General features: G+C 51.2%; 105 protein-coding genes, 2 tRNA genes and 1 pseudogene (1 of these 108 running past the window's edge). 74 read left to right on the forward strand and 34 right to left on the reverse strand.

The window, feature by feature from the left end; genetic code table 11:
• Nucleotides 1–193 (forward strand): hypothetical protein (locus ABKW30_RS11205; RefSeq protein ID WP_348599020.1); only part of this gene is annotated, 193 nt, incomplete at its 5' end.
• A gap of 135 nt (nt 194–328) precedes the next feature.
• Here ABKW30_RS11205 and ABKW30_RS11210 read toward each other — a convergent pair.
• Entirely contained in the window at nt 329–673 is a 345-nt protein-coding gene (locus ABKW30_RS11210; RefSeq protein WP_348599021.1) for a hypothetical protein, read from the reverse strand.
• A 273-nt stretch (nt 674–946) separates the two neighbouring features.
• Here ABKW30_RS11210 and ABKW30_RS11215 point away from each other — a divergent pair, with 273 nt between their 5' ends.
• The 7 genes and pseudogenes from ABKW30_RS11215 to ABKW30_RS11245 all read left to right on the forward strand — a co-directional run bounded on the left by ABKW30_RS11215 (nt 947) and on the right by ABKW30_RS11245 (nt 9,345).
• Complete coding sequence (locus ABKW30_RS11215; protein WP_348599022.1) at nt 947–1,549, forward strand: hypothetical protein; 603 nt, start codon at nt 947–949, stop codon at nt 1,547–1,549.
• A 193-nt stretch (nt 1,550–1,742) separates the two neighbouring features.
• The gene (locus tag ABKW30_RS11220; protein ID WP_348599023.1) at nt 1,743–2,678 is read left to right on the forward strand and encodes an AraC family transcriptional regulator; all 936 of its coding nucleotides are present in this window, start codon (nt 1,743–1,745) and stop codon (nt 2,676–2,678) included.
• Nucleotides 2,679–2,800: 122 nt separating this feature from the next.
• Complete coding sequence (locus ABKW30_RS11225; protein ID WP_348599024.1) at nt 2,801–4,969, forward strand: TonB-dependent receptor; 2,169 nt, start codon at nt 2,801–2,803, stop codon at nt 4,967–4,969.
• 99 nt (nt 4,970–5,068) lie between these two features.
• Nucleotides 5,069–6,760 (forward strand): ABC transporter ATP-binding protein, encoded by a 1,692-nt coding sequence (locus ABKW30_RS11230; RefSeq protein WP_348599771.1) that lies wholly within the window; start codon nt 5,069–5,071, stop codon nt 6,758–6,760.
• The gene (locus ABKW30_RS11235; RefSeq protein ID WP_348599025.1) at nt 6,757–8,499 is read left to right on the forward strand and encodes an ABC transporter ATP-binding protein; all 1,743 of its coding nucleotides are present in this window, start codon (nt 6,757–6,759) and stop codon (nt 8,497–8,499) included. Before ABKW30_RS11230 ends, ABKW30_RS11235 begins: the two co-directional genes overlap by 4 nt.
• Before the next feature lie 312 nt (nt 8,500–8,811).
• Nucleotides 8,812–9,058 (forward strand): annotated as a pseudogene (locus ABKW30_RS11240) (CopG family ribbon-helix-helix protein).
• The gene (locus ABKW30_RS11245; protein ID WP_348599026.1) at nt 9,055–9,345 is read left to right on the forward strand and encodes a type II toxin-antitoxin system RelE/ParE family toxin; all 291 of its coding nucleotides are present in this window, start codon (nt 9,055–9,057) and stop codon (nt 9,343–9,345) included. Before ABKW30_RS11240 ends, ABKW30_RS11245 begins: the two are co-directional and overlap by 4 nt.
• Before the next feature lie 264 nt (nt 9,346–9,609).
• Here the strand turns inward: ABKW30_RS11245 and ABKW30_RS11250 are convergent, their stop codons facing one another.
• From ABKW30_RS11250 to ABKW30_RS11260, 3 genes are all read right to left on the reverse strand, one after another.
• Nucleotides 9,610–10,584, reverse strand: a complete 975-nt coding sequence (locus ABKW30_RS11250; protein ID WP_348599027.1) for a WD40 repeat domain-containing protein — start codon at nt 10,582–10,584, stop codon at nt 9,610–9,612.
• Nucleotides 10,584–11,690, reverse strand: a complete 1,107-nt coding sequence (locus ABKW30_RS11255) for a GTP-binding protein (RefSeq protein WP_348599028.1) — start codon at nt 11,688–11,690, stop codon at nt 10,584–10,586. Before ABKW30_RS11255 ends, ABKW30_RS11250 begins: the two co-directional genes overlap by 1 nt.
• 91 nt (nt 11,691–11,781) lie before the next feature.
• A complete protein-coding gene (locus ABKW30_RS11260) occupies nt 11,782–12,555 on the reverse strand; it encodes a creatininase family protein (RefSeq protein WP_348599029.1) in 774 nt (257 codons plus the stop codon).
• A gap of 316 nt (nt 12,556–12,871) precedes the next feature.
• Between ABKW30_RS11260 and ABKW30_RS11265 the strand changes: the two genes are divergently transcribed.
• Complete coding sequence (locus tag ABKW30_RS11265) at nt 12,872–13,360, forward strand: MarR family transcriptional regulator (RefSeq protein ID WP_348599030.1); 489 nt, start codon at nt 12,872–12,874, stop codon at nt 13,358–13,360.
• Nucleotides 13,361–13,520: 160 nt separating this feature from the next.
• Nucleotides 13,521–14,540 carry a LacI family DNA-binding transcriptional regulator gene (locus ABKW30_RS11270; protein WP_348599031.1) on the forward strand — a complete coding sequence of 340 codons (1,020 nt, stop codon included), beginning with the start codon at nt 13,521–13,523 and terminating at the stop codon, nt 14,538–14,540.
• 18 nt (nt 14,541–14,558) lie between these two features.
• Here the strand turns inward: ABKW30_RS11270 and ABKW30_RS11275 are convergent, their stop codons facing one another.
• Nucleotides 14,559–15,329: a gamma-glutamyl-gamma-aminobutyrate hydrolase family protein gene (locus tag ABKW30_RS11275; protein ID WP_348599032.1), complete on the reverse strand. Its 771-nt coding sequence runs from the start codon at nt 15,327–15,329 to the stop codon at nt 14,559–14,561.
• Between the two features lie 255 nt (nt 15,330–15,584).
• Here ABKW30_RS11275 and ABKW30_RS11280 point away from each other — a divergent pair, with 255 nt between their 5' ends.
• Together ABKW30_RS11280 and ABKW30_RS11285 are read left to right on the forward strand one after the other, a co-directional pair.
• The gene (locus ABKW30_RS11280) at nt 15,585–16,694 is read left to right on the forward strand and encodes a TRAP transporter substrate-binding protein (RefSeq protein WP_348599033.1); all 1,110 of its coding nucleotides are present in this window, start codon (nt 15,585–15,587) and stop codon (nt 16,692–16,694) included.
• A 133-nt stretch (nt 16,695–16,827) separates the two neighbouring features.
• Nucleotides 16,828–17,577 carry an SDR family oxidoreductase gene (locus ABKW30_RS11285; protein WP_348599034.1) on the forward strand — a complete coding sequence of 250 codons (750 nt, stop codon included), beginning with the start codon at nt 16,828–16,830 and terminating at the stop codon, nt 17,575–17,577.
• On the opposite strand, the gene ABKW30_RS11290 is transcribed toward ABKW30_RS11285, so the two are convergent.
• Nucleotides 17,574–18,473 carry a branched-chain amino acid ABC transporter permease gene (locus ABKW30_RS11290; protein WP_348599035.1) on the reverse strand — a complete coding sequence of 300 codons (900 nt, stop codon included), beginning with the start codon at nt 18,471–18,473 and terminating at the stop codon, nt 17,574–17,576. The two genes, ABKW30_RS11285 and ABKW30_RS11290, sit on opposite strands and share 4 nt — an antisense overlap.
• A gap of 65 nt (nt 18,474–18,538) precedes the next feature.
• Between ABKW30_RS11290 and ABKW30_RS11295 the strand changes: the two genes are divergently transcribed.
• From ABKW30_RS11295 to ABKW30_RS11325, 7 genes are all read left to right on the forward strand, one after another.
• Nucleotides 18,539–19,135 carry a CGNR zinc finger domain-containing protein gene (locus ABKW30_RS11295; protein WP_348599036.1) on the forward strand — a complete coding sequence of 199 codons (597 nt, stop codon included), beginning with the start codon at nt 18,539–18,541 and terminating at the stop codon, nt 19,133–19,135.
• On the forward strand, nt 19,125–19,622 hold the full coding sequence (locus ABKW30_RS11300) for a hypothetical protein (protein WP_348599037.1): 498 nt from the start codon (nt 19,125–19,127) through the stop codon (nt 19,620–19,622). Before ABKW30_RS11295 ends, ABKW30_RS11300 begins: the two co-directional genes overlap by 11 nt.
• A 114-nt stretch (nt 19,623–19,736) precedes the next feature.
• On the forward strand, nt 19,737–19,883 hold the full coding sequence (locus ABKW30_RS11305) for a DUF3096 domain-containing protein (RefSeq protein ID WP_008124743.1): 147 nt from the start codon (nt 19,737–19,739) through the stop codon (nt 19,881–19,883).
• Between the two features lie 122 nt (nt 19,884–20,005).
• A complete protein-coding gene (locus tag ABKW30_RS11310; protein ID WP_348599038.1) occupies nt 20,006–20,227 on the forward strand; it encodes an aa3-type cytochrome c oxidase subunit IV in 222 nt (73 codons plus the stop codon).
• Nucleotides 20,228–20,384: 157 nt separating this feature from the next.
• Nucleotides 20,385–21,692, forward strand: coding sequence for a Re/Si-specific NAD(P)(+) transhydrogenase subunit alpha (locus tag ABKW30_RS11315; RefSeq protein ID WP_348599039.1), 1,308 nt, complete (start codon nt 20,385–20,387; stop codon nt 21,690–21,692).
• Nucleotides 21,692–22,102, forward strand: a complete 411-nt coding sequence (locus ABKW30_RS11320) for an NAD(P) transhydrogenase subunit alpha (protein ID WP_115052230.1) — start codon at nt 21,692–21,694, stop codon at nt 22,100–22,102. Before ABKW30_RS11315 ends, ABKW30_RS11320 begins: the two co-directional genes overlap by 1 nt.
• Nucleotides 22,103–22,112: 10 nt before the next feature.
• Nucleotides 22,113–23,513, forward strand: a complete 1,401-nt coding sequence (locus ABKW30_RS11325) for an NAD(P)(+) transhydrogenase (Re/Si-specific) subunit beta (RefSeq protein ID WP_348599040.1) — start codon at nt 22,113–22,115, stop codon at nt 23,511–23,513.
• An 82-nt stretch (nt 23,514–23,595) separates the two neighbouring features.
• Here ABKW30_RS11325 and ABKW30_RS11330 read toward each other — a convergent pair whose 3' ends face one another.
• Entirely contained in the window at nt 23,596–24,453 is an 858-nt protein-coding gene (locus ABKW30_RS11330; RefSeq protein ID WP_348599772.1) for a tetratricopeptide repeat protein, read from the reverse strand.
• 139 nt (nt 24,454–24,592) lie between these two features.
• On the reverse strand, nt 24,593–24,844 hold the full coding sequence (rpsU, locus tag ABKW30_RS11335) for a 30S ribosomal protein S21 (RefSeq protein ID WP_008124734.1): 252 nt from the start codon (nt 24,842–24,844) through the stop codon (nt 24,593–24,595).
• Nucleotides 24,845–25,242: 398 nt separating this feature from the next.
• Between rpsU and ABKW30_RS11340 the strand changes: the two genes are divergently transcribed.
• From ABKW30_RS11340 to ABKW30_RS11360, 5 genes are all read left to right on the forward strand, one after another.
• Entirely contained in the window at nt 25,243–26,496 is a 1,254-nt protein-coding gene (locus tag ABKW30_RS11340) for a sarcosine oxidase subunit beta (RefSeq protein WP_348599041.1), read from the forward strand.
• A 20-nt stretch (nt 26,497–26,516) separates the two neighbouring features.
• On the forward strand, nt 26,517–26,876 hold the full coding sequence (locus ABKW30_RS11345) for a sarcosine oxidase subunit delta (RefSeq protein ID WP_348599042.1): 360 nt from the start codon (nt 26,517–26,519) through the stop codon (nt 26,874–26,876).
• Between the two features lie 4 nt (nt 26,877–26,880).
• On the forward strand, nt 26,881–29,859 hold the full coding sequence (locus ABKW30_RS11350) for a sarcosine oxidase subunit alpha (protein WP_348599043.1): 2,979 nt from the start codon (nt 26,881–26,883) through the stop codon (nt 29,857–29,859).
• Entirely contained in the window at nt 29,852–30,406 is a 555-nt protein-coding gene (locus ABKW30_RS11355) for a sarcosine oxidase subunit gamma (RefSeq protein ID WP_348599044.1), read from the forward strand. Before ABKW30_RS11350 ends, ABKW30_RS11355 begins: the two co-directional genes overlap by 8 nt.
• A 350-nt stretch (nt 30,407–30,756) precedes the next feature.
• Nucleotides 30,757–31,932, forward strand: a complete 1,176-nt coding sequence (locus ABKW30_RS11360; RefSeq protein WP_348599045.1) for an alpha/beta hydrolase — start codon at nt 30,757–30,759, stop codon at nt 31,930–31,932.
• A gap of 6 nt (nt 31,933–31,938) precedes the next feature.
• On the opposite strand, the gene ABKW30_RS11365 is transcribed toward ABKW30_RS11360, so the two are convergent.
• From ABKW30_RS11365 to ABKW30_RS11375, 3 genes are all read right to left on the reverse strand, one after another.
• Nucleotides 31,939–32,421 carry a MaoC family dehydratase gene (locus ABKW30_RS11365; RefSeq protein ID WP_008124721.1) on the reverse strand — a complete coding sequence of 161 codons (483 nt, stop codon included), beginning with the start codon at nt 32,419–32,421 and terminating at the stop codon, nt 31,939–31,941.
• 105 nt (nt 32,422–32,526) lie between these two features.
• Complete coding sequence (locus ABKW30_RS11370) at nt 32,527–33,819, reverse strand: Hsp70 family protein (RefSeq protein ID WP_348599046.1); 1,293 nt, start codon at nt 33,817–33,819, stop codon at nt 32,527–32,529.
• Between the two features lie 92 nt (nt 33,820–33,911).
• Nucleotides 33,912–34,820: a LysR family transcriptional regulator gene (locus ABKW30_RS11375; protein ID WP_348599047.1), complete on the reverse strand. Its 909-nt coding sequence runs from the start codon at nt 34,818–34,820 to the stop codon at nt 33,912–33,914.
• Nucleotides 34,821–34,929: 109 nt separating this feature from the next.
• On the opposite strand from ABKW30_RS11375, the gene ABKW30_RS11380 reads away from it, so the two are divergent.
• Complete coding sequence (locus tag ABKW30_RS11380; RefSeq protein WP_348599048.1) at nt 34,930–35,934, forward strand: aldo/keto reductase; 1,005 nt, start codon at nt 34,930–34,932, stop codon at nt 35,932–35,934.
• 46 nt (nt 35,935–35,980) lie between these two features.
• Here the strand turns inward: ABKW30_RS11380 and gnd are convergent, their stop codons facing one another.
• Both gnd and ABKW30_RS11390 read right to left on the reverse strand, forming a co-directional pair.
• Nucleotides 35,981–37,000: a phosphogluconate dehydrogenase (NAD(+)-dependent, decarboxylating) gene (gene gnd / locus ABKW30_RS11385; protein WP_348599049.1), complete on the reverse strand. Its 1,020-nt coding sequence runs from the start codon at nt 36,998–37,000 to the stop codon at nt 35,981–35,983.
• A gap of 116 nt (nt 37,001–37,116) precedes the next feature.
• Entirely contained in the window at nt 37,117–38,340 is a 1,224-nt protein-coding gene (locus ABKW30_RS11390; RefSeq protein WP_348599050.1) for a YeeE/YedE family protein, read from the reverse strand.
• Nucleotides 38,341–38,649: 309 nt separating this feature from the next.
• Here ABKW30_RS11390 and ABKW30_RS11395 point away from each other — a divergent pair, with 309 nt between their 5' ends.
• Nucleotides 38,650–39,294 (forward strand): DUF47 domain-containing protein, encoded by a 645-nt coding sequence (locus ABKW30_RS11395; protein ID WP_348599051.1) that lies wholly within the window; start codon nt 38,650–38,652, stop codon nt 39,292–39,294.
• A 28-nt stretch (nt 39,295–39,322) separates the two neighbouring features.
• A complete protein-coding gene (locus ABKW30_RS11400; protein ID WP_348599052.1) occupies nt 39,323–40,330 on the forward strand; it encodes an inorganic phosphate transporter in 1,008 nt (335 codons plus the stop codon).
• Here ABKW30_RS11400 and ABKW30_RS11405 read toward each other — a convergent pair.
• The gene (locus ABKW30_RS11405) at nt 40,325–40,906 is read right to left on the reverse strand and encodes a DsbA family protein (RefSeq protein ID WP_348599053.1); all 582 of its coding nucleotides are present in this window, start codon (nt 40,904–40,906) and stop codon (nt 40,325–40,327) included. The two genes, ABKW30_RS11400 and ABKW30_RS11405, sit on opposite strands and share 6 nt — an antisense overlap.
• Nucleotides 40,907–41,108: 202 nt before the next feature.
• On the opposite strand from ABKW30_RS11405, the gene ABKW30_RS11410 reads away from it, so the two are divergent.
• Nucleotides 41,109–42,014, forward strand: a complete 906-nt coding sequence (locus ABKW30_RS11410) for an aminoglycoside phosphotransferase family protein (protein ID WP_348599054.1) — start codon at nt 41,109–41,111, stop codon at nt 42,012–42,014.
• Here ABKW30_RS11410 and ABKW30_RS11415 read toward each other — a convergent pair.
• From ABKW30_RS11415 to ABKW30_RS11425, 3 genes are all read right to left on the reverse strand, one after another.
• Nucleotides 42,011–42,757, reverse strand: a complete 747-nt coding sequence (locus tag ABKW30_RS11415; protein WP_348599055.1) for a FadR/GntR family transcriptional regulator — start codon at nt 42,755–42,757, stop codon at nt 42,011–42,013. The two genes, ABKW30_RS11410 and ABKW30_RS11415, sit on opposite strands and share 4 nt — an antisense overlap.
• An 84-nt stretch (nt 42,758–42,841) precedes the next feature.
• Nucleotides 42,842–43,558, reverse strand: coding sequence for a FadR/GntR family transcriptional regulator (locus tag ABKW30_RS11420; protein WP_348599056.1), 717 nt, complete (start codon nt 43,556–43,558; stop codon nt 42,842–42,844).
• Nucleotides 43,555–45,000, reverse strand: coding sequence for an FAD-binding oxidoreductase (locus ABKW30_RS11425; RefSeq protein WP_348599057.1), 1,446 nt, complete (start codon nt 44,998–45,000; stop codon nt 43,555–43,557). Before ABKW30_RS11425 ends, ABKW30_RS11420 begins: the two co-directional genes overlap by 4 nt.
• A 159-nt stretch (nt 45,001–45,159) precedes the next feature.
• On the opposite strand from ABKW30_RS11425, the gene gloA reads away from it, so the two are divergent.
• Entirely contained in the window at nt 45,160–45,573 is a 414-nt protein-coding gene (gloA, locus tag ABKW30_RS11430; RefSeq protein WP_348599058.1) for a lactoylglutathione lyase, read from the forward strand.
• A 77-nt stretch (nt 45,574–45,650) separates the two neighbouring features.
• Here gloA and ABKW30_RS11435 read toward each other — a convergent pair whose 3' ends face one another.
• The 4 genes from ABKW30_RS11435 to ABKW30_RS11450 all read right to left on the reverse strand — a co-directional run bounded on the left by ABKW30_RS11435 (nt 45,651) and on the right by ABKW30_RS11450 (nt 50,331).
• Nucleotides 45,651–46,619, reverse strand: a complete 969-nt coding sequence (locus ABKW30_RS11435; RefSeq protein ID WP_348599059.1) for an ABC transporter permease — start codon at nt 46,617–46,619, stop codon at nt 45,651–45,653.
• 10 nt (nt 46,620–46,629) lie between these two features.
• Nucleotides 46,630–48,135, reverse strand: a complete 1,506-nt coding sequence (locus ABKW30_RS11440) for a sugar ABC transporter ATP-binding protein (RefSeq protein WP_348599060.1) — start codon at nt 48,133–48,135, stop codon at nt 46,630–46,632.
• Between the two features lie 5 nt (nt 48,136–48,140).
• Nucleotides 48,141–49,181, reverse strand: a complete 1,041-nt coding sequence (locus ABKW30_RS11445) for an ABC transporter permease (protein WP_348599061.1) — start codon at nt 49,179–49,181, stop codon at nt 48,141–48,143.
• A gap of 67 nt (nt 49,182–49,248) precedes the next feature.
• On the reverse strand, nt 49,249–50,331 hold the full coding sequence (locus ABKW30_RS11450) for a sugar ABC transporter substrate-binding protein (protein ID WP_348599062.1): 1,083 nt from the start codon (nt 50,329–50,331) through the stop codon (nt 49,249–49,251).
• Nucleotides 50,332–50,560: 229 nt separating this feature from the next.
• Here ABKW30_RS11450 and ABKW30_RS11455 point away from each other — a divergent pair, with 229 nt between their 5' ends.
• The 4 genes from ABKW30_RS11455 (at nt 50,561) to ABKW30_RS11470 (ending at nt 57,159) form a co-directional block, all read left to right on the forward strand.
• Nucleotides 50,561–52,147: a GMC family oxidoreductase N-terminal domain-containing protein gene (locus tag ABKW30_RS11455; RefSeq protein ID WP_348599063.1), complete on the forward strand. Its 1,587-nt coding sequence runs from the start codon at nt 50,561–50,563 to the stop codon at nt 52,145–52,147.
• A gap of 101 nt (nt 52,148–52,248) precedes the next feature.
• Nucleotides 52,249–53,235: an aldo/keto reductase gene (locus ABKW30_RS11460; protein ID WP_348599773.1), complete on the forward strand. Its 987-nt coding sequence runs from the start codon at nt 52,249–52,251 to the stop codon at nt 53,233–53,235.
• Nucleotides 53,236–53,452: 217 nt separating this feature from the next.
• On the forward strand, nt 53,453–53,884 hold the full coding sequence (locus ABKW30_RS11465) for an OsmC family protein (RefSeq protein ID WP_348599064.1): 432 nt from the start codon (nt 53,453–53,455) through the stop codon (nt 53,882–53,884).
• A 314-nt stretch (nt 53,885–54,198) separates the two neighbouring features.
• Entirely contained in the window at nt 54,199–57,159 is a 2,961-nt protein-coding gene (locus ABKW30_RS11470; RefSeq protein WP_348599065.1) for a type III effector HrpK domain-containing protein, read from the forward strand.
• Between the two features lie 32 nt (nt 57,160–57,191).
• Here ABKW30_RS11470 and ABKW30_RS11475 read toward each other — a convergent pair whose 3' ends face one another.
• Complete coding sequence (locus ABKW30_RS11475) at nt 57,192–58,103, reverse strand: DMT family transporter (RefSeq protein ID WP_348599066.1); 912 nt, start codon at nt 58,101–58,103, stop codon at nt 57,192–57,194.
• Nucleotides 58,104–58,219: 116 nt separating this feature from the next.
• On the reverse strand, nt 58,220–59,119 hold the full coding sequence (locus tag ABKW30_RS11480) for a LysR family transcriptional regulator (protein ID WP_348599067.1): 900 nt from the start codon (nt 59,117–59,119) through the stop codon (nt 58,220–58,222).
• Between the two features lie 63 nt (nt 59,120–59,182).
• On the opposite strand from ABKW30_RS11480, the gene ABKW30_RS11485 reads away from it, so the two are divergent.
• The gene (locus ABKW30_RS11485; RefSeq protein ID WP_348599068.1) at nt 59,183–60,073 is read left to right on the forward strand and encodes a DMT family transporter; all 891 of its coding nucleotides are present in this window, start codon (nt 59,183–59,185) and stop codon (nt 60,071–60,073) included.
• A 269-nt stretch (nt 60,074–60,342) separates the two neighbouring features.
• Here ABKW30_RS11485 and ABKW30_RS11490 read toward each other — a convergent pair.
• Nucleotides 60,343–60,417 (reverse strand) — tRNA-Val (locus ABKW30_RS11490).
• Nucleotides 60,418–60,472: 55 nt separating this feature from the next.
• Between ABKW30_RS11490 and ABKW30_RS11495 the strand changes: the two genes are divergently transcribed.
• The 33 genes from ABKW30_RS11495 to ABKW30_RS11655 all read left to right on the forward strand — a co-directional run bounded on the left by ABKW30_RS11495 (nt 60,473) and on the right by ABKW30_RS11655 (nt 93,644).
• A complete protein-coding gene (locus ABKW30_RS11495; protein ID WP_348599069.1) occupies nt 60,473–61,543 on the forward strand; it encodes a site-specific integrase in 1,071 nt (356 codons plus the stop codon).
• A 1,982-nt stretch (nt 61,544–63,525) separates the two neighbouring features.
• Nucleotides 63,526–63,942, forward strand: coding sequence for a hypothetical protein (locus ABKW30_RS11500; protein ID WP_348599070.1), 417 nt, complete (start codon nt 63,526–63,528; stop codon nt 63,940–63,942).
• A gap of 133 nt (nt 63,943–64,075) precedes the next feature.
• Nucleotides 64,076–64,501, forward strand: a complete 426-nt coding sequence (locus tag ABKW30_RS11505; RefSeq protein ID WP_348599071.1) for a hypothetical protein — start codon at nt 64,076–64,078, stop codon at nt 64,499–64,501.
• Between the two features lie 200 nt (nt 64,502–64,701).
• Complete coding sequence (locus ABKW30_RS11510) at nt 64,702–64,872, forward strand: hypothetical protein (RefSeq protein WP_348599072.1); 171 nt, start codon at nt 64,702–64,704, stop codon at nt 64,870–64,872.
• A gap of 189 nt (nt 64,873–65,061) precedes the next feature.
• A complete protein-coding gene (locus ABKW30_RS11515) occupies nt 65,062–65,442 on the forward strand; it encodes a hypothetical protein (protein WP_348599073.1) in 381 nt (126 codons plus the stop codon).
• 117 nt (nt 65,443–65,559) lie between these two features.
• Nucleotides 65,560–66,993, forward strand: coding sequence for a hypothetical protein (locus ABKW30_RS11520; protein WP_348599074.1), 1,434 nt, complete (start codon nt 65,560–65,562; stop codon nt 66,991–66,993).
• Nucleotides 66,994–67,617: 624 nt separating this feature from the next.
• Nucleotides 67,618–68,079 carry a hypothetical protein gene (locus ABKW30_RS11525; protein ID WP_348599075.1) on the forward strand — a complete coding sequence of 154 codons (462 nt, stop codon included), beginning with the start codon at nt 67,618–67,620 and terminating at the stop codon, nt 68,077–68,079.
• A gap of 1,287 nt (nt 68,080–69,366) precedes the next feature.
• Nucleotides 69,367–69,534, forward strand: coding sequence for a hypothetical protein (locus tag ABKW30_RS11530; RefSeq protein WP_348599076.1), 168 nt, complete (start codon nt 69,367–69,369; stop codon nt 69,532–69,534).
• Between the two features lie 18 nt (nt 69,535–69,552).
• On the forward strand, nt 69,553–69,699 hold the full coding sequence (locus tag ABKW30_RS11535) for a hypothetical protein (RefSeq protein WP_348599077.1): 147 nt from the start codon (nt 69,553–69,555) through the stop codon (nt 69,697–69,699).
• 480 nt (nt 69,700–70,179) lie between these two features.
• Nucleotides 70,180–70,419, forward strand: coding sequence for a hypothetical protein (locus tag ABKW30_RS11540; RefSeq protein WP_348599078.1), 240 nt, complete (start codon nt 70,180–70,182; stop codon nt 70,417–70,419).
• A gap of 567 nt (nt 70,420–70,986) precedes the next feature.
• On the forward strand, nt 70,987–71,298 hold the full coding sequence (locus ABKW30_RS11545) for a hypothetical protein (RefSeq protein ID WP_348599079.1): 312 nt from the start codon (nt 70,987–70,989) through the stop codon (nt 71,296–71,298).
• A 106-nt stretch (nt 71,299–71,404) separates the two neighbouring features.
• Nucleotides 71,405–72,742 (forward strand): terminase family protein, encoded by a 1,338-nt coding sequence (locus ABKW30_RS11550; protein WP_348599080.1) that lies wholly within the window; start codon nt 71,405–71,407, stop codon nt 72,740–72,742.
• A gap of 211 nt (nt 72,743–72,953) precedes the next feature.
• Entirely contained in the window at nt 72,954–75,203 is a 2,250-nt protein-coding gene (locus tag ABKW30_RS11555; RefSeq protein WP_348599081.1) for a hypothetical protein, read from the forward strand.
• 34 nt (nt 75,204–75,237) lie between these two features.
• The gene (locus tag ABKW30_RS11560; protein WP_348599082.1) at nt 75,238–75,663 is read left to right on the forward strand and encodes a putative Ig domain-containing protein; all 426 of its coding nucleotides are present in this window, start codon (nt 75,238–75,240) and stop codon (nt 75,661–75,663) included.
• A gap of 195 nt (nt 75,664–75,858) precedes the next feature.
• The gene (locus ABKW30_RS11565; RefSeq protein WP_348599083.1) at nt 75,859–76,104 is read left to right on the forward strand and encodes a hypothetical protein; all 246 of its coding nucleotides are present in this window, start codon (nt 75,859–75,861) and stop codon (nt 76,102–76,104) included.
• A 146-nt stretch (nt 76,105–76,250) separates the two neighbouring features.
• On the forward strand, nt 76,251–77,237 hold the full coding sequence (locus tag ABKW30_RS11570) for a hypothetical protein (RefSeq protein ID WP_348599084.1): 987 nt from the start codon (nt 76,251–76,253) through the stop codon (nt 77,235–77,237).
• A gap of 110 nt (nt 77,238–77,347) precedes the next feature.
• Nucleotides 77,348–78,343 (forward strand): DUF5309 domain-containing protein, encoded by a 996-nt coding sequence (locus ABKW30_RS11575; protein ID WP_348599085.1) that lies wholly within the window; start codon nt 77,348–77,350, stop codon nt 78,341–78,343.
• 132 nt (nt 78,344–78,475) lie between these two features.
• Nucleotides 78,476–78,709: a hypothetical protein gene (locus ABKW30_RS11580; RefSeq protein WP_348599086.1), complete on the forward strand. Its 234-nt coding sequence runs from the start codon at nt 78,476–78,478 to the stop codon at nt 78,707–78,709.
• Nucleotides 78,702–79,091, forward strand: a complete 390-nt coding sequence (locus ABKW30_RS11585; RefSeq protein ID WP_348599087.1) for a hypothetical protein — start codon at nt 78,702–78,704, stop codon at nt 79,089–79,091. The genes ABKW30_RS11580 and ABKW30_RS11585 overlap by 8 nt, the downstream gene beginning before the upstream one ends.
• A gap of 47 nt (nt 79,092–79,138) precedes the next feature.
• Complete coding sequence (locus ABKW30_RS11590) at nt 79,139–79,759, forward strand: hypothetical protein (RefSeq protein WP_348599088.1); 621 nt, start codon at nt 79,139–79,141, stop codon at nt 79,757–79,759.
• 43 nt (nt 79,760–79,802) lie between these two features.
• A complete protein-coding gene (locus ABKW30_RS11595; protein ID WP_348599089.1) occupies nt 79,803–81,641 on the forward strand; it encodes a hypothetical protein in 1,839 nt (612 codons plus the stop codon).
• Between the two features lie 361 nt (nt 81,642–82,002).
• Complete coding sequence (locus ABKW30_RS11600; RefSeq protein ID WP_348599090.1) at nt 82,003–82,485, forward strand: hypothetical protein; 483 nt, start codon at nt 82,003–82,005, stop codon at nt 82,483–82,485.
• Nucleotides 82,486–82,944 carry a hypothetical protein gene (locus ABKW30_RS11605; RefSeq protein WP_348599091.1) on the forward strand — a complete coding sequence of 153 codons (459 nt, stop codon included), beginning with the start codon at nt 82,486–82,488 and terminating at the stop codon, nt 82,942–82,944. It begins immediately after the preceding gene.
• Nucleotides 82,945–83,007: 63 nt separating this feature from the next.
• Complete coding sequence (locus ABKW30_RS11610) at nt 83,008–84,669, forward strand: tail fiber domain-containing protein (protein WP_348599092.1); 1,662 nt, start codon at nt 83,008–83,010, stop codon at nt 84,667–84,669.
• Nucleotides 84,670–84,684: 15 nt separating this feature from the next.
• On the forward strand, nt 84,685–86,901 hold the full coding sequence (locus tag ABKW30_RS11615; protein ID WP_348599093.1) for a hypothetical protein: 2,217 nt from the start codon (nt 84,685–84,687) through the stop codon (nt 86,899–86,901).
• Between the two features lie 18 nt (nt 86,902–86,919).
• On the forward strand, nt 86,920–88,578 hold the full coding sequence (locus tag ABKW30_RS11620; protein WP_348599094.1) for a hypothetical protein: 1,659 nt from the start codon (nt 86,920–86,922) through the stop codon (nt 88,576–88,578).
• Between the two features lie 158 nt (nt 88,579–88,736).
• On the forward strand, nt 88,737–89,486 hold the full coding sequence (locus ABKW30_RS11625; protein WP_348599095.1) for a hypothetical protein: 750 nt from the start codon (nt 88,737–88,739) through the stop codon (nt 89,484–89,486).
• Between the two features lie 19 nt (nt 89,487–89,505).
• Nucleotides 89,506–90,948: a tail fiber protein gene (locus ABKW30_RS11630; protein WP_348599096.1), complete on the forward strand. Its 1,443-nt coding sequence runs from the start codon at nt 89,506–89,508 to the stop codon at nt 90,946–90,948.
• Between the two features lie 15 nt (nt 90,949–90,963).
• Nucleotides 90,964–91,995 carry a hypothetical protein gene (locus ABKW30_RS11635; protein ID WP_348599097.1) on the forward strand — a complete coding sequence of 344 codons (1,032 nt, stop codon included), beginning with the start codon at nt 90,964–90,966 and terminating at the stop codon, nt 91,993–91,995.
• 9 nt (nt 91,996–92,004) lie between these two features.
• Nucleotides 92,005–92,244, forward strand: a complete 240-nt coding sequence (locus ABKW30_RS11640) for a hypothetical protein (RefSeq protein ID WP_348599098.1) — start codon at nt 92,005–92,007, stop codon at nt 92,242–92,244.
• A gap of 212 nt (nt 92,245–92,456) precedes the next feature.
• The gene (locus ABKW30_RS11645) at nt 92,457–93,020 is read left to right on the forward strand and encodes a carboxypeptidase (RefSeq protein ID WP_348599099.1); all 564 of its coding nucleotides are present in this window, start codon (nt 92,457–92,459) and stop codon (nt 93,018–93,020) included.
• A 28-nt stretch (nt 93,021–93,048) separates the two neighbouring features.
• Entirely contained in the window at nt 93,049–93,426 is a 378-nt protein-coding gene (locus ABKW30_RS11650) for a hypothetical protein (protein WP_348599100.1), read from the forward strand.
• Complete coding sequence (locus ABKW30_RS11655; protein WP_348599101.1) at nt 93,423–93,644, forward strand: hypothetical protein; 222 nt, start codon at nt 93,423–93,425, stop codon at nt 93,642–93,644. Before ABKW30_RS11650 ends, ABKW30_RS11655 begins: the two co-directional genes overlap by 4 nt.
• 206 nt (nt 93,645–93,850) lie before the next feature.
• Here ABKW30_RS11655 and ABKW30_RS11660 read toward each other — a convergent pair.
• Nucleotides 93,851–93,925, reverse strand: a tRNA-Val gene (locus ABKW30_RS11660).
• Between the two features lie 99 nt (nt 93,926–94,024).
• A complete protein-coding gene (locus ABKW30_RS11665; RefSeq protein WP_008124673.1) occupies nt 94,025–94,387 on the reverse strand; it encodes a response regulator in 363 nt (120 codons plus the stop codon).
• Nucleotides 94,388–94,653: 266 nt separating this feature from the next.
• On the opposite strand from ABKW30_RS11665, the gene ABKW30_RS11670 reads away from it, so the two are divergent.
• The gene (locus ABKW30_RS11670; RefSeq protein WP_348599774.1) at nt 94,654–95,544 is read left to right on the forward strand and encodes an N-formylglutamate amidohydrolase; all 891 of its coding nucleotides are present in this window, start codon (nt 94,654–94,656) and stop codon (nt 95,542–95,544) included.
• 237 nt (nt 95,545–95,781) lie between these two features.
• Nucleotides 95,782–96,555, forward strand: a complete 774-nt coding sequence (gene hisN, locus ABKW30_RS11675; protein WP_348599102.1) for a histidinol-phosphatase — start codon at nt 95,782–95,784, stop codon at nt 96,553–96,555.
• Here the strand turns inward: hisN and ABKW30_RS11680 are convergent.
• The gene (locus ABKW30_RS11680; RefSeq protein ID WP_348599103.1) at nt 96,545–97,528 is read right to left on the reverse strand and encodes an alpha/beta hydrolase; all 984 of its coding nucleotides are present in this window, start codon (nt 97,526–97,528) and stop codon (nt 96,545–96,547) included. The genes hisN and ABKW30_RS11680 overlap by 11 nt on opposite strands.
• Nucleotides 97,529–97,739: 211 nt before the next feature.
• The gene (locus ABKW30_RS11685) at nt 97,740–98,165 is read right to left on the reverse strand and encodes a hypothetical protein (RefSeq protein ID WP_348599104.1); all 426 of its coding nucleotides are present in this window, start codon (nt 98,163–98,165) and stop codon (nt 97,740–97,742) included.
• A gap of 269 nt (nt 98,166–98,434) precedes the next feature.
• Between ABKW30_RS11685 and ABKW30_RS11690 the strand changes: the two genes are divergently transcribed.
• Nucleotides 98,435–98,902, forward strand: coding sequence for an Hsp20 family protein (locus ABKW30_RS11690; RefSeq protein ID WP_348599105.1), 468 nt, complete (start codon nt 98,435–98,437; stop codon nt 98,900–98,902).
• A 47-nt stretch (nt 98,903–98,949) separates the two neighbouring features.
• Here the strand turns inward: ABKW30_RS11690 and ABKW30_RS11695 are convergent, their stop codons facing one another.
• Complete coding sequence (locus ABKW30_RS11695; RefSeq protein WP_348599106.1) at nt 98,950–99,999, reverse strand: low specificity L-threonine aldolase; 1,050 nt, start codon at nt 99,997–99,999, stop codon at nt 98,950–98,952.
• Nucleotides 100,000–100,429: 430 nt separating this feature from the next.
• Between ABKW30_RS11695 and gltB the strand changes: the two genes are divergently transcribed.
• Nucleotides 100,430–105,148 (forward strand): glutamate synthase large subunit, encoded by a 4,719-nt coding sequence (gene gltB / locus ABKW30_RS11700; RefSeq protein WP_348599108.1) that lies wholly within the window; start codon nt 100,430–100,432, stop codon nt 105,146–105,148.
• A gap of 110 nt (nt 105,149–105,258) precedes the next feature.
• Nucleotides 105,259–106,713 carry a glutamate synthase subunit beta gene (locus ABKW30_RS11705; protein WP_348599109.1) on the forward strand — a complete coding sequence of 485 codons (1,455 nt, stop codon included), beginning with the start codon at nt 105,259–105,261 and terminating at the stop codon, nt 106,711–106,713.
• 520 nt (nt 106,714–107,233) lie between these two features.
• Here ABKW30_RS11705 and ABKW30_RS11710 read toward each other — a convergent pair.
• Nucleotides 107,234–108,454 (reverse strand): DUF459 domain-containing protein, encoded by a 1,221-nt coding sequence (locus ABKW30_RS11710; protein WP_348599110.1) that lies wholly within the window; start codon nt 108,452–108,454, stop codon nt 107,234–107,236.
• Between the two features lie 184 nt (nt 108,455–108,638).
• On the reverse strand, nt 108,639–109,865 hold the full coding sequence (locus ABKW30_RS11715; protein ID WP_348599111.1) for a lytic murein transglycosylase: 1,227 nt from the start codon (nt 109,863–109,865) through the stop codon (nt 108,639–108,641).
• 295 nt (nt 109,866–110,160) lie between these two features.
• Here ABKW30_RS11715 and galU point away from each other — a divergent pair, with 295 nt between their 5' ends.
• Nucleotides 110,161–111,063 (forward strand): UTP--glucose-1-phosphate uridylyltransferase GalU, encoded by a 903-nt coding sequence (gene galU, locus ABKW30_RS11720; RefSeq protein WP_008124652.1) that lies wholly within the window; start codon nt 110,161–110,163, stop codon nt 111,061–111,063.
• 239 nt (nt 111,064–111,302) lie between these two features.
• Here galU and ABKW30_RS11725 read toward each other — a convergent pair whose 3' ends face one another.
• Nucleotides 111,303–113,102, reverse strand: coding sequence for an outer membrane beta-barrel protein (locus ABKW30_RS11725; protein ID WP_348599112.1), 1,800 nt, complete (start codon nt 113,100–113,102; stop codon nt 111,303–111,305).
• A gap of 156 nt (nt 113,103–113,258) precedes the next feature.
• Here ABKW30_RS11725 and ABKW30_RS11730 point away from each other — a divergent pair, with 156 nt between their 5' ends.
• Nucleotides 113,259–114,254, forward strand: coding sequence for a KpsF/GutQ family sugar-phosphate isomerase (locus ABKW30_RS11730; RefSeq protein WP_348599113.1), 996 nt, complete (start codon nt 113,259–113,261; stop codon nt 114,252–114,254).
• 212 nt (nt 114,255–114,466) lie between these two features.
• Here the strand turns inward: ABKW30_RS11730 and ABKW30_RS11735 are convergent, their stop codons facing one another.
• Complete coding sequence (locus ABKW30_RS11735; RefSeq protein WP_348599114.1) at nt 114,467–114,925, reverse strand: NfeD family protein; 459 nt, start codon at nt 114,923–114,925, stop codon at nt 114,467–114,469.
• A 15-nt stretch (nt 114,926–114,940) separates the two neighbouring features.
• Nucleotides 114,941–115,343, reverse strand: partial view of an SPFH domain-containing protein gene (locus tag ABKW30_RS11740; protein WP_348599115.1) — the 3' end only. It continues 590 nt past the right edge of the window; only the last 403 of its 993 coding nucleotides appear in the window; the start codon falls outside the window, past its right edge — the gene reads right to left on this strand; its stop codon occupies nt 114,941–114,943.

Genomic DNA, 115,343 nt, shown 5'->3' on the forward strand with positions numbered 1-115,343 from the left:
AAACCAACCTTTCAAAACGCAAATATCGTCGGCGCAAAGCTTCGCTTTCCTGACGATGGTAGCTCGTCGTTCGCAAGCTCACCATAACCTGAAGGTCACAGGTTCAAATCCTGTCCCCGCAACCAAATTCTTCAAACACTATCAAGACTTTAAACGGCTTCTCTCGGGAGGCCGAAGTCGTTTTTACCCCTAGCACAACGCTAGCACAAAACGCCCTGCCCGATTTGACGGGTGCTTGAAGGCGTGATTCCCTGTCCTTACATGCAAAGGAACAAGGAGCGTAAAACGGTTATGGCGAGCCATGAAATCCTCGGGGGAAGGTCAATGTCTACCGGCGCGGGGGACTAACGTGGCAGTGTTCCACGTCCCTGAAAGGCTGCCAGTATCGTACCAGCACGAAGGAAACGGGGCTTGAGCAAGCCAAGGCTTTCGCTGAGGGCTGGTATCTGGGCTTAGGGGCAAGCTCGCGGCTGGACTGCTCAAAACCGAAAAGACACTTGCTGAGGCCGCCAAGAAGTTCGAGCAGGAGTACGCCGTTATCACGGAAGGCGAGCGTAGCCCCAAATGGGTGGAAGGGCACAGCATCCGCCTGCGGCTTCATTTGGTGCCCTTCTTCGGCAAGATGGGGCTTTCCGAGATCAATGCGAGAACGGTTCAGGATTATCGCGTTCATCGTATCTCCACCTCGACAACTGGAAAAATGCCAGCGCGCAGCACGCTTCACGATGAAGTTGGCACCCTTCGGCAGGCCCTGAAAACCGCCATCATAGATGGCTGGACCATCTGCCGGACCTGTCCCCACCCTACAAGACGCAAGGCAAGATTGTGCATCGGCCGTGGTTCAGTCCTGCTGAATACAAACAGCTTTACGAGGCCACGCGCTTGAATGCCAAGGAGCCTAAGCCCCCGCACTTCCGGGGGGAAGCGGAACAGATTGCACGACTTCATGCTGGTCATGGGCAATACCGGTCTGCGACCGGACGAGGCCAAGCAGTTGCAACACCGCGATGTGACCATCGTTGAAGACCCGGACAGCCGCCAGCGTATTCTTGAGATTGAAGTGCGCGGGAAGCGCGGTATTGGCTGGTGCAAGTCGATGCCGGGCGCGGTCAAACCCTATGAGCGGTTGCGTGACCGATTGAAGCCCGTGCGCAAGAAGGACGGCCATAAAGAAGGTGAGATCGTGGTAAAACAGGCCGAGGCCACCGATCTGCTATTCCCCGGCAATTATCTCAAGATGTTCAATAACCTGCTGGACGATCAGAAGCTCAAGCTGGATCGGGATGGTAAACCTCGGACGGCTTACAGCTTACGTCATACTTATATTTGTCTTCGCCTGATGGAAGGTGCTGATGTTTATGCGATTGCCAAAAACTGTCGCACCAGCGTCGAGATGATCGAAAAATTCTATGCGGCCCACATCAAGACGACGCTTGATGCCTCCGTTATCAATGCACGCAGACGCAAACGCGTGGACCGGAAGCGGAAGAGGAATAGGTTAGCAGTAACTAAGCACGGGGACGGCCTTTGTGGCCTTTTTGCAATGTGATGATCTGCGTTATGTTTGTACTGTATGGCATCTGGAACAAGCCGATTGCGAGTCTGGGTGACCGTCGCCGAGCCTTTCAGAAATAGTACATCACCAATGTGGTGCTGCGTTTGAAAAGGCACTTGCCTCTGTTACCATTGTGGCATCGGGATTAGTGACTGCGATCAGAACCGTAATACGTAGGGATGATTGATTGGCGTTGTGGAACGAAAAGGGACGAGATGTGAGGCAGGATGAAAGCAATCCAGACGATAGCGGATTCGCGACAGATTCTGCTTCCGGACGCACTTGGCGAGAAGTTCGCCCCGGTATGTTTATTGGTTTGACGGACTTCGCCCTGAGTGAACCGCTCACTTATACCAGCAAGACATTTCCGGCTCTTTGCCTCTCTGTTGTGCTTGAGGGGTATGCAACAAATAACACGCAAGGCATAGAAGGCGGTTTCTGCCCAAATGAAATCTGGATCAGTTCTACCGGTGAGTGCGTGCCAACAAGTATGACCATCCACGCTGATAGCCCAGTCCGAGTGGTAGAATTGCTTTTAACGCCCAAATGGATTGAGGAAAACGAAGCTGTAATGGGCTCTGATCCCATTTTTCGGGCGATGCAGTTTTCCATGTCACAACCTGTCATGGTCCGTCGCCGCCCTTTGGACGCACGGCTTCGTCAAATCGCGTGGTCTGCACTGAGTCAGTCATTAAATGGCACTCTCGGTGTACTTAACATAGAGGCTTGTGCGGTGAATATGTTGGTCATGCTGGCGGAAGAGTTCAAACCTTTCGGGGAAATAACGCCGGGTGCACAACTTTCGGCAAAATCTCTCGAACGCGTATTGCTTATCCGCAAACATATCGACACCGATCCGGTGGCAATCGTATCCATCGCTGCTCTTGCAACACATTTCGCGATAAGCCAAAGCAAGCTGAAGCAGGATTTCCAGCGCGCTTTCGGATGTAGCGCCCGGGATTATCTCATGGAGCGGCGGTTGCTTGTTGGACGCAACGCAATTTTGCGGGAAGGCTCGACTATAGCTCAAGCGGCCTACAGGACCGGTTATAATCATCCTGCAAACTTTACAGCGGCCTTCGCCAAGCATTTTGGCTATCCTCCGAGTATGCTGAAACCTTGAACGGTTTTAAAGTAGATAAAAATAGTATACTTTATGTCGATATGCATAAGCCGATACCCTCGACTTAGAGTTTGGTCCCCCCGATAATTCGCGCAATTTCAGGGCATCGGGGGCAAATAGTAATGAGAACGATCATCTTGGCGCTACTATCCAGCGTCAGTCTGCCTGCTGCACTTCATGCACAGGAAACCGCGCCTGGTATCGTTCTTGAACCGATTATCATTAGCTCGCAAAAACGTACCTCCAATACCCATGATGTCCCGGCAAGTGTGAGCGTTACCGGTGGGGAAGACGCCTATCTGAACAATACCCGCACCCGTGCAAATCTCGTAGAGGAGACAGCCAATGCGCAGATGGGATCAGTCACGGCAAAGCTCTATACTTCATTCACCGCGATACGGGGCGTAGGTTCCGCCCTTATAGAAAGCGATCCGGCTGTCGGCATGTATCTCGATGGCGTGGGAATTGGCAGTTCTCAGGGCCACAATGGTACGTTGCTTGATATCAACCGTGTTGAGGTGTTGCGTGGACCACAGGGTACGCTTTACGGGCGCAACAACATTGCTGGCTCAATCAACTTCATATCAAATCTGCCTGACCCCGACAGGATCGGCGGAGAAATAGGGTTCGATGCCGGGACCGATGGAGCTCTCGGACTGACCGGCATACTGAATACTCCCTTGGGTAATAATGGTTGGGCAGCCCGGGGTGCATTTACCACGTCCAAGACAGATGGCTTTCTGCATTCAACTGTTGATGGCGATGACCTTGGCGGAGCCAAGGATATTCACGGCCGTTTCAGCATAGGCGGCAATGTCAGCGACAATTTGGAGTTTCTTGGCATTGTTGATGTGGAACATCAAAAACTTGATCGTGAAATGTTCGGCATGCCAGAGAAAAGCTTTCTCGAAGGGCGCAACGGCATCGCGATAGATGATGCCGCCGTTATCAATTCCGATGTTGCTACGACATCGGCAAAGTTTACCTATACGCTGGAGAATGGCGACAAAATAATATCTCAGACGGGCTTTCAAAGCACGCGGACCGATGTCTTCGGAAACGGTTTCCCACGCGGAACTTTCGCTCAATTTGATGCTGTATTCCAATCCATGGGCCTCAAAAATTTCCGTTACCGCTCCGGAAATCCCTTTGAAGGCGATTACCGGCAATGGTCTCAGGAAATACGCTATGTTTCGGAAGACAATGAGCGATTTAACTGGGTTGCCGGTTTGTATGGTGAGTATTCCAACGCTTTAAGAATCTACGGTGCGGACAGCAAGTTTGACGGCGGAAGTTTAACACTCCAAACACGAGGCAAAACCAAAACTGCCTCCGGTTCAGCGTTTGCCGACGGCACCTATGAACTATCCGATCAGTGGAAAATCTTTGGGGGACTTCGCGTCGGATATGACCGAAAAGATTTCGACTACGATTTCAATGCGAACGCACTTGCTGCTGCTTTTGGTCTGAGCAGTCCGTTTGCGCCAGGTTATGCAAGCTCACTTTCCGATACCAGCGCGACATATCGGATAGGTATGCAGTTCGCAGCTACTGACAACCTTAACTTCTACGGGAGTGTTTCTACGGGTTATAAATCAGGTGGCTTCAATTCGAGCTTTGTTTCGGTTGGAGACCAAGGCGCATATGATGCGGAGAAACTGACCAGCTACGAAATCGGGCTGAAATCACTGTCACTCGATGACCGGCTAAGCATAGAGGCGTCCGTTTTCTACATAGATTGGCGTGATCAGCAGGTGCAGGGGTTCAATCCTCTGACTGGTGGAACCCCAATCGTAAATTCACCACGCAGCGAATCCTACGGAGCGGAAATCTCTGCTCAGCTGCAGCTAACGGACCAATGGAGTGTCCGGGTCGCGGCAGGTTATGCCGACGCAACCTATAAGGATTTCACCGATGCAATTGGCCCTGGCGGACGTGGCTCCAAGGATGCCAGTGGCAATCACCAGCAATTTGTTTCGCCGTTCACCGGAAGTGTCGGGATCGGTTATGAATGGGAGCTTGGCTGGAACGACTTCGTCGGCAAGGCAGGCGCGGAGTATCAATACCGATCTTCATATTACTTCGATGTCCAGAACACACTTCGCCAACCAGGCTATGGTTTGCTGAATGCGCATATCGGCCTGGAAAATAACCGCTTTGCCGGGCTTGTTTATGCGCGCAATCTTACCGACGAGCGTTACCGCACTGTCGCTTCAGATCTGGGTACGGGTGCCCTCGTCAATGTCGGCGATCCGCTGTCTGTCGGGGCAACTTTCAAAGTCAAGTTTTGATCAATGGAGCAGATTACCGGCGACAACGGCACGGCGGATTTAACCGGACGTGGTGCGGCAGTTCATTTGTGGCACATAATCCGGAAGTGCCGGGTGAGAATGTTTGCGGCGATGGTTTGCGCGATTCTATCGGTCAGCCTTGAGATAGCACCTGCTGTCTTCATCGCCTTGCTCGCGGGAGCATTGAGTGCAGGCGACTTTGATTGGGCCTGGCTTCTGGTCGCGGGCATGGTAGCTGCGTCGGGAGCTGCCATATTATTCAATACTTCAGCGACGATATTTTCGCACAGTGTCGCTATCGATGTTCAGGCACAATTGCGATTGTTAATCGGCAAAAAGCTGCTTTCAGCGCCTTTGGGGGAAATAGAGAAAATCGAGCCCAGCGAGATCAGACATATTCTGCTGGATGACATTGATCGGATAGAAGACGGTATTGCTCATCTCATTCCGGATTTGGCCGCAGCACTGGTCGCACCAATCATGATCTGCGTTGGTATGTTCGTAGTGGATTGGCAACTTGCGTTTATCGCCATAGCTCCAACGTTGCTGGGGTTTGCCGCCTTCTCGCTGACCATGAGTCGTGGGCGGGAACTGGGGTCCCGTTTCATCGAAGCTCAAGCTGATATGGCAAATTCCCTGCAGGAAATCGTAGCCATGATGCCTGTTATCAAATCCTACAACAGGAAGCAGAAGGCGCTGCTGCGATCACAAAAAGCATTCGATGTTTTTCGAATAATTGTGAAGGAATGGGTCACGAGAAACGCGGTTAGCAGCAACGTTTTTACTATTGCCACAACGTCGAGCCTGATTGCTGTCTTACCTGTCGGCCTATGGCTTTATAGTATTGGCGATGTCTCCATTCCCGTGCTTGTATTCTTTTGCCTGGGAGGATTTGCACTGACGTCAATCGGTAGCCGCTTATTTGGAGCAATGGGCCGTTTGCGTGTGCAAAAGGTATCAATGGAGCGTATCCAATCAATACTGGTTTTACCGGACTTCCTCTATTTGCCATCGCCTGCCGCCCACGTTGAAACCGACAATGTTGAGTTTTCCGGCGTTGCCTTCTCGCGCAACAAGAATTTCGCATTATCTGAGATCAACCTTTGCTTTCCATCAGGAAGCAAAGTGGCAATCGTTGGCCCCAGCGGTTCTGGTAAGTCCACGCTGGCAGAACTCCTGTTGCGGCTGCATGACCCTGAGAGGGGGGCGATTCGTATCGGTGGCGTGGATTTACGATCGTTTTCACCGCAGGAATTATCCCGCACCATATCGGCTGTCTTTCAGGATGTTTTCCTGTTCACACGATCCATTGGTGACAACATCCGCATCGGCCGCCCTGACGCCACTGACGCAGAAGTTGCCGAAGCGGCGCGGCTGGCACAAGCGGATAAGTTCATTCGTGAGCTTGCACAGGGATATGATACCACCTTGACCGCAGGAATGCCGCTTTCCTCCGGTCAGCGCCAACGCATCTGCATCGCACGCGCAATCCTCATCAATCCTTCTATACTGGTTCTCGACGAAGCGACTGCCTATGCGGATCCCGAGAGTGAGCATGAGATACAGAAGGCGCTATCAGAGCTGACGCGTGGCCGTATGGTCATTATGATTGCGCACCGGTTATCGACCATCCAGCATTTTGACAGCATAATATTCTTAAAGAATGGCCGCGTTGCAGAACAGGGCACGCATGATGAGCTTCTTGTGCTTGGAGGTGAATATGCGCGCCAGTGGCACTCTCATATGGCTGCCCGAAATTTTCAGCTCCCTGCGGCCGGAGCTGTGTCATGACTGTTTCAAAAAGCCCGCTCACCAAACTTGGCTTGAGATTTGACCTAGCCATTTTGAGCAAATCAGCCGATGGCGCGCTCGTCACATTACAGCCCATGCTCGCTGCGGTGGCAGCTGGGCTCTTAATCGCGGGGTACAGTGGCAAAAGCCTGGCAGCACACATCGGCCTGATACTTCTCGCCGGGATTGCCCTACGCTGTCTCATATTGTGGTTAACTACGGCAAAGTTGTACAATGATGCATATGAAGAAGGGCTAAATCTCCGGCACAATATTCTGACGCATCTCATCGCATTGCCGCTGGGTAAATTTCGCGCGCTGCATAGTGGCCGTATAAGTCAAGCTTTGTCGGAAGACTGTCTGTGGCTCGAAAATCACTACTCCTACACTCGTCCTGAACTGAGTCTCAGCACTGTATCATTCATTATCTTGCTCTGTGCTTCGACTGCGGTTTCTCCGACGCTTGGGCTCACGGTTTTGGTCAGCATGTGCACAGGATTTACAATTTTGGTCCTATTTCAGAAACGTCTTGCTCATGGGTTGCAGCGCAGATCACAGGCTTTGGCTGCAGCCTCTCTTACAATGCTGGAATATGCAGAAGGCATATCCGTTCTGCGGATGACCGGAGCAGGGAATTATGAACAGGAGGCCTTTCAAACCAGTGTGCTGAAATTGCGCGAGGGGGCAAAGCGGGCGGTGTATTCAAACATACCATTCGTTGTGCTTTTTCGAACGATTGTGGATTTCAGCATTGCTCTCGGTGCCGCCGCCGCATTGCTGCTGCTCTCTACTTCGTCACACGTTGACCCGTCACATATAGCGTCTCTCATCATTGCGATAATGCTTGCCGCCGCCGCCGCTGTACCGGCGCGTAGTTTTGGCACCTTCACCGCGATGCTGATCTTGGCACGCATTGGTCGTGACAATATCGACGCGATAATGCATCTGCCGCAATTGGCCGAAGGCAATCTGGCATGCGTGCCGGATCAATTTGATGTCGTATATGATGACGTATGTTTCAGCCATGAAGACAGTAACCGGACAGTACTTGACCATATAAGCTTCCATGCAAGACAGGGCTCAATGACAGCCATCGTCGGGCGCAACGGCAGCGGGAAGACCACTGCTGTGCAACTGCTCATGCGTTTCTGGGACGTGACAGAGGGCAGCATTCGCATCGGAGAAAGGGACATCCGCGAATTTTCTGCATCGGCTCTTTCGCAACTAATCGCTCCGGTGTTTCAGGAAGCACTGCTCTTTCAGGATACAATTGCCAATAATATAAGGTTTGGACGACCCGACGCGTCTGATGATGACGTTATAAAAGCAGCCAAGGCTGCTGCCGTTCATGAGATGATCTTTGGACTGGAAAAAGGATATGAGACTGTACTTGCATCTTTGGGTAGCAGTCTTTCGGGAGGCGAGCGTCAGCGCATTGCCATTGCGCGGGCACTGTTGAAAGATTCCCCCATTATAATTCTTGATGAGGCGACCTCAGCACTTGATCCGGAAAACGAGGAAAAAGTTCAGGAGGCAATCAATGCATTGGTTAAAAACCGTACGGTTTTTGTCATTGCTCACAGGCTTTCAACCATAATCAATGCTGATCAGATTCTCGTTCTGGACAATGGCAAACTTATGGATATGGGAACTCACCCGACGCTGTTGGACCGCTCTTCGCTTTACAACAGGCTTTGGCAGGATTTTTGCGTATCCATGGATTGGAGAATTGAAAAGTAGGATCAGCTCGTAACGTTATCTTTAATTCATTCTTGAACCATAATAGATGACGGATTTGCCCAGAATAAGTGGAGAGAGTTTCACTGAGCGAAGGTGCTCTTGGCTTCAAATACTCTGGGCAACTTATACCCGAGTACTGAATGCAGCCTTACTGGGTTATAGAAGTGCCCATAGATTTTCAACGCCGGCGCGTATTTGGAGGAGTGAGTGCCATATGTGGTTCTGATGCAATTCTAATCATCACATGTTTGGCTATTGACGAACCAAGGTGGTTCGTCAATCATCATAATGAACCAAGGAAAGTTGGGTACCATGACTGCATTCACGGTGCAGGTTTCGGATGTAACCGCCAGCAAGCTCGACCAGATCGCAAAAAAAGCTTGATCGCTCTCGTGCCTATACGACTGCGCAAGCCATTGAGGATTATGTTGCTCGCGAAGAGTGGCAGCTTGCCGAGATTGAGGCCGGATTGACTAAGGCCGATCGGGGTGAGTTCGCCAGCGATGAAGATATGGTGAAGGTAGTTGGGAAGTACGTCAAGTCCGCTCATCAATCATGAGCGGGAAACGTATTCGCTGGACGTTAAGGGCGCTGAGGCTGCTCGATGAAATTGGCAATTACATAGAGCAAGATAATCCAACTGCAGCCGCTCAAGTCGTTGCGCGCGTTGTGTCGGCAGTGGACAAGTTGGTGCATTTACCTGCCATAGGGAGGGTTGGGCGCATTAAAGGCACCCGCGAGATTGTTCTGCCTTATATATCCTACATCATCCCTTATCGAGTGGGATGGGACATTGAGATTCTCACCGTAATGCACGCCCACCAGCAATGGCCGCTGACATTTTAACTGTGGTTGTGAGAAAGCCGAGTCTTCAATGCACAGGTATTCGGTGTCGATTTCACGACGCATTTGTTTGGGCATTGGCTCCTAATGTCTTTGACTAATATGGATCGACATAATGAACTTCAATATATGGTCTCAAACGTGGTTTCCGGTAGTAGCACTTGTTCTAGGATTGTTTCTTAAAATCGAGAACATATTGCATCCGGCCACAATAGAACAAACAAGAACATGTCAATTCTTGTTTCTGTTTTTGCTCAAACCAGTAGGCTATCCGGTGATATCGATCACGCCACAATCACCAGCTTCACTGCCGAAGGCGAGTCGATGGCCAGCCTGATCCCAGTTCATCGCCGAAATGGCTCCCTTGCCCGGGCGCCGTAGAAGAACTTCTTTTTGATCGCCAAACCTGCCAACGAGTATCATGCCGTCAGAATAGCCAATGGCTACAATATCCTCAACCGGATGGCAGGATACAACAGTGACCAAGCTGTCACCGCGCGTGCCTAACTCCAGCGGACCCTTGCCCATGGGGCCATCTTTGCCAGAAAACGGCCAGACTATTGCGGCTGGTGCACCCGCCGTCGCCAGCCATTTGCCTTTCGGGCTCCACGACCAGCTTTTTACTTTGTTGGGATAGCCTGTCATGCGCATATGGCGATTGTCGTCGAGTCGCCAGCCATGCAACGCATTCTCCTGCATCGAAGTAACCAGAAAACGGTTGTCCGGTGAAAACATGACCATGACATGCGCACCCTTCCACTCAAGCTCTGTGGGAGTGCTGTTGGTGGCCGGCCAATGCAATGTCACGCCGTTATAACGTGCTACAGCCAGACGAAGGCCCTTCGGAGCAAAAGCCAAACCTTCCACGCTGCGTTCATGGGATATTTCCCTGACAGAACCATCACCGGACCGGACCCACGCCGTGCGGCCAGAAGCGAACGCAATTGCGCCACTGGGCGCAGCAGCAATTGCCGTCATCCATTTGCGTGGCAGATTGCTCAATTCTGACGGCACGCCATTTAAACCAGTAGCGCAAACTCTGCCATCTTCACCACCCGTAAGCAAGGACTTACCATCGATGGAAGGTATAGCGCAAAGAAGCCCGTCATGGGCTTCTGCTACCTTATGGCCATTATCGAGACGATGAATGGTTCCGTCTGCCAAGGCAAAGAACGGAACCTCTTGAATAAAACGCGCGTCGATACAGTGCCCGGTCAAATCCAGTGGAGCTACGGTGGGCATCAGGCAAGGCAGCTTTCGAGACCGGACTTCAATGACGCCTGATCGAGTTCACGGCCAATGAAAACGAGGCGACTGTCATGTTTTTCGCCATCTTTCCAAGCGCGTTGATGGTCTCCCTCGATGATCATGTGAACGCCTTGAATAACGTAACGTTCATGATCATCCTTGAACGCAAGGATACCTTTCAAGCGCAGAATGTTAGGTCCCTGATCCTGCGTGATCTTCTGTATCCATGGAAAGAATTTGTCTGCGTTAAGCTCGCCTGTGCGCAAGGACACTGACTGTACTGTTACATCATGGATAGGCGACGCATGATCATGATGATCATGGCTGTGGTCGTGGTGATGATGATCGTGATCGTGATGTGCGTGATCATGATTATGATCACAGTCCGGGCCGCATGCATGATCGGGGTGATCGTGATCGAGAAAATGCGGATCGTTTTCCAGTGCACGCGTGAGATCAAACGCCCCGCGATCCAGAACTTTTGATAGATCAATACTGGCACGTTCGGTACGGTGAACGACCGCATGCGGGTTGATCGCACGAACCGTGGCCTCCACAGCAGCCAGCTCTTCAGGTGTTACAAGGTCGGTCTTGTTTAGGAGCACGACATCGGCGAATGCGATCTGGTCTTCAGCCTCACGGCTATCTTTCAGTCGCAGCGGCAAGTGCTTGGCATCGACCAAGGCTACAACGGCATCAAGCGCCGTCTTCTTGCGAACGTCATCATCCATGAAAAATGTCTGAGCTACCGGAACCGGGTCGGCCAGTCCCGTCGTTTCAACGATAATAGCATCAAATCTGCCAGGACGACGCATGAGGCCTTCAACCACGCGGATCAGATCGCCCCGAACTGTACAACAGATGCAGCCATTGTTCATTTCGTAGATTTCTTCGTCGGATTCGACGATCAGATCATTGTCGATCCCGATCTCGCCAAATTCATTGACGATGACCGCGTAGCGTTTGCCATGGTTCTCGCTCAAGATGCGATTTAGCAGTGTCGTTTTCCCTGCGCCCAAATATCCTGTTAGAACGGTAACTGGGATCTGGGCTGTCTTTGCGGCGTCAACCGGCGCGGAAATAGTCTGAGCTTCACTCATGGTGTGCCTCTTATAATGGATAGACCCACGATATAGGTGATTGAGTCACCTTTTGCCATATCTCTAGCGGTCAAATGCGGGAAAGGATGTGTCAATTTGATTGAACAGGTGCGGTGCTATCGCTGAACGCGGAATTATCGAACTTTGCTACGTCTTCAATCAACTCGATAATGCCATTCAGGCTATGCGTTATGATTGCTTCGCCGGCTTGCGCAGTGGCTAATAAGGCGTTGCCGGCGACGCCCGATTTGTTCAAGTCGGACATTTTCCAGCCGAACGCGTGTGGCCCATAAGCTCTTAAATGCTTGTAAATTTTGGAATAGTTGCTTTGGTTCGACGTGAAATTCGCTGCTTTGCTCATATCGACAAGTTCGGGATACAAAGCAAGCATCACTGAGGTTTCGATGAAGCCACCATGTATATCGATGGCCTTCTCTTCAGGCGATATCAATCCCTCCGGCAGACCAAAGCGCGTCCAACTGGTTGCAACTGCAAGCATATTGAAGCGAACACGCAATTCAGTCGCTACAATTGTCAGGAGCGGCGAGTTGCCGCCATGGGCATTAAGCAGAATGAACTTGGATACTCCCTGCTCAGCCAATCCTTTACCGACTGCAATCCAACGGTAAACGGCTTCATCAAAACGCAGTGACTTGGTGCCATCGACATCCATGTGCTCTATTGAATATCCGACGGTTTCAGGCGCGAAAAACTTTATGTTTAGTTCAGGCGGTAACAATGGTTTCAGCCGGTTCACCAAACCAGTAACGATCAGCGTATCAGTCTCGAACGGAAGATGTGGCCCATGCTGCTCATGTGCTCCCAGCGGCAACAACGCAATTGTATTGGATTCGGAGAACGGCATGTCTTGATCACTTCGCATCATCGTTGTTCAGAAATACGGTTTTGATCATTGAAACTAAACTCCTGCAATTGGCATTCACAGCCTTATTTTCGTGCAAAGAGCAATTCGTCGGCAAATTTCATCAGTTTGTCATATAAGAATTGTAACGCGGCATTCGGGCAGCAGGTTGAATGCAGTAACTGCCCGTGAATGAGTCGAAAACGCTTGGGAAATTTACATTATCCTGATGTAACATTTGTCTGTTAATGAGTTTAGACTTGATTGTGCTAGCCGTCTCACTAGAGCGAACGCTTCATACACGAGAAGAGGAATTGGAATGGTCAAGGATCGCAAGCCTCTTATTCTTCATCGCTTGCAGTCGACTGCAAGATTAACGCGCACCGCTTTGGCAATAAGGTTGCTCGGCCATGGTTTTTATGCCGGGCAGGACGCCGTTATGCTCCAGCTTGCACATGAGGATGGTCTATCTCCCAGTGTCCTGGCCAAGCGGCTTGGCGTGCGTCCTCCAACGATTACAAAAACAATTTCCCGGCTTCAGACTCAGGGCTTTGTGAAAAAAGAAGGCTCGTCGACCGATCAGCGTCAAGCCCATATTTTTCTGACAGAGACAGGGAATGAAGCAATCAAGTCGATAGAAAAATCCATTCGCAAAACCGAAAAAGACGCAATGAAAGGTTTTGATAAAAAGGAGCGGAAAGCCTTTGTCAAAATGCTGACACGGCTTGAAATGAACCTATCTGCTGCGGATCTTTTGCGTCAGACTGGCTCGGACGAGCATGATGACGACGACAATGATGACGAATAATTAGAGCGTTCGTCACCTCTCATCTTCCGTATTTCGTCTTAAGCAGCAATTTTGCCGCGCCGGTTCTGGCGCGGAAAGAACTTTGATTTATTGATCCGCAATGGCATAACGCCAACAGGATATTCTGTTCGATGAATGGAATCGCGGGGAGACGGTACTTTTGGCGCAGAAAATTAAACTATCGACTATTGCCGACGCGTTGAAAGTGTCCACCGCCACTGTTTCACTTGCTCTAAGAGACAGTCCGCTTGTTGCCGATCAGACCCGCGACAAAATCAAAGAGCACGCCAGGGCAATCGGATATATATACAACAGGCGCGCCGCAAGCTTGCGTACATCACGTTCAGGCATTGTCGGCGTTGTTGTTCATGACATCATGAACCCATTTTTCGCAGAGATTTTGCGAGCTATCGAGGGCGAGCTCGATCGTTCGGGTCAAACATTTATTCTGTCGAATCATTATGATCAGGTGGAGAAACAGCGAACATTTATCGAGACACTCCTTCAACTGGGGGGTGATGGCGTCATCATGTCTCCTGCTATCGGCACACCTGCATCAGATATTCGCATGGCAGAAGATAATGGGCTTCCGGTTGTGCTAATTGCACGTACAGTACAGGACGCAAATGTTCCTGTTTTCCGAGGGGATGATGCATATGGCATTGGTCTGGCGACCAATCACCTTATTTCGCTCGGTCACACACGAATCGCAATGGTTGGCGGGACTGACCAAACGTCGACAGGGCGCGACAGGTATGAGGGTTATCTTCATGCGATGCAGAAAGCCGGGTTGGACGCTAAACCTGAATGGCGTATTCCCGGGCCACGCACCAAACAGGCCGGGTTTGATGCTGCTCCGCAGTTTCTTGCATTAAAGGATCACCCGACTGCAGCTGTCTGCTGGAACGACCTTTGCGCAATCGGTATGATGAACGGAATTGCCCGTGCTGGCTTGGTAGCCGGTGTTGATATTTCGGTTACCGGCTATGACGATCTTGAAGAGGCTGCAATTGCCACGCCAGCACTTACCACGGTTTGGAATGGTCAGCGCGAGGTAGGACAACGTGCGGCACGCGCGTTGCTTGACCAGTTGAATGGTGCCGATACGCATGCACGACAGGAACTTATCAAGCCTGAACTGCGGATAAGGCAATCAACGTCGAAACCGAAAGAACGCTAGAGAAGCTTTCGGGTTAAATTACTCGGCAGCCTGCAAACGTTCCCGGCTTGCCTTATGGGCACGCACTGCATCTCCAAATGCTGCAAAAATCTTGCGGGAAGAGTTGTCAGTTTTTACCCAATATTCCGGGTGCCATTGTACACCGACCGCAAAAGCGCGGGCATTCTTTACGGACACAGCTTCGATAGTGCCGTCATCTGCGACCGCTTCTATTTCCAGCTGCGTTGCTGGCTTGTCGATTGCCTGTCGGTGAACCGAATTAACCTGAATTGAATCGCTGTTCATAACGCCCGCGAGACATGATCCCGGCTTAATATGGACAGGGTGACGGATGGCAAATCGCTCCACCTGATTTTCAGACGAAGGAGCCCGGTGATCCATGCGCCCATCGAGCTGCTGTATTTCAGTTGCGAGAGTTCCGCCAAGTGCAACATTCAATTCCTGAATGCCGCGGCAGATAGCCAGAAGCGGTACGCCGCGGTCGATAGCGCGGCGGATAAGCGGCAGGGACGTGGCATCGCGAGCCGGATCGTATGGCTCGTGAGCCTCGGTAGGCTGAACGCCATAGAGTGACGGGTGAACGTTGGATTTCGAACCTGTAATCAGCACGCCATCCACGCCGTCAAGGATCGCGTCTATGTCGAGGTCGTCGCCAAAGGATGGGACAATCAGCGGAATGACATCAGCTGCTTGATAAGCTGCCATCAAATATTGATCCGGCGCGGCATGCCACGTGTAATTTTCGAATGTACGAACGTCTGACGATATGGCGACGAGAGGTTGCCGCATGATTTCACTCCAAAATACTTATCAGCGGAATGTAGTTCACTTCGAGGTCATTTCCAATGGTCATCAGCTTGGAGACAACTGCGACCCTGGTTAAACGATCAACCTGCCAGAATTCGGCTGTCTTGTTGTAACCGTCCGCTGGACTAGAATTGACGAGTGTGTATGGTTATCCGCAGGATCGGGAGAACAAGGCTGAAATGTCTGGTGATCTGAGCCAAGAATAGTTCTGGGGTTCAAAATTTTGGAGGAGAATTAATGGATCGTCGTTCATTTATGACGAAGGCGGGTGCTGCTGGTGTTGGTGCGGCTGCTGCTGCAACTACCTTGGCTGCCCCGGCAATTGCGCAAACGCTGCCCAAGATTACATGGCGCTGTGCGTCGTCGTTTCCGAAGTCTTTGGAGACGATCTACGGAGGTGCAGTCGTTCTTGCCAAATATCTAAAGGAAGCGACAGACGGTAACTTCACCATTCAGCCATTTGCGGCAGGCGAAATTGTCCCGGGGCTTCAGGCTGCGGACGCGACTGCGGCCGGTACGGTCGAACTCTGTCACACGGTTGCATATTATTATTGGGGTAAGGACCCAACTTGGGCGCTTGGAGCAGCGGTTCCTTTTGCACTCAACGCACGCGGCATGAACGCCTGGCAATACCACGGCGGTGGTATTGATCTCATGAACGAGTTCTTCAACACTCAGGGCCTGCAGGTTTATCCTGGTGGCAATACAGGCGTACAGATGGGCGGTTGGTTCCGAAAGGAAATTAAGACCATTGAAGATCTTAAAGGTCTGAAAATGCGTGTTGGCGGATTCGCTGGCAAGGTGCTTGAAACCCTTGGTGTCGTACCCCAGCAATTACCGGGTGGCGACATTTACCCGGCTCTTGAAAAAGGCACTATCGATGCGGCGGAGTGGGTTGGTCCCTTCGATGATGAGAAGCTCGGCTTCCAGAAAGTCGCGCCATATTACTACTACCCGGGTTGGTGGGAAGGTGGTCCTACGGTCAGCTTTATGGTCAACAAGTCTAAATGGGATTCGCTTCCGCCAGCTTATCAGTCTCTATTCCGTACTGCCGCACAGGCTACGGACGCAGATATGCTGCAAAAGTACGATTACCTGAATCCCGGTGCGATCAAACGGCTTGTTGCAGGTGGCGCGCAATTGCGGCCATTCAGTCCTGAAATTCTGAGTGCCTGTTTCGCAGCTGCAAATACTGTCTATGCGGAACTGGAAGCGAGCAATGCGCCGTTTAAGAAGATCTGGGATTCGATTAAAGCGTTCCGCAATGAACACTTCCTGTATTCTCAAGTTGCCGAGTACACGTTTGACACCTTCATGATGGTGCAACAACGCAACGGTAAACTATAAAAGCCTTCGTTGGGGCTTTGGACCCCGGTTCTTGGAGCCGGGGTCACGTTCCAATCTGCTTCTTTAGTTGTCATGTCAGGCTGAGCCGTCTATCAGAGACACCACAATAGGGATGCTCAGCGGTACTTAATCAATGAATATTGACACATCTATTTCTGTTGCAGGCAAAACCATTGCTGTAACAGGTGGTTCGTCGGGCCTTGGTTTGCGAATGATCCAGATACTTGCTGGAAACGGAGCCAATGTCGTTTCTATCTCCCGAACGCCCACACCCGAGAGCATGGTTCATTCGAATGTCGTAAACATTATCGCTGATATTACGATTGCTGCGGATATCCAGCGGGCATTCAACGAAGCGGAGCGGCTCTTCGGGCCTGTTTCGGTAGTATTCAACAATGCTGGTGTTGCAGCCATTGAGCGTGCCTTGACTACAACGCGGGAGCAATTGCGGCATATCTTCGAAGTTAATGTCGAAGGTGCGTTCTTTATTGCGCAAGAGGCCGCTAAACGCATGATTGAGAAGAAAATCAGCGGCTCGATAATCAATCTGTCGAGCATTCTTGCTGACGCACCAATAAAGGGGTCTGCCGGCTATGCGATGTCGAAGGCGGCTGTGGCTCAGATGACGCGATCTCTGGCGCTCGAATGGGCACCGCATGGGATTCGTGTCAATGCCATTGCACCGGGCTGGTTTCCGACCAAACTCAATGAAACCATCATGGATGGTCCGGCCAAGGGATTCCTGAAAGGCAAGAATCCGATGCGCCGCTTGGGAGAACCTGAAGACATTGATGGTGCGGTGTTGTTGCTTGCTTCAGATGCCAGCAGCTACATTACTGGCACCGTGATCACCATTGACGGCGGACACAGCCTCCAAGGCTAAACGCGCTCCTGTTCATCAACATTGGTGCGGGTCGCGAGTACAAAAACCAATAGCGAGAAAACTGCTGCATCTCGCCAGAGCACGGAAAAATATCCTCCCCATAAAGACTCTATCATGCCGATTATCGCTGCTCCGAACGCAGCATGAAGCGGACGGGAAAAACTTCCAGCTGCCGTTATGAACAATATCTTCAGACCGAAGATGATGCCGGTGTTGAAGCTGACATTGCCATAGTAAAGTGCGGCAAGAAATCCGGCCAGTGCGCAGATAGCATAGGCTGCCAGAATGGCTCTTGTCCGGACGACCTCGGGATTGATTCCGCATATCGCTGAAGCGGTAGGTTCATCGCTGACTGCGCGCCAGATGCGACCGGCGAGTGTGTGGTTCATCGTCAGTTCTGCCAACAGAATTACGACCAGCGCAACGCCGATGTTCACTAGTTGCAACTCAGTAAGGCTGATGTCTGCCGCAGGTCCCAGAATATGGACTGGTGAGGCGAGCATTGGTGGTAGCCAATAATCCCTCGTATCTGCCGCAATACGTGACAGTTCCATTAAAAAAATGCTCAAGCCCAGCGTCGCGACGAGAACTGTATTGCGGCTGCCTGCGTCCAGCGGAGCGTAAATAAGCTTGGCAACCAGATAACCCCCGGTGCTGATGTAAAGAGCTGCAATCGCGACTCCAAAGCCTAGTGCTGCCGGTAGCGTCATCCAGAGAACCGAAAAACCAAAAGCCGCTGCCAGAATAAATGTCTGCCCAGAGAACGCGAAAACTGCCCCGAGTGACAAATCGGTTCGATGTGTCAATCCATGGATAAGAACGTAGCCGTAGGCCAGCAGGGCATAGAGGGCTGCATTGTGGATGCCGTTCAAGATCAATTGCAGAAAGTATGACATCGAGAACCGTCCAATTTGATGCCATTCTAACTTGCAAAATACATTTTACCAGTTAGAATTTTATCATGTATATCGATTGGAACTCTCATAGGTTTAGCGGAGGCGTGCTTGCGCTTGATTTGGCGAATACAGTTATATTTCGCCAGACTCCGGAACGTGCTCAGGATCGTTTCGCGAACAGCATGGAAGTTGCGCGCTTTGCATCGGCTGCTGCTAATTTTCGATCAGGCGAGTGGGGTCATATCGAGTTTAGCCCGCCTCAATCGTTGACAGAGCATTCAACGTTGATCGAACTGCGCGAAGCGATAAACAAGTTGTTCAGAACGGCGGTGTTGGAAGAAAGGTTCAAGGCGCGGCATTTGTCGAATTTCTTGCAGCTTGCCTCAGGAGCCATTGGCGGCGACGAGAATGAACAGGATCTGACATTGCCTCCATTCGCCCGGCACCGTGAGCTTTCGTTGTCCGCAGGAGCCGTATTGTCTGCACTGAATTTGCTTGATCCCGGCAAGCTGTCGAGAATCAAAATATGCCCGAACTGTCATTGGTTATATTTGGACGAAAGCCGTAATCGGAGCCGGCGCTGGTGTGACATGACCGTGTGCGGCAACCGCGCGAAAGCAAAACGACATTATGATCGTAAGGGCAGGGAACATGGCCAATAGATTCCGGCGGGTCGTTGCATTGGTCAGCACGATGGTCTTACTGAGTCTTGGAGCCTGCCGCGATCCCGGGCAAGGGGATTATCTCAACGTGTCGGGGAAAATCTTTGTTTTTAACTACCGTATCGCACAGGCAACTTACCTTCTAACGCTCTCCAAAGTGAGGCCGCTACCGGACGATTCCATGCTAGAGACCACTTTCGAAAATCCGGCAGGGGGTGTGCCATTTGTGGTTCGGCAAAAAATCTGGCCAACCATGGCAAAAGTCACTGTTGAGAGCCCTCCGGTGAAATGTGTAATAGCAAACCGCGAGTACAAGGTCAGCATGCGCGTGACGGATGCGAATGGGCAGTTATTGCAGACGTTAGAGCGCAAAATGATCTCGGATGTCGATCAATCGGTCATGCCCGACAAACCACTTGTTGTTGGACCGTTTTACGATGCAAATCCCGACAAAGCAGCAGCGTCTACCGCATGCCCTGCGTCCTGAAAGGATTATTATATCCACTGAATCGATACCAAGCTGGGCGGAAAAGATTTGCATTCTGACGCAATTTAGTTTGCTCTGGTCATGCACGTACATAAGTCAAAGGACGTTATCAGCATGATTACACAAATCGCCATTGCCCCACTCGTTGCGCTCATCGCGGGTATCCTTATCTTGATAGCGCCACGCCTCCTGAACTATGTCGTTGCACTATATTTGATTATCATTGGCGTACTTGGCCTGTTTCCCAACCTTCTCAACTAGATAATCACAACCACCGGATGAGATTTATATCGATTGAGCAGCAGTGAGCGACCATCTGCGCATTGCGCTGATGCGTCGTTTTCGCTATTGCCATTAGGACGTCGATACTAAGAGGTTTGAAGATGGCTGAACATCACGATACTGCCCCTGCAGAGCTGGGCGCTCCCATGGATTACAAAGAACACGAGAACACCTACAACCTGTTTCTCACTCTTTCAAAATGGGGCGTGATTTTCTGCGTCGCGCTGCTTGCTGCGATGGCATTCGGCTTTTTCTCTGGCGGATTCTTCTCCGCTTCCATTCTATTCATTGTCATATGCGTGGCTGCCTGGTTTTTCGCTTAGCCTGTTTGCCTTTTCGTTGCATAATTCGGGTGGATACCCTCTGCAAACCAGTTAACTGACTGTTTTCACCTTGAGGGTTACTTCCCGGTAAAGTCGGACAGGTTTAAGGCGATCTTGCCAAACCTGTATAGAGTTAACTTGCTTAGGGGGTGAGAGCTTGGCTCAGACACTATTCATACCGAAAGAGGCTGATGCCAGCGAGCCGCGTGTTGGTGGCTCTGCGGAGACAGTCAAAAAGCTTATAAGTCTTGGATTTTCTGTTATCGTTGAAGCTGGCGCGGGCATTTTATCCCGCATTCCCGATCGGGAGTTTGAAGCTGCAGGCGCTTCCATCGGCAAGGCTGCCGAAGCAAAAAACGCGGATGTCGTTTTGAAAGTGCGTCGGCCAAACTCAACTGAGCTTAAGTCCTATAAAAAAGGCGCGGTCGTCATCGCCATGCTGGACCCCTATGGCAATGACGCAGCAGTTAAAGAGCTGGCCGATGCCGGAGTTACGGCATTCACCATGGAGTTCATGCCGCGTATTACTCGCGCTCAGGTCATGGACGTCCTTTCGAGCCAAGCTAACCTTGCCGGTTATCAGGCTGTAGTTGACGCGGCAGAAGAGTATGATCGCGCTCTGCCGATGATGATGACCGCTGCGGGTACTGTTCCTGCTGCAAAAGTGTTCATCATGGGTGTCGGTGTCGCTGGTTTGCAGGCCATTGCGACTGCGCGCCGCCTTGGTGCGGTGGTGACGGCAACAGACGTACGCCCTGCGGTCAAGGAACAGGTCGCGTCTCTCGGTGCGAAGTTCCTCGCTGTTGAAGACGAAGAGTTCAAAGCTGCAGAGACAGCTGGTGGCTATGCCAAGGAAATGTCTAAGGAATATCAGGCAAAGCAGGCTGCGCTGGTAGCAGAGCACATCGCCAAGCAGGATATCATCATTACGACCGCCCTTATTCCCGGCCGACCAGCCCCAAGGCTGGTTACCCGCGAGATGTATTCCCGCATGCGTCCGGGGTCAGTGATTATTGATCTGGCTGTCGAGCGCGGCGGCAACGTGGAAGGTGCGGTTGCTGGCAAGATCGTTGAAGTCGATGGTGTGAAGATCGTCGGTCACCTTAATGTTGCCGGTCGTATCGCTGCAACAGCCTCGCAGCTTTATGCAAAGAACCTTTTCGCTTTCCTTGAAACGCTGGTCGACAAGGAAGCGAAGACAATCAAGATCAATTTTGACGACGAGTTGGTCAAGGCAACTGTCCTTACCCATGATGGTAAGGTCGTGCATCCGAACTTTGCGGGCAATGCTGCTTCAGTTGCAGCATCAGCAGCTCCCAAAAAAGCTGCCCCGGCAAAAGCAAGCGTTGCAAAAGAGACGCCCGCGAAAGCGCCGGTGAAGAAGGCAGCTCCCAAAACAGCTGCGGCACCAAAGAAAGCTGCGACTAAAACTGTTGCCCCCAAAACATCTGAAGGAGAGGCATGATGGCTGACGCAACGCTAGATAAAGCGCTCGAAACGCTCAATCAGGCCACGGAAATGGTACGGCAGGCCGCCGAGACCATGCCGGATGCCGCTGGTGCCGCTGCTCACGCCATAACTGGTGGCGCAGTAGATCCATTCGTCTTTCGCCTCGCGATCTTTGTGCTGTCGATCTTCGTTGGCTATTATGTGGTCTGGTCGGTAACGCCGGCACTGCATACGCCACTAATGGCCGTGACCAATGCTATTTCCTCGGTAATCGTTGTAGGTGCGCTGCTCGCCGTTGGTCTGTCCGCCAGCGGCGTTGCAACCGGGTTCGGGTTCATCGCTCTCGTTCTTGCAAGCGTCAATATATTTGGCGGTTTCCTCGTCACCCATCGCATGCTTGCCATGTACAAGAAAAAAGAAAAGTGAGATTTGAGCAATGAGCGTTAATTTCGCAGCTTTTCTTTATCTCGTCTCCGGCGTCCTGTTCATTCTGGCGCTGCGTGGCCTGTCGCACCCAACCACTAGCCGTCAGGGCAATTTCTACGGCATGATCGGTATGGGCATATCGATCGTCACGACGCTGACGCTGGCTGAACCCAGCTTCGGCGGCCTTGGCCTGATCATTCTGGGGCTTGCTATAGGTGGTGGTGTAGGTGCCTACATTGCCAAGCGTATTGCCATGACGGCGATGCCGCAGCTCGTTGCGGCCTTCCACTCTCTCGTCGGCTTTGCAGCCGTGATGGTGGCTGCTGCTGCTGTCTATTCTCCAGAATCATTCGGTATAGGTGAAGTTGGAACAATCCACGCGCAGGCGCTGGTTGAAATGTCAATTGGTGTCGCCATAGGTGCAATCACCTTCACAGGTTCCATTATCGCATTCCTCAAGCTTGACGGCCGTATGTCCGGCAAGCCGATCATGCTGCCCGGGCGCCACTTCATCAATGCTGGCTTGTTAATTGCTATCGTTGTTCTGGTCGTCGCTTTGGTCATGACCGAAAGCCACACGGTATTCTGGCTCATCGTTATTCTATCGCTGATCCTTGGTGGACTGATCATCGTTCCGATTGGTGGTGCTGACATGCCGGTCGTGGTGTCGATGCTGAACTCCTATTCCGGTTGGGCAGCGGCGGGTATCGGCTTTACGCTGGGCAATCTTGCTTTGATCATCACCGGCGCGCTGGTGGGCTCATCCGGCGCTATCCTGTCTTACATCATGTGTAAGGGCATGAACCGTTCATTCATCTCGGTCATTCTTGGTGGCTTCGGTGGTGAAACAGGCGGTGCAGCAACTGGAGAAGTTGAACAGCGACCGGTCAAGCAGGGTTCTGCCGATGATGCGGCTTTCATTATGAAGAACGCTTCCAAGGTCATTATCGTACCGGGTTATGGCATGGCGGTAGCCCAGGCACAGCACGCGTTGCGTGAAATGGCAGACAAGCTCAAGGCGGAAGGCGTTGAAATCAAATACGCCATTCACCCGGTTGCCGGTCGTATGCCGGGGCACATGAACGTCCTGTTGGCCGAAGCAAATGTGCCTTATGATGAAGTGTTCGAACTTGAGGACATCAACTCTGAATTTGCACAGGCGGATGTCGCATTTGTTATCGGAGCGAACGACGTGACCAACCCTGCGGCAAAGACTGATCCAAAGTCTCCGATCTTTGGCATGCCAATTCTTGATGTCGACAAAGCTGGAACGGTTCTCTTTATCAAGCGCGGCATGGGTTCAGGTTATGCTGGTGTCGAGAACGAACTCTTCTTCCGCGATAACACTATGATGCTCTTTGCGGATGCGAAGAAGATGGTCGAGAACATTGTGAAGGCGCTTGACCACTAATCTCAAGCGTTGCTGAATATAATAAAAAACCCGCCATTTCGGCGGGTTTTTTATTGGGATTTGTTAATTGACGCTAAGGCTATCAAGCGCCTCGTGTGCGGGCGAGGCCATCCTTGGCTGGCTTGTAATTCGGATCAAGCTGAACAGCCTTTGCGTAGGATTTGGCTGCCCGAGCCTTCTCACCACGATGCTCATAGACAAGAGCCTGATTTGCCCAACCCTCAGCGATATCACCGTCAAGCTTGATAGCTGTGTTGAAATCGTCAAAGGCATTGTCGTCATCGCCAAGCGCAACATAGGAGATGCCGCGCCCATTATAAGGTTCTGCAGCATCCGGCTGTAGCGAGATTGCCGTCGAGAAATCTTCAATAGCCTGCTTGTGCTGGTTACGAGCCTGATAAATCAGGCCACGATTGTGGTAAGCGCGGGCGTCAGTCGTGTTCAGTTGAATAGCTTGCTGGAAATCATTCAAAGCTTCATCAAGGCGCCCTGCCTGACGATAGAGATTACCGCGGCCAATATAAGCCGTGTCATATTGCGGGTTGATCTGTATGGCTCTGCTGTAATCGGCTGCGGCTTGGGCTGTGTTGCCCATATTACGGTAAACCAGCGCCCGGTTTGCATAGGCCTGATAGAAGCTTGGATTCAACTGCAGTGCGGTGTTGAAATCCTTGATCGCATCATTGCTGCGACCGGCACGTCCGAAAGCTGAGCCACGGACGTTATAGGCTTCCGGATCTTTCGGGTTGTTACGGATAACGTCGTTGAGGGAGCTGATGTTCTCTGCAGAGCCCTGTGCTTTGTCGATCCCGGTCATGTCTGTTGCTGTCGTGTTGCAGCCGACAAGTGTGAAGGTCATCACTGATGCCAATAGGAGGAGGCCAGCGATTTTTGCCGATCCATTGGTCGATGCAGGTTTGCGGTATGAAGCCATTGCCATTGAATGTGTCATATTCCAATTGTCCCGTTCAACCAAAGTCTTTACAAGCGAAAATGTTCCTGTCCCGACAAACGAAAAAAGGGCGGTGTGACGCGAGCCACTCCACCCCTTGTCGAGTCAAGGCGTCGGTAGATATCCGTTAACGAGCCGCAGAAGCGCGGGCCGGTACCTTCTTTACAGGCATTGGCAGCAGGCCTTCACGCTGGGCCTGTTTGCGGGCCAGCTTGCGGGCACGGCTGATAGCCTCTGCCTTCTGACGAGCGCGCTTGATCGAAGGCTTTTCGTAATGATCATGCATCTTCATTTCGCGGAACATACCTTCACGCTGCATCTTCTTCTTGAGGACGCGGAGGGCTTGATCAACATTATTTTCGCGTACGAGTACCTGCACGGTTTTTCCTGTATCTCTTAGAATTTCGTTGAGCCTGATTTCTGCTTCCGATTATTCGGTAGGGAACAAAAATCAAACTTCGCGACGGTCATCCATCGCAAACTGGGGTGGCCATTACCAGAAACTTTTACCTATGTCCATGGCAGAGTTGCACGGATTGGTGAGTATTTGTCGCGAAGAGCCAGCAAGTTCGGTAATTTTTGATTATGTAACATGGAACGCCAATCTCCGTCGCAAAATGGCAAAAGACCTGTAGTCGTATGCGATACTGATGCATAAAAGCATGGTTCTGGCTTTTAAAGTCGATGTCGATATTTGAACAGGATCAAGCGGCGCCACTCATTAATAATCGCTCTGCAGTGGCTATTTTGCCAAGGCCCAATTGCTAGGAATGGACGATGCGGAAATATTCGGTATTTGCTTTGGCCCGAGAGGCTTTGCGTGCCCATAAGGGCTGGGATCAGCAATGGTCATCGCCCGAACCGAAAGCTGAATATGATGTCATTATTGTAGGAGCAGGTGGTCATGGATTGGCTACCGCTTACTACCTTGCCAAAGAGCATGGGATTACCAATGTGGCTGTGCTCGAGAAAGGTTGGCTCGGTGGCGGTAATACCGGTCGTAATACGACGATTATCCGTTCAAATTATCTCTATGACGAATCGGCAGGCATTTACGAGCATGCGGTCAAACTCTGGGAAGGGTTAAGCCAGGATCTGAATTATAACGTGATGTATTCGGCACGCGGCGTGATGATGCTTGCCCATAACATTCACGATGTTCAGGTGTTCAAGCGTCATATCCATGCAAACAGGTTAAATGGCATCGACAATGAATGGCTGACCCCGGAGCAGGTCAAGGAATTCTGTCCGCCAATCAATCTGTCATCCGATGCGCGCTATCCGATTATCGGTGCCGCATTGCAACGCCGTGGCGGCACGGCACGGCACGATGCGGTAGCGTGGGGCTACGCCCGGGCTGCGGCAGACCGTGGCGTGCATATCATCCAAAATTGTGAAGTAACCGGCATCCGTCGCGCTCCGAATGGAGCTGTTCTGGGTGTCGATACGAATCGCGGGCCGATCAATGCCAAGAAGGTTGGAGTCGTTGCGGCGGGTCATACATCGGTTCTGATGAATATGGCCGGTGTGCGTATGCCGCTTGAAAGTTACCCCCTGCAAGCGCTGGTCTCGGAGCCGGTCAAGCCTTTGATCCCTTGTGTGATCATGTCGAATACGGTCCACGCCTATATCTCGCAGTCAGACAAGGGTGAGATGGTTATTGGGGCCGGTACCGATCAGTATACCTCCTATTCGCAGACAGGCGGCCTGCACATCATCAATCATACGCTTGATGCAATTTGCGAGATGTTCCCCGTTCTGACGCGGTTGAAAATGCTGCGGTCGTGGGGCGGTATTGTTGATGTTACGCCCGACCGCTCGCCAATCCTGGCAAAGACGCCTGTACCGGGGCTCTACGTCAATTGCGGTTGGGGCACAGGCGGCTTCAAAGCCACACCGGGTTCAGGCAATGTTTTCGCCCACACCATAGCCCGCGATGAGCCGCACAGGATCAATGCGCCGTTCACGCTTGAGCGGTTCACAACCGGACGCCTGATTGACGAAGCCGCTGCTGCGGCTGTCGCGCACTGATTTCAAGAGAGACGAGTATTATGCTTCTCATCAAATGCCCATATTGCGAAGAAGAGCGTCCGGAACTGGAATTCCGTAACGCCGGTGAAGCGCATCTTGTCCGCAATTCTTCAATCATCGAACAGTCCGATGAGGATTTTGCGTCCTTTCTTTACTTCCGGCAGAACCCCAAAGGTTTGCAGTTTGAACGCTGGCGCCACATTCACGGCTGCGGCCGGTTTTTCAATGCTGTACGCGACTCCGTGTCCGACAAATTCCTGACGGTCTATAAGGCAGGTGAACCCAAGCCTGATGTGGACGCGCTTCTCTCTGGAAATCCGACACCAGACGCCGAACCGGTAAAAAAACGTGCGCCCCGCACAAAGAAAGCGGAGCTTTGATCAGATGGTTCACTCAATTCATTCCGGAAGCAATCGGATCGCAGGTACAGGTCGTCTTACACCGGCGAAAACTGTGCGGTTTACCTTTGATGGCCAAAACCTGACTGGCTTGGAAGGTGACACAATTGCTTCGGCGCTGATTGCCAATGGCATTCATCTTGTCGGCCGATCATTTAAGTATCACCGTCCGCGCGGTATCCTTTCGGCCGGTAGTGAAGAGCCGAATGCTCTGATCGATATTGAACGCGACAAGTCGCGCAAGCAGCCGAATGTGCGCGCTACAGTTCAGGAAATTTATGATGGCCTGAAGGCGAAATCGCAAAACCGCTGGCCATCACTGACGTTCGATATCGGCGCGATCAACGATGTCTTTTCGCCAATGCTGCCAGCAGGGTTCTACTACAAAACCTTCATGTGGCCGAAGTTTGCTTGGAAAACGATCTACGAACCGAAAATCCGTGCGGCAGCTGGACTTGGTGTCGTTCCGGGAGAACCGGATACTGATCGCTATTCAAACCGGTTTGCTCATTGTGACGTGCTTATTGTCGGCGCTGGTGCGGCTGGCCTTGCGGCGGCGTTGAGTGCTGCAGCGACTGGCGCAAAAATCATCCTTTGTGACGAGCAGGCAGACGTAGGTGGTGCGCTTCGTTACGAAAACGATGTCACTATCGATGGTGTCGCGGGTTATGATTGGGCAACAGCTGCATTGGCAAAACTGCGAAGCATGGAAAATGTGCAGGTACTGACCCGCACTACTGCTTTTGGTTACTACGCGCAGAACTTCATTGGCTTGGTCGAACGGATCAGCGATCATTTGAGCCGCCCCGCCGCAGAGATGCCTCGTGAGCGTTTATGGCAGGTGCGGGCTAAGAAGGTTGTTCTGGCTACCGGTGCCATTGAACGGCACATGGTTTTTGCCAATAATGACCGGCCGGGCATCATGCTTGCTTCTGCGGCACGCCTTTTCCTTAATCAGTACGGCGTTGCGGTTGGCCGAAAAGTCGGTGTCTACACCGCCAATGACTCGGCTTATGCCGCAGCAATCGACTTGAAGCGCGCTGGTGTCGATGTGCCGGTTATTGTTGATACGCGCGATAATCCATCGTCTGCTGTTATTGATGAAGCACGCTCCCTCGGCATCGAAGTACTAACGGGCTACGCAGTTTACAGCGCAGGTGGCAAACGCCGCGTTTCGTCCATATCGATCAAGCCCAATAATGGTGGAAACGAGCGGAAGATTGCGGTTGACGCATTGATCATGTCAGCTGGCTGGACGCCTTCAGTTCATCTCTTCTCACAGTCACGTGGCAAGGTGGCTTGGGATGCGGCCAATGAACGGTTCCTGCCCGGAACATATGCCCAAAATTGCGTTTCCGTTGGCGCTTGCAATGGCACAGACAGTTTGCAAACGGCAATAGATGAGGCTGTTGCTGCTGGCGGTGGAAAAGCCAATGCTATTATTGCGACCGGCGGTACGAACTGGATCGCAGGAATGATCGGTTCAGCACCGGGTGCTGGTGCAGACACTACGGTCAAAGCCTTCGTCGATTTCCAGAACGATGTGACTGCCAAAGACGTGCGACTGGCTGTGCGGGAAGGCATGCATTCCATCGAACATATCAAGCGGTTCACCACCAACGGCATGGCGACCGATCAGGGCAAGACATCCAATTTGCATGGCCTGGCGATTGCTGCGGAAGCATTGGACAAACCAATTCCTGCGGTTGGTCTTACCACGTTCCGTGCGCCATTCACTCCGGTGACATTCGGGGCGATCGTCAATCATGCCCGGCATGATCTGTTTGATCCGACCCGCCGCACACCCATGCATGCTTGGCACGAGGCTCAAGGTGCTCCATTTGAAGATGTGGGCCAGTGGAAACGTGCTTGGTATTACCCTCAGGCTGGCGAAGACATGCATGCAGCAGTCAATCGCGAGTGCGTTGCCGTGCGCAATCAGGCTGGTATTTTTGATGCCTCGACGCTCGGCAAAATCGAAGTTGTTGGACCCGACGCGGCGAAGTTCCTCGAACTGCTTTACACCAACCCTTGGGAAAAGCTGGGAGTAGGGCGCTGCCGGTACGGCATCATGCTGCGGGAAGATGGCTTCATCTATGATGACGGCGTGGTCGGGCGTCTTGCAGAGGATCGCTTCCACGTTACGACGACGACCGGTGGAGCACCACGTGTCATGCACCATATGGAAGACTATCTCCAGACAGAGTTTCCGCATCTGAACGTGTGGCTTACTTCTACGACAGAACAGTGGGCTGTGATCGCAGTCCAAGGCCCCAAGGCCCGTGAGATCATCGCGCCGCTGGTTGAAGGAATTGATCTTTCCAATGAAGCCATGCCGCATATGAGTGTGCGGGAAGGCAGGATTTGTGGTGTTCCGACACGCTTGTTCCGCATGTCGTTTACGGGCGAAGCCGGTTACGAAATCAACGTTCCCGCTGATTATGGGAAAGCAGTATGGGAGGCGGTCTATGAACAGGGCAAGCCTCATGGCCTGACTCCCTACGGCACGGAGACGATGCACGTTCTCCGCGCGGAAAAGGGTTATATCATTGTTGGTCAGGATACTGACGGGACTGTCACGCCGCAGGATGCGGGGCTTACATGGGCTATTGGCAAGAACAAAACCGATTATGTTGGTATTCGGGGTTTGCTGCGCCGTGATCTGGTTTCCGATGGGCGCAAGCAGCTTGTCGGGCTGAAAACGGTTGATCCGAAAGTCGTTCTGGAAGAGGGCGCGCAGATTGTCGCCAACCCGAATCAACCAGTGCCCATGACGATGATCGGCCACGTTACATCGTCCTACTGGTCGGAGAATTGCGGTCGGTCCATTGCCTTGGCGCTGGTAATCGACGGAACAAAACGCCTTGGCGAAAGGCTATATGTACCAATGCCGAACGGCGTGATCGAGGTTGAAGTAACCGGCATGGTCTTCTTCGACGAAAAAGGAGAGCGGCTCAATGGTTGAGGTTTCCCGCGCAACACGCCTGCATCCGTTGCAGGCCGGTCATTCTGGTATAATGTCGGTATCGGTAACGCTGGCTGAAAACGCTACTCGTATATCGCTCCGTGCTCGAGCAGATGCCGTTCCGGCACTTTCCAAGGCACTTGGCCTGACCTTGCCAACAAAGCCGAAAACAACGGCGTCGAAAGGAGCACGGTCTGCTTTATGGATCGGCCCCGATGAGTGGCTCATCATAGATAGCGCCGATAGCAGCGTCGCAACTGATCTCGACAAGGCAAAAGTGTTGCACTCGGCAGTCGATATTTCTCATCGCAATGTCGGTATTCTTGTTTCAGGCAATGGTGCGGATGCAGTGGTAAATGGCGGTTGTCCGCAAGATTTGTCGCTGAAAGCATTTCCGGTTGGGGCCGCTTCGAGAACAGTTCTGGGCAAGATCGAAATCATCCTTTGGCGTATTTCAGAAACTGAGTTCCGTGTGGAATGCTGGCGGTCATTTTCCAGCTATGCCTACGCGTTCCTTCAAGAATCTGCACGCGACGTCGCCATCTGACGATAGCTTCAAGAAGAGGAATAAGTTCTCAGTTGAGAACTTATTCCTCTTCCGTATACCGTTCAAAGTGCTCCACGATAGGGGCATTTCAAGCGATATTTCTCATCCATTTAATGGAATTCTTCCGCCATTTTGCGAAAATCCTCTGCGGTTTTTTGCGGCGAAATAAATGCTTTTTCCGGATGCGCGCCTTAATTGAGGCGGGTAACCAAGCCGCAACATACATGCAATCTACGAGATATTATGTAAACAGATACTGTAAATGGCGGTAAACACAATTACGCCGCCGTTTTTGATAATGAGACGCGAACGGCTGCCGATTCGCGTAGTTTTCGTGCATAGAGAAATACATGTCTGTCAAAAAACGTCTGGTTATAAACTTTACCGGCTACGAGGGATTGCATCCCGATGCGGTGCGCGGGCGTTACCTGAACAGTTCCGGTGACTTCAACAGACTTTGGAAGACCACTACCAATGCGGGAGCGATGGTAGGCGAGGGCCCCGATATCGCAACGATGCGAATCGAAACGGCGGGTGCCAACTGGAATACCGAAACCGAATTTTGCCAGTATGGCACTGCTGACATTTTTGATGACTATTCCGCACGCAATATCATCATGCGTTTCGCAACTGGTTTAATGGCGTTTATCGACATTTTACTATCCGGGACATTCTATCGCTACATGCGCACCAGCTGGCGGTTTTGTCTTTTCTTCATGTGGCCTTTCGCGCTCGCCTGTTTGATAACGCTGGTAGTTCTGGGCGTCGGGCTTTCTCCCGTTTGGGCGGGTTTCAATCCTTGGCATATGATGTGGAGCATTCCGCTGGCATTGATTGTATGTCGTGTTCTTGTCCGCTGGCCGGGCGATAAAATATTCTTCTCTTATTTGCTTGACGATTGGGCCGCAGCGTCTGATCGGATTCATGGACGCAACAGGAACCTGATTCAGCGCCGTCGCGATTTTGCCGATCATCTGATACGCAAACTGCGAACAAGCGATGCTGATGAAGTCGTTATCATCTCCCATAGTTTGGGAACGGTGCCCGCTGTCGAAGCGATCGCCGATGTTTGGCGAAAAGAGCCGGAGTTGCTGAAGAATAGGCCAATGTCGCTGGTGGCCGCCGGATCATGCCTCTTGATGATCGCTCTACATCCGCAGGCCAAGGCCCTGAAAGAGGACGTGCGTATCGTTATGCAGGAAACGCCTGTTTTCTGGGCGGAGTTTCAGACTATTTCCGATATCATACATTTTTATAAATCGAACCCTGCCGAGGCACTCGGGATCGAACCACGTACGCAGCCGACGATCAGGCGAATAAAGTTCAAGAATGTTCACAAGCCAGCCCGTTATGCACGGGCAAAGAAGAACTTCTTCAAGATGCACCTGCTTTTTCTCAAAGGTGCGCAGATACGCAATACGTATGATATGGGCATGTTTGTGCAGGGGCCGTTTATGTTTGCCAAGCTCATGACCGAATATGATGGTGAAGCTGCTCCGCTTGATGCAGAGGGCAGAATCGCCTGATGACGATCAGTCCATTTCCGGCGGATGCTCAAGTACAGCAATTGTCAGCCAGTTTGCTACGAGAGCGGGTTTGACAAGGTTTTCGACTTCAAGGGTTACTTCGTAATTGTTGAGCACGCGACCAGATGGCCGGATATCCGCATCGACGAGTTTGAAACGTGCACGTACCCGTCTGCCAGTATTGACGGGTGACATGAAACGCACTTTGTCGAAGCCGTAATTAATACCCATCGTTGCGCCTTCAATCATCGGCAGCGCTTCGTACGCCAAAGTCGATAATAGCGAGATCGTCAAGAAGCCATGAGCAATCGTGCCGCCGAAAGGTGTTTCTTTCGCAGCTCGTTCGGGGTCGACATGAATAAACTGATGGTCATCGGTTGCGTCGGCGAACAGATTTATCATCTCCTGCGTGACAGTGCGCCACTCGGAACAACCGATCTCAGTTCCGATGGCTGCCGTCAGCTGTTTGAGCGATATCGCTTCCTTCATAGTATCGACTTTCCAAGGGCTTTTGCGGAATGCATTCTGTTTCGATAGTCGGTTCGCGACCGATTGTCATCCTCAATGGTTAAAGTGCGGCTTGCAAGCCAGCTCTTACACAGTCCATTGGGCAATATCTTCACGCTCGCCTATAAGCGCCAAACCATGCGCGATGGACAGTAGTTCACCGCCGCTTTCGATTTTGTCCGTGTCAAAACGTTCGGTAAAAATACGGCGAACAGCTGGAACAAAAGAGGTGCCGCCTGTCAGGAACACTTTGTCGATCTGGTTTGGGGGAGTATTTGTCTTGACCAGCACATCGTCCAGTGCAGCCTTTATCCGTTCCAGGTCCTCTGCGATCCAGTTTTCGAAATCAGAACGACGGATCATCTTCTTGCCACCACGTCCAAGCGGGGCAAAGTTGAACTCTGCTTCGTCGGATGACGACAAAGCGATTTTTGTTGCGGATACTGCCTGATAAAGCGGGTATCCCTCGTCGTGCTCGACAAGATCAACAAAGGTTTCGAGTTTTTCGGGATCAAGACTGCTGCGTACGAGCTTCTTCAACTCTGTGAATTCACGCGAGGTCTTAAAAATCGATAGCTGGTTCCAGCGTCCGAAGTTGGCGTACCAGGATGAAGGTACTTCAAGTCGCTTATCGAAGCTTTTGAAGTATGTGCCCTTGCCAATTTGCGGCGCTACAATCTGATCGATCATACGATAGTCAAAATGGTCGCCGGCAACTCCAACACCTGAATAACCGACTGGTGTGGCCTTGAGTTTCCCTGCGGAGCTTTCAAACCGGATAATGGAATAGTCGGTCGTACCGCCGCCAAAGTCTGCGACAAGAACGGTTGCATCTGTCTTCAGGTGCTGAGCAAAGTAAAAGGCCGCTGCCACGGGCTCGTAGACAAAATGCATCTCAGGAAATCCGAAACGGGTCAGAGCTTCGCTGTAACGTTCCATGGCAAGATCAGGATTAGGATTAGCTCCGGCAAAGTGCACCGGACGGCCTGTAACAATGCGGCTGATATCTGACGGCCAGCTTTCACCTGCATAGGTTCGCAAGCGCCGCACAAATACTTCCATGAGATCTTCAAACGTCTGACGCTTTGCAAAAATCAGCGTCCCCTGAAAAAGTGCACTCGCGGCGAATGTCTTTATGGATTGAAGAAACCGGCATTCGCCTGGGTGATCTATGAATTGGCGTATTGCAGCGTGTCCGGCTTCAACCTTCAACGACGCTGCCCCAGCCAAGGGGTCTTTCATGAATGATAGTGCCGTGCGCATGCTATCTGCTTCGCCAGCACGGCTGGTGAACTTCACGGAATGTGTGGAGCCACTCGCCTGCGCCAATGCCATCACGGTATTGGTCGTGCCAAAGTCAAAACCCAGCGCCTGAGCCATCGCCGCGCTCCTTGTGCCGTTAATTTTGTTATTTTTGTTGGCGCAGAATGCGCCTTCGAATTGGGAGGCGCGTCATGCCATAACGATACGCGCTATGCAAGAGAACGATTTGCGTTGTTTTTAATGAAGTCTACAAACGCACGTAATGGTACCGGCATGTGATTGCGACTAGGGTAGTAAAGCCGCGGCCCGGTAAAACTCATCCACCATGGTTGCATAACCGGCAATAGCTCTCCGGTCTTGAACGCAGGTTCGATCACTTCCTCGAACGTATAAATCAAGCCGAGCCCGGCTATTGCAGCACCAAGCTCAAGTTCGATATGCGAACCAAGCAATGGACCTTTTGGTGCAATTTTTACCGATTGACCGTTCTTTTCAAATTCCCAGGCCGCCGTTACTCCGCTTGCAAAGCGATGGCGGATACAATCGTGATCGATGATGTCGCGCGGATGCTCCGGAGTACCGCGAGCGGCAAGGTAGGCAGGGGCCGCTGCAAGAACGAAGCGCTGTGTGCGTGGTCCTATCGGGATTGCGATCATGTCGCGCTCAATACTCTCATCATAACGAATGCCAGCATCAAAACCTGCGGCAAGAATGTCTATGAACGTATCGCTAGCAAGAATATCGAGGACGATTCCGGGGTGAGCCAGAAGGAAGCTGTTGACGATAGGGGGCAGAATGCTGCGTGCAACAATAACCGGCACGTTCAACTTCAACGTTCCCGTGGGGCTGTTGCGAAAATTGTTCAAGGCATCCAGTGCCCCGGCGATCTCACCCATTGCAGGCGTCAGGCGCTCCAGTAATTGCACGCAGGCTTCGGTCGGCGTGACGCTTCGGGTGGTACGGTTCAACAGGCGAACATCGAGCCGCTCTTCCAGACGGCGTATCGCATCGCTCAGTGACGAGGCAGATACGCCGCGGATTTTTGCTGCGGCGCGAAAGTTCCGAGTTTCTGCAACGGCCACCAAGGCGCTGAGATCAGAGAGATCAGGGTCGATCATTGTACGTTTTTCCGAACAAGCCGTGCGAAGTATAATGGATTATCGCACAAACGGAATTCTTTTATATTGCATCCGACAGTTTGTTCCCAAGGAAATATGGAGTTCCAGAATGCAATATCGTCAACTTGGTGCAACCGGCCCGAATGTTTCCGAGCTTGGACTTGGCTGCATGGGCATGTCCGGCATGTACGGACCTTCCGATCGTGCGGAGAGTATCGCCACCGTTCATGCTGCGCTCGATGCAGGCATCAATCTGTTGGATACGGGTGATTTCTACGGCATGGGCCACAATGAAATGCTGATAGCCGAAGCCCTGAAGGCAAGGAGGCGCGAGGATACCATCATCAGCGTGAAGTTTGGTGCGCTGCGTGATCCGGGTGCTGGTTGGATTGGCTTCAATGCAAGGCCGGAGGCCGTAAAGACATCCCTTGCCTATTCACTGCAACGGCTTGGTGTCGACTACATTGATATTTATCGGCCCGCGCGTCTCGATCCAAATGTGCCGATTGAAGAAACCATCGGTGCGATCGCTGAAATGGTGAAGACAGGTTTCGTCAAGCATATCGGATTATCAGAAGTTGGCTCGGAAACGATCAGGCGTGCAGCCGCCGTTCACCCGATTGTCGACCTCCAGATCGAATATTCGTTGATGTCGCGTGGTATCGAAGACGGTATTCTTGAGACCTGCCGTGATCTTGGTATCGCCATCACTGCTTATGGCGTGCTTTCACGTGGTCTTATCAGTGGGCACTGGCAGAAAAATGCTACCGCAGCTACGGATTTCCGGTCGCATAGCCCACGTTTTCAGGGTGAGAATGTCGATAAAAACCTTGCTCTTGTTGAAGCTCTCAAGAAGATTGCCGAGAGGAAAGGCGTCTCAGTAGCGCAGATTGCAATCGCGTGGGTTGCAGCGCAGGGTGACGATATCATCCCTATCATTGGTGCAAGGCGTCGTGATCGCCTGACCGAGTCGCTGGGCACGTTGGACGTGACTTTGAGCGCGGAAGATCTGTCGGCGATTGAAAAGGCCATTCCAAAAGGCGCGGCATCCGGCACGCGTTATGCTGAGGCTCAGATGGCGCATCTTGATAGTGAATCAGGCGCTCATAGTTAAGGAAAATGCGGGTCGGGTCTTCCGACCCGCATTCCATCAGGCGGGTTTAGCCGCGAGGTTTTTCCTTATGGCCGCCAAACTCACTGCGCATGGCAGACAGAATCTTGTTGGCAAAATCGGCATTGCCGCGTGAAGAGAACCGCTCCTGCAATGCAGCGCTGAGTACAGGTGTTGGTACAGCTTCATCGATAGCGGCCATAACTGTCCAACGGCCTTCGCCTGAGTCAGACACATGGCCCTCATAGCTTTCCAGAGCGGGATCGCCGTGAAGTGCATCAGCGGTCAAGTCAAGCAGCCATGAGCTGATGACGCTGCCGCGACGCCATACCTCTGCAATCTCCGGCAGGTCGAGCTTGTATTGATAGTGCTCGGGATGCTGCAAAGGCGTAGTTTCAGCATCGACTTCGTGATCACGCATGCCGATATCGGCATTGCGAAGAATGTTCAGACCTTCGGCATAAGCAGCCATCAGTCCGTATTCGATGCCGTTGTGAACCATTTTGACGAAATGCCCCGCGCCGTGCGGTCCACAATGCAGAAAGCCTTGGTCAGCTGTGCTGGCCGTTCCCGTCGGGCGGCTTTCTGTGACAGGCACGTCACCTTTTCCAGGTGCAAGAGCGGCAAAGATTGGGGAAAGATGCTCAAAGGTGGCCTTTTCGCCGCCAATCATCAGGCAGTAACCACGTTCCAGACCGAACACGCCGCCGCTGGTTCCAACATCGACATAATGCAGGCCCTTTGACTGCAAAGCTTTGCTGCGGCGAATATCATCGTGATAATATGAATTGCCGCCGTCGATGAGAATGTCTTCCTTGTCAAGCAGGGGTACCAGTTGATCCAGAACCTTATCGACGACTGCGGCCGGAAGCATGAGCCATACAACGCGCGGCTTGGTCAGTTTGGAGACAAATTCTTGCAGCGAGGCGCTTCCTTTGGCCCCAAGGGCTTCCAACGCAGCCATGCTTTCGGCACGCGCGTCATAAACGACGCATTCATGCCCGTGCTGCATCAGGCGCTGGGTCATGTTGTTACCCATACGGCCCAGTCCAATCATACCGAGTTGCATTTCTAAATCTCCAAGGGAAAGTTGAGAATATTCTGAAGTGATACGCTACCGGCGGGTGTCGGTAACAGCAATCTTTGGAATGAAATTTGTTTAAATAAAGCCGGACTCCGACTTGGTCATCCATCTGTGCGGGAAGTAATCTTTCGTTCAAAGAAGAAGTATGGGCGGAGTTGTACGCCGAGCATATTGCCTGCAAATGCTGCTGCGGCCCATATCCAGCCGTGCAGGCTGCCGGATGCGATACCAGAGAAATAAGCGCCGATGTTGCAGCCATAAGCAATGCGGGCACCATAACCTAACAGCAATCCACCAACGATGGCGGCTATAACCGAGCGCAGCGGGATGTCGAGGCTTGGCGCAAAGCTTCCTGCGAGTGCTGCTGCCAGCATGGCACCAGCAATGATTCCGAAATCCATGACGGAAGTGATATCGGCGAAGACGCTTTGGGTAAGTGCTTTGGCATTGGCAGCTGTTTGCCAGTAGGCCCAAGCTGTTGGATCAATGCCAATTATTTGCGCACCTTTCGCACCCCATAATGCGAAAGCAGAGGTGACACCCCACGGACGGCCAGCAATTGCGAGCGTGGCAAAGTTCAAAAGGACAAGCGCGACAGCACCAAGAACAAGCGGCCAAGGACCGCGTAAGAGACGTGCAAAACCCCGACGAGGCGACGGTGTTGCTTGTTCGAGTGCGCCGTTGCGTCTCTTTTCGATAAGGATCGTAAGGCCAGCAATTGCGAGAAACAGCGTGAGTGAAATGGCTATGCCGCCAGCTGCACCGAAACTCTGCACGAGGGAGATTGGAGGGAGGGCAGGCAAGCTTGTCCACCAGTCGAAATTGATCGTCGCCAGAACGGAGCCGATGATGAAAAAGAGCAATGTCACCAGCATGCGGGCATTCCCGCCGCCTGCCGTGAACAGTGTGCCGGATGCACAACCACCACCAAGTTGCATGCCGATGCCGAACATGAATGCACCAACGATCACGCCAATTCCTGCAGGAGAGACGGAACCCTTCACTTCATTTCCGAAAAGAACGCCATTGGCCAAAGGAGGAAAGAAAAGAATTACGGCTAGCGCCAGCAGGATCATCTGCACACGCAAACCGCGCCCGCGTCCTTCTACAATGAACACCCGCCAAGCTGAGGTAAAGCCGAAAGCCGCGTGATAGAGCGCGATGCCAAGCCCGCCGCCGATCAGAAAAAGTGCGCCTTGTGCCGGGCCGTAGCTATAGCCAAGCACAAGTGTGCCGATAATCAGAACCAGCAAAGCGCCAACGCCCGGTGCTCCGAATGGTGGCAGTGGTTTTACGGTATCGGTGGTGAGACTTGCGGCTGACATTGGGTGGCTCCATTTCTGGCGCAACCATAATACTCCATGTGTTGCGCCACGAGTTATCGCTATTTCTCAAACGGCCTCTATCCGGTTTATTATTGCTTAAAATCCCTATTTTGTAGGATAGTTTTATCATTTGCAGGCCTTGCCGCCTGCGATAATTTCTTGTGGAGACTTGGCTTACTGGAAGGCAAAAACCAATCGACCCAAAGAACTGACGTGGTGCCGATGCCCGACAAATGCTATTCGACTAATTATCAGTGCAGCTGCATTGTATCGATGGCATGGCATGCACACGAAGGCAGAGGTTGAATCATGTTAAGGTGGTTTCGCGCGTTGTTGCCCCGTGAGGATCGGTTCTTCGATCTTTTCGACCGGCACTCAAGGGTTGTCGTCGAAGCTGCAAATTCCATGAAAGCTCTTCTCGCCGAAGAGGGCGATATGCAACAGCATTGCGCCCGCATCATTGAGCTTGAAGATGAAGCTGACGAGATTACCCGGGAAGTTCTGCTGGCTGTACGGCGCAGTTTCATCACGCCTTTCGACCGCGGCGATATCAAGGATCTTATCCAGTCGATGGATGATGCCATCGATATGATGCGTAAGACGGTAAAGACGATAAGGCTATTCCAGCAAACCAGTTTCGACCCCCGTATGAAGGAAATGGGCGGCCTGATTGTCGAGGCCGCTGAATTGGTCGCCGAGGCAATACCCTTGCTCAACCGTGTTGGAACACATTCTACCCGCCTCAGCGCAATTGCAGAACAGGTTGTGCGGATCGAGGATCTGTCTGACGATCTTCATGATGAAGGTCTCCAATCACTCTTCGAGCGGTACGGCAAATCTGATCCTATGGCCTATATGATCGGCAGCGAAATCTTCGGTGAGCTTGAAAAGGTGGTCGACCGATTTGAAGATGTTGCGGATGAGATCAGCGGCATCGTGATCGAGAACGTTTAGAACGTGAATTCACCATAGGACCGGGTACATGGATCTTGCGTTGAGCTTTCCCCTGCTGGTCGGCCTTATTGGTGTCGCGCTGTTTTTCGATTTCCTGAACGGTCTGCATGACGCGGCCAATTCAATTGCAACAATCGTTTCCACCCGTGTCCTGCGCCCGCAATATGCCGTGCTATGGGCCGCGTTCTTCAATTTCATTGCCTTCCTGTTTTTTGGTCTGCACGTTGCTGAGACCTTGGGGACAGGCATTATCGATCCGGGTATCGTGACGCCACGGCTGATTTTTTCTGCGCTGATGGGCGCTATCATATGGAACATCGTCACGTGGATATTCGGTATTCCGTCAAGCTCGTCGCACGCCTTGATAGGCGGTTTGGTGGGGGCTGGTCTCGTCCGGACAGGTGGAGATGCAATTGTCTGGTCGGGGCTTTTGAAAACCATAGGCGCTATTTTCATGTCGCCTATGATTGGCTTCTTTCTTGCCCTGCTTCTTGTCCTCATCGTCTCTTGGGCCGCCGTTCGTCAAACACCCTTTGCCGTTGATCGAAAATTCCGCTGGCTGCAATTTGTGTCTGCTTCACTTTATTCGTTGGGTCATGGTGGTAATGACGCGCAGAAGACGATGGGCATCATTGCCGTTCTGCTGTTTTCGCAAGGCTATCTGGGGCAGAAATTCAGTGTTCCATTCTGGGTTGTGATCAGCTGTCAGTCGGCTATGGCGCTTGGCACATTGTGTGGTGGCTGGCGGATCGTTCATACAATGGGATCGAAGATCACGCGGCTTAATCCGATGCAGGGCTTCTGCGCGGAGACAGGTGGCGCAATTACTCTGTTCGGCGCAACATGGCTGGGTATTCCCGTGTCCACCACCCATACGATTACCGGTGCAATTATCGGCGTAGGCGCTGCCAGACGCGTTTCGGCTGTCAGGTGGGGGCTTGCAGGCAATATTGTTATTGCCTGGGTTGTAACGATGCCTGTAGCCGCCTTGATATCGGCCGTGTTTTATTGGGTGAGCGGGCTATTTACCCTATAGTTTATCAATGGCTGCGCGAAGCATGCCAATGTCAGTTACGCGTGGAAACAGTTGCTTATCCACGATGAAGGCCGGGGTTCCGGCAAGCTGTAACTCTTTCGCCTGGGCGGCGTGCTGATCCAAGCGACCTTGTATAGTATCGAAATGTTTCTCCAATGCATCTCTAACGCGATCGGTATCGATCCCGGTAGCTCGCAGAGTTTCGTCTGTACGCTTCAATGTGAGTCTGCCCGGCACTTTCATCAACGCATGAAATGCCTGTTCGTACTCGCCGCTGTAGCCTGCGGCTAAAGCCATTCTGGAGGCATAGACGGAGGTGTCACCGAATATCGGCCAATCCCTCATTATGAGCCGAATCGAACCGTGATCCTTGACCATTTCTTCCAGTTGGGGATGCAGTCTTTTGCAGTTTGGACATTGATATTCGAAGAATTCGACGATGGTCACACGTCCTTGGGGATTGCCAAAAACCGGCCAGAGGTTTGCCTCTTCTGCTCGCGCGTCTGCGCTGATTATGCCTGGTAAGAAACCCCCGACCAGTCCGGCGGTGAGAAGCTTGCGTCGATTGATAAACAAGGCGGGAATGACTCCAAGGCTGGATTTGCAGGTCGATCTAATAGGGATGCAGGGCGGTTGTAAGGCAGTTGAAATCCAGTTTCAGGCAATAGCGTACTGATCCGGGAGATAAGTGCTCAACAGTGCTGTCGGGCTTGTCGTTGCTTGGTTTTTTAGAGTATTGGCCATTCAGATAGAAACCTTTCGAAGAGACTTTTGATTGATGTCTGATCCAAATTCTTCTCCCGAAGTGGTTGATATAAATTTGGCTCTGGTAAGGCGGCTGGTGGCTAACCAGTTTCCTCAGTGGGCGGGTCTTCCGATCAGGCCAGTTGAATTTGGCGGCTGGGATAACAGGACATTCCATCTTGGTAATAGCATGACCGTGCGATTACCAAGCGCACGACACTACGCCGAACAGGTGGAGAAGGAGCAATTCTGGCTGCCAAAGCTTGCGCCCGGTTTGCCCCTGCCGATACCCGAGCCGTTGGGGATGGGTGTTCCGGGAAAAGATTTCCCGTGGCATTGGTCGATTTACCGCTGGATTGAAGGCGCGACGGCGACGATCGAACGCATAGCCGATTTGACTGATTTTGCTAAAGCATTGTCCGGTTTTCTGACAGCCTTGCAAAGGATTGATGGCACGGGCGGGCCGTTGCCAGGTAGGCACAACTTTTTCAGAGGTGGGCCGCTTAAAACCTATGATGAGGAAGCGCGCCAAGCGATGGCAGCGCTTGATGGAAAAATCGATACGGATGCAGCACGAAGCGTATGGGAAACTGCGCTCAATTCCAACTGGCAGGGCTCCCCGGTCTGGTTCCATGGTGATGTCAGCTGGGGAAATCTGCTGGTAGATCGCGGTCAACTAAGCGCGGTGATTGATTTTGGAACATCCGGCATTGGAGACCCGGCCTGTGATCTGGTAATCGCGTGGACGCTTTTTCAAGGAGAAAGTCGAGAAGTATTCCGCGCTGGCCTTCAACTCGACGTTGCGACTTGGGCTCGTGCCCGAGGATGGGCGTTATGGAAAGCCATGATTGTTTTCGCGGGCATGGCAGGTACAAACTCTCCGGGTGCGGAAAGCTCGTGCCGCGTCATCCATGAGGTAATCGCCGATTACAAGCTTTAACGCTGGATGGCTTGATCCCGGAGTTCAATAAATCTGGCGGAACTTTTTATAAGGTGAATGCGCATGGCCTTCTGTGCAGCAGCGGGGGCACGGTCACGAATGGCGTTGAAGATAAGGCCGTGTTCGCGCTGCATACGCGCAATATATTTCTTGCGCTCCCGATGCTCCATTGTATCCAGCTTTGTCCACATCCTAGGCACCATGGCGCTGCCGAATGTATCGAAAAGGCGAGCATAATATGAATTATGGGTAGCGACCAGAATTGCACGATGAAATGCAAAATCTTCTTCCACGCCTGAACCGCCATCAAGGATTGAAACTTCAAGCGCTATCATGCGCGCATCCATGCGCTCAAGGTCGTCATCAGTTCGGCGCTGTGCAGCCAGCCCTGCTGCTTCCACTTCAATCCCCATGCGCAGTTCAAGAATATGCAGTACCTCATCGATCGATTCCAGATCAGTAGGTATGATGGAGAAGGTGCGAGGGTGGGGATCATCAGCAACAAAAGCACCAAGCCCTTGCCGTGTTGTGATCAGACCTTTGGCACGAAGCGAAGCCAAAGCTTCACGCACGACGGTTCGGCTCACACCCGTTGCGGTCATAATCGCTTGTTCGGTGGGTAGTCTTTGTCCAGGCGCCAGATCACCGGATTCGATCTGGGCGATGAGCGTATCCACCAATCCGCTACGAAGATTGGGAGTTTGCTGAATAGTATTAAAAACCGCTGTTTCGTTATCCATCATCAATGTTGGGACCTCTACTAAAAATTAAAAAACGCTCCTCAGTGCTGCTAGCTTACGATAAGAAAAAAAGCAAAGCATCGTCAATTAGTTAGTGTTTGTAGGCAGGCCTACCCGCTGCGCCGCGCCATCGAGATGTAGTTGCATGGTGCGTGCCGCAGCTACAGGATCGCCATCCGCAATGGCGGCATAGATACGATTGTGTTCGCCCAAGGTCGTACTGGCCATTTCATCGGACCCTTGTTGATTACCTGCAGCTAGAATGCTGTCTCGCACACGCTCCGCCACAAACACGAGAAACTGTTCCATGTAGGTGTTCCGGGTTGCCGCCACGATTGCTCGATGAAACTCCAGATCGGCTTGAAGCCAGGCGACACTACCATAGGGAGCATCCTGCATGCCGGTGAGGCTTTGTTTCAGTGCATCGAGATCGCTTTGAGTTCGGCGCTCGGCTGCAAGGGACGCCGCCTTTACCTCAAGCGCTCCGCGTAACTCAAACAGGCTCTTAAAGGCATCACCTTGCTGAGATACATCATAGTCGATGGTGAGGACGGGTGGATTTGGCTCATCGGCAACGAAAGCCCCACGACCTTGCTGCGACCATATCCGACCCTCCGAGCGTAATCGCGCGATGGCTTCCCTGACCACATTGCGGCTTACACCAAAGGTGGAGGCGAGGGCTTGTTCGGTTGGCAGCTGATCACCGGCCTTTAAACGTCCCTCCGCAATTTCGCGTGAAATGGAACTTGCCACCAAGGTTGACAGGTGTGGCCCGCGATTCACTTTGTCGAGTTTGAGCGTCATCGATCACCCGGTAGTGCAGCTGGTCGCAGGATGCGCCCATCGCTGAGGATATGTTTAGGGTCGAAAGCGTCCTTGAGTCGGCTGGCAATGTCCAGCGTCACCTCATCGATGCGATCAAGATAAGCCTGTTGCTTGACGCGCCCGATACCATGTTCTGCACTGATTGATCCACCATAACGATCAACGATATCAAAGATGATCTCCTCAGTCTGATGGAACAAAAGCTCCATAGCATCAGGCGTGCTACCCTTGGGCGGAATGACGTTGAGATGAAGATTGCCGTCGCCGACATGACCATAAGTGACAGCAAGAGCTTCCGGATGATGCTCGCTTAAAGCCTCAAGTGTATCCGCAACAAAGTCTGCAAGTTTTGATATCGGGACGGAAACATCCGTTCGCAGATAGCGGCCACCATTGCCTTGGGATTCGACAAGGGTTTCTCGTAAAAGCCAAAGCCGTTCTGCCTGCGCACGGCTTGTCGCAAGCACTCCATCCTGTACCAGATCTCCGGCATCTCCGAGGAAATCCTGCAGGATGGCAGCCAAATCAATGCGCCCGCCTGCGGACGCTTCGATGAGGACATAAACGGGATACGGTTCTGAAAGCGGGTCGATGAAATCAGGACGTGCTTTCAGCGCAATATCGATACCTACGCGCAAGATAAGTTCGAAGGCGGTCAAAAGATCGCTACACTCGCGCCGGGCTTTTGCGTAGAGCGTCATTGCGTCTTCCACAGAGCGCAGTCCTACGAGTGCGGTCTCTACCTGTGTCGGTTTTGGGAAAAGCTTGAATGATGCGGCAGTAACGATGCCAAGGGTTCCTTCGCTACCGATAAACATTTGCTTGATGTCATAGCCACGATTGTCTTTGCGCAGGGTTTTTAGGCCGTTCCAGATGCGTCCATCGCTGAGGACCACCTCAAGCCCAAGCACCAGATCGCGAGTCATGCCGTAACGCAGCACGTTAAAGCCGCCTGCATTGGTTGCGACGTTGCCCCCGATGCGACAACTGCCCTGAGCGCCGAATGTAATTGGCAAAATGCAGTCACTAGCTTCTGCCGCGCGTTTCGCATCCTCAAGAATGCACCCAGCTTCAACAACCATGGCAAAATCAATAGGGTTGATTGAACGTACCTTGTTCATTCGCTCCAGCGAGACAACCAGTTCCTTGCCGCCCGGTGCAGCCACCGCTGCACCAACGAGGCCGGTCAACCCTCCCTGAGGAACAACAGGGATGCCAGCTTCATGGCAATATCGCAGCAGGCTTGATACTTCCGTCGTATTTTGAGGACGAGCAACAGCCATTGGCGTGCCAAAATGATCGCCGGACCAATCCTTGCAATACCGCTCCATATCCGCATCTGCCGTGAGCAAAGTTCCCTCCGGCATCGTGCTGGCGAGCGCAGCGAGCGACTTCTTACTGGGGGGAGGCAAGGCATTCATAAAAACGATCTCCGAGGTTTGTAAATTCTGTAGACAACTATCACTGTTACCGTGTTATCATACAAGTATGGTTTCTGCCATCGGGCTTTGAGAGGGATTGCCTCCTTGTTTGATGGCAAGATTCAGACTGACACCAGGCTTTACAGGAGGAAAAGCAACATGAGCGCTGACAACGGATTCCGCATGATGCACACGATGATCCGTGTGTTTGATCTGGACAGATCGATCAAATTCTATACCGAGTTGCTGGGTATGAAGCTTTTGCGCAAGGAAGACTTTCCGGGTGGCAAGTTTACACTGGCATTTGTCGGCTACGGACCGGAGGAGAGCAACACCGTTGTGGAGCTGACCCATAATTGGGATCAATCCGAGCCGTATCAGATTGGCAGCGGATTCGGCCATTTGGCTCTGGGTGTGAACGATATTTATGCTGTCTGCGATGCGCTTGAAAGGCAGGGTGCAAGCATCCCACGCAAGCCCGGCCCGATGATGCATGGCACGACGCATATCGCCTTCGTAGAAGATCCCGATGGGTACAAGATTGAGCTGATTGGCCTCGATACCATGCAGTGACACTGATCCGGAGAGCCGCATATGCCTTACCGCTGTGCGGCTCTCCGACTGATAGGTGAGGGCGGCAATACTGCGTTTCATTTGATGATCGCAATCTTGCTACGATCAATAGTAATGGCGACCGCAGCAATCAGAACCGCACCAAAGATTACATTTTCGGCAAAAATATTGACGCCAACGAATGTCATGCCAATGCGTACGATCGAGATAATAAGCGCGCCGACAGCCGTGCGTCCGACGCCGCCCAAACCTCCGGTGATTGCTGTTCCACCTACGATAACGGCCGCGATAGCTGGTAAAAGCAACTGGTTGGCCAAGCTGGGTGACCCGCTGGACAGGCGTGCAGCCAGAATAACGCCTGCGATTGCAGCCAATGTTCCGGAAATCGCGAAGGCGATAACTTTTGTACGATCAACATTGATGCCTGCGGCATAGGCCGCGGACTCGCCAGCTCCCACTGCCAGACTGTAACGGCCAAAGCGCGTATAGCGCAGGATCAGGAAGCTGACCATGCCCACAGCGATGGCGAGCAGGACGACAACCGGAATGCCTGCGATGCTTTCGTTCACCCACATCGTGTTGACACGTCCGGCTTGCTCGATGGTGATGGCCCGGCCATTGGCAATCCATAGTGCTATGCCGGCGACCACTCCGCCCGTTGCCAACGTGGCGACAAAAGATGGAACACGCAGCCGGACATGGACGATGCCGCTTAGAAGACCAAAACCGAGACCAGAGAGAATGGCGACAGGGAAGGCTGCAAAACCCATGGACGGCAAAAGTTGTGCGAGGATCACGCTCGCCAAAGAAGCAACGGCCTGAATCGAAAGGTCAATACCGCCGATCAGAATCACGAAGGTAACGCCCGTCGCCAATATGAAGAGTACGGCGGTATTCGACAGCAGCAAGGCCAGCGTTTCGCCAGTTAGAAAGCCGGGCGATGCCAGTTCGACAATGATGATGAGCAATATGAGCAATCCGGTTGGAATTGCGCCCTGAACCCAGTTGTTTGAGAGCAGCGATTTGATTTTTGATATATTTTCCATCGCTACTTCCTCAAACCATTGCCGCTACAAGCTCGACCTGATCGGGCTTCCTGCCTGCGCTGGCATCAAACCGTGCTGTGATCTCGCCATCGCGCATGACAAGAACCGTATGGGAAAGTCCGATTGTCTCTTCCAGCGTGTCGGAAAGCAGCAGGATTGCGATGCCTTGCGCGGAGAGTTGCCGGATCAATTCATAGACTTCCTCCTTGGCTCCCACGTCGAGACCACGAGTCGGATGGTCAAGGATCAGGATGCGCGACCCGGCGGTCATCCATCTGGCAAGAACGACCTTTTGCTGATTGCCACCGCTGAGTTTGCGGCAGGCAACATCCGGTCCTGGCGCTTTGATGCGCAGGCGCTTGATCCAGTCTGTGGCTAGGCGGCGTTCCTTACCGTAGTCGATGGCCCCATTGCGCATGACGTGAGAGAGGTCGGCCAACGTGATGTTCTCCGCAATGGAAAGAAACATGACCAAACCTTCGACGCGGCGCTCGCGCGGAATATAGCCAATGCTTTTGCGCACGGCTTGCCCGGGTGAGGTAAGGCGCACGGCTTCGCCCGCAATTTTCAATGTGCCTTGTGTGTGCGGCAAAAACCCGCCGACAGCACGCGTCAGCTCTTCACGGCCTGATCCAACGACGCCTGCAATGCCTACGACTTCACCGGCTCGGATATTGAAGTCCACTCCATGAAAGAATCCGGCAATCCCGAGATCCCTGGCTTCGACCATGACTTCTGGCTTCGGTTCTGTCTGCTGGGCTTCCTTGTAATATTCAGTATGCAGACCTCGCCCGACCATGATCTCGTGCAATTCCGGGCCGGTCACATTCGAGGCTTCATGCTCGGCAACGACCTTGCCATCCTTCATCGTATAAACACGGTCTGAAATGCGTAGCACTTCGTCGAGACGATGTGAGACGAAGACAAAGCTCGCTCGTGATTTTAGCGAGCGAACCCGGGCAAAGAGCACATCAATATCGGATGCACTTAATACGGATGTTGGCTCATCAAGCAAAATGACGAGAGGGCGGTCAACGCTTTCTTCGAGCGTCAGCGCCTTTGCCAGTTCAACCATCTGCCGTGCGGCGAAGCTTAATTCCGACGTGCGCGCTGTCACGTCAATATCGACACCGATTTTGGCAAGTTGCCTGCGCGAGGCCTCGTGCATGGAGCGCCAGTTTACAATGCCGAGACGCGAAAACTGCTGCTCCTGACCAAGATAAATATTCTCGGCGACGGAGAGATTGAGCAACAGCGACTGTTCCTGAAAAACCATGCCGATGCCATGAGCGGCAGCATCGCTGGAGTTGCGCAAACGCAAGGGTTTGCCATCCAGCGTCAGTGTTCCGGTATCCGGGCGGTGCGTGCCGGAAAGCACACGCATGAGCGTTGATTTGCCTGCACCATTTTCGCCAATAAGCCCGACGACTTCGTTAGGTCTAATTTCGATATCGACGTTGTTCAGCGCATAAGTGCCGGCGACGAATGATTTGCTTATTCCCTTGGCTGCGAGCATGGCGATTACTTCACAATCTTCAGGTTGAGGCGGTCGAGAGACAAAGCCACAGCGGCTATGATCATCAGGCCTTGCACCGTCTGCTGAATGTAGGGTGAGATGCCAAGCAGGATCATTCCGTTGGCGAGAACGGTCACGATAAGAACTCCGACGAGCGTGTTGAGCACGCCGCCTTCGCCGCCGGTCAAAGCCGTTCCGCCGACAACCACAGCAGTAACTGCTGCAAACAGGCGTCCGTCGGCAATGGTGGCGTTGGATTGACCGAGCTGAGCAGCGGCAAGCACACCTGCAACACCGAAAAAGAAACCGGCGAGGCCGAATGCATATATGCGGACACGCCTCGGATTCACGCCGGAAAACTCGGCAATGTCTTCACCTCCGCCGAGTGCCAGAACGTGGCGACCGAACCGGGTATGATACTGGATGACAATCGCGAGAGCGAAAGCCGCCAAGGCAACCCAAACTGCGATGGGCAATGACAGGAAACGGGTGAGGGCGAGCCCCCGAATGCTTTCGTCCATTAACCTTACCGCGGAGCCACCAAGCATATAGACCGACAATCCCAAGCCGATAAACCAGACACCAAGGGTCGTCATAAAAGACGGGATGCGCAGAGTCGTCTGAAGTACGCCGCTCATCAGGCCAATCAATGTGCTTGCAGCAATGGCTGCCAGCACGGCAAGCCAGCCGTAATTGTGCGCATTGCTGTCATTCGCGGCGAGAAGAACAACCACCATGGCGGCCACGGACATTGCTCCTTCAACCGACAGGTCGATACTGCCAAGCAGAATGATAAAAGTCATGCCCATTGCGAGCGTCAGTGGCACAGCGGCGGAATTGGCGACACGTATGAGATTGCGCGGTTCAATAAAGTTTGGATTGGCTATCGTGATAATAATGCAAAGGACGATCAACACCGCCAGAGGGGCAAAGGCGCGCCATTTGCGAAACCGGTTCCCACCGGCAAGTCGGGTCAGGAACGATTGCATCGCAGTCTTTCGCTCCGTAGTTGAGATAGGCTTCATGAGTTCAGAATTGACAGACAAAAGACTACATCCAGCATTGAGAGTGGGGAAGGCAGACGGGGCTTAAACCCTGTCTGCCGCTGCGCTATCAGGTCCGGATCGCTCCGGTCACGCGACCCCATAGGTCGTTCCAGTCCAGAGTGGGCTGAGCTTCGACATTGGTCTTGTAGTACTCTTCGACATTGTCTTTCGAAATGAGCAGCGCCTTGCCATAAAACTCCCGGTGTTCCGGAGGCTCTTTGGCGGGGTCGAACTTTTTCACATGAGCATTATAGCCGATGGCAAGACCCATGCCGCCCTGCCAAAACGGGTCGGATGTTACCGTGCATGCAAACTCGCCTTTACGTACGGCATCGACCGCCGATTTAATGCCGTCAACACCGACGATCGGGACCTTGCCTGCCAAGTCTTCGGCCCGAAGTGCTTCAAGTGCGCCAACGCCCATGTCGTCATTTGCCGCCCAGATACCTTTGATGTCGTCGCCAAAGCGGGTCAGCAGATTACTTGTCAGATCGAAGGCTTCGGTTGATTTCCAATTGGCGACCTGAAAATCCAACAGTTTGATATTTGGATTGGCCGCAAGAGCTTCGTCCAGTCCCTTTTTTCGTTCAATTGCTGCAGTCGTGGAGATCATACCGCCCAAGGCGACGATGCCGCCACTGCCGCCAATGGCGTTGAATAGAATTTCAGCGATCTGCTTGCCGCTGGCAATGCCATCGAACTCGATGTGTGAAACGTAGTTTGGCGTGAAGTCTTTCGGATGAAGGTCAGCAGGCTTGTTCCATTGAGTTACCACGGTAGCACCTGCCTTGGCGCAGGCCTCGACAATCGGACGCGCATCAGGAGTATCGTTCGGGTCAGAATTGAGAACCATGTTGCCGCCGGTCTTGGCGAGCATAGCTTTAATATCGGCAATGCCCTTTTCACTGTTTCCTTCCGAGACAAGCGTCACATGCTCCAGCCCGGCAGATTTGGCAAAAGCTTCAGCACCCATTTTCCATACGGCGTGATATGGATTGGACAGGGACCTTATCGATGTGACAAGCGCGGGTGCCGATTGTGCAAAAAGTTGTTTCGGCAGAGCAGCTACGGCCAACCCGGCTGTCGCTCCCAGCATCAGTGTTCGCCGGTTTACTCGTCCAAAACGCGCAAATTTATCCTGTTCATTCATTCCCAATTCCTCCCTCTGGAAATTCATGTTCTTATGGCATCTGTTCCACGACGCCTGAATTGTGCAGTAAGAGTCTATGCCGCACCCTCCAATTTGTACGACAACCCTCCAACACGATAACCATACCCTTTCTCTTGACGCTTCACAAGAGACTTGAGATTGTATGTGTGAAATGTCCGGCGACGCAGGTCGGTCGTGGGCGAACTTTTCATGAAGCGGGAGGAATTAGATGGCCGATTATATCATCGTGGGCGGCGGATCGGCGGGATGCGTACTTGCCGCCAGGCTGACAGAGGATCCGAATGCCACGGTGACGCTGCTTGAGGCCGGACCCCGCGATACGAATATGTTCATTCACCTGCCTGTTGGTTTCTTCAAGATGACAGCGGGACCTTTGATATGGGGTTATGAAACCGCGCCAGGACGGGAAATCGGGGGTCGGAAAATGGTTTATCCGCAAGCAAGGGTGCTTGGTGGCGGAAGTTCGATTAATGCGCAGGTTTTTACCCGCGGCTGTCCGGAGGACTACAATGCCTGGGCTGATGAAGAAGGCTGCGACGGTTGGTCATTTCGCGATGTGCAACCCTATTTCAAGAAGTCTGAAGGTAATGACACGTTGGTCGATGACAACCATGGAAACGAAGGGCCACTCGGCGTAAGTTCCGGTAATCCTCATTCCCTGACACGCATTTTCGTTCAAGCCGCCCAACAAGCGGGAATCCCGTTCACTGCGGATTTCAATGGCGGTAAACAGCAAGGCAGTGGTTTCTATCAGACAACCACAAAGAATGGCCGCCGCAGCAGTACTGCAGTTGGATATTTGAAGCCGGTTTTGGACCGCAGTAATTTGACGGTAAAGACGGGCGTGTTCGTTAATCGGATTGTCGTCAAGGGCAATCGGGCCATCGGGGTTGAAATTATTGAGAAAGGCGAAAAAATTTTCATTGGTGCCGACCGCGAGGTTGTCCTTACATCGGGAGCTATAGGCTCACCTAAGCTTCTGATGCTTTCGGGCATTGGCCCAGCCGATGAACTGAGGGCGATGAGTATCGATGTAGTGCACGATCTGCCCGGTGTCGGTCAAAATTTACAGGATCATATGGATGTTGATGTAATTGCAGAACTTTCCGGCCCGTATGGAATAGATCGTTACAAGAAACTGAGATGGCAGATTCTGGCAGGCCTTGAATATGCAGCATTCGGCAAAGGTCCTGTAGCGTCAAACATCGTTGAAGGCGGTGCTTTCTGGTGGGGCGACGAAACGGAAAAGACCCCTGATCTCCAGTTTCACTTTCTGCCGGGGGCAGGTGTAGAGAAAGGGATAGGTTCAGTTCCTGGCGGTAATGGCTGCACGCTTAATTCCTACCATTTGCGGCCACGCTCGCGCGGGACAGTCAAATTGAGGTCTTCTGATCCGGGTGATGCACCGATCATCGACCCCAACGCGTTTGCTGAACCCTATGATCTGGAGCGTGCCGTCGATGGTATCCTCATCAGTAGGGATATTCTGAATCAACCGGCATTCAAGCCCTTCATCAGGCGTGAACATCTGCCTGGTGATGGAGTGAATACGCGGGCGGACTGTGCTGCATTTGCCCGTGAGCACGCTAGATCAGCATATCACCCCGTAGGAACCTGCCGAATGGGTAAAGGAGAAGATGCTGTCGTTGATCCGCAACTGAAGGTTTATGGCATTGACGGATTAAGAGTTTGCGATAGCTCGATAATGCCCAGACTGATCTCCTCCAACACCAATGCCACAACGGTTATGATCGGAGAAAAGGCAGCGGATTTCATCAGGCGGGCCAGTAATTGATTGTGGAATTGGGAAATTTCTCAAGGGCAATCTTGCAGGGTTGTCGTACAACTAAAATCTGATAAGAGTGTTTGCGGCAAGAAACTTCGCAGGAGATTATGATGCGATCGAAAGAATTTGGCCGTACCGGCCGGACGGTAAGCGAGATAGGTTTTGGCGCATGGGCGATCGGTGCTGCGTGGGGCGAGGTCAATGATGATGAGGCGCTGGCAGCTCTTCATGCGGCGCTTGATAGCGGTGTGACCTTTATCGATACCGCTGATGTTTACGGTGACGGGCACTCGGAACAGCTGATTGCGAAGGTCATCAAGGAGCGGGGAGGCGAGAAGCCCTTCATAGCAACGAAAGCCGGGCGTAGATTGCCTGAACAAACTGTTGCAGGCTACAGCATGGAAAACCTCACCGGTTACATCGAACGCAGCCTGAAGAACCTCCAGACAGATACGCTCGATCTGGTGCAACTGCACTGTCCACCCACGGATCTGTACTATCATCCGGAAGTCTTCGAGCGGTTGGACCGTTTGGTGGAACAGGGCAAAATCCGCAACTACGGTGTAAGCGTGGAGCGCGTCGAAGAGGGCCTCAAAGCGCTCGAATATCCGGGCGTTGTCAGCGTGCAGATAATATTCAATGCGTTCAGGCAGCGTCCCGCCGAGCGTTTCTTCGCCTTGGCCGAAGAAACGAAAACCGCGATTATCGCTCGTGTACCGCTAGCAAGCGGCTTGCTGTCAGGGAAATTCAAGCGCGATACGACATTTGCGGAAAATGATCATCGCCTGTTCAATCGCAATGGTGAAGCTTTTGATGTGGGCGAAACATTCTCCGGGGTGCCTTACGAAAAAGGGCTGGAAGCAGTGGAACGTATTCGCCCACTGGTATCCGGCGACACGACAATGGCCAAGTTTGCACTGCGCTGGATTTTGATGTTTGACGCAGTGACTGTAGCGATCCCCGGTGCCCGCAACCCTGCACAAGCGCGCTCAAATGCAGAGGCCGCAGCGCTAGCGCCACTCTCACCGGATACGATGGAAAAAATTGAACAGATTTACCAGGAGGACATCAAGCCGTTTGTCCATCAACGCTGGTAGTAGTTTTGAAGTTTACATGAGCCAAAACGGTGGCCTTGTGCCGCCGTTTTCTTGTGCCTCGGATCTTTTGGTCAGACTTTAGGCGCTTGGACAAAATCAGAGCTTGACCAGCGCCTGAACTCGGTCTTGTCACGCAATGGATTTTTTTAAAGCAGTAGCCGGATTGATGCCGGTGCTTTATGGATTGAGATAGGCCACTTAAACTGCGGGTAGATTCATGTCAGACGTCAAAATCAGAACACGGGCAGTTGGCGCACGTGCAATCCTGAAGGCTAAGGAGCTGCCCGTTATCACCTCGGAGACGGGCGGTAACTTGAATGTCGTCACCTCCGTTTCCGAGCCGGGATTCAATCCGCTTGATCTGCTCTATTCATCGCTGGCCGCGTGCATTGTCCTTAGTGCACGCATTGCTGCCAGCCGGCTGCAGGTCTCAGATAGGCTTGATGAAGTTCGCGTCCATGTGACCGGGGAGAAGTCTCATGAAGAACCGTTCCGCATTGTGCGCTTCGATATTGATGTCGAAATCGCTGGAGATCTCGATGATGCGACGAAGCATCAGGTCATGGAGCTTGCCGAGGAAATATGTACCGTAAGTAACACACTCCGAGGAGATGCGGATTTTGTGACAAAGCTTCTACCTTCCGTTTGATATGCTTCCCTTCGATTTAAGTGATTGCAGCTGAATAGGCATGACTAATGCGCACTGATATTCAAAAGGTTCCGCAAGGAAATCAATAATTCAATGTCTGAAGCCTAGTGGCGGTTTTTAGCGGGACATCCAACCGCCTGGTGCTCACCGGCATTTGGCAAACAAAATTTCATCACATCTGAAAACAGTATTTGTCGCAGAGCACGCGATAATATGGATGCATGTCACATGCAGTTCACAGACGGGCATCTAAGCTTGGTGCGACCCTCCATACTACAGCACCAACCGTCACAGAGACAGGAAAGGCGTGCCCCATGTCGAAAGTCAGCGCACCGAATAACCATTCGAACCTAGCCACCGTCGATCCTGAAACTGCGAATAAATGGGAAGAAGCTCAGAAATCAGCCAAGGATGCCGGCATAATCTGGGAGCGGCCAAAAGGTGATAACCGATCAGCGCAGGATATAATCAACGATACACGACTCTTGCGCGATCTCGGCAATCAGAGCGGCGTCAGAGATATGCTGGAAGAAAGAGTTGGCGGCAATATCGGCACAGACGCCGACGCAGCGTTTCGGGCAGTGCAGGTTCTGGAGCACGTCGAGCGATTCGACGAGAATGGCGAGAGGATTGCAGGCAAGGATGTCGACAATGATCGCATTGATGGTTTTACCAAGGGTGGGGACGCGAAGCACGGTACTGAAGCAGGACGTCTTCAGGATTTTGGCAAGTACGGGTTTTCAAATCTGAAGGGTGAACTCAACGATGTGTCATCTGTCGGTGACAACAAGGAGGCCCGTGAGCAGGCTGAGAAGGTAGGCATAAAATGGGAGTTGCCTCAAGACGACAAGCGCTCCGCACAGGATATAATCGGAGATTCTCCACTCCTCGCCAATCTGGGAAACCAGAGCGGCGTCAAGGACATGCTTAAGGAGCGTGTTGGCGATTTTGATAAAGACGCAAACGCAGCATATAGGGCAAGCCAGATTCTTGATCGCATTACAATGTATGACGACAAGGGAAATGCACTGTCAGGAGGCGATGTATCCAATACAAGTATTGATGGCTTCACGAAGAGCGGTGAGGCCAAGCATGGAACCGAAGCAGGCCGCCTCCAGGATTTTGGAAAGTACGGTTTTGAAGTCATAAAAGACGTAAAGAAGCCCGATGAGATCGGTAGCTACAAGGACTTCTTGAAGGCCAATCCGGACGCTGACGAAACGTCAAAGACCATCGCCAAATATGCCGCCATCCTTGATGAAAATTATGATGCGATTAAAGGAAAAACCGGGTCGGGTGATCGGCTGACTGCTGATGCCCTCAAGAAGTATAAGGATGAGAACCCCCAGATCGGCGATGAAGTCAAGGAGGCGCTTAATTTCTGGTCGCAGCCGGGTGCCTTCGACAAGATAGAAACGGCAAAAGACCCGCTGAAGTTCAAGCCGGATGGCGATCTCAGCAAGGATGATGTGAAGAACTGGCTTTCAAAACAGGCTCCAAAGGATGCAACGTCGGCCATCACCTTCCTCTCTGGGGTAACAAATGGAAGTGCAGTGCACGGCACCGACACCAGCAAGCTGAACAAAGATCTGTTCGAAAATCCCGATAAACATTCAAAAGAAGAAAAGGCCGCTGCCCTTCAGGAACTGTTGTCCGCCCAGCAACTAATCGTCAAAGGTGCCGAAGCGGGGATGTGGAAGGATGACTATTCAAAGGTCAGCATTGCCAATCGCGCCCGCACCCATCCCGATCCACAGGAAGTGCTCAAGGATCTCAATGAGCATATCAGCATCCTCGAAAAAGACCCCGAGGTAGTGAAGTACCTCAATGAATCCAGCTCCAGGCAAATGAACGCATTGCTGGACGACAACAAGGGCCTGAAGGAATCGCTAAAGAAAACCTATGAGGACGAAATCAAGTCCGGCAAGGCTCTCGATAACTTATGGGAAACAAACACGAAAGACGGCAAGACCGACCAGCAAGGCGCGCTTGCCGAATTCTACGGGTCAGCAAAGATGTTCCAGGAGTCGCTCGGATTCGAAAAGCCGGGGGAAATTCAAGACGCCGTCAACAATTCCAAACACAAGAGTGACTTCCAGGATTTCTACGAGAAATCTCTTGCGTCTGGCGATCGTTTGAAAGAACTGCTCAAGGACAACACTTTCGAGGAAGCAACCAGTGCATTCAGCACAGAGGTTGCACTTTATAATGCTGCGCTCGATCCTGAGTTTACCGGGAAGTTCGACAATAAGCTGAACGATAATTTTTCCAATATCGCGAAGGATAATGCGTTCAAGGACGCGTCATTTGACGATCTGAAGCGGGCGTTCGGTCAAAATGGCGGCAATGAGTTGGATGAGGAAAAAGTAAAGTCCTATATCGAACAGATCAGCAAGGACAATCCCGAGCTCTTGGTCAATCAGGATGGGACAGTAGCAAAACCTGATCAGATACTGTCCGGCTTCAGGGGCACTTGGGATGTGTTGCGCCAGGGAACGAAATCGCTCGCCGAACTTGGCCCGAGCTTGTTAAGCCCTTCCGCCAAGGCGGCAGCGGACAAGGGCGTTCTTCATGGTGTCAGTGGGCTCTTCATGGCCGGCGTTACTATCTCCAAGGGTGTCCAGAGTGGAGGAAACCCAACTGAAAGGCAGAAAGTCGACATAACGACCGGGTCTATTCAGACCGCAACCCTTCTAACCGAAGGTGGGATCAAAGCCTGGAAAACATACCTGAAAGATGTCGTTGATAAACATCCTGATACCGCCATCGGAAAAAGAATCGGCAAGATGTCCGATGCGAATTTCAAGAGTCTTACGGACAATTGGAGCCGCGCTGAGAATGCTGCCAAGGGCGTTGGTGGTCTCGCTGGTATCGTCGCGGGTGCCTATGGCATATTCGACGGTGTTCAGTCGATCCGCAAAGGCGATACCGTTGGCGGTGGCATCAGTATCACAGCCGGCTCTCTGGGGGCACTTGCCGGTCTCGCTTCTGCCGTGGAAGGTGGTTTGGGAGTATTTGCCCCTAGTGTCTTGAGAGCGCTCCCGATCGCAGGAGCGGCCGGTGTTCTTGGACTGGCCGCCGCTGGTGTGGGTGCCATAGCCATGCTGCTCCCGGGATTGATCGAGGAAGGAAAGCAACAGACAAGGGCTGATAATTTTGGCGAATTGCTCGGCAGTTATCTGACGAAGTATGAGATTGATGGTGTTCCAAACGGTGATATCTACGATGTTCCGGACGATGCCTGGCCGGATAGTGATAGCGGTATAGCATCGTAAAGCGAAAGGTGAAGCTGCGTCTTGGAACCGGCTTAGGCCGGTCCCTCACCATCGCTCCTTTTCTGGTCGAGATATGCTCCGCGTTTGCCCAAGCGGTGTTCTCTCCACACCGTGAACAGACCGGCACCAACAACAATCAAGGCCCCGAGAACCATATTCCATGTGATCGCTTCGTTAAAGAAAACAACCGCAACGCCAACGCTGAGTACAAGCTGAACGTAAGTTACCGGCTGAACCTCGACTGCCTCTAAAAAGCTATACGCTTTTATGAGGAAGTAGTGGCTCACCGCTCCGCATATGCAGAGCGCCGCCATTGGCAACCAGTCGTGAGCCGCGATTGGCGTCCAATAAAATGGGCCTATTGTCGAGACGGCAACTGCGCCTGCAAGGCCAGCGTAAAGAACGCTGGTTACCGAAGAATCGTACCGGCTGACCGCGCGTGTGGCGACGCTGTATATCGCGTAGATCAATGCTGCGGTAAGCGGGAGCAGCAAGCTGATATCGAAATGCACATCAACCGGATTGAGGATCACTAAAACGCCGAAGAGCCCGGTCGCAATTGCAATACCACGCCGCCACCCGACTTTTTCCCCCAAAAACGGCACGGACAGTACAGTGACGAGGAGCGGCGCCGCCTGAAGGATTGACTGGCTCATAGCCAACCCAGCCGTCTTATAGGCAAAGACGACGAGGACGATTTCCGCCACTAGAAAAAGGCCCCGCCCGATCTGCAGAAAAGGGCGCTTTGTGACCATAGCGCCTCGCAACCCTGCCGGAGATGTCGCAGCCAACACGATGACGAAGCCAGCAAACGCCCAAAACCGTATCATCGTGACCATGAGAGGGGGATATCTGTCGCTCAGCAGTTTGGTAAACCCATCCTGGGCGGCGAATATCGTGACAGCCAACAGAACGAAGACATATCCCAGGGTTTTGCTTTTCATGAAAGTGCACGTGTGTCCGAGGAGGTTTGTAATACCAGTCCTTAAGCTACCTTTGCATGCAAAGGTAGGGGCCAGCATTAGCAACCTCTGGAGAAAGTTTTCTCTTCAATTCCAGATTAAGAAGTTCCCTTGAGTATTACGTGGTTGGCGCCTTGTCGACGAAAACGTTTGAGCAGGCGTTCCACCGTCGCGTGCCGGGGGCCCGGACGCGTGGCGATGTGGAACCGTTCGTAGTTATCAACGACAGCCGGATGAACGGGAACGAGCCCCAACAGATTGGAAAATTCGCTGCCGTAGGGCCTGCGTAGCAAGGCAATCCCAACGCCCGAGGCAGCGGCCAGCAGGGCCAAATCATGGCCTGAGAAGAGGCGATCTTTCCCCTCTGCCACATGTGTGAGATTTTGACCCGCCAGCCAGACCCGCCAACCGGTTTCAGATGCGTCGTGAATAAGTGGATAGCGCAGAAGGTCTTCTGCTTCCGGAGTTGGTCCGATATCCTCCGCAATACTTCTGCACGCGACAGGCTGTAGGACCTCATTGAACAGAGGTTCGGAAACTGCATTTGGCCACCCGCCTTGACCCAGCCGTATGGCAATCCTCGCGTCCGACAGGGTCATGTGACGATTGTCTATTTCCAATTCAATTCTAAGATCGAGCGGAAACCCTTCAAGTGACTTGAGTCTCGGTATCAACCAAAGCCGGGCAAAGGATTGGACGACGCTGACACGGACCGTATCAAGGCCGTGGTGCGACCTGTTTTTATCCTGGCTGTCTTGGAGCATTGCTATTGCAAGTTCGATGCGCGCTGCAAAGCGTTCACCTTCAAGTGTCAGTCGAACGCCGCGCCCATGCCGCGCGAAAAGGCGAAAGCCAGCCCAATGCTCTGCGGAGGCAACGCGTCGACTCACGGCCCCATGAGTGATGCCAAGCGCAGTTGCGGCTGCCGAGAACGAGCCCAGATGGGCAGCCGATAAAACTGCTTCGAGAGCTTCAAGCGGTGGTAAGGTGTGCGTCATAGGCACATCTGAATGCAGATCGACATTCTATGTCAACAGCTGCTTTTATGTCACACAGCTCATATGGAAAAACTTAGTTCAAACTCAGTCCCGGCGGTGCTACTTCCTGCGCTTGCGGTTGCTGGCACGGTCTTCACCTGGTCTTCATCGTTTGCAGCAATCGGCTATGCCCTTCGCGAAATCGAACCTTTGCCGTTGGCCTCGATCCGCTTCGCTATAGCGGCGATCTTGGCAATCGCCTGGATAGCATGGCGCAGGCCCAACTCATTCCTGAGACGCGACTATGCCACATTGGCCCTTAGTGGCCTTCTTGGCATTGCCGCGTACAATATTCTTCTCAATTCCGGGCAGGCAACCGTTTCAGCTGGCGCTGCTGGTTTCATCGTGAACACGCAGCCGCTCTTCATGGTACTGCTCGCTGTTCTCTTTCTCAAAGAGAGCTTCAGCCGCTGGAGTTGGGTTGGAACATTGTTGGGATTTACCGGCGTTGCAGTCATTGCCGCCGGGCAGCCCGGCGGCCTGTCATTTGGTACGGGTTCGACATTAATCGTGCTGGCAGCTGCCTGTGCGGCTGCCTACTCGACGCTTCAGAGACCCTTGTTCAAGAGAGCCAAGACGCTTGACGTAACGGCGTTCGTTATAATTGCCGGTGCTATTGCGCTCATACCTTGGCTACCTGCTGGTTTCTCGCAAGCGTTGAACGCACGTCCCGATACGCTACTCATGGTATTATTTCTTGCAATTGGCCCAGGGATCATCGGTCAGAGTTGCTGGACATACGCACTCAAGAACTTTGGAGCTGCAAGGGCTGGACAGTTTTTGTATCTGATCCCGCCATGCTCGGTCGGAATGGCATGGCTCCTGCTTGGCGAAGTTCCACAAGGAAACACCATACTTGGCGGTGCGCTGGCACTCGGCGGGGTTGTAGTCGTGAATAGTTGGGGACGTCGCTGAAACAGCACGGTGATAGTCATGGCCTGTGCAGCCACCGAATCGTTCTGTTGGCAAATGTCGTCTACATCCGCATTTGAGCAGACTTGCATCGATACGTTTTGCGGGATCATTTCACGATCGGCATGAGGTTTTGATGCGCAGATAGGTGAGGGGCGGAATTTGGGCTTTGATCGCCGCACTTTATTTGGGCGGATTGCGATAGCCAAGACCGCATGTCTGCAATAATGCCTAGTGTACAAATTTTAACGTGGATACCTGGAAGGGTCAGATGGTGGGCGTGACAGGGATTGAACCTGTGACCCCTACGATGTCAACGTAGTGCTCTCCCGCTGAGCTACACGCCCATCTGCCGGTTCCTTGACTTCGTTGAAACCAACGAGGACTAAGGGAGCTTCTTATATGTCTGATATTCAGCAAGTCAATACTACTACAGGTTCGGAAACCCAAGGGAACTACGTCGCAGAACCTTCTCCTGAGGCGTACCGTATTACCCGTCTTCACGACTGGTGGTGTCTCACATGGGATGAAGGTAACGCAAGGCGTCGGTACAAACTTTCAATGAACTACCAAGAGGCTGAACAACTAGCCCCTGCAAAGTATGCAGAGTTAGCACAACCTGTTGAAAAGCCTATTCTTTCTGTAGATGATGTCTTTAGAGTGTATTTGAGAGAGAACGCTGAGAAGCCTATTTGTGTAACCCTGAAATACACTCATAAGGCCTTGAAACCTATGTTCGGAAATAAACTACCTTCGGAGATAACGGTAGCTCATTGCCGTGAATATACAGCAGACAGAAGAGCTAAGGACCGGAAAGATGGAACTATCTGGACTGAACTAGGCCACCTAAGGATGGTTTGTCGTTGGGCTGAGAAGCATAAACTCATCCCTGAAGCTCCTTATATTGAAAAGCCTATGAAGCCAGAACCAAAGGAAGACTATCTTACCAGACAACAAATTCAGAAACTTCTTCGAGATTGTCCAGCTCATTTATCTCACCTTCGGCTAGCAGTCCTACTTATGATTTCTACAGGTGCCAGACTATCAGCAGCTTTGCAGTTAAAATGGGACAGGGTTAACTTTGAGAGAGAACAAGTAGACCTTCGTATTGAGGGAATGGGACGAAGGAAGGGTAGGGCTATTGTTCCTATGAGCAAGACACTTAAAGATGCTCTTACTGTTGCCTTTGCCAATCGTACAGAGGGTCGTACAGAGGGTTATGTCATTGAGTGGGGAGGCAAGCCTATAAAGACCCTGAAGCGCTCCTTAGCCCTATTATCAGAGACTACAGGCGTTGTATTTACTGCACATATGCTAAGACATTCTGCTGCGGTATGGTTAGCTGAGGATGGACACTCAATGCACGAGATATCTCAGTTCCTAGGGCATTCTAATACGATTATAACCGAAAGAGTCTATGCTAGGTTCTCTCCAGCATATCTAAAGAAACTGTCTTCCAGCCTAGAGTTGTAAAGTTGCAATAGTCAGTTTGACCTAATGTTGCGGGTAGATTATAGAACTTTTATTCGCAACATTTAATTTAGGAGCGTACTATGGCTAGAGCAGCAAGAGCAATACCAGCTGAGGGTGCAGAAATAAATCACTATCAACCGGTAGATAACCTTCCGCTCCCAGTCTCTACCAGAACCAGCAGGTACAAGTTCTCTGAAATGAAGGTCAATGCAGGATTTACGTTTCCGGCTGGCGACCTCAAGAAGGTCAATGCGGCAGTCAGTGCATATAAGCGGAAGCACACCGACCAAAGTTTCACAGTTCGGAGAATTGATGACGAAACGTACGGTTGCTGGCGTCTAAAATAGTCCAATAATCTTGCCGCTTCTAGTGTCGGGAAGCCTTAGGGGAATAGCCCTTAGACCGAAGAAAAGGTCATATAAATAAGGATTTTTTCTCCCGCTACTTTCTTCGGCCCCTTCGGGGGCTTTTTCTTTTCGACAGATTTAACTATGGTCCGCGATAGTAGGGAGGGAAGGTCGATGGAATTCATATGGGTTCTGATTATCAGTAACACCCTCAATGCAAGTGAGCCTCCCTACCCGTATGGGACAACTTACACGAGAGCAGAAGACTGCTTTGATAAAGCTAGAGGGTTTACGCTTCAGTCCGCCAAACACTTCCCCAACTTTCGATACGAATGTCATCAAGTAAAGACACCATACAAAAATCCCAAGTAATGGTGAAGAATTATTGGTTTTCTACGCAATAACTCCAAGTATTTCTGGGTAACAATAATTTCCCCGTCAGAATAATTCTACACGTTGTACGATTTTACTTGACAATGGAGTCGAAATGTGCAATAATATTAGACTGGAAGTGTGAGTAAGGCGAGACAAGCTCGCTTGGATAACGGGAAACTTTCCCGGAGATATCAAAAAGGTGCTATGCGCCAGCTACAGGGTCATTGGTTTGCAGACGGCAACGCGCTGCACAGACTGTCGAAAGTCAAACCTCCAAATGCTCCTGCCCACCTACTGGGATGCACGTTTAGCTCAGCACTTCCATCTTTCATCCCAATCGAATTCTCTTTGCCCCATAAATGACTCAGGGCGAGCTTCAAGGGCCCTTCGGGTGTATCCATACCCCTGAGGGCCTGAAACGCTCTGTACTGGGCTGTATGAGGATTTTATGGCCTATTGGGTACTTCCCTCACGTACGCACGTACGCGGGCGCACTATTACTACCCGTATTAATACCTATAGAGATACTGTAGGTATACGTAGAGTGATACTCTTCGTACCGTACACTAGGTAATAGAAATACCTTTAAGTCACTTAAGGGTACTGTACGAAAGGATACTTTCCTAAAGAGTGCTAACCGTACAGCACATACCGTTAAATAAAATCTCTTTAAGCTAAAGGTACTCTCCTAAAGAGTTGGTACTTAAAGTTATAGGCTTCAGAGATTCTGAATTCCTATGTCCCTCCTTTGATATTTTCTTTTTCGGCATCAAGGTGTCAGGACCGTTCCTACCACACCCTTGAGCTTTCTTTCCTTCGGCCTAACTATTTGCTCGCCCATGACCTCACTGGGCGTAACCCTGAGTGCTGTTCTTTCTTTCGCGCTATGCTCTGTCAGAGATTAGAATAATATTAGCTGCAATATATAGGAGGGAAATTACCCTGTTTAATACTGTAGAAAATCTCAGATAGGAAAAACTATGACAAATATAACTAACGAACCCAAGAAACTAGGTCGCCCAAGGAAATATAACTCAGACGAGGAGCGCAAGGCTGCACAGCGAGCTGCTTACCGCCGGAAGACTGAAGATACCGTGACGTATCGTTGTCAGAAGCACGAGAGTACAGAAGCCCGGCTAGAGGCAGTCAAGGAATACAGGCGAGGATATATCAGGGATAGGTATGCCAATGACCCAGAGTTCCGGGAGCGTCAGAAGGCTTGGTCGAAAGAAGAGTACCAAAACCAGAAAGGACGACAAGATGAACGCAGTCCACAATAACAAGGCCTTCGACTTCGACATGTTCGGAGACGCACTCAAAGTCAAGAAGGCAGACGGCAGGACTAAGTTCCTTGGCGTTTCCAATATCGACATGACCATTGACTCAGGAAACGAGTTTCTGTTCGTTGACTGGCTGGATATTGAGGCGGTAGACGAGCCGTGGAAGTCAGAAGGCAAGATTATTTATGCCAAGAAGCTAACCAAGGTTTCACCCCAGTTGACCTATATTTTCGTCGCTGGCGATGCCGACAACCAGATACCAGAATTTATTACGATAGTTCACGGCGGTCTGCTTAGTCTCCGAGACGATGACAAGGCCAAAGTCAGCTGGACTCCCTGCAATGCCCAAGGATTGGTCAATGCGGTCCACCAGTGGGTCAAGCGAAGCCAGACTTAGGACTATAGCACAGCGTCTTAATTAAACTTTTCAAACGCACCTTTCCCACACAAAGCTCATCCCGGTTACGGGACATATCAGCGGCAAGCCGGAAGGAGATTTCATCAAATTATTTTATCAGAAAGATTTCACAATGAGCTATTCCAAGATTGAGACTTTTAGAAACAAGAATAACAATTGCCCTGTAGATTTTACTAAGCTCCAAGAGGGTCTTCGCACTACAGATGTGATGCAGGCTAAGGGTTATAAGCAGCTTGGCATGACAGACATAGACGGGGTGGTCGAGTATAAGGGCTACGTACTCTTTACGGAGTGGAAAGGTACTCGCGACCTCCCGACAGGACAGAGACTTACATTAGAGGCCCTGTCAAAAAACTCACCTAAGCAAGACTGTATGCAGGTCTATGGCGAGACTGATACGATGAAGGTCTATGCGTATCGGAAGTGCAAGAACGGTATTTGGGAGAAATGGGTCGAATGTCCTGAGGGGCTAGACGACTACCTAGATGCACTCTCCGCGTGGTGCGACCATGTTCAAGAGCAGACGAGCAAGCACTGATGGGGTACGTCATTCCCTTGCTGTTCGTTATTTCCCTCCTCCTTCTCATCATAGGGCTGTCTCGTCTCATACTGAGGGACCTCTTTATCTATCTATATCAGCGTAAATATAAGAACCTATAAATTTTAACTGACAGATGGCTAGGGGGTGTTGAGGTCGTAAAGGACTTCCCTCCTAGCTTCATATTGAGAAAGATTATTATGACACAAGATGGTTTTCAATCACACATAGATGACGAGGCTTGGTGGTTGGTTTTCAGTCAAGACGGTTCTACCTTTGCACTGTCCCTCGACTTAGACCCTGATGCTGCTGATATTAAAGCTGCACACCACGAGCTTGTAGAGATGTATCTCGCTTCTGAGGGCTTCTAATGCCTTCAGTAAGTTCAACAGCAATCAAGTATGTAGCCTTCAGCAATAAGCAACAGACCCTAACTGTGACTTTCAAACGTGGTGGTCGGTATATCTACAAGGGTGTTTCGGCAGAAGTCTTTGGGCTGTTCCTAGCAGCCGGTTCGAAAGGTCGGTTTCTAAACCACAGCATTAAAGGGAGTTTTCCATATGAAAGAGCATGAGGAAGTAGAGGTAGAACGTACAGACACTCCTAAGACCGGCAAAGAGGTATTGGCTGAAGTAGTAAGTACTCACACACTTGAGGATACATTCGCCCCTGACTACGATAATGTTTGGACCCCCAAGAGGCTCAAATTTAAGAGTCCGGGTCGCCCTAAGAAGTACCACACGGATGAAGAGCTAAAGGCAGCTAAGAATGCCTCTATGGCGAAGTATATGAAGAAGCGCCGTAACGAAGACCCTGAGTTTCGAGAGAAGCAGCTTCAGTCTCAGAAGAATTGGTATGAAACTAAGGGTCGAGAGTACATGCGCGCCTATATGAAACGCCGGTACGAACAGAAGAAATTAGAGAAGCAAATTCAGATTTAATTAGACCCAGAAACCTAAGGTCCATTAGACCATCTATAGGCAGGTTCTAAGTTATTTTGTGAGCGTCCGCTGACGTTATTTTAGTGTCAATCTGACATATTTTAGAAAGTAATTTTAATGAAACATTTTAGCCCAGATGGCACTGAAGAGCCATTTAACCCTTCAATCAGAGATAAAGTAAGCCGGAAAGTCGCCGGACTACTAAAGCAGCTAGGACTTGACTACGACGAAGACGATATAGCGGATACGGTAGGTTCTGTCGTAGACTTCGTTCCCGGCCTAGGTGATGTCGTAGGAATTGAAGAGACTAAGCGGTCCTATGACGATGGTGACTACTTAGGTGCTGGTATCAACGCTGCTGGTACTCTGGTTGGTTTCATACCGGGCGTCGGTGATGTTGCTGGCAAGGCTATCAAGAAAGTCGGCCATGGTGCAGCTGAGGCCCTTGGCGTTGCTGCCAAAAAGAAAATCAAGGACATGGCCCCTGAAGAACTCAGGGCATACAAAGCAGCCAAGCAAGCCGAGGCACGAGCTAAGAAACGTGAGGCTGAACTAGCTGCTGGCGTTGAGGTCAAAGGTCGTGGCCGTCCTGTAGGGTCTACCAAGGCCAAAGAGGCTGAGATTGTCGGGAAGTATTCCGATGATATCGATGAGCTTGCCAATACAGAAGTTCAACATGACCTCGTAGACGAACTTACTTCCTCTCCTTCGGGCTATGCACCCGAACCAGACCGTATCCTCAATGAAGAGCTTTTCCTTCGTGGGCAACTAGACCGTCCCTTTACCGAGAAGGACCGTAGAGAAGCTGCTGCTCGTCTTTTTACCGAGAGACAGAAGTCTGATTCATTAGACAAGTCAGTATCCTACCACGCTAGGAAAAGAGCTGGTCAGAATCCGGGTGCTGGAAAGCCACCTACACTTCGAGACAGATTCAACACCCAGGAAATTGTGAATGCTGATGGGTCTAAGCGCCTATATGACCAAAACTTTATCGAACCATCCGCTGACCCTCACAAGCGTTATGACCTTCAAGGCGATACACTCCATGCAAACTCTCGCCTGAAGCGTGCTCCTGAGAAGAGTGAGAATTGGATTGAGGATGTCCTAGACGATATCCAGAGGAATGGTCCCGCTGATGAAATGTCTGCCCTTGATGAGGTCTACGAGGAAGCTATTCGTAACCGTATTCCTGAGGGTGTTTCCTTTACTCAGGGTGAGGGTAAGGTCAAAGGCTTTCATGGTCCCGGTAAGACAGATGGCGATGTCGTTTCTGAGAGGTATCTGAGAGATGCTGAATACCTCCCTGATGAGTCTATCCTAGGGCAACATGGGCGTAAATTCACTCAGGCGGAGCATGATTCCGAACTAAAGAAGCTTCGTGATGAAGCGGCTAAAAAGTACGGTAAGAAAGCCTCTGTCGGTGAAGCTAAGCTCAACCCTATTACTCGTGACCTTCTAAAGCAGCTTAGTCCACAAGACCTTGATTATATGTTCAAGGAGGTCCCCTTCAAGGACAGACTTGCTTGGGTACAAGCCCGATTGAGCAAGTAGTATGACGATAGAGATAGCTCTATTCGGCTCATATGGTGCCCGTCACGCTGCTTCAGGCCTCTTGGTGGATATGAACGATGGCAAACGTCGAAAGGACCCTATTGGCCCTCTTTGTCGGCTTCTCCAGGACGAGGGATACGAGGACGATTATGTCCATGTTGTTCGCCAATCACTCGACACGAAAACAGACATCCCAGTCTTCCAAAAAGATAGGAAATTATCTGACTGGGCTGCACATGACGTTGTGGACCAGCAAACTGCATCAGCGAGGACGATTAAATACACTCCCTTTGCTGAGCGGAGTACCCATAAATTGAGCGAGAAGGGTTAAGCATAGGGATTCGTACCACTTGAGTGCAATCGCTTAAAATAACCCCCAATGGCTCACCTCGCGCTATTGGCCGTGACAGCGATATAGGTCACCCCGGACGCCGGTAACCGGACTAACTTTTCAAAGGAAGCAATTATGAACTTCGTATCTCAGCTTCGTGAGAAGCAATCGCAAAGTTCAATGACCTTTATACCGTTCATCCCTACACTCACTGACATGACCCCGAAGCCCCCATACTACCGATGGAAAAATCTCCAAGGAACGAATAGGGTATTCAAAAAGGGGACACCAAAATGAAAAGACTTCTTACCGTATTTGCAATATCTCTCGCTTTGGGGATGTCAGCCAGCGCTGCTAATGTGCAAAACTCAATCGCTGCAATCTCTGCCTTCAAATGCTCTATGTGGGCAGATGTCACCGGAGACCTCAAAGAGGCGCAACGGTTGTTTGACTACGGTGTGAAGGCTGGACGGCAATTCCTACAGGACGCCGAAGATGGCAAATTCCCTACTGAGGAATATACAAACACGGTTCCGATGGTTTGGAGTTTGAACCGTGGAGGCCCAACTGTCGATTTTGTATTGGGAAAAGTCTATTCTAAAGTAGCTGATGATGCATACGACGAAGTAGCTAAGGTAAACGCTAGTGGCATTGTCTCGTTAAACACAGAGGACTGGACCAGTAGCAAGGACATACTGAAGTCTCGCGCTCAGACTAAGTACCGTAACGGGAACTGCAAACTCATAGGTATGTAAGTGGATAAGGCAACATGGACATACAAAAGACCTAACGGTGATATCCTCGCAGAGAATGTCAGAAGGAATGACATCCCGTATCTGGATTATCCAGTGTTGATAGTGGGGAATGGAGGACCAGCAGAGGTTTTTGTTGTTTGCGAGGTAGATGAAGCTTCCCGAACTATTGTTCTTATCCCTGACCCGCTCCCTAGCTTAGAGGACCGAAAGCGGAGGAGGGCTGAAGGGGAGAGAAGAGAGGGAGACTAGGAGAAGGAAAAGGAGAAAGAGGAAAGGGGGACTATAGGGGGATAGGAGAAAGAGAATATGGATGAGGTACAGAGGGTGAGATACGAGGGGTTATCTTCCCTAAAGTTATTTACCAAGAGTATGTACTCTACGATGTTCATAACGAAATAACAAAACCTTTAAAGAGATACTATAAGTAAGTCGCGAAGCGTCACTACGGCACAAGGGTGGGCTGAAAGCCATTGACGCTGCTATGCAGCTAGACGCATGAGCGCCAGCGAATATGCCTATGGCCTAGGGGTGATGCAAAGAACCTAGACGAACGAGTCGTCAGCGAATATAAGATTATGAATAATTATAGGACTTATCTAATATTTTTCCAATAACCGAACGGATATTACCCTCTTCGGTGTCAACACCCTAAGGCACACACTCTAAATTTCATTTTACTAATATAATATCTAAGAAGCCTCCCTCCCAGAGGGGCTGTAGGCTATCGCCCAAATCAAACCAAATAGAATTCCTAAGTTTACGTGTCTTCAAGGAAGCCACTTGGCTGACGTCTGACTTAGAAACTAGGCCAAATAGAACCAAACGGAATAGTCAAACTTACGTGTCTCCTAGGGCTTATCCTAGGATACTCCAGAACATCAATGTTCTTCTGTTGTTCTTTTCGGCCCATAGCTGCCCTAGGAAGAGCGTTAGTGTTTTCCGAGTCCCTCAGACTAGTCACACCCCTAAAGCCCCTCTGTGACCGTCTGTGTCCTGAGGGGATAGCAGCATCAAAAATAATATGAGCTGCAATATATAGGGGAGAGTGTCTGTAGAAAATTTATTAGGCAATGCGCCACCCAATCTACCCTCTCTCTCCTACCTTATAGTCTCGAAGCATTATCAGAAAGGAATGAACCAATGGCAACATTGTGGTCATCTACAAGCTTTGGTTTCGCGCAATTCGTATCTCAGTCTTCAGACAGGATTGACGAGTCTAGATTGCCACTCTTCGGAATGGTGTTTCTAGTCCTCTTAGTCCTCGTGGTCATGGGAGAGTAAAAGCCAATGACAAAGAAGCATTACATTATGCTGGCCTCTGCCTTCAAACGACAGACCGAAAAGGAAGCTCTTGATAGGTCTTTCTATGAACTCGCAGCAGACATTAGCGACCTTCTCAAACAGGATAACCCACGCTTTGACCGTCCGCGCTTTATGAGTGCTTGCGGCTTCTAATCAGAAAGGAAAATAGAAATGATACGTGGACTAATCGCACTCTTCGTATGGGCTTGGATATCCCTTCTAATCTCACTGCTCTTCACAGAGAGCGAAGACGGACTCAGCTTAGGACTAGCAGCAACAATCTTCTTTGCCCCTATCGTGCTGGTTGCAGTCGCTTAGTCCAAGCTAGTAAGTGTATCAGAAAGGATTGTCGAAGTGACCGACAACGTAGCAGTACTAGATGGCTTCACTAAAGAGGTCTTAGCCTCCAGTGGTGCCCACGACTTACACTTAATGATTAATCCTGAGGCTGACCTAGACGATAGGTTTAAGGCTTGGGACTGTGACAACCAAGAGTATCTTCTCATCAATGGTTGGCTCTTCACCTTCGAGGATATCGAGGGAGTGTCATGACAATAACTAGAGCACAACGCCTAGCTTTGAAGAGCGTATATGACAGAGGTGTCTTGTACTTATACGATGGTAAAACTGTTAGTAGCCAGCGTTATATAGGACATAAGCCGATAACATACAGACAATTCCGTAAGTTAGTGCAACCCGGATGGGACTGCATCATGGTGCCGTGGCTTGGAATGTGGCTCGGTATCGAAACGGATGGCTATACACATTCATAACTCATACCAGAAAGGAACTAAGACAATGACATTCGAAATCGTAAACGACCTAGAAATGCCTAACCGTGCTCGTGGTTCAAGGGATAGCATTTACCCCTTCGAACAGATGGAAGTAGGCAATGCCTTTAAGTTCGAACCAGATGCACTCAAGCGTGTAACTGCTGCCGTATCAGCATACCGGAAGAAAGCAGCAGGCAAGTCCTTCGCTATTCGAAAGATAGACGATAACACCTACGGCTGCTGGAGGGTTGAACCTCAGGCCTGAGCACATAGTCACCTTACACTGTGACACATATCAGATAGGACCCCGGCCATAGTGCCGGGTTTCTTTTTGTCTAATGTCCTGTCTTACCTTTACGTAAGCTCTAGGCCAAAGGCCACCTGCTATGTTTCCCCTCCGGGTGTCCCTCGGATAGGACGCGGCCAAGTCTATAAGAGACATACGTAATCCTCGGACTTACCTTTCTCCTTTCCCTTTGTCCCTTCTCTTGCAGTTAAGTATAAGAAATGTATTGACAAGCTTAGTTCAAGTGTAACACCGGGCTTGACAGGGTGAGACAAATAAAACCAAAAGAATAGACAGTAGGTTTACTAGAGGTTTACTTGCGAGGGGCGGGCACCCCCAGAATTTATATTTAAAAGTTTTCCGCCTACCCCCGTATTTACGAGGGGTATTTTTCAAGTCCTTAAAGATTGGTGAATACCAATCGTACCCCGAGGCTATGCCTCTAAAGATTGATGCTAATCGTATCATATTTCCTAGGTCTATTAAACCTCTTGCTATCTACCTGCAAACCTATTTTCGAAGACAATTTTTACTAAGGAATTTACTATGAGTAATTTATCCCAAAAGACCGCTGAAGAGTCGAAGGAAAACAGTAACCTTGGTGAGTATCTCGTTACTGGTGGTCCCGGACGAGGTAAAGGCTCTAAGAACAAAATTACCAAGACTCTGAAAGAAGCTGTCAAGCTCGCCTTCGATGAAGTCGGTGGTGTTGAGTATCTGGTAGCTGTTGCGAAGGCTGACCCTAAGACCTTTATGCAGATACTCGCTAAGTTGATACCGACTGAAGTCAATTCAGACGTAAAGACGACTATGCGTATCATTACTGGTGTCCAGAGAGAAGCTCCGAAAGATGATTGATAGACTTCGGGCCAAACTTATTCTCACAACTATAGATTTTTCCCTTTTCGCACATCGATACGGACTAATTTAAGAGTACTCTTTGGGTGCTCTAAGGAGCATCTTATTGAGTAATTTAGAACAAGAAGATTTTGAAGATGATGAAGGTGAAGTTACAGAAATAGATTTGGGCTATGTCCCTCGTGACCAATTCCTCACTTTCCACTCTCGTACCAAGCGTTGGGGTTGTATTCTAGCCCATCGTCGTGCTGGCAAGTCTGTCGCCTGTATTGCTGACCTAGTAGACTATGCCTTAGCGAATACTAGGGATTATCCTGCCCCCCGATATGGTTACATAGCTCCTACCTTCGCTCAGGCCAAGGACACAGCATGGGGCTACCTTAAAGAGTTTGCTTCCAAGATACCCGGTACTGAAATCCGAGAGTCAGACCTCTCCTGTATCTTCCCTAACAAGTCTGTTGTTCGCCTATATGGTTCTGACAACTACGACCGTATGCGTGGTATTTATTTCGATGGTGTCATTATCGATGAAGCTGGTGATATTGACCCTCGCGCATGGCCTGAGGTTATTCGACCGGCTCTAGCTGACCGCCAAGGTTGGGCTACGTTCATCGGTACTCCTAAGGGGATGAACTTCTTCTATGACATCTATCAGCAAGCTAAGAATCAGCCTGACCAATGGTTCTCTATAACTCTCAAGGCTTCTGAGACGGGTATCCTTTCTGCTGGCGAGCTACATGACGCTAAGCAGATGATGACTCCAGAACAGTACGAACAGGAGTTTGAATGTTCCTTTTCGGCAGCAATCAAAGGTTCCTACTATGGTTCTCTGATTGAAGCAGCCGATGCTGAAGGCCGTATCACCAAAGTCGCTTATGACAAGGCAGTACCTGTCTATACGTCTTGGGACTTGGGTATCAATGATACTACAGCTATCTGGGTCTTCCAGCTTATCGGTAACGAGAGGCACTATATAAATTATTACGAGAACGCCAACCAAGAGCTTTCTCATTATGTGGACTGGATAAAATCCCTCTCATACTCAATCGAGATGAATTACCTCCCCCACGATGCTGATGCTCGTGAGCTTCAGTCTGGTAAGTCTAGAACACAGTTTCTTAGAGGGCATGGACTCACCTGTCTTGCACTCGAAAAGAGTAAGTCTGTCATAGGCGATATTGAACTAGTACGCACCATGCTGAACCGTTGCTGGTTCGACAAAGACCTATGTCAACGAGGTCTAGAGTGCCTCAAAATGTACCAGTCTCAATACAATGAAAGGATGCAAGTCCTTTCGAACAAGCCATTACACAACTGGGCTTCTAACGGCGCTGACTCGTTCCGCTACTCAGTCGTATCGAATGTAGAGGCTAGGGCCAAGAGAACTAGCTTCTGGGATAATCTAGGCAAGACAAAAAGTAAGTATGTTTCTGGACTGGTATAGTGCTTGGAAAACTTATCCGTAAAATACTAGTCGTATGGGTACTAATAGAACTTCTTACAGCACTAAGACACAACAGGTTCAAGCTTAATTATAAGCTCGTCTATTTGCTCAAGTACCCCAAACATCTCAACCGAGACATAACTCATAACAAGAGCTGCCGATTAGCGGCTTTGCTGAAGTATTTTTCAGGAATTTTTAGAAAGTAATTTTAATGGCTGAGAGAAAGAAACTCACAGAAGATGAGATTGGGAGTCTAGTACAACAGTACGTATCCCGTTCGATAGATTACGATAGGCAAGAGTACCGCTCCAATCGAGTAAAAGCTATTGAGTACGTCCGTGGTGAGCTTCGTGATGTTCCGGCTGACGAAGGTACAAGTCAGATAACATCCTCTGATGTCGGTGACGTTATAGGTTGGATTCTGCCCGGCCTGATGAGAGTCTTCTTCGCAGGAGATAATCTCGTCAATTACGAACCTCATGGCCCAGAGGATGAAGAGTCTTCTGCTCAGGCTAGTGACTACATCAACTACATCCTTACGAACGACCTAGACGGCTATCGTATTTTCAATGGCGTCTTCTATGACTCACTGCTGCATGGCAACGGTGTTGTAAAGCATTGGTGGGAACCGTCTGAAAAAGCCACCGTCCATATCTTCCACAATCTTACAGAAGCGCAGGCAAGCCTTATCCTTTCGGAGGAAGGCGTTGAAGTCCTGGAGCAAGAGGAATTTGAGGAAGTAGTCCAACAGGACGCCCCTGAGAACCCCTTTGGTACTGGTGAACTTCCTGCCGTACCTCCAATGGTAACGACCCTCTACAACCTTAAAATCAAGAAGGTTGAGTCTACAGGCTCGTTGAGGGTTGTCGTAGTTCCCCCGGAAGAGTTTCTTATTGACGCGGTAGCTACTTGTATCGAAGACGCTAAGTTCGTTGCTCAGCGGTCATTCTTGACCCGTTCAGAGCTTATCGAGATGGGCTTTGATGAAGACCTCGTATATTCACTCCCTGCCTTTGGTGGGGATTTGTCGTTTGACCGCGTACAGGTATCTCGTAGGGAGCAAATAGGCTCACTTTGGACATCATCCGGTATCGACAGTTCAACCGATGAAATCGAAATAATCGAAGCCTATGTCAAGTGTGACTATAACGGCGATGGTATTGCTGAAACCATTCAGGTTTTCATGGGTGGTTCAGGGACTAGTCAAGTTCTCGACTGGCAGGAGTGGGAAGGTGACTATCCATTCTCTGACTTTATCGCAGAACCAGTGCCTCACCGTTGGCTTGGTCGTTCGGTATTCAATGAAGTAGAAGATGTTCAGCGAGTGAAGACGGTTCTTATTCGTCAGATGCTCAATAACCTCTATCAGTCGAATATTCCGGACCGTGTTGTAGACGAAGAGCGAATTAATAACCCCGAAGCATTGTATGACCGGGGTATTGGTAACGTTATTCGTGTCAATGGCGACCCCGCTTCCGCTGTTTATACGACCGCAGTGCCTTTTACAGCCGGTGCAGCCCTTCAGGGCCTCCAGTACATGGATGAGGTCGTAGAACGCCGTACAGGGGCCTCCAAGGCCACTATGGCGCTTGATATGGACAGTTTGCAGCATCAGACCGCTACGGCTGTAAACGCCGCTCAGTCGGCTTCCTATTCGAAAATTGAGCTTATCGCTCGTAACTTCGCTGAAATGGGGTTCAAGAGGTTCTTTAAGTGCCTTCTGAAGCTAATCGTTCAAAACCAAGACCGTCCGCGTACCATACGTCTTCGGAACAAGTGGATTGAATATGACCCTCGTGGTTGGAATGCTTCCATGGATGCTTGTGTATCCGTTGGGCTTGGTTCTGGTTCTCGTGACAGAGACCTTATGGGCCTTCAGCAAGTAGCACAGAAGCAAGAGCAGATTCTCCAGCAGCTCGGGCCTAATAACCTAGTCGTCACTATTGATAAATACGTCAATACTCTTCGAAAGATGGTTGAGGTCGCTGGCATTAAAAACTCTGACCAGTTCTTCAATGAAATCTCTCCTGAAGCACTTCAGCAACTGTCACAACCCCAGCAACAGCAGCCAGACCCAGAAATCCAGAAAGCTCAGGCTGAGATGCAGGTGAAGCAGCAGAAAGCACAGTCTGATTTGCAGTTGGCACAAGAGAAGGCGAAAGCCGACTTTGCGCTTGAACAGCAGAAGATGGCAGCTGAGCTACAGGCTGAGCGTGAGCGTAACGCTATGCAAATCCAAGCTATGCGTGAAAAGCACGAGATGGACATGAAAATCGCTCGTGAGAAATCTGCCTTCGAACTTGAGCATAAGAAGGAGGTTTCACTCCTAGAAGCTCAGCTTCGTCGCGAAGAGATGTCTATTGAGGCTGACCTTACTCGTGAAGCTAATGAAATGAAAATCTTACAAGGCGCTCAGGGTGGTTTTGATACCAACATAGTGCGTGCTGACCTAAGCGAATAATCTCAGAAACAACCAATCTCTTTGGAGAAAATATATGCCCATTAATGACCAATATAAATTTGGTGGCCCTTCTGCTCTCGGTGACTACGCTAAGGCTGGTGGTGAGGTAGAAGAGCTTTCTATTACTGCGATTAAGAACGGTAAGTTCGGCTTCTGGTCGGACTATGCCAAGAAGGTTCCAGTCGTGACTATCGATGGTACTCCTGTCGAAACTGGTACTGAAGAAGAGGCCTATGACGGCTTTATAGTATCAGGTGCTGGCGGTGTTGCTCCCTACGTCTACTCCCTCGTTGGTGAATGGCCTGAGGGTATCACTGTGGATGCCGATTCTGGTGAAGTCTCTGGTACTTTTGCTGCTGACTCTGCTGAAACCTATGCAGACCTTTCTGTTCGGGTGACAGACGCTTGGAAGCAGACAGCAGACCTTGCTTCGTTCGATATCGTAGTCGGAGCTGCTTAAGTCTACGAAGTCGCAGACAAGTTAACTAACAATGCCCCTCACGCCTTCTGTCGTCTGAGACACACTTCAGAGTAAGTACACGCGCACCCAGAAGGGCTACTTCCCCTATCTGTCGATAGGCCATAGCTTCCAAGGAAGCGTTATGAGGCCCTGCCTCTTAGGCCGTCAACGCTGCAAAGCAGCTAAGGAGCAAACATGACGACAGATGTACAGAAAAGGGCAGACAGAGCAGAACAACTCTTGAATGACCCTTTGTTGGATGAAGCTTTTAAAAAGGCTGAAGAAGACACTTATAACCAATTACTGAAGCTTCCATTTTGGGCTTCGGATAAGAAGAGGCGGATGCTGATAGACCGGATTAACACCATTAAGGGTGTAAAAGGCTATCTTAGGTCCGTCAAGCTTAATAGCAAAGACACGACTAAGCGTATCGTTGCTTAATGTCTATCTGTATTAAGGATAGATACTCACAACCAATTATTAGATAGGCAATAGACTCTCCTACGACATCAAAGATGTCTAGCAAGGCTTTGTTAAAGCCATAGGGGGAGCAAACTTTACCCTATTGTATTTTTAAAGGAAATTTTATGACTGGCAACAGTACTCCTTCGGGAACTGAGCGTTCAGCAGATACGCTATTAGACGGCTTTCTTGGAATTGACTCTGTAACACATGTAGCAGAGAAAAATGACTTGGAAGAAGATGATATCCTTGAAGCCTTTGATGGTGAAGAGGATTATGAAGAAGATACTGCCCCTGAAGCTGATGAAGCCGATGAGGATGATGACTCCGATGAAGATTCTGAAGATGAGTCACAAGAAGATGATGGTGAGGAGTATTTTGCTGGCAATGACAGTAAGGTAACGCTCCCTGATGGTTCTGTGACGACCGTTGGCGAATTGGTAAGAGGAAATCTCAGGGAAGCAGATTATACCCGGAAGACTCAAGAAATCGCAGCAAACCGTAAGGAACTCGAATCTCGGTCTTCGGCACTAGCGCAACAGGAACAGGTACTAGACTTGGCACTAGAGATTACTCTGGCGTCAATTCCTGATGAACCTTCTCACGAACTGCTTATGACAAACCCTATCGCATACTGGCAACAGAAAGCTGTATTCGACAAGGGGCTGAATGAGGTCGCAAGACTTTTTGATGCTAAGAAGCAGATGGGGGAAGCTCAGGAAGCTCAGAAGACTCAAGCCTTCGCCCAATGGGCAAGTGTAGAGGCAAACCGAGCAGTCGAGATGATGCCTGAACTGAAAAACCCACAGGTCGCTCAGCGGTTTAATAAAGACATTATTGGAGCTGTATCAAAGTATGGATTTGACGAGGAAGACGTGGCTGATATTTTTGACCACCGCTTTCTACTCCTTGCTAGAGACGTAGTTGAATATCAGAAGATAATGGCTAACAAGCCGAAAGCAGTACAGAAGATGAAGGGCAAGCCCCCGCTTAGTCCTACTTCTAAGGGAAGGTCTAATAAGCCTTCTGTGCGTTCTGACCTAGACCGTCTGCGCAAATCTGGGGGCAAAGATAGCGACGCCCTCGATAGAGTCTTGGATAAGTTCCTTTAAGAAACCCTGACTCAAATCTAATAAGTATCCCCTGAGATACATTTCCCGCCAGCTCGAAAGAGTAAGGCACCTAACCATTTTCAAAAATACATTTTAGAAGGAATAACATCATGGCTCAGGTCACTGGTGCTTTTGACACATATGAAGCAGTTGGCAATCGTGAAGAGCTTGCCGAAGCTATTTATCTGATTACTCCTGAAGAGACTCCACTCTCGACCCTGATTGGTCGTGAACCAGTCAAATCAGTACACCCTGAATGGCAGACAGATGTCCTTGCGACTCCCGGTGCTAATGCTGTTCTCGAAGGTAACGAGTGGGCATTTACCGAGTTTGCCGCTACGGCTCGCGTTGGTAACTATACTCAGATTTCTGAGAAAGTTATCTCGGTTACTCGTACGCAGGACAAGACGCTCAAAGCTGGCCGTAAGTCAGAACTGAAGCGTGAACTCCAGAAGAAGGGCAAAGAACTGAAGCGCGATATGGAGCTTGCTCTCCTTTCGAATAAGGCTTCGGTTGCCGGCGCTGCTGGTACAGCTCGTCAGCTTGGCGGTTTCGCTGCTTGGCTTGAAACCAATACGAACCGTGGTGCTACGGGTACGGATGGTGGCTTCAATTCTGGTACAGGCATTGTAGATGCTGCTGGTGCTGGTACTCAGCGTGCATTCATTAAGACTCAACTTGATGATGTATTGATGCAGACGTTTGTTGCCGGTGGCAATCCTACGACTGTCATGCTGTCACCATACGCCAAGACTGTATTCTCTGGCTTCTCCGGTATTGCGGACCTCCGCTCTAATCAGGGCCAGGGTAGCAAGTCTCAGCTTACTATCTTTGCTGGTGCTGACATGTACGTATCGGACTTTGGTGTCCTTGACGTAATCCCTAACCGCGTAATGTCGTACTCGACTGCCGTTGCATCCAACGTCTTGGTTATTGACCCAGACAAGGCTGCTGTTGGTATCTTCGACGACATCCAGATGCATGAAGCTGCTAAGACTGGTGATGCTGAGAACCGTGTTCTGAACGTTGAGTATACGCTCATCATGAAGAACGAGGCAGCTCACGGTGTCGTTGCTGACATCTTCGGTGTTACTTCGGCCAGCTAATGCTAGCAAACGACTAAGAGCGACGGCTCTTTGTTAAGTCCTAGGCCCCTGAGTGATAGTCCACTTGGGGGTCATAGGCACCCTTTTGTTTAGGCTATTTCTCAAAGGATATTTAGATAAAGGAGCCATATAATGGCTATAAGGGCTAAGAAAACTGAGGTCGCTAAGCCGGTTCCACCAACCAAGGCCGTCGAGAAGGTCGAAAAACCTTTCCCGGTTAAGTTGAAAAGAAACTACTTCACCGAAAACGAAAAGCACCTCAAGGGAACGACTATCGTCATCCCAATACATGAAGCTAGAGACTTAGTTCAACAGGAGGTCGCAGAGGTAGATTTTGAAGAGGTTGTGAAACGTTTCTATGACTAAGGATTCTCATTTAAATATTACCAAAGAAGACCTCAAGAGCATGGACCTAGGTGCCTTGGTGGGTAAACGTCTGGTAGCAGATGATACAATTAATGGCATACGGATATATGAATACGAATTTGAGCTTGGCACTGTTCGAAAGACAGAATGGTATGCTGCTAAAGAGTTTATCGACTTCGTAGCCGAAGAGCGCAACAATAATATCGGTAGTAAGTTTACCGATGAGAATGCTGCCATAGGCACCAAGATTGCTTCCATACCTATGCACCTTTGGGCACGAGAGATAGCCCCACGTCAGCGAGACGGAAATCAAGAATCTCTTAGAAAACTTTTGAACAGCGCTGAGTTTAAACCCTTCCGTACGAAGGAGGGTAATATCTAGGACCCCAGGTCCACTGAATACTTTATTCATTTTAGAAAGTAATTTTAATGTCTCTTGAAACATACAGCGATATACTCTCCGCTGTAGGGCGGTTCTCCTACGACAGACAAGACCTTATACCTTTTGCACCAGACTTTATTGACCTTTGTGAGGCTGAAGTAAATCAAGTCCTACGTTGCCGTGAGCAGCTTAAAACCGTCTCCCTGACTCCTGATGTAGACGGTAAGGTTATACTTCCTGATGACTACCTAGAGTTTCGTAGCGTTACGGCTCTGACTAGCCCACGAAAGCGGCTAGATGCTGTCGTTGCTGGTACTGCTGAGAGTATGTATCCCTTTCGATATGCTGGTTCGCCGAGTGTGTTTGTTATCAGCGACGACAATACGGCTCAGGTTCTCCCGCTGACCTCAAGTGATATTGAGTTGCAGTACTACGCTAAGATTCCTGCTCTGACTGAGGTTGCGCCGACTAACTGGCTGCTAAGCAAGTCTCCGACATTGTACCTATACGGTACTATGAAGCACGCAGCTATCTTCATAGGTGACACAGAACGTCTACCCATCTTTGGTGCTCAGTTTTCTGATGCAGTAAGGACGCTCGTTCAAGCAGACAAGAAGGGCAAGTACGGAGAGCGTACAGTCTCCAAAGTCTCCGGGCCTAATCCGTAAATTCCGCTTCGCACATTTTTAAAGATATTTATTTGGAGGCATTATGAGCCTTATTCAGTTCGCTCAATTTGGGCCGGACCGCTCAGATTTTGACCCTAGTTATACCAACACTCTAGAGAACGTCCTTCCGGCTGCTGATAGCTTCCTACCATTTCCCGGCTTTACTCCATTAACTGTACCACTTCCTGACAGGCCCCAAGGCACATTTCTTGCTGTTCAGGGAAATGGTGTCTGGTTGCCTATCGCTGCCACTGGAGAAGCCCTTTATAAGCTGAATTTTACTACACTGGGGTGGGACAATATCTCTGAACTCACACCAGACATAGTTACGAATGGTGGGTTTGGTTCTGACAGTGGTTGGTCAAAAGATACCAATGTTACCATCTCAGGGGGTGCAGCACATTTTACCGCTGTAGCTAATGGAAATGGACTTTCACAAACATTAGCCCTCACTGAGGGTGTTACCTATAAATTGTCATTCAGTGTTATCAACTATTCAGCAGGAAGAATAACTCCTGCACTTACAGGGGGTACTCCTGCACTAGGCACGGTAGTCGATGCTGACGGCATCTATTCGATGCAGATTACTGCCAACTCTGGCAACGTCGAATTGTATTTCATTTCAGGTAACGGGCCTACGACGCTCGATATCGATAGCGTAACTCTTGAGCCTCTGGCTCAGTACCATACGCCAGCTACACAACGCTGGAGCTTTACACAGTATGGAGAGTGGGTCCTTGCCACGAATGGTGTTGACCCTGTTGTCTATCTCGACCTCGACATTCCTACCGCTGTCTTTACTCAACTATCGCCAAATGCGCCAAGAGCTAGGAACATCGATACTGTCGGTGATTTCGTCTTCGTGTCAATGCTTAGTGACTTGGGTGATAAGGCTGCTCAATGGTCTGGTCTGAATGACCCTCTACATTGGACCCCAAACCAAAGGTCTTCTGACTTTCAGGTATTCCCGGATGATGGGGAGATTATGGGTCATGCTTCGTTCGAGAAGGGTATTATTATCTTTCACGAGCACTGCATCCGTGAAGGGGTTCTAGACCTTTCTACGCCTTTGATTTTCCAGTTTCAGAAGACAGTCGAACAGCATGGCACACATGCTAGAGGCTCTATTGTTTCTACTGGTGGTGGTACTTTTTATCTGTCTCAGGATGGTTTCTATAAGTACGCTACTCCTAATCCAATTAAGATTGGTGTCGAACGTGTAGACCGCTTCTTCTTCAATGACTGCGACTTCAACGAGACATATTATATTTATGGCTTTGAAGACCCTGCTAGAGCTTGTGTCTATTGGGCTTATAGGTCCGTTGAAAACCAGTTTGACCAAACCTTTGACCGGCTGCTCTGCTACAACTACGGTATTGACCGTTGGAGTCTCATCAAACCAGATATCATCTTAACGTCAATCTGTGACTCGGTTACTCCCGGCTATACGCTAGAGCTTCTTGATAACGTAGGTAATCTAGATGACCTTCCGTTCTCCTTGGATTCTCGTGCTTGGGCTGGTTCGCTTCCGGTATTTGCTGCATTCGATAATGACAATCGCTTGGGCTTCTTTTCTGGAGACCCTGTAGAAGCAAGGCTTCAAACTGCGGATATTGCACTAAGCCAAGGGCGCAGAACATACGTTAAAGGCTTTACGCCGCTGACGGATGCACAAAAGACTTCAGGCCGTGTAGCAATCAAAGATTTCCCCGGCAAACCTAGAAGTTGGAAGCAGTCTTCGAATAACTCAACCGTCACTGGTACAATACCGGCAAGGGCTTCGGGCCTATTGCATAGGTTTGAACTAACTATTCCTTCTGGTCAGTCTTGGACTCATGTGCATGGAGTTGACGTAGATGGGAACCCTGAGGGTCATAGATAATGTCAAATTTTGCGACTAACCAATGTCGTTCTATTGGTGCCCATCTAACGAATACATCTAACACCACTGTCTTTACGGCTGGTCAGCACACTTACTGCATTGGTATCCGGTGCGTTAATATTACTGGTAGTCCTGCCACAGTCAGTATCACATGGAACTCAACTGCTACTTCTGATGCTTATAAACTAGTACACCAGCAGTCTGTCCCCGGTAACATCTATACGTACTTCCCTCTAGAAGGGTTGGTGCTAGCCAAGGGTGATACAATAAATGTGCAATCTGGCTCTTCCAACGCTATCGACGTCACATTGACGGTAGTCGAGTGGCCGGGACGTTCTGGATAATTCAAAGGATATTATTATTGTCTTACCAAGATTTTACGGATGATATTTCAAGCACTAAGAATACTAATAAACTAACACTCATCAATACGCATACCATGAGTGCTGAGGAAATCAGCCCTTATTGGAATGATATCGTTAGTTGCATCGCTAAGTACTGCGATAAGTTTCCCGATGATGAGACAATAGAGAATGTCATCGGCCAATGCGCTAGAGGCGAAAGACAACTTTGGCTCATAATTGATGAACTAGATAATGTTGTCCTAACTCCTATTACAGAAATTATTACACTGGCTAGTAATGGGAAGAAAATTCTCATGTACGCCCAAGCTGGTGGCTCTCGTATAGAAGATGCTCTTCCACTTATGTCTGAAATAGAAGAGTGGGCTAAGAAAGAGCATGGAGTAACACAAGCTCACTGGTGGGGTCGTAAAGGCTACCGAAAGCTCTTAGGCGATTATGGTTTCAGCGAGAGTATCGTTATATTTAAGAAAGATATTTAGATGTCAAAGAGTTCTAAGACGGAACAAACGAATGAGCCGCCTTCATGGGCAAAGCCCCTACTTAAAGAAGCTGCTGCTGAGGGTATGGACCTCTATAAGCGAGGTATTGGTTATACGCCTTATACAGGCCCAACTCGTACTGGCTTTTCAGATGTATCCCTAGGTGGGATGAATGATGCACTAAAGGCCACTGGTTATACTGGTCCCGCCGTTAGTAATGAGACTTGGCAGAATGCCCCCGGTATTGCCGAAGCTCGTCAGGCTATTGAAGCTCTGAAAGCCAAGAGGGCTGAACAGACATCCCCACGAGATTTGACTCCACAAGTCGTAGAAGGCCCCAACGAGAAGCGTGAACGGCTGCTTTGGGAAGCTCGTCATGGCGAAGGCACATGGGCTGCTGAAAAGGCTCGTAGAGAAGATGAGGCCTACAAGCGTCAACCCCGGATGTCCGGTCGATAATCTGTCTGGCCCGGCAATGCTCCTTCGGAGCTACATTGGCCTATGGCCTAGAAGGAATTTAATATGGCTAATTCTTCAGCCCAAAACAAAACGTCGGCTCAGAACTATTCGACAGGCAATCCAGCTTGGGCCACTCCCGGTACTACACAATACAATAATATGAACCAGCAGCTACAGACAGCTCCTATGAATGTTGCTGCACAGACCTTTCAGAACGGTGGGATGACTCCCGGTTCTCAGACTGCTGCTAACTCTATGTTGCAGATGGGGCAATCTGGCAATCCTTATGCTCAGCAGGGCATTAATACGATTAACAGTACTGTTCCTACGATGCAGAATATAGCTAACAACGCCCAGAATATCGGGCCTATTGATACCTCTGCTTTGCAACAGAACTTCGGTCAAGTCGGTACTCAGTCGTTCGATAACCTTTATAACAATGCAACCAATATAGGCCCGATTGATAAGTCTGCCATGGAGCAGGACTTCGGTCAGGTAGGGGCTGATAACTGGCAGAACATTTATAATACTGCTGGTCAGCCGGGTGCAAATCAACAGTACCTTACGGACTACGCTAACGGCTCGATGCTTCAGAACAACCCTTACCTCGATAAGATGGTTCAGGATGCTCAGAACTCTGTCTTCGATGACACGTCTCGTATGTTCGCGGCTGGTGGCCGTTACGGGAGTGGTATGAACCAAGGTGTGCTCGCTGACAGTCTGGCTAAGACAAGCAATGACCTTCGGTACAACGACTATAACCAACAGGTTCAGAACCAGCTTAATGCTTCCAACGCCATCTCCGGTGAACAGTCCAACCGTCTTGGTATCCAAGGAAATGCTGCCTCTGGTGTTGCTGGAATCGAAAGCACAAACATCGGTAATGCGATGAACCAAGCCAACGCTTTGACTGGCTATAAGGCTCAGGACGTTCAGAACTCGCTGTCTGGGATGGGGCTTGCACTCAATGCTGCCAACAGCAAAGCCAATGCTGAAGGGACAAATATCGGCAATAGCATTAACGTTGCCAATAACCTGACTGGTTACAGGGCGCAGGACGTATCCAACAAACTCTCTGGTATGAATACCGCACTCAATGCTGCTGGTGGAATTGCTAATGCTGGCGCTAATACTGCGTCTATTGGCTCAAATGATTTCCGTGACAAGCTTGCTGCTCTTTCGGGTGGTGCTGGCCTAGAAAATCAGGGCTTCAGTAATACCCTAGGTATGATTTCTGCTCTTCCGACTATCCAAGGTAACAAGACCTACGATGCTGATAAGCAGATGGGTATTGGTAATCAGATTGGTCAGATGTCTCAGGGACAACTTGATGACCTTATCAACCAGTTCTCTCAGTACGACATGCAAGACTGGTCAAGGCTTGGTGGGCTTCTGTCTGCCGGTACTCAGTCTGCTGGTAACTACGGTACTCAAACTAGTACGTCTACTCAACCTATGAATATCCTGGGTGCCCTCGGTACTCTGTTCTCTGGTCTTCCTTCTGGCTCTGATGAGCGCTTGAAGAAGAATGCCAAGAAGGTTGGTAAGACTCCTGCCGGACATAATGTCTACGAATACGAAATGAAGGACGAAGCCCCTAAGGGTCGAGTTGGTATTCTGGGTGTCATGGCACAGGAAGTCGAGAAGAAGCAGCCTGAAGCTGTTGGTAAGTTCAAGCACAAAGGCAAGACCTATAAGTCGGTTGACTATAGCAAGCTTCACTAAACGAGGTAGTACAATATGTCACTTTTTGATTTTCTTTTCACTAAGGATGAAGAGACTCTTCCGGTGAAGAAGACTAAAAATAAGCCTCGTTCTTCTGTAGGTGGTGCTAAGTCTTCTAACCCCGCTACTAAAATAATTGACCCTGACATCTTGGTACAAGAACAGGTGGAAAAAGGTCGTCCTATCGTAGAAGGCTCGAAGGGGCCTTTTATGGCGGACCAGTCTCTCTTGAACGACTATCGTCAGGCTGAAGCTCGTGCTTCTCGTGACTCTGGGTTTGCTAGAGGGAATAACCCTAAAGCTAAAGAGGCTCAGCGTCTTCTTGAAGAGCAAGCCCTATCCGAGCAGATGGAAAAGGAAGAGGAACTTCTTTCTAATCAGCGTCGTGCAGAAGCTCTTGGAAAGATAGCTGGCCTTGACTCTATGGGTCAGTCCTCTGGAGGACTAGGCAATCCATCTGGATACTCTATCGGTCCTGATGATGCTGTCCCTAATGAGTTTGCCAACAAGGTCAATGAGGCTCGTGGGCGTAAGCAGGATAAGATTTCCGAAGCTGCCAAGATTATTGGTCAGGAAGCTGCTAGAAACACTCCGGCTGTTGAACCTGAAGAGCCTAGCATCTGGGACAGAATTTTCGACAGGCTTAAGACTGGTGGTGAGGAAGCTTTCCGTGGGGCTGAAAAGTCTGCTGCTGAAGAGCTTTCTCAAGCTGCTGGTGTTCCCTTTAATCCGGGACGTGGTAGCTCAATCGGAGGTCCAGCTTTGACTCCTGATGGTTCCGCTACTCAGTCTGGTAACAGAGGCATATTCCGTACTAGGGAGGAGCGTAAGCCTTTCGATACGGAAAGTACGTTTGGTGATGACCGCCCTGCGGCCCCAGTTCCTGAGTCTCGTTACCCTTCGGGCCCCTCGCTGCCTGTATCTCCTTCGGGTGATAATCCTAGTACTGGTGCCGTTGCTGGTGGAAATGTTCCAAGTCAAATTGGACCTGTTACCTCACCTCAAGAGGAAATTTCACGTAAGGAACGACTAGCCAAGCTGGATACTATTCTTGGTGGAATGTTTGCTCCAGAGGGAACACCTCAACCTGAGAATGCAAAGATTGGTAACGGGTATTTTCCAGATGCTCCGAAAGTAACTGGTAACGAAAGTTATGCTCCAGTAGCACAACCGGGGTATCTAGATAATGCTCCACAATTCCCTGATGCTCCTAACGCCTCTAACCCTTTTCAGGAAGAGAAGAAGCCTTTCTTTGACCTTTCTGTAATCGGTGCTGCTCTTGGAAATCTTGACCCTAGGTTCCCAACTCAAGGCAACGATATCCTTCAGCGAGTAGATGCCAGACGCAAGCTACAAATGGGCCAGAAAGAACTTCTTGGACAACAGAGGTCAACCTACGACTGGCTAGTCTCACAAGGCAAATCGTCTGCTGAGGCCGAGGCCATGGCTCGTAACCCTGATATACTCAGGGAGTTCATACAGAACGAAGGTCGTAAGGCTGGCAAAGGTTCTGGTGGTGCAGCAGGGGGCTACTTCGCTGGTATCGAGTGGGTTACTGACCCTGAGACTGGTGAAAAGAAACCCTATCAGCGTCGTAAGGATACTGGTCAGTGGGAAGAGGTTGATGTTCCGGGTAATGTCCAGACTCCTGAAGACCAAGAGCGTCTAAAGCGTCAAGGTGGTGCCTACGGTAAAGAGCAGGGTGAATCTCTGATTGGCTTCGATAAGGTCAACAGTGACACAAGTGCTGCTCTGGGTGAGCTGAACGTTCTGGAACAGCATCCGGGCCTAGATGGCTCTACTGGTCTGTTCCAAGGCATGGCCTCTATGCGTGACATCTCTCTTACACCTGAAGGGCGTGATTTCCTTTCGCGTGTAGACAAGGTTGTCAACGGCTCGTTCCTCACGGCGTTTAACTCCCTTCGTGGTGGTGGGCAGATTACCGAAGCAGAAGGTTCTAAGGCTACTGGTGCCCTTCAAAGGCTTCAGGACTTCAGACTCTCACCTTCTGATTGGGTCCAAGCTTTGAACGAATACAAAACTGAAATTATCCGACTCCATAAGATTGCTGCTCGTCGTGCAACGATGTCGCCTGAAGAGGCCCGTCAAGACGCACTCAAGGCCGCTGAGAGTGGTCCTGAGGCAAATAGCAATTCGGTAGCTCCGGGGGCTTCAGCTTCTCAGGGACAGTCTCCTGCGAGAGAGAGTAGTGACCCGCTTGGGATACGCTAATTATTTAAAGGAATTGTCATGACTACAATCGCAGATATTCGTGAAAAGTATCCGCAATACGATGACCTCAGCGATACGCAGTTAGCAGATGCCTTCCATAAGAAATTCTATGCGGATATGCCTAGGGAGGAGTTCGATTTAAAGATTGGACTCTCTCCGGCTGCTAAAGAAACTCAGGCCAGGCTGAAAGGTGACGAGGGCGAATACACTGCCTTCGGTCAGAACTTCGCTGAGGGTGTACCTGTTATTGGTCCTTGGCTTAAAGAACGATACCTTGATGCTGATGCTTGGCTGGATACGCATCTTCCAACTTCTATGGTTGGTAGGGATACGACTGGTCAGTCTTGGGAAGAAGCACGTAAATATAGTGAGGATGCTGGTAAATCGTCTGAGAAATATCATCCTTGGGCTTCAACTGCTGGTGAACTCTCTGGGGCTGCTGCCGGTACTGGTGCTCTTATGGCTCTCCCCGGTGGAGCAGCTGCATTTGGAGCTAGGTCTATTCCCGGACTATCTGGCATTCCGGCCTTCGCTGCTCGTGTAGGCCTAGGTACTACTACAGGCGCAACGTTAGGTGGGGTTGATGCAGCAGCTAGGGATGAAGATGTAGCACAGGGAGCAATGACTGGTGGTGCCTTTGGTGCTGCTGGTCCTGTAATCGGTGCTGCTGCGTCTCCTGCTCTTCAGAAGGTGCTTTCAAAGCTAGGTGTTGCTCCAAGCCGCACTGGTAGTAAGGCTTTATACACTGCCGCTAAAGAGTTTGATGAGGCAGTCGAAGGTAGTAAAATCCCTAGGATTATCGAAGAGAACTTTGGCCGTACCAAAGCTCCACAGAGTCAAAAGATTCAGGAGTATCTGAATACCAACCTTTCGCCTCTGCCAATTAATGAAGACCGTGTGCTTGCAGAGCTAAACAGAATTGCAAGAAATCCCGGTCCCGGTCGTGACCTTATCAAAGAGGTCTATGGGGACTCTGTTTCTCTGTCCAAGAAGGAAGTCAATAAACTGGCTACCGATTGGTTTAAGGCAGCTCCGGGGGACTCACAGGCTGTCAAAAGCCAGAAGCAATTCTTCCATGACAAGCTGATAGATTTCGGTAGTGACCACGACAAGGCCTACAATTTCTTTAGCAAACAAGCAAACCAACGTAAGCTAGATGCACTCTCTAACAATCGTGGTGAGGAGTTTCTGGAACGCCTATGGAGTCCTGCTATTGTAGCAGATGCCAACAAGGGTATGCAGAAGTCTTTGAACGTCGGTCTAAATAGAGAAGCTGCGGCTAAGGTTACGAAGAAAGCACCTGTAGAGATTGGTGGACCTCAAAGTGTTACTAATCGTGCTTGGAATGCGTTTCGTCGTAGGTTAGAAGCTTCTAAAGATGGTCGTAGACCTGATATTGATAAATATCTGGCTGAACTACTTCTCAAGGATAGTGCTACAGCAGGAGGAAAGACATTCTCTGCTGGTACAATCATAGAGGAAATACACAAATCAGTTAAACAAGGCCGACTTCCTAATGACGAAGCTCGGAGATTGATAGCTACTGTTTTACAAGCCAAGGGTACAGATAAAGACTCTACACCAATCGTAGAGAAAGGCATTCTTGCTAGTCTGATACTAGGTAATATCACTAATCGTGCCGGTGGTGCTATTGTTGATATAGCTAACCCATACTAATATTTAAAAATCATATTAATACTAATACTCCGATAGCATTTATTCGGGGTAGGGGAGTCGGAGAGTTTTGCTCCTTTGCTCTTCTGACTCCCTTTTCCTTTTATCTCCGCTTCGCCTCGAAGCATATTACCAAATAATTTTAGAAGGGCCGGTATTTCATGGCTATTAATTCCGTAATCGACGTTGCTAGGTATGTTGCTAGACAGATTGGTGCAGACCCTTTGGATGTCCTTACTGCTATCTCCTATGAGACTGGTGGTACTCTAAACCCTAATCAAAAAGGTCCAACAACCAAGTGGGGTCAACACCGTGGTCTTATCCAGTGGGGTGGTCCTCAGAGAGAAAAGTACCTCAACAATGATATGTCTCTTCCTTCTCAAGCCGAAGGGATGGTCAGGTACTTCCAAGACGCTGGCTTCAAGCCCGGTATGGGCTACAAGGATTTATACTCAGCAATTAACGCTGGCTCAGTAGGCCGTTATAGCGCTTCTGACGAGGCTGCTGGTGGTGCTCCCGGTAGCGTACTCGATAAGGTGAATTCTAGGCAGATGGCTCAACATAGGGCTAAGGCTGCTGAATTAATTGGTGGGAACGCTAGTGTCCCTTCATATGACTATTCCGGGCAGGACAATTCGCCACCTCAGGGTTCTCCTCAGTATGCTGAGTCTAGTCCACCGAGGGATATTCCGGGCTTAGTCCGGTCATTGGCATACGGTAATCAACAAAAGACTTCCGAAGCGGAAGAGAAGCCTCAGGGTGGTATCTTTAATGCCCTCAGTAACCTTGCCCCTACTCAGGAAGCCCCTGAGATAGCTCCTATGCAGAACGGTGCACAAGGACCGCAACTTGCGGAATTTATCAGTCAGTTTCAGCAATCCCGCCAAAAACAAAATCCATTTTCAATTTAAATAATTTTAGGAGCCACAGATGAGTTCTATCTGGGACTGGAGCTTAACTCCATCTAATAACGATACTGCTGATGCTGATGTAAACTGGGTTGAAGGTCAGCTTCCATCTACAGTTAATAATTCTGCTCGTCAGATGATGACTCGTATCAAAGAGCTGCTTAATGACCTCTCTGGTGTGAATTCAAGTACAGGCTCAGCAGGAGCTTATAGTCTTTCTGCCTCATCTTCTTTTGAGACGTTGACTGATGGTTTGATAGTTGCCTTCAAGGCCCATGTTGCTAACACGGCGGCTGCAACAATAAATGTCAATCTCATTGGCTCGAAATCATTGAGACGCCTAAGCCCTACTGGCGATATTCCACTGGTAGCTGGTGATATCTGTGTTGGTGGAATTTATGCCCTCGTGTATTCGAGCACAGCAGCCGGTGGTTCAGGGGGCTGGATAGTCTCTGGCTTCAACCGTGCTAGTGCCGCTGACTTGACAGGGACTATCTCTGATACAGTCCACGGCGAGCGTGCCGGTGGTGCTCTTCACGCCAATGCCACTACGTCTGTTGCTGGCTTTATGAGTTCAGCCGATAAGACCAAACTTGACTCCGGTGGTGTTAATCCTCCGGGAACGATTATCCTCTTCGCTGCCAACACTGTACCTTCGGGCTATTTGAAGTGTAACGGTGCTGCTATATCTCGTGCCACGTATGCAGCTCTCTTCTCTGCTATCTCCACAACCCATGGTGCAGGGGACGGTTCTACGACCTTTAACGTCCCTGACCTTCGTGGTGAGTTCGTTCGTGGTTTTGACGATGGGCGCGGAGTAGATTCGGGACGTGTCTTTGGTTCTGCCCAAGCTGGTGCTTACGAAAGCCATACCCATACTGCAAGCTCTGCTTCTGCCGGTGCCCATACGCATACTGCGAGTACTGCTTCCGCTGGTGCCCATACCCATACGGGTACTGCTGCATCTGACGGTGCTCATACACATACTGGCACAACGGCTTCGTACTCCCATGGCCATACTGGCACTACAGCAGCCGGGGGTGCTCACAACCACACATTCTCAGGCACTACCTCTACTAACGGCAATCATAGCCACTCTATAAGAGAAGGTGGAACCGGGTCTTCGAGCGGTTTTGTGTTTGACGACTCCTCGCCGGGTACGAATGCACCACTTGGGACAAATGATGCTGGTAATCACAACCATACCTTTAGTGGTACGACCTCGACCTCAGCAACTCATACGCATACATTTACGACTTCCTCGGACAGTCATACCCATGCGTTTACAACTGGCTCTGCTGGCGCTCATACCCACGCAGTTACTACGGTTTCTGCCGGGGCACATACTCATACCGTGACCGTCAACTCTGATGGCGCACATACTCATGGCGTCACAGTCAATGCCTCAGGTTCTAGTGAGACACGCCCTCGCAACAAAGCCCTAGTCTACCTCATTAAAACCTAAAGAAAGGGGGAGGTTGTGCCAATTAAAGACATACAATTTAAACCTACTGCCTCTCTCAATGCTCGTACTGTCGTACAAGAGGGTAATAGTCTTGTAGCTGTAGACACTCCTCCGGGAGGACCCTACCAACCCCTAGACTCTGATTTAACTGCTATTGCTGCATTGAGTACGACTATTTACGGTAGGAGCCTCCTGACTCTAGCGAACAACGCAGCACTGGCTACAAGCCTAAATGGAAACTGGCTACCATTGACTGGTGGTACTTTAACAGGTGCTGTCTCTGGTACAGCACTTACACTATCGGGTGCTTTAAATGGTACTTCAGCGACGTTTAGTGGAGCTGTAACAATCCCTGCAACAGGTTTGAGACTAAATGGAAATGTTGGTACTGCTAGAGGTATCCGTTTCCAGACGAGCGGTTCTGACCGTTGGGTACTTTACACTAGTGGGACAGCAGAAAGTGGTTCTGATAACGGTTCCAATCTCGAACTCAACCGGTATAATGATGCTGGTACGTTTCTAGATACTCTGATTTCTATAAATAGAGAAACGGGAAATACATCTCTTAATGGGACTATCCTAGCGAATTACGGACAAATAAGATTCCCTGCTACCCAGAACCCTACGACACAAGTCAATACTCTAGATGACTACGAAGAGGGTACTTGGACGCCTGTAGTTCAGTTTGGCGGAGTCTCGACAGGAATTACTTATAATACGCAGACTGGTGAGTATCAGAAAATTGGTAAGTGGGTATATTTATCTTTTATCATTATATTGACTAATAAAGGTGCTGCTACAGGCAGTATGCTTATAACTGGACTCCCTTTTACGATAGGTAATATTGGTGGAGGTGGTTCTCTTGGAGGAATTTCTCAATTCCAGTCTACAATGACTGGACTGACTTCCGCTCCATTTTATTATGGAACATCTGTAACATTATCAGTATTTCAGTTTGGAGCAACAGGACAGGTCGCTGTGACTAATGCGAATGTCAACAACACGACACGCCTTCAAGGCGTACTTTTTTACCCAAGCACTTCTTAAGAGGATGTAATGTTTGAAGAGAAAACAGAATACGACATTACCGTAAAGCCTACAGGTCATATTGAAGTCCGTCGTTCAGATATTGTCCTTCGGGATAATCAAGAGATTGCTAGGACTTACCATAGGCATGTAGTCACTCCCGGAGATGACGTCTCCGAAGAAGTAGAACAAGTCCAGAATATAGCAGAAGCTGTGTGGACAACTGCCTTGATAGAGGCAGCTAGTCAGCTACAGACACAAGAGCTTTAAAATACCCTTCTTTGTGTATCCATTAGACCCTACAGCGCGTTTCTAGTGCTGATTGGTAACTACCTACCTTAAACTACAAACGCCTCTCTATGACTCATTATGAGTCTTTCTGACACCCCAGTGTCTGCGAGCGATTTCTAACAAACACGTTTTCAAAAATATTTTCAAAGGCGCTAGAGGCCCTGCCTCGGCGTGCTCCAAAGGAGCTTATTATGAACCTCACTCTAGGTGATGCTCAGACGATTATTGCTGAGTGCAAGAAACAAAACCTTCTTCGAAACCAAGCGGCTTATGTTCTCGGTACTGCGTACTGGGAAACAGCCAAGACCTTGAAACCAGTCAAAGAGGCCTACTGGCTATCCGAGACTTGGCGAAAGAATAACCTTCGTTACTATCCGTATTACGGGAGGGGGTACGTACAGCTCACATGGGATTACAACTATGAAAAGTACGGTATTAAAGACGAACCGGATAAGGCCCTAGAGCCTGAACTGGCTGCCTATATTCTGGTAGACGGTATGAAGAATGGTATTTTCACTGGAAAGAAGCTCTCGGATTACATCACCCTTCAAAAATCTGACTTCGTAGGTGCTCGTCCTATCGTAAACGGGACTGATAAAGCTAGGGAGATTGCTGACCTAGCGAAGCAATATGATGCCGACTTGAAAGCAATTGGTTATGGCGAAGAGAAGCCTGAGACCTCCGCTGGAGTCAGTTCTGCCACAGCGTTGCTCGAACTCATTTTTGACCTCATTAAAAAATTTCTAGGCAAGTAATTGCCGGATGTAATCGGAAAGTAGCCCCATGTTTCTAGGTGCCCTTAAACTCATACTGGGCTGGTTCACTGGCGGAACCCTTAGCTCAATTCTCTCTACAATTGATAAGCATATGCAAAACAAGGTGACATCAGAAGAGGTCAAAGCTGACGTTACGAAAACATATGTCGAAGCTCAGGCTCGTTTGCTTGTTGGCCGAACGTGGTGGTTCCAATTGTTTTTCGTCATACCGCTGGGCCTTTGGTGGACCTCTGTGATTATCGATAGCATCTTTATTCACTCGGATTGGTACACCCATAGTACAGCAGCTCTACCAGCCCCTTTGGATACATGGGCGGGGTGGATTATTTCCGCTTTGTTCGTCGTTGACGGTACGAAGGCCCTCTTGGGGAGGTTCGGAAAGTGACACTTACACAAGCAGAACGAATCACTCGCCTTGAAGTCAAAATGGAGGGTATGGAAAAGCAACTCGCTGGTATGGATGAGAAGCTTACAGAACTTCATGGCATCTTCCTTCAGGGGAAGGGTGCTCGGTATACGATTATTGCAGCAGCGGGTATCTTGGGCTTCATAGCCTCGTGGTTCCCGTCACTTCTGCAATACCTTGTCAACATCGCGAAATAATCAAGAAAACACAGCAAGAAACATACTACAGGGTCAACCTAACTTGAGGGAAATTCTTCCTTCAGTCGGTTGGCCCTTTTTTATTCTCAAAATTTCGGGTTGACTTGAGAAGGAATTCCCCTGAAGATTCAGGTGAAGTCATTGGAATACCGGAAGGTGAGCATCTTTCAAGATGCGACAGTGAGCAGATGAAATCTGCGAACAGATGGTGGGCGTGACAGGGATTGAACCTGTGACCCCTACGATGTCAACGTAGTGCTCTCCCGCTGAGCTACACGCCCATCTGCCGGGCGCATACACCATATTGAATTGTGTCCGTCAATAGCTGTTGACGGAACTTATTGGCTTTCTTGCAGGAATGTCAGAATAGCTCAGTGAAGCTAGGCTGCGACGAGCATTTTTTCAATTTCGTTGACGAGATCGCGCAAATGAAAGGGCTTGGACAGCACTTTGGCATCTTTGGGTGCCTTCGAATCAGCATTCAAAGCCACGGCTGCAAAACCTGTGATGAACATGATCTTGAGGTCCGGATCGATTTCAGACGCCCGGCGTGCCAGCTCGATCCCATCCATTTCCGGCATGACGATATCGGTTAGCAGTAATGAGAATGGCTCTTCCCGCAGGCGATCATAGGCACTGGCACCATTATCGAAATGCGTGACATGATAGCCAGCTTTCTCGAGCGCCTTCACAAGAAAGCGCCGCATATCGTTGTCATCTTCTGCAAGAAGTATTCTTTTCATCGGTCCGTCCGAATTATCTAGCGCCGGATCATCCCCAGACCAGCGTTACGTAGAATCTACAAAGCGCTTTTTTGGTAAAGATCACGTGAATGATTTGCTAGAAATAAGGCTGAATGGGGTAAATGTCGAGGTGGCCCAGCGCGGATACAGCATCTTAGCAAAGATCGGCAAATGTTCCGTGCACGATCAATTCCATTACAGGTAAACTTGCTCTAGAGTGCTGCTTGCATAGCCCACAAGTTCAGTAAATAACATCGAAGTGAATGATGACCGTCAATCGCGACTTTCCTGACAGCCCGCCATATGAATTGCGGCAGCCATCCGATCAACGGATACCATTTGTTTTCAACTCACCCCATAGCGGTCGTTTTTATCCGCCGGCATTCATCCAGCAATCGCAACTTGACGCGCATATAATCCGCCGCTCGGAAGATTGCTTTGTAGATCAGTTATTCTCGTCGGCAGTGATGCTCGGTGCGCCATTGATGCTGGCGCATTTCCCACGCGCCTATCTCGACGTCAATCGCGAGCCATATGAACTCGATGCCAAGATGTTCGTGGAGCCTTTGCCGCCTTTTGCAAACGGTCATTCTGCGCGCGTAGCAGGCGGGCTTGGAACAGTACCCCGCCTGGTGGGAGAGGGGCAGGAAATATATGCGCAAAAGTTGCATATCTCCGAGGCGCTAGGTCGTATCGACAGCATCTACAAACCCTATCACGCGATGCTCGGCAATGTGCTTGCCGCAACATATGCGCGCTTTGGTTATGCCGTCCTCGTGGATTGCCACTCAATGCCTGCCAGTATCCGTTTTCCGGAAAGTGGAATGCGGCCCGATTTCATTATTGGCGACCGGTTCGGTACAAGCTGCGCCTCTGAATTGGCAGGAGCCGCCATACAGTTATTGCGCGAAATGGGCTATGTGGTTGCACACAACAAGCCTTATGCCGGAGGGTACATTACCGAGCACTATGGCCGCCCTCTGAAACATTTTCACGCATTGCAGATCGAAGTTAATCGCGGCCTTTATCTGAATGAAAACACCTATGAGAAAAAGCCCGGGTTTGATCAGCTTCAGCGCGATATAGGATTATTTCTTGCGGATTTGGTCTCGCTGCCGGATTTCTATTTCATCGACACTCCGTTGGCAGCGGAGTAGGCCGGTATCAACAGTACAATAAAAAAGACCGCGCGTGAGCGCGGCCTAAGTCTAGGGAGGAAACGCCCAAGGAGGGCATAGACAGGTCACCCCGTCCAATGATCAGTCTATGCTGCATCGCACAAATGTCAAGTCACTTGAGTGATTTTTTGAGCATTCGAAAATATTGCCTAAAAAACATGCATAATTTGCGTGTTTTGATCATAAAAGAGAATATTCCAGTCGTCAGGAGCTGCTTTGGTTATAGATATTACCTTCTTGAAACGAATCGCAGAGGTTGCCGCCGAGCAAACTTTGCCTCGTTTTCGTACCGGATCGCTAGTCGACAACAAGTATCAGACTGGCTTCGATCCGGTGACCGAGGCTGATAGGGAAGCTGAGCGAGCGATCCGTGCCTTGATCAATGCAACCTTTCCCGAACATGGCATTCTTGGGGAAGAATTCGGCGGAGAGAATCTCGATCAGCCGAATATATGGGTCATTGACCCCATTGACGGCACGCGGGCTTTCATTTCCGGATTGCCTGTCTGGGGAACCCTTGCAGGTTTGACGGTCGACGGCGATGCGGTGGCAGGTTTGATGTCACAGCCGTTCACCCAGGAGCTTTTCATGTGTGATGGTGATGCGTCATGGTACGAAGGACCAGAGGGAACGCGCCGTTTGCAAACACGCAAGACGAGTGAACTTGCCGATGCAACGCTTTTCACGACTACCCCCGCGCTTTTTAAGGGCACCCAGCGTGAAGCCTATGACAGAGTTGAGTCGACGGTCCGGCTAGCCCGATATGGTACGGATTGTTATGCTTACGCGATGCTGGCGTCAGGGTTTGTCGATCTGGTGATCGAAACCGGGCTCCATCCTTATGATATTGTTGCTCTTGTTCCGATCATCGAAAAAGCTGGCGGCGTCATTACGACTTGGGACGGCGGACCGGCCGAAAAGGCTGGCGATATCGTTGCCGCAGCGACTCCGGACCTCCATGCCAAGGCATTGGCGATGCTTAATCGGTAAGTTCAGTCTCGTCCGATAATTGTGTCGGTTCGTTGCCGGTTCCCGGGATGAAGGCATCGAACGCAGCGAAGAACTGTTCGCGATAGAAATCTGCCTCCTGCAGTATTTCATGCCTTGCCCCATCAATGGTGAGAAGGGTGGTGTTGCGCAACTGCAGGGCATACCGTTCTATCGCCGGGGTTGAGACAATCCTGTCCGCTCCGGCAGCTATGACCAGCATCGGGAGGCGAATTTTTTCGATGAATTCCGGACGGTTGACCTTGTTGATTGCTTTTGCGGCAGCAAGAATCCAGCTTGCGGTGGGCCCGCCGAGAGCAAGCTCCGGCGATTGTTCAAGCACCTCGCATTGGCGCTTGTAGCGGACAGCATCCGATGTCACCGGATTGTTCTCGAAGGGCTTGGCCTTATATGGCCCGCTCATCATATATGTTCTGCCAAGTCCGACAGACCGCAGGGCATTAGCGACTATCCTGGCCGTCACCCTTTGCAGGCGCGTCATCGGGATATCAAGCAGCGGCGATGTCAGAACCATGCGATGGATTCGATTGGACATGGCAGGCGCTGCAAGCAGCGCGATCAATGCGCCAGTAGAATGGGCAAGAACGTAAAATGGCCCTCTGCAGTCCGGGAGAAGCACTGTCTCGAAAAAGCTTTGGAAGTCAGCAACGTAGTGGTCGAAGCTTCTGATATGACCGCGTGCCGCATCACGCAGAACGCGGCTTGAAGCACCCTGACCGCGCCAATCAAAGGTGGCGACTGTGAATCCCCGCGATGCAATATCCCTGGCGGTTTCGAAGTATTTCTCGATGCACTCGCTACGCCCATGCAGAATGATAACTGTTCCGCGGACATGAGGTGTGCTGGCGGGGATGATCGCGTATCGCAATTGCTTGCGATCCGGCAGATCAAAACTGTCGACGCGGGTACCCGCAGGAATGGGATTGGACGCGGTTTCGACGAGGGATCGGATCATGTGCGTGCCTTAAAGAGCAAGTTGACTCCGTGATAATGCCGCTCCGGCAGAAGGTCAAACGATGCAGAGAAAACAACCAGGACTTGAAATACAGCGAATATAGGGTTTGAAAAGACTTGAAATAAAGATCGACCGGAAACTCTGCCTGAGAGCTTCCGGTCAGTACATTGCGGATGGAAGGGACGTTACATCCGCAATGATTTCGGCTTTATCAGTAGGCCGGATTGATTTCGATGCGGAAGCCCGAGCGATCACGGTCACGATCGCGCCCAACACGGCGAGTTTCGAGAATTTCACCACGGCGGGATACGACGACGATAACCGGATTGCCGCGACGCGAGGCTCTTACGAAATAGCGGCCACGTTCAAAGTTAACATCGCGAACCCTGTAGCCACGGCGTTCAAGCATGCGGGTAACGTCGCGTGGGCCAAAGCGTTCGCGGCGGTCTTCGCGCCAGTCACGGCGATCACGATCAAAACGGCCGCGATCCTGAATGAAGTAGCCGTCCGGCTCATCCTGCTCCAGATAGATGGCAGGTGCGTTATCGCGATAATAACGTTCCTGAGCGACTGCCGAAGAGGCGAAACCAGTGATCAAAAGTGCAGCGGCAGTAAGCGCGAAAAGAGGTCTCTTCATTGTCCTATCCTTTGTATGCCGAACTGTATGCGGCCATGAATGCTGTTATAAATTCATTGAGGTGAACGTATTCCGAAGATGATGTTCATTTTGCGTTCATTGAACGGTACGGATCGATGAAAAACCGGTCTTGAAACCACGGATCGCGCTTACCAAATAAGCTTTGCAGCCGCCATATCGGGGCTGTTGGTTCAAAGGGATTTGCCAAATCGGGGATTTCGTCACGAATCAGAAACGCGAACATTGTCGCTCTAAAGGAGGGCTTACCCATGCGTCACGTTGATTTTTCACCACTCTACCGTTCAACCGTCGGTTTTGACCGGCTTTTCACCATTCTCGACAGTTTGGCACAGCCAGATGGTGCCCAGACATATCCGCCCTATAACATTGAGCGGACAGGCGAGAATACCTATCGCATCACCATGGCAGTTGCCGGATTCTCTGAAGATGAAATCCAGATTGAAGCCCATCGCAATCAGCTCAAGGTGACGGGCGAAAAGGCTGCCGAAAAGTCGGAGGGCGCTGAAACGCTCTATCGCGGAATTGCTTCGCGAGCATTCGAACGCCGCTTCCATCTTGCCGATTTCGTCGAGGTTAATGGTGCCAGCCTGAAAAATGGCTTGCTGCACATTGATCTCAAGCGCGAAATTCCGGAAGAGATGAAGCCGCGCAAGATCGCAGTCACGGCTTTATCTGACAATGAAGCCAAGCAGATCGAAGCAAAAGCTACGAACTAAGCGATAGGTAATGAGTGAAGAAGGCGGCGCAGAAATGCGCCGCTTTTTTATGCGATCAGATCACCAAATCGGCTGACTTCTTCCTGTGTCGTTGCGAAGCTTGTGACCAGTCGAATCAACGTTTCATTTTCGGTAATCAATTTTGCTTCGTTGTGGGGCGGCTTCCACTCATAGAAAATAGCTCCACTTGCCTGCAAACCGGCAATATTATCTTTGGAAACGATAGCGAAAACTTCGTTTGCACGTGGCTCCCAAGCCAGTTTCAATTTTTTCGAGGCGGTAATCTGCTCTGAAAGTGCTCTTGCCATGCCGTTGGCATGGCTTGCCAGTTCCAACCATAGTCCGTCAGCAAAATAAGCTTCGAACTGCGCTGCTACAAACCGCGATTTTGAGAAAAGCTGGGCGGATCTCTTGCGGATGTAAGGCAGTTCTTTTGCCTGATCCGGATTCATGAACACCAAAGCCTCGGCGCACCAGCAGCCATTTTTGGTTCCTCCGAAGGAGAGAATGTCGATGCCCTGCCGCCACGTCATGTCCGCAGGAGTGCAGCCAAGGGTCACCAGAGCATTGGCAAATCGTGCACCGTCCATGTGGAGTGGCAAGCCATTGTCTTTGCACAGTGCAGAGATTGCCGCGATGTCACTCAATTCATAGAGTGTGCCGATCTCGGTGGACTGCGTGATAGAAACGCCCGAAGGCTGGCCCGCATGAACATTGCCGGGAGCGAAACCCTTGATCGCTGCTTTTAGATTGTTGATATCAATACGCCCGGTTGGGCCATCCACCGGCTGCAAACGGCCTCCAGCAGAGAGAAAACCGGGAGCCCCACCTTCGTCATCAATCACATGAGCTTCACGATGTGCAAACGTAACGCCTCCTGGCTTGCCAATGGCGGCTTGAGCCAGCGAATTGGCAGCAGTCCCCGTTCCAACAAAGAAAACGGCGACTTCGCGCTCGAATATGGTGTTGAATGTCTCATCCACGGTGCGGTCAAGCGTGCTGGTACCGTAGGCTGAGGCAAAGCCATCAGAATGCCGGTTGAGATTCTCTGCAATTTTGGGGTGGGCGCCGGCCCAGTTATCGGACGCAAAGTGCATGAATCTTACCTCTGTTCAGGATGAATGAGCAGAGGCTTACGCCTTTCAAAGCGCGCTGGAAAGCGGCCTCCCGCGATAAAGCCGGATGAAGTAACTACTTAGTTGGTGATTTTTAGCGGAAAATCCTGCTTCCGTAACTAATGTGACCAAATTGACAATTTGACGCAATCTTCTTTCGCGGATTGATGTTATTTTTTGCTTTTCCATCTTGTTTGTTTGGAATTATTCTGGCATACGCTAATACGACAGCAATGCTGTCCTATTTGTGGGGGCTGAGGATTTAGGACGGCAAGCTTGGCTTTCGTCCTCCTTGAGGTGCCCGCAATCTTATAATCGGAAGATATGCCGCATGAAGCGGGGCGTGAATTATGCTATTCCGTCCCTAAGAGATAAGACCGCCCTGCGAGGGCATGAATTGGAGGAATTGACGATGTCGGATTTGACGCCATCTGTAACGACTGAACTCGCTCAGGCCGTACAGAATCGTGCGGTCAAAACCAATAAATTGTCAGGTTTTCCCAAAGCTCAAGGTCTTTATGATCCGCGCAACGAACATGATGCGTGTGGTGTGGGCTTCGTTGCCCATATGAAGGGCGAGAAGTCCCGCAAAATCATCGAAGACGGACTTTTCATGCTTGAAAACCTTACCCATCGCGGCGCTGTCGGTGCCGATCCTTTGATGGGTGATGGTGCTGGTATGCTGGTGCAGATTCCAGACGCATTTTTCCGTGCCGAGTGGGCCGAAAAGGGCGTCGAGCTTCCTGCCGTAAACCAATATGCCGTTGGCTATTTCTTCATGCCGCAGGACCCGGAAGAGCGTGCTCATATTGAGCAGGTCGTCGCTGAGGTTATTGCTTCGGAAGGCCAGACTCTGATCGGCTTCCGTGACGTGCCAGTTGACAACTCTTCGCTGTCAAAGGCTCCGCATATTGCTGCGACCGAGCCCTTTCATCGTCAGGTGTTCATAGGGCGTAACCCTAACATTGAATCCGACGAAGACTTCGAAGGTCGTCTTTTCGTCCTGCGCAAGGTGATCTCAAACCGCATCTATAAGGAGAATGGCGACAAAGAGAGCGATTTCTATGTTGTCTCCATGTCGGCGCGGACGATTGTCTATAAGGGTATGTTCCTCGCTTATCAGGTCGGTGCCTACTACAAGGATCTAAAGGATCCGCGTTTTGTCAGTGCCGTTGCCCTCGTGCATCAGCGCTTCTCGACCAACACATTCCCATCGTGGAAGCTTGCGCATCCCTATCGCATGGTTGCGCATAACGGCGAAATCAACACATTGCGCGGCAACGTCAACTGGATGGCTGCTCGGCAAGCCTCGGTCGACTCCGAGTTTTTTGGCAACGACATTTCCAAGCTTTGGCCAATCTCATATGAAGGCCAGTCGGATACAGCTTGCTTCGACAATGCTTTGGAGTTCCTGTTTCAGGGCGGGTATTCGCTTGCTCATGCGATGATGATGCTGATCCCTGAGGCATGGTCCGGCAACAAGCTGATAGCGGACGACCGCAAGGCTTTTTACGAATATCACGCGGCCCTGATGGAGCCATGGGACGGGCCAGCTGCCGTTGCCTTTACAGATGGCCGCCAGATCGGCGCAACGCTGGACCGTAACGGTCTGCGTCCAGCCCGCTATCTCGTCACGGACGATGATTTTGTCGTCATGGCATCAGAAGCGGGCGTGCTTCCGGTTCCAGAGGAAAAGATCGTCAAGAAATGGCGTCTGCAGCCCGGTCGCATGCTGCTCATTGATATGGAAAAGGGTGAGATTGTTTCGGATGATACGATCAAGTCCGAGATCGCAAATCGCCATCCATACAAGCAGTGGCTCAAGAACACACAGCTGATCCTGGAAGAATTGAGCCCGGTTGAACCACGCGCATTGCGCAAGGACGTCAGCCTTCTCGATCGTCAACAGGCATTCGGGTATACGCAGGAAGATACACGCATTCTGATGTCGCCAATGGCGACGACAGGTCAGGAAGCTATTGGCTCGATGGGTACGGATACGCCTATTTCGGCAATGTCTGACAAGTCGAAGATGCTTTATACCTACTTCAAGCAGAATTTCGCGCAGGTCACGAATCCGCCGATTGATCCAATTCGCGAAGAGCTGGTGATGAGCCTTGTTTCATTCATTGGTCCACGCCCGAACCTTTTCGATCTGGTTGGCACATCGCGGCGCAAGCGGCTGGAAGTCCGCCAGCCGATCCTGACCAATGGCGATCTGGAGAAAATCCGCTCAATCGGTCATACGGAAGACCGTTTCGACACGAAGACTCTCGATACAGCTTACGCTGTTGAAGAGGGCGCAGCCGGAATGGCTGGTGCTGTCGAGCGGCTTTGTGACCGTGCGGAAGCTGCAGTTCACGGTGGTTATAACATCATCATTCTGTCTGACCGGCAGGTTGGGCCGGATCGCATTCCGATCCCGGCACTTCTCGCGACGGCTGCCGTTCATCATCACCTTATCCGCAAAGGTCTGCGGACCTCGGTTGGTCTGGTGGTTGAATCGGGTGAGCCGCGCGAAGTGCATCATTTCTGCTGCCTTGCAGGCTATGGTGCGGAAGCAATCAACCCTTATCTGGCGTTCGACACATTGCTCGAAATGCACAAGCGGGGCGAGTTCCCGCCGGAAGTGGACGCGAAGGAAGTCGTATCGCGCTATATGAAGTCGATCGGCAAGGGCATTCTCAAGGTCATGTCGAAGATGGGTATCTCGACCTATCAGTCATATTGCGGTGCGCAGATTTTCGACGCTGTGGGCTTGAAGTCGGAGTTCGTTGACCGCTTCTTCTTCGGCACGGCAACCATGATCGAAGGTGTCGGTCTCGAGGAAATCGCTGAAGAAACTGTTCGGCGCCATCGCGATGCTTTCGGCAATGATCCTGTGTTGTTGAATACGCTGGAGGTTGGCGGTGAGTATGCTTACCGCATGCGTGGCGAAGCACATCTTTGGTCGCCGGACGCTGTTGCAAAACTCCAGCATGCCGTTCGTACGGACTCGGCAAGCACCTTCAAGGAGTATTCCGATCTGGTGAACAGCCAGTCGGCACGAGCCAAGACCATTCGCGGCCTGTTCAACATAAAGATGGCGAACGATACAGGGCGCAAGCCTGTATCTATAGACGATGTTGAACCAGCCAAGGAGATCGTCAAGCGGTTCTCAACGGGCGCGATGTCATTCGGGTCGATCAGCCGCGAGGCTCACACAACGCTGGCCGTTGCGATGAACCGCATCGGCGGCAAGTCCAACACGGGCGAGGGCGGCGAAGAGCCGGATCGCTTCTATCCACTGCCAGATGGCAAGCCAAACCCCGAACGTTCTGCGATCAAGCAGGTGGCATCGGGTCGTTTTGGCGTGACGACGGAATACCTCGTCAATTCCGACATGATGCAGATCAAGGTTGCCCAAGGTGCAAAGCCGGGCGAAGGTGGTCAGTTGCCGGGCCATAAGGTTGACGCCACGGTTGCCAAGACCCGGCATTCGACCCCGGGCGTTGGTCTCATTTCGCCGCCGCCGCATCACGATATTTATTCAATCGAAGATCTGGCGCAGCTGATCTATGACTTGAAGAACGTAAATCCGGAAGCCGATGTTTCCGTTAAGCTCGTATCGGAAGTCGGGGTCGGCACGGTTGCCGCCGGTGTTGCCAAGGCACGCGCAGACCATATTACCATTTCCGGTTACGATGGCGGGACCGGTGCATCGCCGCTGACATCGCTCAAGCATGCGGGCAGTCCATGGGAAATGGGCTTGGCTGAAACTCAGCAAACGCTGGTTCTCAACGGCCTTCGCTCGCGTATAGCCTTGCAGGTAGATGGCGGCTTGCGCACTGGCCGGGATGTGATTATCGGTGCACTATTGGGCGCTGATGAGTTTGGTTTCTCTACCGCACCATTGATCGCAGCGGGCTGCATCATGATGCGCAAGTGTCACCTGAACACCTGTCCTGTTGGTGTTGCGACACAGGACCCTGTTTTGCGGAAGCGCTTCAAAGGCACACCGGAACATGTGATCAACTTCTTCTTCTATATGGCGGAAGAGGTTCGAGAGTTCCTCGCTGAAATGGGTTACACGCGGTTTGAAGAGATTGTCGGAAAAGCCGAACTTCTCGAAAAGCGCGAGATGATTGATCATTGGAAGGCCAAGGGGCTCGATTTCAGTCGCATATTCCACAAACCGGAAGCACCTGAAGAAAAGACCCGTTGGACCGAGCTTCAGAACCATCCGATTTTCGATGTTCTCGACCGCAAGCTGATTGAGCAGGCGCAACCGGCTTTGGAAAGCAAGCTGCCGGTGAAGATCGAAATGGACATCAAGAATGTCGATCGTTCTGCGGGCGCAATGCTTTCTGGTGAAGTTGCCAAGCGCTACAGGCACAAGGGCCTGAAGGAAGACACTATCTCGGTGAAGTTCACGGGAACGGCCGGACAGTCTTTCGGCGCATTCCTCGCACGCGGCATCTCGTTTGATCTGATCGGCGATGGCAATGACTATGTAGGCAAGGGCCTATGCGGTGGACGCATTGTTATTCGCCCGCCTGAAAACACGAAAATAGTGCCGGAAGAGTCGATTATAGTTGGCAATACCGTGCTTTACGGAGCTATCGAAGGCGAAGCCTATTTCCGCGGTGTTGCCGGTGAACGTTTCGCTGTGCGTAACTCGGGTGCGATTGCCGTTGTCGAGGGCACAGGCGATCACGGCTGCGAATACATGACCGGCGGTGTCGTCGTCGTCATCGGTCAAACCGGACGCAACTTTGCAGCCGGTATGTCCGGCGGTGTTGCCTATGTGCTTGATGAAGCTGGTGATTTTGCCCAACGCTGCAACATGGCGATGGTCGAATTGGAGCCGGTTCCGGAAGAAGACGACATCCTTGAGAAGCTGCATCACCATGGTGGTGATCTGGCCCACAAAGGACGTGTCGATGTTTCAGCGAATATGACACGGCATGACGAGGAGCGTCTGGTTCAACTGATTTCGAACCACATGCACTACACGGGTTCAAGCCGCGCGAAGGAAATTCTCGATAACTGGGAGACCTTCAGGCCGAAATTCGTAAAAGTGATGCCGGTAGAATACCGACGCGCGCTCGAAGACATGGAGCGTATGCGGATGGGTGTCGCAGCCGAATAATTTCAATGCCTTGGCTTCGAGCGTCTTCACGATGCTCGGCCAAGGTCCAATGCTGCCCATCGATTTAAATCGATATGGGTGGCCCTCCGAGAGGCGAGGGGAGAAGTTTTATGGGTAAGGTTACAGGTTTTCTTGAGATAGACCGGCAGGTTGGCAAGTATCAGCCGGCATCGGATCGTATTCGCCACTTCAGGGAGTTCACAATTCCCATGACCGATGGCGAGGTCAAAAAGCAGGCCGCGCGCTGCATGGATTGCGGCATCCCGTTTTGTCATGGCCCAACGGGTTGTCCGGTTCATAACCAAATCCCGGACTGGAACGATCTCGTCTATAATGACAACTGGGATGAGGCGATCCGTAACCTGCATTCGACCAATAATTTCCCTGAATTTACAGGGAGAATCTGCCCTGCACCTTGCGAAGAAGCTTGTACGCTGAACCTTGAGGACGTTCCGGTTTCGATCAAGACAGTCGAGCAGGCGATTGCAGACAAGGCCTATGAAACCGGATTTATCATTCCACAGCCAGCGGCTTCAAAGACCGGCAAGAATGTTGCTGTGATCGGTTCCGGACCAGCGGGAATGGCGGCGGCGCAACAGTTGGGTCGTGCCGGACATGAGGTTCATGTCTACGAACGCGAAAGCAGGCCGGGCGGTTTGCTGCGTTATGGCATTCCGGATTTCAAGATGGAGAAGCACTTCATCGACCGCCGGGTCAGCCAGATGGAAGGGGAAGGCGTCACATTTTTCTGTGGCGTCAATGTCGGAATTGATAAGCCAATTCAAGAGCTTATCGATAGCTATGATGCGGTTTTGTATTGTGGTGGGGCTGAAACGCCGCGTCCTGCAGGTATACCGGGCGCGGATTTTGAAGGCGTGCACGATGCAATGCACTATCTGGTACAGCAGAACCGCCGCGTAGGCCGCGAGAACATCGAGTCCGTTGCCTGGAAGAGCGACTCGATTGTAGCGTCAGGAAAGCACGTTGTGGTTGTCGGTGGTGGTGATACGGCATCCGACTGCGTGGGTACGGCGTTCCGTCAGGGTGCAGTTAAAGTTACCCAGCTCGACATTCGCCCTCAGCCTCCGGAGAAGGAAGACAAGCTTAGCGTCTGGCCTTACTGGGCGACAAAAATGCGCACATCTTCATCGCAAGCCGAAGGGGCGACCCGCGAATTTCAGGTGGCGACGCTTGAATTCATTGGAGAAAATGGCGAGCTGACGCATGTGAAGTGTTGCGAAGTCGACGAGGCGCGCAAGCCAATTGCCGGGACAGAATTCTTCATCAAGGCTGATCTTGCCTTTATTGCCATCGGCTTTTCCGGCCCGTTCGAAGACGGGATCGTCAAGGAACTTTCCGGATCGCTGGAGATGAAGGCTGATCGTCGCGGCAACCGTTCGGTTGTAGCGGATGACGTGGAATATCGCACGAGTGTCGACAAGCTTTTCACGGCTGGCGACGTGCGGCGCGGCCAGTCTCTGGTCGTTTGGGCGATCCGCGAAGGGCGTCAGGCGGCAGCCTCGATAGATGCGGCTTTGATGGGAGCGACAGTCCTGCCTCGATAGATATTTCTACCGCGCGCAACCAAATTGCACGCGGTGGTTACAAATTTGCTGCAAAAATCGATCATTTTGCTGCGACATTCAGGGATTTTGCTCTGTAATCTTCGCCATCCTGATCAATGGTGTCTGAGTTACCGTTTTTTCCGGTTTCATCGAAGCTGGTCTCTGAGCAACGATAATACTTTTCTGATGGGCGCTGCTCGCCACGAGTTGCAAATCGCTGATTGAGAAATCAAAGGTTGAGCAAGCGCGGAATTGCCTACGATAAACTGATCGCGGCTGCGCTTCGCGATATTGCGCGCTCATGGTGCAATTCAATTTACCCAAGATACAGGACAGAGCCGTGAGATGATCGACATGGGCTGCGGCTTGGTGACAATCCGACGCTCGATACCATGAGCAAGCTAGTCAAAGCTCTCGGATTACGACTTTCTCTTGCCGCAGTTCCAACGCCTTGTTAATCCGAACTTTACCATTTGAGCATTGCAGCTAAGCAGTGTTGGATCGACACCCACTTAAACCGCTACTTCGCAGGTTTCGGCCAGGAGAAGTCGTTAGCGCGGCCGGGCTGGCTTGCCGGTGCAATGCCTTGGTTGACGAGAAGATCGCGGGCTGATTTCTCGGCAGCGGGAACCGCTCGCGCGGGCGCACCAAGCAAGTCCGTGCCACCATCAAGTTCAGGGTCATTCAGGCTGATCGGAGCCAGCCGGTCAACTTTTACTGGCCCGGATGGCGTTTCGGGTAGCGCCTGCACCGGAGCGCCCGGCTTTATCGCAGCAATGTCCGGCGAGGTTGCCGCGCCAAGCAACTGGCGCAGCGGCTTCTCGACATAGAAGGCGATCTTGCGCTTGCCTGCGGCGGTAAGTCCGATACCGTCATTGTTACGCAAGCGCGCTGTCTGTCCCGACATGTCAAATCCGGTCAGGGTGAAGGTGCCGCTTTGATCGACAAATCCATCCCATACATCGACAAATGAACCTTCAGCCTTTTCAGCGGCATTGCGATAAAGCTCGTTGAAAGCCAGAACATCGTTCGTCATGCTTTTGGTCTTGAAGGCCGGTTGCCCGACCCAGACGACCGGCTGTCCGGTTTTCTTTACGGTATCAAGAAATGCGCTGAGCCGTGCCTGATATTCCTTTGACCATTCTTCACTTAAAAGTGGCTTACCCTTGGCCTCGGACTGAACACCGGTAAATGGCTGGCGGTCATTTGCCCCTGCCATGACGACCACCACGGAAGGTTTTTCCGTTTCGATCAAGCTGCCAATGGTCGCCGGCCAATCAAGATGGTCATCGCGTACAAAACCGGATGAGCCATCGGCTTTGTCGATAACCCGCACTCCCGGACTATCGATGAACGCCGCATCCAGACCTTCGGCAAGGCCGCTTGCCATGAAGTCACCAACAACCAGAACAGTCTTGGCATCCGGCAACTTGGCGGGAATTGCCGGTTCGGCGGTCGCTGCGGGTGTCGGCCCGGCCTGTGGCCCTGCCGGTGAGGTTTTGGGGCGTGTCCGTTTTGCGGGCCGGGTTCTCGGCTCGGGGCGCGTTCTCCGGCCATCGTCAATCAGGCGGTCCGTATCCTCGCGGTAAATCTCGCGGCGCCCCATCAGCATATCGAGCAAAGTGCGCGCGGACGCAGTTTCGGTGAAAACCAGAATGGCAGGCAATGTGAGAATGATAGAAAGACGAACGATACGATGATGAAAGATATTCTTACAGATGAACTGTGCGTGGTTCGACAAGCTCACCATGAGGAAGGTTGTAGGGCTGCATGCGGGAGTTGCACTGAGAGGCGTATCCAGACTGCATGAGGGAGCTGAATTGTCACAATCGTCTCCAACGTCTGTCGTGATAACTCGTTGCAAAACGCTTCGTCCCTCATGGTGAGCTTGTCGAACCACGCACCAGTCCGGCAAGCGAATTGACTTACTTCTTGCGCAGGATCGTCAGCACTTCCTTGCTCGGATGCCCATCAGGGTCCATGCCCATGCGGGTCTGGAACGCCTGAATGGCATTGCGCGAACCGCTACCGATCTTGCCATCTACCTTGCCGTCATAATAGCCGAGTTCGGTCAAATGATGTTGAAGTTCTTCGCGCTCCTTCATTGTGATTGGCGTAAAAGGGCGGTTCCAGTCTTGACGCAGGCCTGCGGAACCGGCGATCTGGTCTGCCAGAAGTCCTACACCAAGCGCATATTTATCGGCGTTATTGTAATTCTTCAGGACAAAGAAGTTCTTGGTCATAAGGAACGATGGCCCCTGACGTCCATCCGGCACTTTAAGCGTTGCCTTGATGCTGCCATTGGGGAAGGCCTTGCCATTGGCGCGGACAACCCCAAGGTTCTGCCATTCAGCAATTGTTTTTGAGCCTGCAGGGAATTTACGCCCGGCAGGCAGAACAACCTCGTAGCCCCATGTTTGGCCGGACTGCCAGCCATTCTTGCGCAGAAGATTGGCGGCTGTTGCCAGGGCATCAGGTATCGAATTCCAGATGTCGCGCTTGCCATTGCCATCCATATCGACGGCATAGGCCAGATAGCTGGTTGGAATGAACTGGGTATGGCCAAGTGCACCTGCCCACGAGCCGGTCAGATGGCTCCGGTCGATATCGCCGGTCTGAAGAATTTTCATGGCGGCGATCAGCTGGGTGCGGCCAAACTTTGCGCGGCGTGGATCGGCATAAGCGAGGGTGGCGAGCGAGCGGACAGCATCGCGCATCACGTCATCGCGTTTCATGATCTCGCCGTAGTTGGTTTCCATCGACCAGATGGCCAGAAGAATATTGCGGTCAACACCAAAGGATTTTTCGATGGCGCCGAGCCAGCGGCTATATTTCTTTGCCATTTCGCGGCCGGTCGCGACAGAATTCTCGTTGACGCGATTGTCGATATAATCCCATACCGGCGCGGTAAATTCCGGCTGGAACTTGGCTTTTTCCAGCACTTCGGGATCAATTTCGGTGACACCGGCAAAAGCACGCTTATAGGTCGCTGCGGAAATGCCGCTGGCCATCGCAGTAGCCCGGAATTCAACAATCCAGTTTTGGAACTTTGCATCGGCCGCGGCATTGTTGACGTTCAGTGACAGCGCAAGGCCTGCCGCTGCCGCAATCATATATAGACGTTTGGATAATGCCGACGAAACTTCAATCATGTTATGCCCTCGAATGTGTTTCCACAGGTTCAGACGATAATATTTGCATGCCAAAGTTAGGAATTAGTTTACCATGCCTATTCCAGTGCTCACATTAACATCAGCAAAGAATATTTATTTTACAGGCCTGTGCATTTTCGTTCTTTGAGGCCAGATTGTCTAGAACCCGCCCAAAAACCGGAATCGGTATTTGGAAATTATATCAAAATTTGAATTGTTACTGCGGCTTTTGTGAGTTCACGGCGACAATTACCGGTTTAACCAAGTTATCGCATACAACACTAACGAGGTACTGATGACGACACTGAAGAAAATTCGCAAGGCCGTCTTTCCAGTTGCGGGTTTTGGAACCCGCGTTCTTCCAGCCACGAAATCCATTCCCAAGGAAATGCTGACCGTTGTAGACAAGCCGGTCATTCAATATGTGGTCGATGAAGCGCGCGAAGCCGGCATCGAACACTTCATTTTTGTAACGGGACGCAACAAGGCTGTCATCGAAGACTATTTCGATGCGCAGTATGAGCTTTATTCCTCGCTGACAGAGCGCGGCAAAACCGCGTTGCTGGAAGAGTTGCAGAGCATTCAGCCTCGCCCGGGTACCACGAGCTTTACCCGCCAGCAGGTGCCGATGGGGCTTGGCCACGCCGTATGGTGCGCACGCGATATCGTGGGGGATGAGCCGTTTGCGCTGCTCCTGCCGGATATGATCATGCAGCCGGAGAAAAATGGCTGCCTCGCCGATATGGTGGAGCTTTACAACCAGTCCGGCGGCAATGTCGTGGCGGTGCAGGAATGTGATCCGGCCGAAACACATAAATACGGTATCGTCGGCCAGGGCAAACCTGTCGGCAAGGGTTTCGAATTGACGGAAATGGTGGAGAAGCCTGCCAAAGGCACCGCACCGTCAAACCTTTATATCAATGGCCGCTATATTCTGCAGCCGGAGATTTTCGGCATTCTTGAAAATCAGGAACGCGGTGCGGGAAATGAAATCCAGCTCACCGATGCCATGCTGAAACTGACCAAGGAGCAGGACTTCTTCGGCTATCACTTCAAGGGCCGCACCTATGACACCGGCTCCAAGGAAGGTTTTGTCGAAGCCAATGTGGCCTTCGCGCTGTGGCGTGAAGATATCCGCAATGGCGTGTTCGACAATATCGGCAATATGCTGAAGACGATCAAGCCAAAGGGCCAGTGATTGCGGTCTAATACACCTTTCCGTCATCCTCGGGCTTGACCCGAGGATTCAATGTGCTTGCCGGTTGATTAATGAGTTTACGCTGACTGCTTCAAAGGCTCAGCGTGGTTCGACGGGGCTCACCATGAGGAAGGTGGGTTGATTGCAGGTTATTGCGGCCCTCGCACCTTCCTCATGGTGAGCCCTCCTGAGTTTGCCGAAGGGCGAACCACGCACTTGTTCAATGCAATACTTCTGTACTACCGCTGTAATGTCACACCGACATAGATGCTGGTTTCATCGGTATTGCGTGAATCGACGTCGCTGCGAACCAGCTGGTGACGGGCGCTGACATCCAGACCGACAAAACGGTTGAACCAGTATGTCGCGCCGATTTCCGCACCAAATCCCTTGTCCAGTCCGGTATCGTCCTTGTTGTCACGCAAGGATGCAATCAGCTTTGCATTGAGGTCGAGATTGGCCCGGACCTGCCGCTTGATGCCAACCGTCCCCTCATAATACACCGAGCCGCTTTCTCCAGGAGCAGTGGCGCCCTCAACACGGGTCAGCAGGCCAATATCGACATCGGTTCCACGCTGCGGCGACCATTTGATTGCCGCATCGGCGCTGAGACCTTCAACTGCCTTCAGCCGGTCGTCATCTATGCTCTGGCGAAGATAACCGACGGCGAACTCGCCGGACATTTTCTCACCGAAATCAATCTCGACCCCGCCGCGAAGTCCTGTGCGGACACCGGAGCGGCGGTAGCCATTGAAGTCGACCTTCTCGTCATAAATGAGCTTGCCGATTTCGACCTCGGCAAAGGGTTTGATTGCCGGAGACATTTCGAAACCGCCGCGAAGAGCAATACTGGCAAATGTATTGTCGCGGTCTTTCTGGCTTATGGTGGTGTTGCCGATCTCGGCCTTGCCATAGGTGGTCCGGTTTACCTTGCCTTTGAGGTCCCCGAAGAACTTGCCGAACTCATGCCGGACGCCAAGCGTTCCATCCAGCTCCTGCACACCCGGGCGGTTCGACGTGCCCTGAATGGTGGTCGGAGCACTGGGGTCTTCCTGCCGGTAGCGATAGCCAGCTTCACCAGTCACGGTTGTGCGTGCGCCGAGATCCAGCTGAAAGCCGCCGCGCAGGCCGATATTGGGCGCGGAATAATCTTCGCCTGAAATGGTCTTGTCGTAAGTGCCGTCAAAATCCAGCCAAGCGGAGTGCCGGGACCAATCCGTAGTAGCGCGGGCACGCAAGCGGGTTTCAGACAAGACAGCAGATTTGCCGTCTGAACTGTTATCGGCATTGGTTGTCGCGCGCAGGCCCTGACTGATCGAGGGGCGCAAGATGACCGTGCCAGCGCGGATACCAAGCGGCGCAAAGGGTTCCGGATCAAGACGCGGCGTCCGCCGCTCAATCGCCGAAACCGGCATGTTATCCTTGTCGGTGCGCCGTTCAGCCGGGTTGGCTTCCTGGCTTTGTTCGATCGCGCCGGTCTCGTAGAGAGTGGCCGGGTCGCGATCAACATTGGCGTCCGCATCAGCCGTGGCCGCGTTGGTTGCGCCCGGCCGCCGGGCAGGCGTTGGTGCCCGCTCCGCAGGGACAGGCACGACAGTTTCTTCCACGGAGGGCGGCGGATTAATTCCTCCGCTATTATCCGACGGCCCGCTTGGAGGACTGCCATCATTGGCAGGAACGCCTAACCGGCCGAGATTGGAACTGTCGTCATCAGCAGGCAATGCGCCCGGACTTACAGGCTCATAGGGTCGTGACGGAATGCCGGAATCATTGGTAGGTGATGATGTCTGGCCCGGCGTTGACTGCGAATCAGCGGGTCGTGCAGGGCGGGTGTTTTGCGCTGGGGGTGGGGCATTTTCCTGGATGGAGCCACGCAACTGGGAGTTGTCAGGAAGCACCGTCTGCTGCGCAAATGCAGAGTTTCCAAAGCCAAACGCGGTGCTGCCAAGCAACGTTGCCATCAGGCAGGCGTTGATTGCAGATCGGAAGCTACGGCCATTTCGGCGCACTTCTGCACGTGGTTTGGGCGGTTGAGTCAATAGATTTGCCACAAGGTTCGAACCTTGAGCGATGGTAAAGAAGCATGGTTAATGACTTGATAAGACCGTGGCTTTTGCCCATGTCAAATGCGGATTTGAAAAGGCGGGATCAACAAAAATTGGACAGCGGCAAGCGGAAGCGCTAACGGTTTGCCCATGCAGGCGATAAACGATACCAAACTGGACAGGTCCGCTGCGGTTGAATCCGCAAAACGGACGATTGCAACCGAACAAGACGGGCTGGTTGCGCTCAGCACGGCGCTGGAAGGCCCTATGGCTGACGCGTTCTGCCGGGCTATCGAAAAGATAGCGGCGATCAAGGGGCGCATCATTGTCACGGGTGTGGGCAAGAGCGGACATGTCGGTGCCAAGATTGCCGCGACGTTTGCCTCAACCGGTACACCGGCCTTTTTCGTGCACCCCTCGGAAGCCAATCATGGCGATCTCGGAATGATCGCGGTGGATGATGCCATTCTGGCGCTGTCCTGGTCTGGCGATACGGCGGAGCTGAAGGGCATTGTCAGCTATTCGCGGCGTTTTCGCATTCCGCTGATCGCGGTGACAGCAGGTGAAAAATCAGCGCTGGCGACGGCTGCCGATGTGGTGATCCTGATGCCGCGCGTGACGGAAGCCTGTCCGCACGGCCTTGCCCCAACGACATCGACGCTGATGCAACTGGCGATGGGCGATGCCATTGCCGTTGCGCTGCTGGAGGCGCGCGGCTTTACTGCCGTTGATTTCAAGACATACCATCCGGGTGGCTCGCTCGGCGCGGCTCTCACGCATGTGCGCGAGATCATGCACCGCGACGATCAGATTCCGCTGGTGCCGCTTGGAACATTGATTCCCGATGCAATGAAAGTTCTTTCCGACAAGCGCTTCGGTTGCATTGCCGTAAAAAATTCTGACGGCACGCTGGCCGGTATCATTACGGACGGTGATCTTTCGCGCAACCTGCATCGCAGTCTCGTGACGATGACGGTCGAAGAGATCATGACGCGCAACCCGAAAACCGTGCCGCCGACAATGCTGGCAAGCGCGGCACTGGCATTGCTCAACGATCACAATATCGGCGCGCTCATCGTGACCGAGGACAACCATCCGGTCGGGATTGTGCACTTCCACGATCTGCTGCGAATCGGCGCTGCTTAAAAATTTAAAAGCATTTACCTCTCCGTCATCCTCGGGCTTGACCCGAGGACCCACAGCAAAACCATGCTTGACCAAATGCCACGTGCGAGCTTGATCTCGCAAATGGATAAGCGTGAAAAACCTATTCACATTTTATGTAGATCCTCGGGTCAAGAGCCCGAGGATGACGGAGAGGGTGGAGATTAAAGCTGGCTCCTCCAGTCGGGAGCCTTCTAAATCGCCTCCACCTGCAGCGTTCCCTGATCGATGCCGATGATTTTCACAGGCGTGCCAGCGGGAAGGTCCGGGCCGGTCACACGCCACAGGCTGTCACCTATCCGCGCACGGCCACGGCCGTTCACTGTCGCTTCTTCCAGCGTAACGATCTGGCCGATCAGCTGTTCGCCACGTCTGTTGAGCAAAGGCTCGTCGGACTCGGCGTCAGTAGCGCCGACAAGCTTGCGGCCCATGAAAACCGCAATCAGCGACAGAACCAGAAACAGGATGACCTGAACCTGCCAGCCGATAGCCAAAGCATCGCCAATAAGAATGACCAAGCCACCGACGATCAGCGCGGCAATGCCAAACCAGAGGAAGAAAATGCCGGGCGCCGCAACTTCAAGAATCATGAGGACAAGGCCGAGGACAATCCAGTTCCACGCACCGAGTTCTGTAACAAGTCGCTCCAACATACTGAACCCTTCCTTTTAGGAGTTCGTTCCGCCAGTGCCCGGAACAGTGCGTCCGCGTGCAGGGGCAGCGGGGCTCGCCGGAGTCGTTGGTGCATTATCGCCGAAGACTTCCCTGGCGATGGCGCCAATGCCGCCGAGCGAACCGACGAGCGCTGACGCTTCCATGGGCATCATGATAATCTTCTGGTTGGGACTTGAGGCGAATTTGCCAAAGGCTTCAGTGTATTTCTGCGCGACGAAGTAGTTAAGCGCCTGGACATTGCCGCTGGTGATGGCGGCGGAGACCATTTCTGTTGCCTTGGCTTCCGCTTCGGCGAGACGCTCGCGACCCTCGGCCTCACGGTAGGAAGCTTCGCGCTTGCCTTCCGCTTCCAGAATCTGCGCCTGCTTGAGGCCTTCCGCACGCAGAATCTGCGCG

Source organism: Phyllobacterium sp. SB3, from assembly GCF_040009165.1.
Taxonomy (GTDB): Bacteria; Pseudomonadota; Alphaproteobacteria; order Rhizobiales; family Rhizobiaceae; genus Phyllobacterium.

Bases quoted from the DNA above. Each gene is read 5' to 3' on its own strand.
- ABKW30_RS11210 (WP_348599021.1), bottom strand. From the start codon at position 673: ATGAACGCGATAATCCTGAACCGTTCTCGCATTGATCTCGGAAAGCCC.
- ABKW30_RS11215 (WP_348599022.1), top strand. From the start codon at position 947: ATGCTGGTCATGGGCAATACCGGTCTGCGACCGGACGAGGCCAAGCAG.
- ABKW30_RS11225 (WP_348599024.1), top strand. From the start codon at position 2,801: ATGAGAACGATCATCTTGGCGCTACTATCCAGCGTCAGTCTGCCTGCT.
- ABKW30_RS11230 (WP_348599771.1), top strand. From the start codon at position 5,069: ATGTTTGCGGCGATGGTTTGCGCGATTCTATCGGTCAGCCTTGAGATA.
- ABKW30_RS11235 (WP_348599025.1), top strand. From the start codon at position 6,757: ATGACTGTTTCAAAAAGCCCGCTCACCAAACTTGGCTTGAGATTTGAC.
- ABKW30_RS11245 (WP_348599026.1), top strand. From the start codon at position 9,055: ATGAGCGGGAAACGTATTCGCTGGACGTTAAGGGCGCTGAGGCTGCTC.
- ABKW30_RS11250 (WP_348599027.1), bottom strand. From the start codon at position 10,584: ATGCCCACCGTAGCTCCACTGGATTTGACCGGGCACTGTATCGACGCG.
- ABKW30_RS11255 (WP_348599028.1), bottom strand. From the start codon at position 11,690: ATGAGTGAAGCTCAGACTATTTCCGCGCCGGTTGACGCCGCAAAGACA.
- ABKW30_RS11260 (WP_348599029.1), bottom strand. From the start codon at position 12,555: ATGCCGTTCTCCGAATCCAATACAATTGCGTTGTTGCCGCTGGGAGCA.
- ABKW30_RS11265 (WP_348599030.1), top strand. From the start codon at position 12,872: ATGGTCAAGGATCGCAAGCCTCTTATTCTTCATCGCTTGCAGTCGACT.
- ABKW30_RS11275 (WP_348599032.1), bottom strand. From the start codon at position 15,329: ATGCGGCAACCTCTCGTCGCCATATCGTCAGACGTTCGTACATTCGAA.
- ABKW30_RS11280 (WP_348599033.1), top strand. From the start codon at position 15,585: ATGGATCGTCGTTCATTTATGACGAAGGCGGGTGCTGCTGGTGTTGGT.
- ABKW30_RS11285 (WP_348599034.1), top strand. From the start codon at position 16,828: ATGAATATTGACACATCTATTTCTGTTGCAGGCAAAACCATTGCTGTA.
- ABKW30_RS11290 (WP_348599035.1), bottom strand. From the start codon at position 18,473: ATGTCATACTTTCTGCAATTGATCTTGAACGGCATCCACAATGCAGCC.
- ABKW30_RS11295 (WP_348599036.1), top strand. From the start codon at position 18,539: ATGTATATCGATTGGAACTCTCATAGGTTTAGCGGAGGCGTGCTTGCG.
- ABKW30_RS11300 (WP_348599037.1), top strand. From the start codon at position 19,125: ATGGCCAATAGATTCCGGCGGGTCGTTGCATTGGTCAGCACGATGGTC.
- ABKW30_RS11305 (WP_008124743.1), top strand. From the start codon at position 19,737: ATGATTACACAAATCGCCATTGCCCCACTCGTTGCGCTCATCGCGGGT.
- ABKW30_RS11310 (WP_348599038.1), top strand. From the start codon at position 20,006: ATGGCTGAACATCACGATACTGCCCCTGCAGAGCTGGGCGCTCCCATG.
- ABKW30_RS11320 (WP_115052230.1), top strand. From the start codon at position 21,692: ATGGCTGACGCAACGCTAGATAAAGCGCTCGAAACGCTCAATCAGGCC.
- ABKW30_RS11325 (WP_348599040.1), top strand. From the start codon at position 22,113: ATGAGCGTTAATTTCGCAGCTTTTCTTTATCTCGTCTCCGGCGTCCTG.
- ABKW30_RS11330 (WP_348599772.1), bottom strand. From the start codon at position 24,453: ATGGCAATGGCTTCATACCGCAAACCTGCATCGACCAATGGATCGGCA.
- ABKW30_RS11340 (WP_348599041.1), top strand. From the start codon at position 25,243: ATGCGGAAATATTCGGTATTTGCTTTGGCCCGAGAGGCTTTGCGTGCC.
- ABKW30_RS11345 (WP_348599042.1), top strand. From the start codon at position 26,517: ATGCTTCTCATCAAATGCCCATATTGCGAAGAAGAGCGTCCGGAACTG.
- ABKW30_RS11350 (WP_348599043.1), top strand. From the start codon at position 26,881: ATGGTTCACTCAATTCATTCCGGAAGCAATCGGATCGCAGGTACAGGT.
- ABKW30_RS11355 (WP_348599044.1), top strand. From the start codon at position 29,852: ATGGTTGAGGTTTCCCGCGCAACACGCCTGCATCCGTTGCAGGCCGGT.
- ABKW30_RS11360 (WP_348599045.1), top strand. From the start codon at position 30,757: ATGTCTGTCAAAAAACGTCTGGTTATAAACTTTACCGGCTACGAGGGA.
- ABKW30_RS11365 (WP_008124721.1), bottom strand. From the start codon at position 32,421: ATGAAGGAAGCGATATCGCTCAAACAGCTGACGGCAGCCATCGGAACT.
- ABKW30_RS11370 (WP_348599046.1), bottom strand. From the start codon at position 33,819: ATGGCTCAGGCGCTGGGTTTTGACTTTGGCACGACCAATACCGTGATG.
- ABKW30_RS11375 (WP_348599047.1), bottom strand. From the start codon at position 34,820: ATGATCGACCCTGATCTCTCTGATCTCAGCGCCTTGGTGGCCGTTGCA.
- ABKW30_RS11380 (WP_348599048.1), top strand. From the start codon at position 34,930: ATGCAATATCGTCAACTTGGTGCAACCGGCCCGAATGTTTCCGAGCTT.
- gnd (WP_348599049.1), bottom strand. From the start codon at position 37,000: ATGCAACTCGGTATGATTGGACTGGGCCGTATGGGTAACAACATGACC.
- ABKW30_RS11390 (WP_348599050.1), bottom strand. From the start codon at position 38,340: ATGTCAGCCGCAAGTCTCACCACCGATACCGTAAAACCACTGCCACCA.
- ABKW30_RS11395 (WP_348599051.1), top strand. From the start codon at position 38,650: ATGTTAAGGTGGTTTCGCGCGTTGTTGCCCCGTGAGGATCGGTTCTTC.
- ABKW30_RS11400 (WP_348599052.1), top strand. From the start codon at position 39,323: ATGGATCTTGCGTTGAGCTTTCCCCTGCTGGTCGGCCTTATTGGTGTC.
- ABKW30_RS11410 (WP_348599054.1), top strand. From the start codon at position 41,109: ATGTCTGATCCAAATTCTTCTCCCGAAGTGGTTGATATAAATTTGGCT.
- ABKW30_RS11415 (WP_348599055.1), bottom strand. From the start codon at position 42,757: ATGATGGATAACGAAACAGCGGTTTTTAATACTATTCAGCAAACTCCC.
- ABKW30_RS11420 (WP_348599056.1), bottom strand. From the start codon at position 43,558: ATGACGCTCAAACTCGACAAAGTGAATCGCGGGCCACACCTGTCAACC.
- ABKW30_RS11425 (WP_348599057.1), bottom strand. From the start codon at position 45,000: ATGAATGCCTTGCCTCCCCCCAGTAAGAAGTCGCTCGCTGCGCTCGCC.
- gloA (WP_348599058.1), top strand. From the start codon at position 45,160: ATGAGCGCTGACAACGGATTCCGCATGATGCACACGATGATCCGTGTG.
- ABKW30_RS11435 (WP_348599059.1), bottom strand. From the start codon at position 46,619: ATGGAAAATATATCAAAAATCAAATCGCTGCTCTCAAACAACTGGGTT.
- ABKW30_RS11440 (WP_348599060.1), bottom strand. From the start codon at position 48,135: ATGCTCGCAGCCAAGGGAATAAGCAAATCATTCGTCGCCGGCACTTAT.
- ABKW30_RS11450 (WP_348599062.1), bottom strand. From the start codon at position 50,331: ATGAATGAACAGGATAAATTTGCGCGTTTTGGACGAGTAAACCGGCGA.
- ABKW30_RS11455 (WP_348599063.1), top strand. From the start codon at position 50,561: ATGGCCGATTATATCATCGTGGGCGGCGGATCGGCGGGATGCGTACTT.
- ABKW30_RS11460 (WP_348599773.1), top strand. From the start codon at position 52,249: ATGCGATCGAAAGAATTTGGCCGTACCGGCCGGACGGTAAGCGAGATA.
- ABKW30_RS11465 (WP_348599064.1), top strand. From the start codon at position 53,453: ATGTCAGACGTCAAAATCAGAACACGGGCAGTTGGCGCACGTGCAATC.
- ABKW30_RS11470 (WP_348599065.1), top strand. From the start codon at position 54,199: ATGTCGAAAGTCAGCGCACCGAATAACCATTCGAACCTAGCCACCGTC.
- ABKW30_RS11475 (WP_348599066.1), bottom strand. From the start codon at position 58,103: ATGAAAAGCAAAACCCTGGGATATGTCTTCGTTCTGTTGGCTGTCACG.
- ABKW30_RS11480 (WP_348599067.1), bottom strand. From the start codon at position 59,119: ATGACGCACACCTTACCACCGCTTGAAGCTCTCGAAGCAGTTTTATCG.
- ABKW30_RS11485 (WP_348599068.1), top strand. From the start codon at position 59,183: ATGGAAAAACTTAGTTCAAACTCAGTCCCGGCGGTGCTACTTCCTGCG.
- ABKW30_RS11495 (WP_348599069.1), top strand. From the start codon at position 60,473: ATGTCTGATATTCAGCAAGTCAATACTACTACAGGTTCGGAAACCCAA.
- ABKW30_RS11500 (WP_348599070.1), top strand. From the start codon at position 63,526: ATGAACGCAGTCCACAATAACAAGGCCTTCGACTTCGACATGTTCGGA.
- ABKW30_RS11505 (WP_348599071.1), top strand. From the start codon at position 64,076: ATGAGCTATTCCAAGATTGAGACTTTTAGAAACAAGAATAACAATTGC.
- ABKW30_RS11510 (WP_348599072.1), top strand. From the start codon at position 64,702: ATGACACAAGATGGTTTTCAATCACACATAGATGACGAGGCTTGGTGG.
- ABKW30_RS11515 (WP_348599073.1), top strand. From the start codon at position 65,062: ATGAAAGAGCATGAGGAAGTAGAGGTAGAACGTACAGACACTCCTAAG.
- ABKW30_RS11520 (WP_348599074.1), top strand. From the start codon at position 65,560: ATGAAACATTTTAGCCCAGATGGCACTGAAGAGCCATTTAACCCTTCA.
- ABKW30_RS11525 (WP_348599075.1), top strand. From the start codon at position 67,618: ATGAAAAGACTTCTTACCGTATTTGCAATATCTCTCGCTTTGGGGATG.
- ABKW30_RS11530 (WP_348599076.1), top strand. From the start codon at position 69,367: ATGACAAAGAAGCATTACATTATGCTGGCCTCTGCCTTCAAACGACAG.
- ABKW30_RS11535 (WP_348599077.1), top strand. From the start codon at position 69,553: ATGATACGTGGACTAATCGCACTCTTCGTATGGGCTTGGATATCCCTT.
- ABKW30_RS11540 (WP_348599078.1), top strand. From the start codon at position 70,180: ATGACATTCGAAATCGTAAACGACCTAGAAATGCCTAACCGTGCTCGT.
- ABKW30_RS11545 (WP_348599079.1), top strand. From the start codon at position 70,987: ATGAGTAATTTATCCCAAAAGACCGCTGAAGAGTCGAAGGAAAACAGT.
- ABKW30_RS11555 (WP_348599081.1), top strand. From the start codon at position 72,954: ATGGCTGAGAGAAAGAAACTCACAGAAGATGAGATTGGGAGTCTAGTA.
- ABKW30_RS11560 (WP_348599082.1), top strand. From the start codon at position 75,238: ATGCCCATTAATGACCAATATAAATTTGGTGGCCCTTCTGCTCTCGGT.
- ABKW30_RS11565 (WP_348599083.1), top strand. From the start codon at position 75,859: ATGACGACAGATGTACAGAAAAGGGCAGACAGAGCAGAACAACTCTTG.
- ABKW30_RS11570 (WP_348599084.1), top strand. From the start codon at position 76,251: ATGACTGGCAACAGTACTCCTTCGGGAACTGAGCGTTCAGCAGATACG.
- ABKW30_RS11575 (WP_348599085.1), top strand. From the start codon at position 77,348: ATGGCTCAGGTCACTGGTGCTTTTGACACATATGAAGCAGTTGGCAAT.
- ABKW30_RS11580 (WP_348599086.1), top strand. From the start codon at position 78,476: ATGGCTATAAGGGCTAAGAAAACTGAGGTCGCTAAGCCGGTTCCACCA.
- ABKW30_RS11585 (WP_348599087.1), top strand. From the start codon at position 78,702: ATGACTAAGGATTCTCATTTAAATATTACCAAAGAAGACCTCAAGAGC.
- ABKW30_RS11590 (WP_348599088.1), top strand. From the start codon at position 79,139: ATGTCTCTTGAAACATACAGCGATATACTCTCCGCTGTAGGGCGGTTC.
- ABKW30_RS11595 (WP_348599089.1), top strand. From the start codon at position 79,803: ATGAGCCTTATTCAGTTCGCTCAATTTGGGCCGGACCGCTCAGATTTT.
- ABKW30_RS11605 (WP_348599091.1), top strand. From the start codon at position 82,486: ATGTCAAAGAGTTCTAAGACGGAACAAACGAATGAGCCGCCTTCATGG.
- ABKW30_RS11610 (WP_348599092.1), top strand. From the start codon at position 83,008: ATGGCTAATTCTTCAGCCCAAAACAAAACGTCGGCTCAGAACTATTCG.
- ABKW30_RS11615 (WP_348599093.1), top strand. From the start codon at position 84,685: ATGTCACTTTTTGATTTTCTTTTCACTAAGGATGAAGAGACTCTTCCG.
- ABKW30_RS11620 (WP_348599094.1), top strand. From the start codon at position 86,920: ATGACTACAATCGCAGATATTCGTGAAAAGTATCCGCAATACGATGAC.
- ABKW30_RS11625 (WP_348599095.1), top strand. From the start codon at position 88,737: ATGGCTATTAATTCCGTAATCGACGTTGCTAGGTATGTTGCTAGACAG.
- ABKW30_RS11630 (WP_348599096.1), top strand. From the start codon at position 89,506: ATGAGTTCTATCTGGGACTGGAGCTTAACTCCATCTAATAACGATACT.
- ABKW30_RS11640 (WP_348599098.1), top strand. From the start codon at position 92,005: ATGTTTGAAGAGAAAACAGAATACGACATTACCGTAAAGCCTACAGGT.
- ABKW30_RS11645 (WP_348599099.1), top strand. From the start codon at position 92,457: ATGAACCTCACTCTAGGTGATGCTCAGACGATTATTGCTGAGTGCAAG.
- ABKW30_RS11650 (WP_348599100.1), top strand. From the start codon at position 93,049: ATGTTTCTAGGTGCCCTTAAACTCATACTGGGCTGGTTCACTGGCGGA.
- ABKW30_RS11665 (WP_008124673.1), bottom strand. From the start codon at position 94,387: ATGAAAAGAATACTTCTTGCAGAAGATGACAACGATATGCGGCGCTTT.
- ABKW30_RS11670 (WP_348599774.1), top strand. From the start codon at position 94,654: ATGACCGTCAATCGCGACTTTCCTGACAGCCCGCCATATGAATTGCGG.
- ABKW30_RS11680 (WP_348599103.1), bottom strand. From the start codon at position 97,528: ATGATCCGATCCCTCGTCGAAACCGCGTCCAATCCCATTCCTGCGGGT.
- ABKW30_RS11685 (WP_348599104.1), bottom strand. From the start codon at position 98,165: ATGAAGAGACCTCTTTTCGCGCTTACTGCCGCTGCACTTTTGATCACT.
- ABKW30_RS11690 (WP_348599105.1), top strand. From the start codon at position 98,435: ATGCGTCACGTTGATTTTTCACCACTCTACCGTTCAACCGTCGGTTTT.
- ABKW30_RS11695 (WP_348599106.1), bottom strand. From the start codon at position 99,999: ATGCACTTTGCGTCCGATAACTGGGCCGGCGCCCACCCCAAAATTGCA.
- gltB (WP_348599108.1), top strand. From the start codon at position 100,430: ATGTCGGATTTGACGCCATCTGTAACGACTGAACTCGCTCAGGCCGTA.
- ABKW30_RS11705 (WP_348599109.1), top strand. From the start codon at position 105,259: ATGGGTAAGGTTACAGGTTTTCTTGAGATAGACCGGCAGGTTGGCAAG.
- ABKW30_RS11715 (WP_348599111.1), bottom strand. From the start codon at position 109,865: ATGATTGAAGTTTCGTCGGCATTATCCAAACGTCTATATATGATTGCG.
- galU (WP_008124652.1), top strand. From the start codon at position 110,161: ATGACGACACTGAAGAAAATTCGCAAGGCCGTCTTTCCAGTTGCGGGT.
- ABKW30_RS11730 (WP_348599113.1), top strand. From the start codon at position 113,259: ATGCAGGCGATAAACGATACCAAACTGGACAGGTCCGCTGCGGTTGAA.
- ABKW30_RS11735 (WP_348599114.1), bottom strand. From the start codon at position 114,925: ATGTTGGAGCGACTTGTTACAGAACTCGGTGCGTGGAACTGGATTGTC.